Below are 91,602 nucleotides of genomic sequence, written 5' to 3'. Positions count from 1 at the left end.
TCTGCTTGGCTTCGGTCAGGAGGCTCTTGGTGCGCATGGTGGGGCTCCGGGGACGTGTCGGGTTCGAGGGGAAATCAGGCGGCGATCAGGCGGCTTCTTGATGGCGGCCGGCCATCAGGATGGAGGCATGCAGACGCGAGACGCTGTCGTTGCCTTCCTTGCTGTGGTTGGTCAGCAGGCTCCACACCAGGTCGTCGTCGATGCGCATGCGGCACAGCAGGGTATTGCCCGACGCGATTTTCAACACCTGGGCCGGCGACAGGGCGGCCAGCAGGTTGGCCGTGTCTTCGGAGATGCCCAGGCGGAACAGGGCCTGTTCGCGATCGCTGCGAACCAGGTTCTGCGCGAGCATCAGGTAGGACAGGTTCACTTCGCGGATTTCCTGGAGGATCTGGTCGGCGTTCATGTCGGTGCTCCTGATAGGTGGGATAGGGCGGTTGGATCGGGCTTTATTCGGTGGCCAGTTGCGTTTGCGTGCTGGCATGGAATGAATTCTGGGCGCCGCCTCCCGATTTCTGAATAGGCTGGCCGCTGTAAGGCGCGTCGGCCTGCGGCTGAGTGGCGTGTCAGAAAAAACCTGACAACGGCAAAACGGTGCCCGATAAAGCAGGCCAAACCACAGACACAAAAAGCCCGGCATTGCCGGGCTTGTCTCGCATGGCGCAAAGCAAGGCGCAAAGGCGCCAGCCTGCGGGCGGGGGGCGTCAGGCTCGCTCGGGCAGCACCGAATCCACCTCGATGTGAACGGCCTTGTGCGGGCCGCCGGGCAGGCTGTAGCGGGCGATGCGCTTGAACACCGTCCACAGCTGGCCGGCAAACGAGCCGGTGTTGTAGGGAATGCGGTACTTGTCGCACACCGCGCGTACCTGTGGCGCCACCTCGGCGTAGCGGTTGGCCGGCAGATCGGGGAAGAGGTGATGCTCGATCTGGTGCGACAGGTTGCCGCTCATCAGGTGCATCAACTGGCCGCCCTGGATGTTGCTCGACCCCAGGATCTGGCGCAGATACCACTGGCCCTTGGTCTCGCCCTCGATCGAGGCGCGCTGGAAGGTGTAGACCCGCTCGGTGAAGTGCCCGCAGAAGATGATGGCCCAGGCCCACACGTTGCGGATCAGGTTGCCCACGACATTGCCCAGCAGCACGGCCAAGGCCCCGTCGATCGCGCCGTCCATGCCGCCGAACAGGGCCGCGCCAGCCGCTGCGCCCACCAGTGGCCAGGCGATGTAGTCCTTGCGCACCTGACGCCAGATCTTGGCGCGCACCAGCAGCCACTGCGGACGGCATTCCGACCACTTCTTGCGGCCGATCGCGACCTTGTCCATCTGCAGATCGTGGATGGCCACGAACCATTCGAAGAACAGCGCCAACAGCGCGGTCAGCAGCAGCTGGAAGGGGTGCAGCCAGCTCCAGCGCAGGTCGTTCGACAGGCGCAGCAGTCCATAGCCAAAGTCGCGGTCCTTACCGATCACGTTGGTGTAGGTATGGTGCACGTAGTTGTGCGAATGGCGCCATTCCTGCTTGGGGCAGGTGTTGTCCCACTCGAAGGTGTCGCCGTGGAAGCGCGGGTCGTTCATGAAGTTGAACTGGCCGTGCATCACGTTGTGGCCCAACTCCATGTTGTCCACGATCTTGCTGATGCCCAGCAGGAAGGCCCCCAGCAGCCAGGTGGGCGGAAACCACCCGAACAGCAGCAGCGCGCGGCCCACGGTCTCGGTTGTGCGCACCAACCGCAGGATGCCGCGGATGTAGCGGGCGTCCTGCTCGCCCACTTTGCGGCGGGCGGCAGTGTGAATGGCGTCCAGATCGCGCTGGAAGGCTTCCATCTCCTCCATGCTGCGGGGACCGATCTGAAGGGTACGAGGCTGGTTCATGGCAGTCATCCGTTCAATGCATCGAGTTCAATGTCGCTCATGGCGCTCGTCACGCACAGACGCACCGGCTGGCCCTCGCCCTCCACCCGCTGGCCCGTGCTCAGATCCTGCACCGTGCCGCGGGTCAGCCGGCAGGTGCACTCATGGCAGATACCCTGGCGGCAGCCGTGCTTGATGCTCAGCCCCGCCGTTTCACCGGCCACGAGCAGCGTCATGTTGCCGGCTGCATCAAAGCGCGCGGTATCGCCACTGCGGCGAAGGGTCACGGCGTGGCGTGCATCCGGGTCGCCGCTGGCCCGCGGAGCGGTGAAGGCTTCCAGATGCAGTGTGCCGTGCGGGGCTTCCGTGTGCCACAGGGCCCGGGCGGCGTCCATCAGGGGCGCGGGGCCACAGCAATAAGCCACCGTCTGGCGCCAGTTGGGACAGGCAGCGTCCAGCATGGGCAGGTCGAGCGTGCGGGCGCCGCTGGCCTGGCCCAGCTGCACGCCAGCCGTGTTGGCCACGCTGTCGACCGGCACGTAGTGCAGCTGGCGCCACTGGCGCGCCAGTCGAGCCAGCTCCTGCCCGAAGATGCGATCGACCGGGCTGCGGGCAAAGTACAACAGCGTGACCCGTGTGTGCGCCGCGTGGGCATGCAGATGCTGCAGCATCGCCATGCAAGGCGTGATGCCGCTGCCACCCGCGATCAACAGCACTTCGGCCGGAAGGGCTGCAGGCAGCACGAACTCGCCCGACGGCGCTTCGATGGCCACCATGCTGCCCACTGGCAAGCTGTCCTGCACATACGTGGAGACCAGGCCATCGGGCTGGCGCTGCACGGTGATGGCAATGTGTCCGGGTTCATCGGGCAGGGTGCGCGGTGAGTAGGCTCGGCGGTGACAGACGCCGTCGATCGTCACGCCGATGACCACGAACTGACCCGGGCGCAGCGCGGGGAAAGCTGGACCAGTCTGCAACACCAGTGTGACGGCCGATGGTGTCTCGGCCACGCGTCGTACCACGCGGGCCTGAAGCTGGTGCACGCGCCACATCGGATTAAACCAGGCCAGCGTGTCGTCCAGCGCCATGGGGCTGACACCCAGCGTGTCCAGCCAGCGTGCGACGCGGCGCGTGGCCACCACGGGCGCAGGGATGGAAGAACGGGCGGCGGACATCAAAGGCACTCCAACAGACTCGACGATGACGCAAAGGTTAGGTGCAGGTGACCGCCTCGGCACGGGTAGAAGCCCCTGGAAACCCGCCGCGCCCCCTTAAATGGGTGCCGTTATGGCGCTCGGTGCGGCCCGTCTGCGACAGCATAATTGGGGTCAGAACACGGAAAGGTGGTAACCCATGGCGCGCTTGCCCCGTGCCGAGGCAGCAGGCTGGCCGCATCTGGTCCGACAGCAGGCTCACGATGGCGGTGTCTGGCTGCGAGACGATCAAGATCGCGTGGCCGCGTTGGCAGATCTCAAGGAGGCCGCACTGGCTCAACGCGTTCGCATCCACGCCTATGCGCTGGAGCGCACCCAGTTGTGGCTACTGGTGACGCCGGACGACGACGCGGCGCTCGGCCGGTTCATGCAGGCCTTCGGACGCCGCTACGTGGGTGCGTTCAACCGCCGCCACGGCCGCAGCGGGACCCTCTGGGCCGGGCGATACCGAGCCGTGATCGTGGATCCGGCCCGAACCTTGCTAGATGCCATGGCCCTCGTGGAGCGACATGATCCCGCCGCGGGCAACGAGGTGCTGGCGTCCAGCCGCGCCCACCACCTGGGGCAGGGGACGGATGCAATCGTGGCGGACCACGCGGCCTACTGGGCCCTGGGCAACACGCCGTTTGACCGACACCTCGCCTGGCGGCACCGTCTGGAGCAGGGCCTGGGGGCGGCCCGCGTGCGTGAGCTGGAGACGGCGGTCCGCACGGGATGGGCGTTGCTGTCTGCGGACGATGCCTTGGCGCTGGGACAGCAGATCGGGCGGCGACTGGTGCCCGCAAAACGAGGGCGCCCAAAGCGAAGAATTAGATCTGACCCTAATTTATGACTCTTGGATTTTGTTTTGGTTTTAATTTCTATCTGACCCCAATTAAATCTGCTTGTCACAGGGGCGACCGAGGGTTATCCTCACGCTCCCCCAAGTTGTTTTCAAACCTTCCAACTGGAGCGCCCACATGAGCCAGGCGACTTCGGGAACGACGTTCCCCATCACCCCCGTGTCTGACGCCGCCACCTCGGCCATCGCAACACGCGAAGAAATCCAGGCGGCTGCCGAGTTCGGCATGTACACCAACGCCGAGCATGACGCGTGCGGCGTGGGTTTCGTCGCCCACATCAAGGGCCAGAAGGCGCACAGCATCGTGCAGCAGGGTCTGAAGATCCTGGAGAACATCGACCACCGGGGTGCCGTGGGTGCCGATCCGCTGATGGGCGACGGTGCCGGCCTGCTCATCCAGATTCCGGACGAGTTCTACCGCGCCGAGATGAGCAAGCAGGGTGTTGAGCTGCCGCCGCCCGGTGAGTATGGCGTCGGCATGATCTTCCTGCCCAAGGAAAGTGCGTCGCGTCAGGCCTGCGAGCAAGAGCTCGAGCGCGCCATCAAGGCCGAAGGCCAGGTGCTGCTGGGGTGGCGCGACGTGCCCGTCGACCGCGAGATGCCCATGTCGCCGCTGGTGCGCGAGAAGGAGCCCGTGATCCGCCAGGTCTTCATTGGCCGTGGTCCGGACATCCTGGTGCCCGACGCGCTGGAGCGCAAGCTGTACGTCATCCGCAAGACGGCCTCCAGCAAGATCCAGAGCCTGAACCTGACGCACGGCAGCGAGTACTACGTGCCCAGCATGTCGTGCCGCACCATCATCTACAAGGGCCTGCTGCTGGCTGACCAGGTCGGCAAGTACTACAACGACCTGAAGGACGAGCGTGTCACCTCGGCCCTGGCCCTGGTGCACCAGCGCTTCTCGACCAACACCTTCCCCGAGTGGCCGCTGGCTCACCCGTACCGCATGGTCGCCCACAACGGCGAGATCAACACCGTCAAGGGCAACTTCAACTGGATGCGCGCCCGTGAAGGCGTGATGAAGTCGCCCGTGCTGGGCGACGACCTGCGCAAGCTCTACCCCATCAGCCTGGAAGGCCAGTCCGACACCGCCACGTTCGACAACGCGCTCGAACTGCTGGTGATGGCTGGCTACCCGCTGGCCCAGGCCGCGATGATGATGATCCCGGAAGCCTGGGAGCAGCACGCGACCATGGACGAGCGCCGCCGCGCTTTCTATGAGTACCACGCCGCCATGATGGAGCCGTGGGACGGCCCTGCCGCCATGGTCTTCACCGACGGCCGCCAGATCGGCGCCACGCTGGACCGCAATGGCCTGCGTCCTGCCCGCTTCATCATCACCGACGACGACCTCGTGGTGCTGGCCTCCGAATCCGGCGTCCTGCCCATCCCCGAGAACAAGATCGTCAAGAAGTGGCGCCTGCAGCCCGGCAAGATGCTGCTGATCGACTTCGAGCAAGGCCGCATCATCGACGACGAAGAGCTCAAGGCCCAGTACGCCTCGGCCAAGCCCTATCGCCAGTGGATCGAGAACGTCCGCATCAAGCTCGACACCATCGACGCCAAGGGTGCTGCCGGCGAATTCAGCGAGTCGCTGCTCGACCGTCAGCAGGCCTTCGGCTTCACCCAGGAAGACGTCAAGTTCCTGATGGCCCCGATGGCCACGGCCGGCGAAGAGGCAACCGGCTCCATGGGCAACGACTCGCCCCTGGCCGTGCTGTCGGACAAGAACAAGCCGCTGTACAACTACTTCAAGCAGCTGTTCGCCCAGGTCACGAACCCGCCGATCGACCCCATCCGCGAGAACGTGGTGATGTCGCTGGTGTCGTTCATCGGCCCCAAGCCCAACCTGCTTGACATCAATGCGGTGAACCCGCCGATGCGCCTCGAAGTCTCCCAGCCCGTGCTGGACTTCGACGATATGGCCCGCCTGCGCAACATCGAGAAGCACACCGGCGGCAAGTTCAAGCCCTACGAGGTGGACATCACCTACCCGGCAGCCTGGGGCCATGAGGGCGTCGAAGCACGCCTGGCCTCGCTGTGCGCCGAAGCCGTGGAAGCCATCCAGAGCGGTCACAACATCCTGATCATCACCGATCGCAAGATGGACCGCGCCAACATCGCTATTCCCGCGCTGCTGGCCCTGTCGGCCATCCACCACCACCTGGTTCGCAAGGGCCTGCGCACGTCCACCGGCCTGGTGGTCGAGACCGGCACCGCCCGCGAAGTGCACCACTTCGCCGTGCTGGCCGGCTACGGCGCCGAAGCCGTCCACCCCTACCTCGCGATGGAAACCCTGGCCCAGCTGGCCAAGGACCTGCCCGGTGAGCTGTCGGCCGACAAGGCCATCTACAACTACATCAAGGCCATCGGCAAGGGTCTGTCGAAGATCATGTCCAAGATGGGCATCAGCACGTACATGTCGTACTGCGGCGCCCAGATCTTCGAGGCCATCGGCCTGAACAAGGAGCTGGTCGACAAGTACTTCCGTGGCACGCCCACGCAGGTTGGTGGCATCGGCGTGTTCGAAGTGGCCGAAGAAGCCATCCGCAACCACACGGCCGCTTTCGGTGATGACCCCGTGCTGGCCAGCATGCTGGATGCGGGCGGCGAGTACGCCTGGCGCACCCGTGGTGAAGAGCACATGTGGACGCCCGACGCGATTGCCAAGCTGCAGCACAGCACGCGCGCCGGCAAGTTCGACACCTACAAGGAATACGCCCAGATCATCAACGACCAGTCGCGTCGCCATCTGACGCTGCGTGGCCTGTTCGAGTTCAAGGTCGATCCGGCCAAGGCCATCCCGGTCGAGGAGGTCGAGCCTGCCTCCGAGATCGTCAAGCGTTTCGCCACCGGCGCCATGTCGCTGGGCTCGATCTCCACCGAAGCCCACTCGACCCTGGCCCTCGCGATGAACCGCATCGGCGGCAAGTCCAATACCGGCGAAGGCGGTGAAGACGAGCGCCGCTACCGCGACGAGCTCAAGGGCATCAAGATCAAGGCCGGCACCAAGGTGTCGGACATCGTGGGTGCGTCGCGCATCGAAGCCGACTATGAGATGCAGGAGGGCGACAGCCTGCGCTCGAAGATCAAGCAGGTGGCGTCGGGCCGCTTCGGCGTGACCACCGAGTACCTGGTGTCGGCTGACCAGATCCAGATCAAGATGGCCCAGGGCGCCAAGCCCGGTGAAGGCGGCCAACTGCCTGGCGGCAAGGTGTCCGAGTACATCGGCAAGCTGCGTCACTCGGTGCCCGGCGTCGGTCTGATCTCGCCCCCGCCGCACCACGACATCTACTCGATCGAAGACCTGGCTCAGCTGATCCACGACCTGAAGAACGTCAACCCCAAGGCCGACATCTCGGTCAAGCTGGTGTCGGAAGTCGGCGTGGGTACGGTGGCCGCTGGTGTGGCCAAGGCCAAGGCCGACCACATCGTGATCGCCGGCCACGACGGCGGCACGGGCGCTTCGCCCTGGTCGTCCATCAAGCACTGTGGCACGCCTTGGGAGCTGGGCCTGGCTGAAACGCAGCAGACCCTGGTGCTGAACCGCCTGCGCGGTCGCGTGCGCGTGCAGACCGATGGCCAGATCAAGACCGGTCGTGACGTCATCGTGGGCGCCCTGCTGGGTGCCGACGAATTCGGCTTCGCGACTGCACCGCTGGTGGTCGAGGGCTGCATCATGATGCGCAAGTGCCACCTGAACACCTGCCCGGTGGGTGTGGCCACGCAGGATCCGGTGCTGCGCCAGAAGTTCTCGGGCAAGCCCGAGCACGTCGTGAACTACTTCTTCTTCGTTGCCGAAGAAGCCCGTCAGATCATGGCGCAGTTGGGCATCCGCAAGTTCGACGACCTGATCGGTCGTGCCGACCTGCTCGACATGAAGAAGGGCATCGAGCACTGGAAGGCCAAGGGCCTGGACTTCAGCCGCGTCTTCGCGCTGCCGCCGGTGCCGGCCGAGATCCCTCGCCTGCACGTTGACACGCAGGACCACGGTCTGGACAAGGCCCTGGACGTGCGCCTGATCGAGAAGGCCAAGCCGGCCATCGAGCGTGGCGAGTCGGTCAAGTTCATGGAAGTGGCCAAGAACGTCAACCGCACTGTCGGCGCCATGCTGTCGGGCGAGCTGATCAAGCACCACCCCGATGGTCTGCCCGATGACACCGTGTTCATCCAGATGGAAGGCACGGGCGGTCAGTCCTTCGGCGCCTTCCTGGCCAAGGGCATCACGCTGTACCTGATCGGTGAGGCCAACGACTACACCGGCAAGGGCATGTCGGGCGGCCGCATCGTCGTGCGACCGAGCATCGACTTCCGCGGCAACGCCACCGACAACATCATCGTGGGCAACACCGTGCTGTACGGTGCCACCAGCGGTGAGGCCTTCTTCCGTGGTGTGGGCGGCGAGCGCTTCGGCGTGCGCCTGTCCGGCGCCACGGCGGTGGTCGAGGGCACTGGCGACCATGGTTGCGAGTACATGACCGGCGGCACCGTCGTGGTCCTGGGTCGCACCGGCCGCAACTTCGCCGCCGGCATGTCGGGTGGCGTGGCCTACGTCTTCGACGAAGATGGCCAGTTCGCCAAGCGCGTCAACACCGCTCAGGTGGCGCTGGAGAAGGTGCTGCCGGCTGCCGAGCAACTGGATGCCGGCATCCCGCTGCACAAGGGCCAGACCGACGAGGCGCTGCTCAAGAAGCTGGTCGAAGACCACCACCGCTGGACGGGTTCGCTGCGCGCACGCGAGATCCTGGACAACTGGGCCACAGCCCAGGCCAAGTTCGTCAAGGTCTTCCCGCACGAGTACCGCCGCGCCCTGACCGAAATGGGTGCCAAGCAAGAAGCCACGGCCGCGGTTGCCAAGGCCAAGTCCGCCACGAAGGCCAAGGCCTGAGCGCGCGTTAGGAGTTTGAAATGGGAAAAGTCACTGGCTTTCTGGAATTTGAACGTCTCGAAGAGGGCTATGAGCCCGTCGAGAAGCGCGTCAAGAACTACAAGGAGTTCGTGATCGGCCTGACCAACGAGCAGGCCAAGATCCAGGGCGCGCGCTGCATGGACTGCGGCACCCCGTTCTGCAACAACGGCTGCCCGGTCAACAACATCATCCCGGACTTCAACGACCTGGTCTATCACCAGGACTGGAAGAACGCGATCGAGGTGCTCCACAGCACGAACAACTTCCCCGACTTCACCGGCCGGGTTTGCCCGGCGCCCTGCGAAGCGGCCTGCGTGCTGAACATCAACAACGATCCGGTGGGCATCAAGTCCATCGAGCACGCCATCATCGACCGCGCCTGGGAAGAAGGCTGGGTCAAGCCGCAACCGCCCAAGGTCAAGACCGGCAAGAAGGTGGCCGTTGTGGGCTCTGGCCCGGCTGGCATGGCTGCTGCCCAGCAGTTGGCCCGCGCGGGCCACGACGTGACCGTCTTCGAGAAGAACGACACCATCGGCGGCCTGCTGCGCTTCGGCATTCCCGACTTCAAGTTCGACAAGTCGCACATCGACCGTCGCGTCAAGCAGATGGAAGCCGAAGGCGTGGTCTTCAAGACCAACGTCATCGTCGGCGAGCTGCCCAAGGGTTCCAAGGTCACCAACTGGGCCAAGGAGTCGGTCAGCCCCGAGCAGCTGAAGAAGGACTTCGACGCCGTGATCCTGGCTGGTGGCGCCGAGCAGTCGCGTGATCTGCCCGTGCCGGGCCGCGACCTGGCCGGCATCCACTTTGCGATGGAGTTCCTGCCCCAGCAGAACCGCGTCAACGCTGGCGTGAAGATGAAGGAGCAGATCCGTGCCGATGGCAAGCACGTCATCGTCATCGGCGGCGGCGACACGGGCTCCGACTGCGTGGGCACGTCCAACCGCCATGGCGCGGCCAGCGTGACCCAGTTCGAGCTGATGCCCATGCCGCCGGAAGAAGAGAACAAGCCGCTGACCTGGCCGTACTGGCCGACCAAGCTGCGTACCTCTTCGAGCCACGAAGAAGGCTGCGTGCGCGAGTTCGCCATCGCCACCAAGGAGTTCATCGGCGAAAACGGCAAGGTCACTGGCCTGAAGACCGTGCACATCGAACTCAAGGACGGCAAGTTCGTCGAGATTCCCGGCACCGAGAAGACCTACAAGGCCGACCTCGTGTTGCTGGCCATGGGCTTCACGAACCCGGTCAACACCCTGCTGGACGGCTTCGGCGTCGACAAGGACGGCCGCGGCAACGCCAAGGCGTCGACCGACATCGGTGGCTACCGCACCAGCGTGGACAAGGTGTTTGCCGCCGGCGACGTGCGCCGTGGCCAGTCGCTGGTGGTGTGGGCCATCCGTGAAGGCCGCCAGGCCGCCCGCGAGGTGGACGCGTTCCTGATGGGCGCCTCCGCGCTGCCGCGCTGAACCCCCTGCCTGTTGTGCCCACCCATCTGGGCGGCAGGCAAGGGCGACGCGAATCACCTATGATTCCAAGGGCCGGTGTGTCACCGGCCCTTCTTTTTTCGCATGTCTGATTTGACCAAGCCTCCGTCCGATCCCGCCGCGCCCGCCATGCCTTCCGAGGCGCTGGTGGTGCTGCGTGGCGTCACCTGCGGTTACGGCGACCGCGTCATCCTCGAAGACATCGACATCGTCGTGCCGCGCGGCAAGGTGGTCGCCTTGATGGGCACCTCGGGTGGCGGCAAGACCACGGTGTTGCGTCTGATTGGCCGTCAGTTGCTGCCCATGAAGGGGGAGGTGCTGTTCGACGGACAGGATCTGGCCGCACTCAGCGGCGCCGACTTGATGGCCGCACGGCGGCGCATGGGCATGCTGTTCCAGTTCGGTGCGTTGTTCACCGACCTGTCGGTGTTCGAGAACGTGGCCTTTCCGCTGCGCGAACACACCCGTCTGCCCGAGGCCATCATCCGCGACCTGGTGCTGATGAAGCTCAATGCGGTGGGCCTGCGGGGCGCGCGCGACCTGATGCCCAGTCAGATCTCGGGCGGCATGTCGCGCCGCGTGGCGCTGGCGCGTGCCATCGCGCTCGATCCCGAGTTGGTGCTGTACGACGAGCCGTTTGCCGGGCTGGATCCCATCTCCATGGGTGTGTCGGCGCGGCTGATCCGCGAACTCAACGACACCATGGGTCTGACCAGCGTGGTCGTCTCGCACGATGTCGATGAGACTTTCCTGATCGCCGACCATGTCGTGCTGCTCGCCAACGGCCGCGTGGTGGCACAAGGCACACCGGATGAGATGCGCGCCAGCACCGATCCGCTGGTCAAGCAGTTCGTGCACGCCGAGCCGGATGGCCCGGTGCGGTTTCATCACCCGGCGCTGGACGCCGGTCAGGATTTCGGGGTGCGGGGATGATGCGCTGGTTGCGTCCTTCTGACGTGGGGCTGGCCGTGCGCAGCAAGCTGGCCGACATGGGCTATGCCGCGCGGCTGTTCGTCAAGCTGCTGGCGCTGTTTGCCGCGGCGTTCCGCCGGCCGAGGCTGGTGTCCGAGCAGGTGTTCTTTCTCGGCAACTACTCGCTGGCCATCATCGTCGTCTCGGGCCTGTTCGTGGGCTTTGTGCTCAGCCTGCAGGGCTACTACATCCTGCAACGCTATGGCTCGAGCGAGGCCCTGGGCCTGATGGTGGCCCTCTCGCTGGTTCGTGAACTCGGGCCGGTGGTGTCGGCGCTGCTGTTTGCCGGGCGGGCCGGCACGGCGTTGACCGCGGGCATCGGCCTGATGAAGGCGGGTGAGCAGCTTGCCGCCATGGAGATGATGGGCGTGGACCCCCTTCGCCGTGTGCTCGCACCGCGCTTCTGGGCGGGCGTGATTGCCTTGCCGCTGCTGGCGGCCGTGTTCTCGGCCGTGGGCATCATGGGCGGATGGCTGGTCGGCGTGGTGCTGATCGGGGTCGACCCGGGCGCCTTCTGGTCGCAGATGCAAAGCGGCGTCGAGGTGTGGTCCGACGTGGGCAACGGCTTGCTCAAGAGCGTGGTGTTCGGCTTCACCGTGACCTTCATCGCGCTGTTGCAGGGCTTTGAATGCAAGCCGACGCCTGAGGGTGTCTCGCTGGCGACCACACGGACGGTGGTGATGGCTTCCCTGGCTGTGCTGGGGCTCGATTTCGTGCTGACCGCGATGATGTTCTCGATCTGAGGCGCAAGCGCGGGCAACAAGGACTGACAAGATGCAAAAATCCAAACACGATGTGTGGGTGGGGCTGTTCGTGCTGATTGGCGCGGCCGCCATCCTGTTTCTCGCGCTCAAGGCGGGCAACCTGCTGACCCTGTCGTTCGATCCGGGCTACACGGTCAGCGCGCGTTTCGACAACATCGGCGGTCTCAAGCCCCGCGCGGCGGTCAAGAGCGCCGGTGTGGTCGTGGGCCGGGTGCAGGCCATCCGCTTTGACAGCGAAACCTACCAGGCCGAAGTCATTCTCACGCTGAACCGCGATGTGCGCTTCCCGAAGGACAGCTCGGCGAAGATCCTGACCTCCGGTCTGTTGGGTGAGCAGTACATCGGCCTGGAGGCCGGTTTCGGTGAAGACAACCTTGCCCAGGGCGACCAGATCAAGGCCACCCAGTCGGCCATCGTGCTCGAGAACCTCATTGGCCAGTTCCTCTACAGCAAGGCGGCCGAAGGCGGCCCGGCCAGCGGCGGCAACAGCGGAGCCAAGCCATGAGCGGCATGTCTCCGAGTGAGTGGGCAGTGCGAGCGGCCCGTCCAGTCAGGACAGTCCGTGCCGCCGCACTGGTCGGTGTGGTGTTGGTGGTCGCAGGCTGCGCCACGCCGCAGCGGCCCGATCCGCTCGAGGGTTGGAACCGGCAGGTCTTCTCGTTCAATGAATCTGTGGATGCGCATGTCGTGCGCCCGGTGGCCAAGGGCTACCGCGATGTCACGCCCCAGCCTGTACGCACCGGCGTCGGCAATTTCTTCGGCAACCTGCGCGACATCTGGTCGACCATCAACCTGTTCCTTCAGGGGCGCCTGAAGGACGGCGCGATGGGCATCATGCGTGTCAGCATCAACACCACGCTCGGCCTGGGTGGGTTAATCGATCTGGCCACACCCATGCAGATCGACAAGCCCAATGAGGATTTCGGTCAGACGCTGGGGGTGTGGGGCGTCAAACCGGGCGCCTACATCGTGTGGCCGCTGTTGGGGCCTTCCACGCTGCGGGATTCGGTCGGAATCCCGGGCGACATGTACTTCTCGGCATCCGGCCTTGCCACTGAGCCCGGTGTGGCCATGGCCGTCAAGGCGTTGGAGGTCGTGGACATCCGTGCGCGCTACCTGGGGGCATCGAATTTGCTGGACGATGTGGCGCTCGACAAGTACAGCTTCATGCGCGCTGCCTACCTGCAAAGGCGTCAGAACCTGATCTACGAGGGCAATCCGCCCGATGAACCGATGGATGAGGACTGGCGGGACGATCCAGAAGAGATCGACGCGCCGGAGCCTGCTGGCAGCGCGCCGTCCGCCACACCCTGAAGAAGCTTTACAAGCGTTTGCGCACGCGTGCGTCGACCCCGTGGGGTGGCGACACGTTGTATCCGTGAACCGCAAGAAAGGATGACCATGTCTCACATTGCCGCCCTCTCCGTTCGCTCTGCGGTGGCCGCCGCCGCCCTTGCCGTAGGAGCCCTGGCTGCGGTGCCGGCTGCTGCGCAGACTGCCGCCTCGGCCAGCCCCGCCGCCGCGGCGCGCATGCAGGAGCCCGAAACCTTCATCAAGGTCATCACGGCCGACGTATTCGCCTCGGTCAAGAGTGATCCGGGCATCCAGTCGGGCGACCTGCGCAAGCTGACCCAGCTGGTCGACACGAAGATCATGCCCTACGTCAACTTCCAGCGCATGACGGCTTCAGCCGTGGGCCGCGGCTGGCGTCAGGCCACGCCTGAGCAGCGCCAGCGCCTGCAACAGGAGTTCAAGACCCTGTTGCTGCACACGTACGCCGGTGCTGCATCGCAGATCAAGGACCAGACGGTCGAGTACCGCCCCGTGCGAGCGCGCGCCGACGACACCGAGGTCGTGGTGCGCACGCTGGTGCGCGGCCAGGGTGAGCCCATCCAGATCGACTACCGCCTGGAGCGCTCGGGCGACAGCTGGAAGATCTATGACGTCAACGTGCTGGGCGCCTGGCTGGTTCAGACCTACCAGAGCAGCTTCGCGCAAGAGGTCAATGCCTCGGGCATCGATGGCCTGATCGCCAAGCTGGTCGAGCGCAACAAACAACTGGCTGCCCGCAAGGCAGGCTGACATGCTGCTGCTGCCCGCCGTGATCACGCATGCAGAGGTACCGCATGTGTTGGACCTCTTCAAGCAGACGCTGGAACAGGCCGCCTCGGCCAGCGAGACCACTGGTGTCATGCTGACGGTCGATGGCTCAGCCCTGAGACAGTTCGACTCCAGCGCGCTGGCGGTGCTGCTGGAGTGTCAGCGGATGGCGCGGGCCCGGGGCCGGGCCTTTGCCGTGCAGTCGTTGCCGCCCCGCCTCAGTGAGCTGGCCCGCCTGTACGGCGTCGACGGGTTGTTGCAATCGGCATGAGGCGCGAGCCGGGCGCTCGGTGCGTCTGAAAGGCAGAGCGCTTGCCTCACTGCTCCTCGGGCCAGCTGAAGCCCTCCCGTGCTACCAATGCCGTGGCCGCCGCGGGCCCCCAGCTGCCAGCCGCATAGGGACGTGGGCCTTGATCGTCTTGCGACCAGGCGTCCAGAATCGGTTCCACCCAGCGCCAGGCCTGCTCCTGCTCGTCCGAGCGCACGAACAGGTTGAGCCGGCCGGCCAGCGCGTCCAGCAGCATGCGCTCGTAGGCCCCCACACGCTCGGCCGGGAAAGCCCGGTCGAAATCCAGGTCGAGCGAAACGGGTGACAGGGCCTCGTGCTGGTGCTGGCCGGCATGGGCTGCGCCCTTCGAGGCCATCAGGTGCAGCTGCAGCCCATCGTCCGGCTGCAGCCGGATCACCAGCCGGTTGGGTTGGTGCCGCCCCGGAAAGATCGCGTGCGGTAGCGGCCGGAAGTTCACGACAATCTCGGCATGGCGCTGCGCCAGCCGCTTGCCCGTGCGCAGATAGAAGGGCACGCCCGCCCAGCGCCAGTTCTGCACCTCGCAGCGCAGCGCCACAAAGGTCTCTGTGCGGCTGTCGGCCGGCACCTTGGCTTCATCCAGATAGCCCGGCACCGACTGGCCGCCCACCATGCCAGCGCGGTACTGCCCCCGCACCACATCGCGTGCCACGCTGGCCGCATCAAAGGGCCGCAGCGAGCGCAGCACCTTGAGTTTTTCGTCGCGGATCGCGTCGGCATCGGCCGATGAGGGCGGCTCCATCGCGAGCATCGTCAGCAGCTGCAGCGCGTGGTTCTGGATCATGTCGCGCAGCGCGCCGGTGCGGTCATAGAAGTCGCCCCGCGTGCCCACGCCGATGCCCTCGGCCAGCGTGATCTGGATGTTGGCAATGCTTTCGCGCCGCCACAGCGGCTCGAACAGCACGTTGCCGAAGCGCAGGGCCATGAGGTTCTGCACCGAGGGCTTGCCCAGGTAGTGGTCGATGCGCAGCGCCTGCGCCTCGGTGAACACGCTGCGCACGGCGCGGTTGATCGCCTGGGCCGAGGCCAGGTCGTGGCCCAGCGGCTTTTCAAGCACGATGCGCATGTGCGGTCGGTTCAGGCCCGCTGCGCCCAGGCGCTCGCAGACCACAGGGAACAACTGCGGCCCGGTGGCGAGGTAGAACACCACGGTGGCCGCATCCCCCCGGCACAGCCATTGCTGCAGCAGCCCGTAGTCTTCGGCGCGCGACAGGTCCATGCGCAGGTAATGCACCTGCTGCGAGAAGGCGGCAAAGGCCTCGGGGCTGGGGCGCTTGGCCTCTTCGACCTCTTGCAGGCGCTCGTACAGCCAGGCCCGGTAGGCCTCGTCGTCCAGCGTGTCTCGGGCCACCGCCAGAATGCGGCCGCCTGGCGGCAGGGTGCCGTGACGCCATGCCTGGAAGAGCGATGGCATGAGCTTGCGCCAGGTCAGGTCGCCTGTGCCGCCGAAGAGGACGAGATCGAAGGACATGTGTGCTGGACGCCGTCCGCCGCGCCCATTGAGGGGGAGGCGCAACTTTGTCATCAAAATCGAGACAGAATGAAGGGAACGATAAATCAATTCCAGCGGCAAGGCAGGCTGCCCCTCATGGCTACTCAACTCGAACAACTCAAGGCGGTCACCACCGTGGTGGCCGATACCGGCGATTTCCGTCAGCTCGCGCAGTTCGCCCCTCAGGACGCCACCACCAACCCCTCCCTCATCCTGAAGGCGGTGCAGAAGCCCGAGTACGCGCCCTTGCTGGCCGAAACCGTGGCGGCCCACCGCCAGGCCAGCCTGCCGGCCATCGTCGACCAGGTGCTGGTGCGCTTTGGCTGCGAGATCCTCAAGGTCATCCCCGGCCGTGTGTCGACCGAGGTCGATGCCCGCCTGAGTTTTGACACGGCCGCCACCATCGCCCGCGCGCGGGGGCTGATGGGGCTGTACGCCGATGCCGGTGTGCCCCGCGAGCGCGTGCTGATCAAGGTGGCCGCCACGTGGGAGGGCATCCAGGCCGCCCGCGTGCTGGAAGCCGAAGGCATTCACTGCAACCTGACGCTGCTGTTCGCGTTCGCGCAGGCACGTGCCTGCGCCGATGCCGGCGTGCGCCTGATCTCGCCCTTCGTGGGCCGCATCTACGACTGGTACAAGAAGAGCGCCGGCGCCGCCTGGGACGAGGCGGCCAACGCCGGCGAGAATGATCCCGGCGTGCGCTCGGTCGCCCGCATCTACGACTACTACAAGCAGCACGGTGTGCGCACCGAGGTGATGGGGGCGAGCTTCCGCAACGTCGGTCAGATCGTGGCGCTGGCTGGCTGCGACCTGCTGACCATCAGCCCCGACCTGCTGGCGCAGCTCCAGCAGGCGGACGGGCCGGTGGCGCGTCGTCTGACGCCGCCGGCCAGCGTGCAGCCGGCGGAGGCCCCGCTGAGCGAGGCGGCCTTCCGCTACCAGCTCAACGAGGACGCCATGGCCACCGAGAAACTGGCCGAGGGCATCCGGCTGTTTGCCGCCGATGCGGTCAAGCTTGATGCGCTGATCGACGCGCAACGCTGAGAGGGCCGCGACATGGCCCATCCGCGATGTGACCAGACCGTGGCGTGGCAAGCCCTGATGGGCCACGCCCATGCGCACGGCCCCACCCTGGATCTGCGCGCGCTGTTTGCAGACGACCCCGAGCGTGTCAGCCGGCTCGGCATGGCAGCCCCCGAACTCTGGGCCGATCTGTCGCGCTGCCACTGGGATCTCGCCACCTGGCGCCACCTGATGGACCTGGCCACCGAGTGTGGCCTGACCGCGCAGCGCGACGCCATGCTCGACGGGGCGCCCATCAACCGGACCGAAGGGCGCCAGGTGCTGCACACGGCCCTGCGCGCGCCGCGTGGCGCCGGCCCCCACGGCGACGAGGTGCACGCCGTGCTCGACCGCCTGCTGGCCTTTGCCGACGGCATCCGCGCGCGGGCGGGCGGTGCTGCAGCGGGCGACATCCGCGACGTGGTCAACATCGGCATTGGCGGCTCGGATCTCGGGCCGCAGATGGTGGTCTCGGCGCTGGATGCCTTCGTGCATCCGGGGCTGAACTTCCACTTCGTCTCCAATGTCGACGGACAGGATCTGGCCTCGGTGCTGCGCCGGGTGCATCCCGACCACACGCTGTTCATCATTGCGTCCAAGACGTTCACGACGCAAGAGACCATGGCCAACGCCCATGCGGCACGCCAGTGGTTCGTGGAGCAGGGCGGCCGCGACATTGCCCGCCATTTCGTGGCCACCACGACGAATGTCTCGGCAGCGGCCGAGTTCGGCATCGACACCACCTTTGGCTTCTGGGACTGGGTGGGCGGGCGCTTCTCGCTGTGGTCGGCCATCGGGCTGCCGGTGGCACTGGCGCTGGGCAGCGCGCAGTTCCAGGCCCTGCTGGCCGGTGCCCACGCGATGGACCGCCACTTTGCCGAGGCGCCCGTGCCGGCCAACCTGCCCATGGTGCTCGGCCTGCTCGATGTCTGGTACCGCAATGGCCTGCACTACACCAGCCGCTGCGTGAGTCCGTATGACCACGGGCTGCGCCGCCTGCCGGCCTACCTGCAGCAACTGGTCATGGAAAGCAACGGCAAGTCGGTCGACATGGCCGGGGCCCCCTTGCCTTATGCCACCAGCGATGTCGTCTGGGGAGAGCCCGGCACGAACGGCCAGCACGCCTTTTTCCAGATGCTGCACCAGGGCTCGGACGTGATCCCCGTGGAGTTCATCCTGGTGCGCCAGCCCTCCTACCGCCACGCGGCCGCGCTGTCGCCTCAGATGAAGGCGCTGCTCGATGAGCAGCACCTCAAGCTGCTGGCCAACGGCCTGGCCCAGGCCCAGGCGCTGATGTGGGGCAAGACCACCGAGCAGGCATTGCAGGAGCAGGCGCCCACTGCGGCGCCCGATGTGGCAGCCGACGTGATCGCCCGCCACCGCACGTTCTCGGGCAACCGGCCCAGCCTGACGCTGCTCATGGACACGGTCAGCCCGCGTTCGCTGGGCGCGCTGATCGCCCTGTACGAGCACCGCACCTTTGTCAGCGGGGCGCTGTGGGGCATCAACTCGTTTGACCAGTGGGGCGTGGAGCTGGGCAAGGCCATGTGCAAAGAGCTGCTGCCGCGGCTGGTTGATGGCGACGTCTGCGAGCTGGATCCGGCCACCGCGGCCATGATCACGCGCTTGCGCGGGGCGGCCCGATGACCACCGAGGCCGTGCTCTTCGATTTCGGCGGTGTGCTGTTCAACTGGCAGCCCGCTCGCCTGATCCAGACCGTCTGGCCGCACCTGGCGCGCGACGACGCGCAGGCGCTGTCACTGGCGCAGGCGGTGTTTCAGTCGTTTGTACCGGGCAGCGAGTGGTCGGAGTTCGACCGTGGCGCGCTGCCAGCCGACGAGGTCGGGCGGCGCATCGCGGCGCGCACTGGCCTGGCCGAGGCCGACGTGCATGCGCTGATGGCGGCCATTCCGCCCCACCTCGCCCCGGTCCAGCCCACCGTGGGCTGGCTGGAAGAACTGTCCGAGCAGGGCGTGCCGCTGTACTTTCTGTCGAACATGCCGGCGCCGTATCGCGACCATCTGGTCGCTCACCACGGCTTCCTGCAGCGGTTTCGCGGCGGGGTGTTCTCGTGCGAGGTAGGGCAGGTCAAACCCAATGCGGACATCTTTCACACCACCGCGCAGCGCCTGGGCCTGAATCCGGCGCGCACCGTGTTCGTCGACGACCACCCGCGCAACATTGAAACGGCCCGCGCACTGGGGTGGCGGGCCGTGTTGTTCACCGACGCGGGGCAATGTCAGCAGGCTCTGGCGGCGCAGGGCTGGTTGCCCACAGCCCAGGGCTGAAACAACGGGCGTCGTGGCCGCCTAGGCCTCAAGCTCAGGCCTCGATCGGCTCGCCCAGGCGGGCGGCCTCGCTCAGGGCCTTGCGCATCTTCTTCATCGCCGCCGTTTCGATCTGGCGGATGCGCTCGGCGCTGACGCCGTATTCGGCGGCCAGGTCGTGCAGCGTCAGGCCACCTGATCCGTCGTCGTTGACGCTGAGCCAGCGCGTTTCAACGATGCGGCGGCTGCGGTCGTCCAGCGTGCTCAGCGCGTGGCGGATGCCGTCGCTGGCCAACCAGTCGCGGTGGCGGGCGTCAATCATGCGGGTGGGCTCATGGGCGTCGTCGGCCAGGTAGGCTGCCGGAGCCGCCGGGCCCTCACCATCGTCGTCGGCGGGGGCTTCGAGGGCCACGTCGGCACCAGCCAAACGCATCTCCATCTCGACCACGTCTTCCGGCCGCACGTCGAGTTCCTGCGCGACGCGGTGCACCTCGGCTTCCGAGAAAGCGGCGCGGCCGACATGGGCGTCGTCTGCCTCCCCCTTGAAGCTGTGCTTGAGCGAGCGCAGGTTGAAGAACAGCTTGCGCTGGGCCTTGGTGGTGGCCACCTTGACCATGCGCCAGTTGCGCAGGATGTATTCGTGAATCTCGGCCTTGATCCAGTGCACGGCGTAGCTGACCAGGCGCACGCCCTGATCCGGGTCGAAGCGCTTGACTGCCTTCATCAGGCCAACGTTGCCTTCCTGGATCAGATCGCTCTGCGACAGCCCATAACCCAGATACTGGCGTGTGATCGAGACGACCAGGCGCAGGTGCGACAACACCAACCGGGAGGCGGCCTGCACGTCCTGCTCGTCGCGCAGACGACGCGCCAGGCGTTGCTCTTCGTCGGCTTCGAGCAGCGGGATGGCCTGAACCGCGCGGATGTACGCGTCCAGATTGCCCAGCGAGGGCACCACACTCCAGGGGTCGCGTGCGACAAGGGCAGTGGTCAGGGTCATCAGGGCCTCCTTGGTTCCGGGATCCTCTCCGGCTGATATTAGCACTCCTGCTTGGTGAGTGCTAAGACGGAAAAGTTCCGCCTGACTGGCGCATCTTGCATACACCGTTCGGGTTATCCCGTATCGGAGGCGTTTCGTATCACCGTTACGCTGAAATACTTGGGTTTTCAGACAAGACTGAGGAATTTTGTCAACCACGGGCGGCCCCGTCGTGGGCCACGGGAGCCCGGCTAACACACCATAGAAGGACGGTATGAACGCCAGCGCCTCTCCTTACGATCTCAAGCCCTGGCAGCAGCAGTATGGGCAGTCGATCCCGGAGCATTTGCCACCGCCGGTTCACGGCAGCATCGCCGCCATGGCGGTCCAGGCGGCCAACCAGTTTGCCCGCCAGACGGCCTTCACCACGGTGATGCCCAATGGCATGTACGGTTCGCTGACGTACGCCCAGGTCGACGAGATGAGCGACGCGTTCGCCCGTTACCTGCGCGGGGTGCTCGGACTCGCTGCAGGCGACCGCGTGGCGCTGCAGATGCCCAACTGTTTGAGCTATCCGGTTGCGCTGCTGGGCGTGCTCAAGGCCGGCTGCGTGGCGGTCAACACCAACCCGCTGTACACCGCCACCGAGATGGCCCACCAGTTCCGCGACAGCGGAGCCAAGGCCATCGTCATCGTCGACATGTTTGCCGACAAGCTGGCCGAGATCCTGCCCCAGACGGACATCCGCCACGTCGTGTTCACTCGGGTGCCCGAGTTCTTCCCGCCGGTGGTGCGCCAGATCGTCTACGCGGTGATGAAGTACTGGAATCGGCTGATACCGGCGCATGGTGTCAAGGGGGTGGCCCTGCCAGAGGCGCTGGCCCTGGGTCGTGCGGTGGCCAAGCCGGCGCAACCCTACTGGCATGCGCTCACGCACGACGATCTGGCTCTGCTGCAGTACACCGGCGGCACCACCGGCGTGGCCAAGGGCGCCATGCTGACCCACGGCAATCTGCTGTGGAATGTGGAGCAGATGCTGGGCATGTCGGGCAGCCACATTGACCGCGGCTCGGAGGTGGTGTTGACGGCGTTGCCGCTGTATCACATCTTCGCGTTCACAGTGAACTTCCTGTCCATGTACCGCATGGGCGCGCGCAACATTCTGGTGCCCAGCCCGCGGCCGATCCAGAACCTGCAGCGGGCGATGGAGAACTACCGCATCACGTGGCTCACCGGTGTCAACACGCTGTACAACGCGCTGCTCAACGAGGAGTGGTTCCACGCCTATCCGCCCAAGCACATCAAGGCGGCCGGTGGCGGCGGCGCGGCCATGCACCATGCCGTGGTGCAGCGTTGGGAGCAGATGGTGGGCTGCCCGCTGGTCGAGGGATATGGGCTGACCGAATCGTCACCCGTCGTGTGCTTTCAGCCGCTGGAAGGCGCGCGGCGTCACAACACCATCGGCATCCCGGCGCCGATGACCGAGGTGCGGCTGGTCGACGATGACGGCCACGACGTGCCCATGGGCCAACCGGGCGAGCTGATCGTGCGCGGGCCGCAGGTGATGAAGGGCTACTGGCAACGGCCCGAGGAGTCGGCCAAGGTGATCCGCGACGGCTGGCTGTACACGGGTGACGTGGCCGTGATGGATGAGCACGGCACCTTCGCCATCGTGGATCGCAAGAAGGACATGATTCTGGTGTCGGGCTTCAATGTCTACCCCAACGAAATCGAAGATGCGCTGACGGCGCACGAGAAGGTGATGGAGGCGGCCGTGATCGGCGTGCCGGACGAGAAGACGGGTGAGGCCGTGTGGGCCTATGTGGTCAAGCGGGACGACGACCTGACCGAGGCTGAGCTGCTGGCCCATTGCCGCGGCGTGCTGACGGGCTACAAGATGCCGGCGCGTGTGGTGTTCCGCGACGACCTGCCCAAGACCCCCATTGGCAAGATCCTGCGGCGCGAGCTGCGCACGCAGGTCCTGGCTGCACGCAAGCAGGAGGCCTGATCATGTTGAGCGAATTCGAAACCCGGTTGCTGGGCCTGATGATGATGGTCATCATGCTCGGCATGGGCGCAAGCCTGACCTTCAAGGACTTCGCCATTGCGCTGCGCAAACCGCAAGGCATTCTGGTCGGGGTGCTGTGCCAGTACGGCCTGATGCCCTTTCTGGCCTTTGCGCTGGCCAAGTCGCTGGGCCTGCCGCCGGCCTACGCCGTGGGCCTGATCCTGATGGGCTGCATGCCAGGCGGCACGACCAGCAACATCTTCACCTACTTCAGCAAGGGCACGCTCAGCCTGTCCATCCTGATGACGATGTCGTCCACGCTGGTGGCCATCGTCATGGTGCCGGTCACACTGGCGTTTTACTCGCAGGGCATCGAAGGCCAGTGGCAGATCCCGCCGGGCAACGTCATCCAGGTCTTGTTCGTGCTGCTGGTGCCCACGGTGATCGGCATCGCGCTGCGCAAGTGGAACGCGAACGTGGGCGCCGTGGTCGAGATGATCGGTGGCATTCTGGGGGTGGCGGTCATCCTGTTCCTTGTCGTCTCCTGGGTGCCTCGCAACTGGCCGCTGCTGCTGAGCACGGGCATGCCGGTGTACATCGGGTCGATCGGGTTGGGCTTGTGCGGCTTCCTGCTGGGCTATGGCCTGTCCCGCATGATGAAGCAGGACGCCCGGCGTTCGCGCACCATTGCGCTGGAAACCGGCATCCAGAACGGCCCGCTGGCGGTGCTGATCGTGACGCTGACGTTCCAGGGCACCCAGCAGCAAGAGGTCTTGCTGATTCCGGTGCTGTACTCGCTGTTCATCGTGTTGACCTCGTCGGCCGTGACGGTCTGGTTCCGGCGTATCACCCAACGTGAGGAGCTCGCGCGCGACGCGGCCAAGATCGGGGCGCTGGCCAAGGCGTGAGCATCTCACCGCCTGAAACTGGCTACAGTACAGGCGGGAGGCGGCCTCATGGCAGTAGGGATGGTGCAGCGAACGTGGCGATGGGTGACGTGTGCAGCCGCGCTGGGCGTGGCACATCTGTTCCCGGCGGCGGCATGCGCTGGCGCGCTGACGATTGCTGCTGAAGATGACTGGGCGCCATACTCGTACCGCGTCGAGGGCGCGTCCGAAGTGCAAGGGCTCGCACCAGAGCTGGTGCGAGCCGCCTTTGCCACGCAAGGTGTCTCGGTTCAGTTCGATGTGCTGCCGTTTTCCAGGTGTCTGTTGCACGCGGAACGGGGCAAGGCGGCGGGCTGCTTCAACGTGACGCGCACCCAGTCCAACGCCTCGCAGTTTTGCTGGCACCCCACGCCCCTGTTCACGGAAGAGCTCGGCATCTTCGGGCGCCCATCCAGCCGGGCCACGCGGCCCTTGGCGGAGCAGGATCTTGTCGGCAAACGTGTGGGTATCACGCTGGGCTACACCTACCCGACGTCGTTCATGACCCATCCCCGAATTCAGCGTTTCAGCGCGGCCTCCGACGGCAACCTCATTCAGATGCTGGTGGCTGGGCGGGTGGACTACATCCTGCTCAACACCATGCCCGGTTACCACCGACTGCAGCAACAACCCGCGCTGGCAGGGCAGGTGGTGCGGGTCGGGGCCCTGGGCCAGGACAGCTTCTGGCTGGCGTTTTCCAAGACCCATCCGGAAGGGCTTCGCATGTGCGACGTGTTCGAGCGCGGGCTGAGGGCGCTGCATGCGAGCGGCGCGTATGACCGTACCATGCGCGCCTTCCGCCAGCGCTGGCAGCCGTCGGTGCAACCATGATGCGACATCTCATCTCGCGCCGCATGACGCTGATGGTGGTGGCTGTCAGCCTGCTGGTGGCCGTGGTGTCTGCGGCCTACCAGATCGCGTCGGCTTACCGGCTGGGACTGCAGGCCGTGGAAGACAGCTTTGCGCTGATCGAGCACAGCCACGTCCCGCCCTTGTCAGCCCACGTCTGGCTGCTGGACCAGAGCTTGATCACCAAGCAGCTGCAGGGCATTGCGCAGCTGCCGGACGTGATCGAGGCCAGCGTGGCGGGCGATCTACCGTTCGACGTCCCCGTCGCGCGTGCGAGGGAGGCCGATCCGCACGCGGGGCCAGAGGAGGCGCCCACCATGGTGCGCACGTTCGCCCTCTATCACGCTGATCCGGTGGCGCCGCAGCAACGCGAGCAGTTGGGCACCCTGCAGGTGACCGTGTCGTTGGCCGGCCTGTACAGCCGCCTGACCGAGATGGCTCTGGCCATCGTTGTGGCAGAACTGGTGCGCGCGGCCGTGCTGGCGTGCGCCATTGTGGTGGGCATGCGGCGACTGATTACACGCCACCTCGAGCGGATTGCCAGTTGGTCGTCGTCTGCGTCGCTGGATCGCCTCCACGAACCGCTGGCGCTGGCACACCGGCGGGCCGGCCAGCATGACGAGATCGATGCCCTGGTGGCGGCCATCAACCGCATGCGACTGTCGTTGCAGGAAGAGATAGCCAAGCGGCGCCAGATGGAGCAGCACAGCCAGCAGTTGGTTGTCGAGAAGGAGGCAGCGGAATTGGCCAATGAGGCCAAGAGCGCCTTTCTGGCGAACATGAGTCACGAGATCCGCACACCGATGAACGCCATCATCGGGATGTCGCAGCTGGCGCTGCAGACCGATCTCGATGCGCGCCAGCGCAACTACATTCACAAGGTGCACGGCTCGGCCAAGCTGCTGCTGGGCATCATCAATGACATCCTTGACTTCTCCAAGATCGAGGCGGGCAAGCTGGACGTGGAGTCTGTGCCCTTCAGTCTGTTTGACACCTTTCAGGCCGTGTCGGATCTGATCGGCCTCAAAGCCGATGAGAAGGGGCTGGAGTTCCTGCTTGTGCAGCCACCCGACCTCCCTGATGGCGTGCGGGGCGATCCTTTGCGCCTGCATCAGGTGCTGGTCAACCTCGCCAGCAATGCCGTGAAGTTCACTGAGCAGGGCGAGGTGGTGGTCGGCGTGGACGTGATCGAGCGCCAGCCTGACGGGGTGACGCTGCGCTTCTTCGTGCGTGACACGGGTATCGGGATGAGCGATGCACAACGTGGGCGGCTGTTCCAGCCGTTTGCGCAAGGCGACAGTTCCACCACCCGCCGGTTCGGGGGCACGGGTCTGGGGCTGGCCATCAGTCAGCGCCTGGTTCATATGATGGGTTCCCGCATCGAGGTCGACAGCGTCGAGGGCCAAGGCAGCACATTCCACTTCACGCTGCGCATGGGTTTGGCACCGGATACGGCGCCGCCGCCTGTTCTGAGCCTGCCTGCGGGTGCGCGCCTGCTTGTGGTGGATGACAACGCGTCTGCTCGGGACATCCTGGCCTCCATGGCCTCCAGACTGGGCTTTGATGTGGCCGAGGCGCCAGATGGCGAGGCCGCTCTGGTTTCTGTGGCGCAAGCGCGTGAGCAGGGGAGGCCCTTTTCGCTGGTGTTGCTGGACTGGAAGATGCCGCGGCTCGATGGGGTGGCCTGTGCGCAGGCGCTCGCCAGCCAGGGCCATGATCGTCCTCAGGTGCTGATGGTCACGGCATTCAACCGCGAGGAGGTCATGTCCCGTTTGCAACAGGCTGGCTTGAGTCTGGCTGCGGTGTTGAGCAAGCCGGTGACCCCGCCAGGGTTGCTGGATGCCTGTCGCCGGGCGTTGGGCCAGGCGACTGCGGTCGAGGCGGGCGGCGCGGGTCTGGCGCGGGGCATGCCACTGGCCCCTGCCGTGGCGAGCTTCGCCTCTCAACTCGAAGGTGCGCGTGTTTTGCTGGTAGAGGACAACGACATCAACCGCGAGTTGGCGATGGAGTTGCTGCAACGCGTCGGGGTGCGGGTGACAGCGGCGCCCGACGGTCAGAGTGCGTTGAACTGCCTGCAGCAGGAGACGTTCGACGCGGTGCTGATGGACTGCCAGATGCCTGGTATGGACGGTTACACCGCCACGCGGCTGATTCGTTCGCAGCCGCAATGGCGCGCCCTGCCCATCATCGCGATGACGGCCAATGCTCTGCTGGGCGACCGTGAGCGTGCGTTGGCGGCCGGCATGGATGATCACGTGGCCAAGCCCATTGATGTCGATGCCCTGTATGGGGCGCTCGCGCGCTGGACGCGCCGCGCGCCGCGCACACAGCCGCTGGATGGGCTGACCCTGCCGGGCATCGACGTGAACACTGGCTTGGCTCGTACGCTGGACAACGAGGCCCTGTACCGCCGCATGTTGCAGATGTTTGCCCAGCGCGAGCACGATTTCGTCGCAAAGTGGCGTGCGGCCCGCGCCAAGGGCGACGAGCAGACCTGCACTCGCCTCTTGCACACCCTGCGCGGCTTGGCGGGCACCATTGGCGCCGAGCCCCTTCAGTCGGCCTGCGGGCAATTGGGCGAGATCATGCAACAAGGCGGCGATGCCGAGCGCGTGGCCCAGGCTTTGTCCTCGATTGATGACAACCTGCAGACGGTGGTCGAGGGTCTGCGTCAACTCAACGACACCCATCCGGCAGGGTGAACCAGTCACGCCAGGGGTGTCGGAAGACCCCTCAAGGGCGCGGCCAGCGCGCCTCGGCCGGCGCGGGGCCGCCATAGGTGATGCGCACCTTGGGATAGACTTTGCCGGTCTCAGGGTCCAGGATGTTCGAGACGCCTTCATAGACCATCAAGCGCGTGCCCGCGATGTCGTAGGTGAGCACGATGGGGTCGACCACGAAGCGCAGCACCGAGTCCGGCTCGACGCGCACGCGTGTGGCTGCCGTCCCCTGGATCGTGACGTCTTCCATGCGGCGTGCCCGGAACTCGTAGCGCGCTGTACGCCCTGCGACGATCAAGCCGAAACGGACAGTCTCCCCGGCACGGATACGCGGCCACAGGTCCATGATGAGCTGGTTGAAGCCCGAATCGGCGGCCACGGGTGCCGGCGCCATCGGCAGGCTGCGCCGCTCTTCTTTGCCTTTGTATGACTTGAAGGCAACGGCATCCGGGTTCTCTGCCACGATGCCCTCCGCATAGCCCTGGGCAGGAATGTCGAGGCGGTAGCGCGGCACGGTGCGGTGAAAACGGTAATCCAGTGTCTTGCGTGCCACTTCCCGGCCTTGCGGGTCGAAGTAGCGCGAGACGCCGCTCAGCACACGGCCATCGGGCGCCGAACTCAGTTCATGTACCTCGGTGTAGAGGTAGCGCTCGGTGGTGAGGTCACGCGCAAAGCCGACCACCGTGTCGCTGGTGGTCTGGGCCGTGGCGGTGCTGCCCCACATCCAGACGGCCAGGCACGCTGCACGCACGGCAGAGGACAAGACGAGGCGGGGCAAGGGCATCATGGAACTCCAATCAGGCGCTCAGGCGCTCAGGCGGGGCGTCGGGGCCAGGGCACGAGCATGCGCGTGCGCTGCATGTAGTCGGCATAGCCAGGCTTGCGCACAGCCAACTCGGCTTCCATCAGCGGCACACCCGAAATCTTGAGGATCAGCAGCAGCATCACGGCCGGCGCGATCAGAGCCCACGGCCACAGCGGGCTGCCCCAGGCCAGCGGCAGGTAAGCCAGCCAGTGCAGGCACTCGAAGAAGTAGTTGGGATGGCGGCTGAGCCGCCACAGGCCCACGTCGCAGACCTCGGCGCTGCGGCCTGGATCCGCCTTGAATCGGCGCAACTGGGCATCCGCGAGCGCCTCGCCCCCCACGGCGGTCAGCAGGATGAGCAGCGCCAAGCCCAGCGCCACCGGCCCGGGGGAGCCCTCTCGGTAAGCGGCCGGCATGAAAGCGCTGGCGGCCAGTGCCAGCGTGAACAGGTTCTGGAACTGGAAGAACCAGAACAGCTTGACGGGTGCGGCCGGGCCCCACTCGGCGCGCAGCCGCGCGTAACGCCAATCCTCGGCCGTGCGCCAGTTGCGCCACCAGAGGTAGCATCCCAGCCGCAATCCCCACAGCCCGCCCATGGCGGCCAGTGTCCAGCGCACCTCGGTCGGCGCGGTGCCCACCCAGGCAAACCAGACCGCCAGGCCGCCGAGCGCCCACGCCCAGATGCCGTCAACAATGCCGGCGTTACCCAGCCGGCGCTGAATCAGCCAGGCCAGGGTTTTGGCGAGAAAGACAAAGACCGCTGCCCAGGCGACGGCCACGAAAGGGGACATGGTGCGCAGACCTCCGTGAGAGCTCTACGCATTCTAGGGCGCCCCGGATGATGGTGCTACCGGTAAGGTTAAAAAAAGACCGATCGGTCAGGACTCATCCTCGCCTAGCACCTTGGGCGTCGTGGCGCGGTGGAAGCCGTTGTAGCGCGGCGCGCCCTTGTGTGGCGCCAGCGGCATCACCGGGCTGTTGAGTGGTGCGCCGCCGTCGATGGCCACCGTCACGCCGGTGACGAAGGCCGCGCCGGGGCTCAGCAGGAAGCAGATCACCGAGCTGACCTCGGCCTCCAGACCCATGCGCTTCATGGGCAGATTGTCCTTGAGGCTACGGATCATGGGGGCCATGGCGGGGCCGTAGCTGTCCATGCCGCTGGAGGCTATCCAGCCCGGTGCCACGGCGTTGACGCGAACATGGGCGTATGCCCACTCGAAGGCCGCCGTCTTGGTGAGGTTGACCATGCCGGCGCGCGCAGCGCCAGAGTGCGCCATCCCCGGCATGCCGTTCCACATGTCGGCCGTCATGTTGACGATGGCGCCGCCGGTCTTGCTCATGGCCTGATTGAAGACCTCACGCATCATCAGGAAGCCACCGGTGAGGTTGTTGGTCACCACCGCGTCGAAGCCCCGCTTGGAGATCGCTGCCATGGGCGAGGGGAACTGGCCCCCGGCGTTGTTCACGAGGCCGTGGATGGCGCCGTGTCGCGCGACGATGTCGGCCACTGCGGCCTTGACCTGGTCCTCATCACGGATGTCGAACGCCTGGGTGTCGACCCGGCCGCCGTCTTCCAGGATCTCGGCCTTGACGCGGGCCAGCTTTTCTTCGTTGCGTCCGGTGATCACGACGGTCGCGCCCAGCGCGGCCAGTTCGTGCGCCACGCAGCGACCGATGCCGCTGCCGCCGCCGGTGACCACGATCACCCGATCCTGAAAGAGGCCGGGACGGAAGACGCTGTCGTAACGGGCTGAGGTGTTCATGCGTACACTCTAGCGTCAAGTGACGTTAACGTCAACGCGTGACGATTAAGGTTAACTACCGATGGTGCGGGCGTGCTGGCGTCACTACGCTGGCCGGGTTATCCCCAGGCTTTGCGACGACGCCATGAACCTCACTCCGTACACCAGCTACTTCAACGAAACGCATGAGATGGTGCGCGACACCACCCGTCGCTTCGTGCAGCAAGAGATCCTGCCGCACATTGGGCAGTGGGAAGAAGAAGGCGGCTTCCCGCGTGAGCTGTACCAGAAGGCGGGCGCGCTGGGGCTGTTGGGCATTGGCCACCCTGAGCGACTGGGCGGCACAGCCGAGAACGACGTGTTCATGAAGCTGGCCGTCAGCGAAGAGCTGATGCGCAGCACCTCGGGCGGCCTCGTGGCCAGCCTGGGCTCGCTGGACATCGGGCTGCCGCCCGTGTGGCGTGGCGCCTCGGCCGAGGTGCAGGACCGTGTGGCACCGGCCGTGCTGCGAGGTGACAAGATCATGGCGCTGGCCATCACCGAGCCCGGCGGCGGTTCGGACGTGGCCAACCTGCGCACCCGTGCCGTGCGCGACGGCGACCACTACGTCGTGAATGGCGCCAAGACCTTCATCACCTCGGGCGTGCGGGCCGACCACTACACCGTGGCCGTGCGCACCGGCGGTGAGGGCTACGCCGGCGTGTCGCTGCTGCTGATCGACAAGGGCACGCCGGGCTTCAGTGTGGGCCGCAACCTCAAGAAGATGGGCTGGTGGGCGTCAGACACGGCCGAACTGTTCTTCGAGGACTGCCGCGTGCCCGTGGGCAACCTGATCGGCCCCGAGAACGCGGGCTTCATGCTCATCATGTCGAACTTCCAGGCCGAGCGCCTGGCCCTGGCCGTGATGGCCTACATGACGGCGCAGATGGCGCTCGACGCATGCCTGGCCTATGTGAAAGAGCGCGTGACCTTTGGCAAGCCGCTGAGCAAGCATCAGGTCATCCGCCACAAGCTGGCCGAGATGGCCACGCAGATCGATGTGGCACGCGAGTACGCCTACCGCGTGGGCGCCCGGATGCAGGCCGGCAAGCCCGCCATCCAGGAGGTGTCGATGGCCAAGAACTTCGCCACCGAGGTCGCTGACAAGGTGACCTACGAGGCGGTGCAGATCTTCGGTGGCATGGGCTACATGCGCGAATCGGTGGTCGAGCGCCTGTACCGCGACAACCGCATCCTGTCGATCGGCGGCGGCACGCACGAGATCATGAACGAGATCATCGCCAAGCAGATGGGGTTGTGACGCCCAGGCGAGGCCTCCGCTGACGGTGGAGCTTCTTCAGCGCACCGGCCGCGAGGCCAACCAGGCCCCACCCGACACCAGTGCCAGCCCGGCCACCAGCCAGGGCGTGAGCGGCTCGTCCAGCAGCGGCACGGCGCCCAGGCCGGCCAGCACGGGCACCAGCGCCACCAGCGCGCCGGTGCGCTCGGCCCCCAGGATGGACACGGCCTTCAGGAACAGAATCATGGCCACGATGGTGGGACCGATGCCCTGGTACAGCGCCTGCAACACCAGCATCGAGGTGGGCACCTGGTCCAGCCCTTTGGGCAGGAACAGCAGGTAGACCGGCAGAAAGACCAGCGTGGAGGCCAGCGCGACAAAGCGCGTCAGCACCCATGGGTCATATACCCACTTCTTGACCAACACACTGTAGGTGGCCCAGGCCACGGAGGCAGCCAGCAGCAGCAGGTCGCCCGGCAGGGTGGAGGGGCCGTGTCCCAGGCCAGCCACCACCGGCACGGCCACGCAGACCACGCCCAAGGCGATCGGGATCAAGGCCAGCAGGCGCTGTCGCGGTGGGCGTGCGCCCAGCAGCCACCATGCCAGTGCGGTGACCAGAAAGGGCTGCATGCCGGGCATCAAGATGCCGCCGTGGGCGGCGGGCGCCAGTTTGAAACCGGCATAGGCCAGCATCAGGAACAGCAAGCCGCCGATCAGCGCCAGGGTCCACAGGCGACGGTCTCGCCAGGTGCCAGCCGGCAGGTTCAGCGAAAACGGCAGCAGCACCAGCGAGGCCGTGCCCAGGCGCAGGGCCACGATGTCCCAGCCGGTCAGCGCGCTCTTGCCGCCCAGCCGCGAGACGAGGATGAAGCCGGCCCAGACCAGCACGGTGGCCAGGGCCGCCGCGTAGCCCTGGGCCAGCTTCGGGTGGGGCGTCTGGTGACTGTCAGACGGTGCCATGGGCGACGGCCACCGCCGTCATGTTGACGATGCGGCGCACGGTCGCCGAGGGGGTCAGGATGTGTACCGGCTGCGCGGCGCCCAGCAGAATGGGCCCCACCGTCACACCCTGGCCGCCCGTCATCTTCAAGACGTTGAACAGGATGTTGGCGGCATCCAGGTTCGGGCAGATGAGGATGTTGGCCGTGCCGTCCAGGGTGGATTCGGGCAGCAGCGTGTGGCGCACCGATTCGCTCAGGGCAGCGTCGCCCTGCATCTCGCCATCAGCGGGCACGTCCGGCATGCGCTCGACGAACAGGTCGCGTGCCCGGCGCATCTTCTTGGCCGAAGGGCGGCTGCTGGAGCCGAACATCGAGTGCGACAGGAAGGCCACGCGCGGGGGCAGGCCGAAGCGCTTGACCTCTTCCACCGCCAGCATGGCGATGTCGGCAAGTTGTTCGGCTGTCGGGTCTTCGTTGACAAAGGTGTCGGCGATGAACAGGTTGTGGTTGTCCAGGATCAACGCGTTCAAGGCGGCCAGGCCATGGGCCTCGGGACGTACGCCAATCACGTCGCGCACGTGCTCGAGGTGGAAGTCATAGCGGCCGATGACGCCGCAGATCATGCCGTCGGCGTCGCCCATCTTGACCAGCAGCGTGGCGATCAGCGAGTTCGAGCGGCGCACGACCACCTTGGCCAGCTCGGGCGAGATGCCATCGCGGGCGCGCAGCTTGTGATAGGCCTCGCAGTAGGCGCGGAAGCGGTCGTCCTTGCCAGGGTTGACGATCTCGCAGTTCTCGCCGGGCACCAGGCGCAGGCCGGCACGCTCGGCGCGCTGGGTGATCACCTCGGGGCGGCCCACCAGGATGGGGCGCGCGATGCCCTCGTCTATGGCGATCTGGGCGGCGCGCAGCACGCGTTCGTCTTCACCCTCGGCATAAGCGATGCGCTTCGGTGCAGCCTTGGCGCCGAGGAACAACGGCCGCATGAACAGGCCGGTGTTGGTCACGAACTGAGACAGCGATTCGCGGTAGGCCTTGAGATCCTGGATGGGGCGCGTGGCCACGCCCGAGGCGGCGGCGGCCTCCGCCACGGCCGGCGCGATGCGCAGGATCAGGCGTGAATCGAACGGCGTGGGGATGAGGTAATCCGGCCCGAAGCGCAACTCACGGCCCGGGTAGGCGGCAGCCACTTCATCCGAGATTTCGGCCTTGGCCAGGTCGGCGATCTGGCGCACACAGGCCAGCTTCATGGCCTCGGTGATCTTGGTGGCGCCGCAGTCCAGCGCACCCCGGAAGATGTAGGGGAAGCACAGGACGTTGTTGACCTGGTTGGGGTAGTCCGACCGGCCCGTGGCGATGATGCAATCAGGGCGGGCGGCCTTGGCGATCTCGGGCCGGATCTCGGGCTCGGGATTGGCCAGTGCGAGGATCAGCGGCTTGTCGGCCATGGTCTTGACCATTTCGGCCGTGAGCACGCCCGCGGTCGAGCAGCCCAGGAACACGTCGGCGCCATCCACCACATCGGCCAAGGTGCGCGCCGAGGTGATCTGGCAGAAGCGCTGCTTGGATTCATCGAGCTTGCCGGCCAGCGCGTCGGCGCGCTCGCTCTGGATCAGGCCCTTGGAGTCGCACACGAAGACGTTCTTGCGCTGCACGCCCAGGCCCACCATCACTTCCAGGCAGGCAATGGCCGCGGCGCCCGCGCCGGAGACGGCGATCTTGACCTGATCGATCTGCTTGCCCACCAGCTCCAGCCCGTTGAGCAGGGCGGCGCTGGAGATGATGGCCGTGCCGTGCTGGTCATCGTGGAAGACGGGAATGTTCAGGCGGTCCGACAGCTTCTTCTCGATGTAGAAGCACTCGGGGGCCTTGATGTCTTCGAGGTTGATGCCGCCCAGCGTGGGCTCGAGCGCCGCAATGATCTCGACGAGCTTGTCCGGGTCGCGCTCGGCCAGCTCGATGTCGAAGACGTCGATGCCAGCGAATTTCTTGAACAGGCAGCCCTTGCCTTCCATCACCGGCTTGGAGGCCAGCGGTCCGATGTCGCCCAGACCGAGCACGGCCGTGCCGTTGGTGATGACCGCCACCAGGTTGCCGCGCGAGGTGTACTCGGCCGCCAGCGTCGGATCCTGCTCGATGGCCAGACAGGGATAGGCCACGCCAGGTGAGTAGGCCAGCGACAGATCACGCTGGTTGGACAGCGGCTTGGTCGGCGTCACCGAGACCTTGCCGCGGGTGGGCAGGCGGTGGAACTCCAGCGCGGCGTCGCGCAAGGCTTGTTCGGCGTCAGACAGGGGCTTGTCGGCACTCATAAAAAGAACGGCGGTTGGCGGGGAGAGGATTTTTCCGGCGGGGCGTGCATGGTAAGCGATTCGCCTGCGCCCATCTGGCAACGCCTGTGTCAACATGAGGTCTGTGCGGGGCCTGGGAGGGTGCATTTCCCGTGGTGAAATCAAGTTTCCCGCTGGCGTGCCGATTCAACCGGCATTACCTTCCCATTCAGGCAGTTCACAGGGATGACCCCAGCCCCAGAGTCCACGCTCCAGCGATGGCGCACGCAGCTTCACAGCCTGTGGCGTGAGGTGGTGCCGCATGAGACCGTGGACGGCCCCCTGGTGCGCCACTTTCGCGCACGGCAGATTCAGGCCTTGCTGGCCCTGCTGCCGCTGATTGCCACGGGCAACGCGATCAACACCGTCATCATCGCCTGGTACTTCTGGGACCAGCTGCCGCATGCCTGGCTGGTGGGCTGGTGTCTGACGGCCACCGTCTCGCTCATGGTGGCCTACGTCTGGTGGGGCAAGCTCATCCAGCGTGGCCGGCGTCCCACCGCAGAGGCCTCTTCGGTGCCACTGGTGATGGGGCAGGTGGTGTTCTTCTCGGCCATCTGGTGCGCGATGCCGGTGCTCGTGTTTCCGGGAGCGGATCACAACGGCGCCATGCTGATTGCCACGGTGATCGTGGGCATGATCTGTGGCGGGGCTTTCATGCTCGCGCCGCTGGCGCCCGCTGCGCTCACCTATGTTGGCGCCATGGGCGTGGCCAGCGCCGTGGGGCTGTTGCGCTCGTCTTATGCAAGCAGCATGGCGCTGATGCTCTTGCTGGCCGTGTACTCGGTGATCATGTCGGGCGTGGCTTTGACCAGTGCCCGGGTCTTCCTCAGCCGCCTGCGTGCCGAAGCAGAGACCGACCGGCAAAAACAACTGGTCGACCTACTGCTGCGCGATTTCGAGGAGCACGCCTCCGATTGGCTGTGGGAGATCTCGCCCACCGGTCATTTGCGCCATGTGTCGGCCCGGCTGGCCGAGTCGTTCGGCTTGCCTGCCAAGCAGTTGGTGCAGCGCTCATTCATCGAGCTGCTGTCGTGGATGCGGCCGGCTGACGACCCGGACGCGGCCCAGGCGCTTGCCCGGCTGACCTCGTGCATGCGCATGGGGCAGCCTTTTCGCGATCTGGAACTGCCCGTCGAGGTCGGCAATGAGTTGCGCTGGTGGTCGCTCTCCGCCAAGCCCTTGTATGACGAAAGCGGCCGTGCGGCGGGCTGGCGTGGTGTGGGCGCCGATGTCACGCACACACGCCAGGCCCGTGACGAGCTGGCCCGGCTGGCCAACTATGACGCGTTGACCGGCCTGGCCAACCGGCACCGCTTCAGCAAGGAGCTGGACCGGCTGGCGAGCGATCCGTCGGTGTCGACGCGGGCCTGTGCACTGCTGTTTCTGGACCTGGACAACTTCAAGACCATCAACGACTCCCTGGGCCACGGGGTAGGCGACCAGTTGCTGCGGCGTGTGGGCGCCCGTTTGCGCACGTGCGTCGGCGAGGGCGACCTGCTCGCGCGGCTGGGTGGCGATGAGTTCGCCTTGCTGACCTGGCGGCATGCCTCGGTCGAGGCGGCCGCCACACTGGCAGACCGGCTGCTGACGCTGTTGTCCGACCCATGCCAGCTCGACGACGTGATGGTCGAGGTCCGCGCCAGCATCGGCGTGGCCCTGGCGCCGCGCGACGGAGCCGACCCACAATCGCTGCTGCAATGCGCCGACCTGGCCTTGTATGCTGCCAAGGCTGCAGGGCGCAACACGTTCCGCTTCTTCGATGTCAGCATGGCCGAGACAGCCCGTGCCCGGGCGCGGCTGCAGCACGAGCTTGGCATGGCGCTGGCAGCCGAGCAGTTCACGCTGTTCTTCCAGCCCCAGTTGCGGCTGGACAGCGGCGAGGTCATCGGATTCGAGGCGCTGGTGCGCTGGCAGCACTCCGAGCGCGGCCTGATCGGGCCGGGCGAGTTCATTCCGGTGGCCGAAGAAACCGGCCAGATCGTGCACCTGGGCACCTGGGTGCTGCGCGAGGCCTGCCGCCAGGCCAGCCGCTGGCCGGGCGAGTTGCGGGTGGCGGTGAACCTGTCGGCCGTGCAGTTCCGCAGCAGTTCGCTCATCGAGCTGGTGGATGATGCGCTGGCGCGCAGCGGCCTGGCGCCCGAGCGGCTCGAGCTGGAGATCACCGAATCGGCGCTGATCGAGGATCACGATGGCGCGCAGGCCACCCTGATGGCGTTGCGCAGCCGGGGCGTGCGCGTGGCCATGGACGACTTTGGCACCGGCTACTCATCGCTGGCCTACCTGCGCCGCTTCACGCTGGACAAGCTCAAGATCGACGGCATGTTCGTGCGCTCGCTCGACAGCGATGCCGATGCTCAAGCGGTGGTGACGGCCATCATCAGCCTGGCCCGGGCGCTGCGGCTGGAAACCACCGCCGAAGGCATCGAAACGGGCGAGCAGCTGGTGATGCTGCGGGCGCTGGGATGCGACGACGTGCAGGGCTACCTGATTGCGCGCCCCATGCCGGCAGGCGACGTGCCCGACTACCTGGCGCGCACCCACGCCGCCCTGGTCTGAGGGGGGGCTTCGCGGACAGCGGAACCTCCTGCCGCGTGCGGCATCCATCTGGCGTCGCCGTCTCCCGACAACGCGGGATCGGCAATGTCATGGCCCGGTGATACATTGCAGCGATCCGGCAGCGGCTCGGGCGTTGCCATGTCCAGACTGTTCAAACAGAGGAACGAACGATGAAGTGGATGCAAGTCTTGATGCGTTGGATGTGGGCCTCCTTCTTCCTGGTGGCCAGCCTGGGTGCCCAGGCCGCGTCGCCGACCGGCGAGTACGTGCTTGGCCCGGGGGACACGATCCGTATCTCGGTGTTCCAGAGTCCTGACCTCTTGCTGGAAACCCGCATCAGCGAGGCCGGCACCATCTCCTACCCGCTGCTGGGCGCCGTGAAGATCGGCGGCCTGACGGTCAGCCAGGCCGAGCAGCGTCTGGCCACGGGCCTGCGTGATGGCAACTTCCTGAGGCAGCCCCAGGTCTCGATCCTGGTGCTGACCGTCAAGTCGAACCAGGTGTCGGTGCTGGGCTATGTGAACCGCCCCGGCCGCTATCCGCTCGAGGCGGGCACGTCCAAGGTCAGCGAGGTGCTGGCGCAGGCTGGCGGCATCCTGCCGGGCAACGGCTCCGAGCTCATTGTGGTCACGGGCACGCGCGACAACAAGCCTTTCCGCAAGGAAATCGACTTCCCGATGATCTTCTCGGCCGCGGGCGTCAACAATGACATCGTGCTGCAGAACGGCGACGCCATCTTCGTCGACCGCGCTCCGCAGATCTACATCTACGGCGAAGTGCAGCGCCCGGGCGCCCAGATCCTGCTGCGTGACACCACGCTGCTGCAGGCGCTGGCCACTGGCGGCGGCCTGACCCTGCGCGGCACCGAGCGCGGCATCCGCGTGCACCGCCGTGATGCGTCGGGCTCAGTCAACGTGATTCAGCCGGGCATGAACGACAAGCTCCAGCCCGGCGACGTGATCTACGTGCGCGAAAGCCTGTTCTGATCAGGCCGGCCGCTGCCAGGCGGCCGCGTAAAAGCCGTCTGTGGCGTGGCGATGAGGCCACAGCCGCAGATGGCCAGCGGGGGTGACCAGCTCATCGGCCCGCGAGACACCGGCCTGCGTCAGCAGGTCGGCTGCATTCAGGGGTTGCAATTCGGGCTGTTCGGCCTGGAAGGCCGCCACCACGTCTTCGTTTTCCGCTGGTAGCAGGCTGCAGGTGGCGTACACCAGTCGGCCACCCGGTTTGAGCAGGCGCACGGCGCTGCGCAGGATGGCCAACTGCTTTTCGCGCAACTCCTGCACGGCCTGCGGGCTCTGGCGCCACTTCAGATCCGGGTTGCGGCGCAGTGTGCCCAGGCCGGAGCAGGGCGCATCCACCAGCACGCGGTCGATCTTGCCGCTCAGGCGCTTGATGCGCTCGTCGCGCTCGTGCGCGATCTGCGCGGCGTACACATTCGACAGGCCGCTGCGGGCCAGCCGAGGCTTGAGGTTGTCCAGCCGGTGGCCCGAGACATCGAATGCGTACAGGCGGCCGGTGTTGCGCATCATGGCGCCCAGCGCCAGCGTCTTGCCACCGGCGCCGGCACAGAAATCGACCACCATCTCGCCGCGCTTGGCGCCGGTCATCAGTGCAAGCAGCTGGCTGCCTTCGTCTTGCACCTCCACATGGCCGCCGGTGTACAACGGCAACTTCTGCAGCGCGGGCTTGCCCTGCATGCGCAGGCCAATGGGCGAGTAAGGGGTGGGCTCGGCAGTCAGGCCGGCTTCGGCCAGCGCCTTGATCACCTCATCGCGCCGGGTCTTGATTTCGTTGACACGCAGGTCGAGCGGGGCGCCCGCCGAGAAGGTCTCGACCAGCGCCCAGAAACCTTCGTCACCCAGCTCAGCCTTCAACGGGTTGGCCAGCCAGTCGGGCAGGTTGTGGCGCAACTTGTCGGGCAGGGTGCTGCGGTCGATGGTCTGGGCGTGTTCCAGCCAGCGGAGTTCGTCGGGACTGAGCGCGTTTTTCAGCACATGGGGCTGGCCCTGCCAGGCCAGGATGGCCAGGCGGCGCTCCATCGGGCCCTGGCCCGATTGCGCCAGGTTGGCCCACAGCAGGCGCTGGCGCAGCACCGCGTAGGCCGTCTCGGCCAGCGCATGGCGCTCACGCACGCCCAGCGCCTTCTGGCGCCGAAAGAACAGGGAAACGAGGCTGTCGGCCGGGGCGTCGAGCTTGAGTACCTCACGGACGAGCTGCGTCGTGAGGTCGAGGAGGGCTTTGGGATGCATGGGCAGGATTATCCCGCGCCCGCTCCCATTCCGGGGGCGCCCACAGGTGTTTCAGGCGTTGGCCGAGCGGCCCGGGCCGGGCCATGTCCTGGAGCATGTGCACCCACTCGTGCAGCGTCAGCCACAGCGGGTTGTGGCTGCGCACCTGGCGCACCAAGCCGTAGTCGACCGCTTCGCGCTCTTCGACAAAAGTGCCGAACAGGCGATCGAAGACGATCAGTGTGCCGCCGTAATTGCGATCGATGTAGGCCGGGTTGCGACCGTGGTGCGCCCGGTGGTGCGAGGGGGTGTTGAAGATCAACTCGATGGGCGCGGGCAGCTTGCCCACCCACTGGGTGTGGATGAAGAACTGGTAGGCCAGGTTGACTGACAGGGCAAACAACACCCAGCGCGGCTCGAAGCCGATGAACACCATGGGCGTGTAGAACAACCAGTTGCCCGCAAAGCTGTAGAGCCAGCTCTGGCGCATGGCGGTCGTGAAGTTCATGTGCTCTGAGCCGTGGTGCACCACGTGGGCGCACCAGAACCAGCGGATGCGGTGGCTGGCCCGATGGAACCAGTAGTAGCAGAACTCCACCCCCAGGTAGAGGGCAGCAAAGCTCCACACTGTGACCTCGATGGTGGCCAGGCGATGGGCGTAAGCCCAGTTCATGGCCGGCAGCACGAAGGCCACGACCAGCATCACGTCGAGCAGGGTGTAGATGCCGCCCAGGGTCATGCTGTCCAGCGAGTCGCGCAGGGCATACACCGGACGGCCGTCCGGCCCGTTCGCGCGCCTCATGCGCCACCACTCCATCACCACCGTGACAAAAAACACCGGGGTCAGCAGCACCAGCACCCAGTCCCGGACATCGGTCTGACTGGCGAATGCGTGGGCTGTACTGAGGGCGGCAGACAAGTCGGTCATGCAGATGAGGCTAAGCGTCAGTCGACGTCATCTTGGCGCGTCACTTTGACGGGCGCTTGACCGGCGCGGCCAATTTCTTGACCTATTACGACATCGTGCATGGGAACCCCTCCCGTGAACTACCGATGGTCAGCGTGCACGGGGCTGGGCATGATCTGCGCATCCCGGGGTGACAACACTATGTCAGAGTCGCGTATTGCCGCATCCTATGCCCGCCTGCTCTATGAGTATCTTGAGCGGCAGGGCGTCCAGCCTGCCATGCTGCTCGGCGGCGAACTGGATCCGGCCCAGCATTTCGTGCCCATGTCGCAGTGGCGACAGTGGCTCGAGATGGTTGATCAGCATGAAGGCCACCGGCCCGCGCTGGGCATCCGCATTGCGGAAGGCATCCGCGCCCAGCACTTCGGTGTTGTGGGCTATGCCGCGCTGGCCTGCGCCAACCTGGGCGAGGCCTTGCAGCGCATGGAGCGCTTCCATGCGTCGGTCTACGACGCCAACCCCGCCACCGTCAGCATGCGTGGCGATGCGGTCTGTATCGAGTGGGGCGTGGCCCGTGGGCGGCCGGGCGCGCTGGCCGACGAGACGGCCATTGCCTCGCTCGTGCAACTGATGCGCGATCTGGCGGGGCGCCACATTCCGCTGCGTGCGGTGGAGTTCGTCAACCCGGCGCCGCCCGACCTGCGGCCCTACACCGCTTTCTTTGGTGGCGATGTGCGCTTCGACCAGCCGGTGACCCGCCTTGTGCTGGAGGCCGCATGGCTGGCTCAGCCCTTGCGCAAGTCGGATCCGGCGCTGTTGTCCATGCTGGATCAGCAGGCTGAAACGCTGTTGCAACGCGTGGCGCAGGTGCCGTCGGCCGTTGATGCATGGCGACGCACGCTGGTACCGCTGATCCGCCAGGGGCGCACCACGCTGGCCGAACTGGCGCAGGCCCACCACACCAGCCCGCGCAGCTTGCAGCGCCGCCTGGCTGACCAGGGCACCACCTTCCAGGCGCTGCTGGACGACACCCGCCGCCATCTGGCCGAGGCCCACCTGCGCGAAGGACGCCTGGACCTGGCGGAGATCGCCCTGCTGCTGGGCTACTCGGAGCAGAGCGCGTTCACGCGGGCCTTCCGCTCGTGGACGGGGTTGCCGCCTGCGCAATGGCGCCGTGCGCTCGGCCGGAGCCGCGCGTGAGCCTGTCGCCACTGCATGCCATGGCGCCCGGTCGATCGCCCCTTGCTTCGTCGCTGCCTGTCGCGCCGGCGCGGGTGGTCGATGCCGGCCTGCCGCGTCTGGGGCGCTATGCCGGCTGTGCCGAGGTGGTCGACCTGAGCGAGTTGCAGGCGCCCTGGGCCCGCTCAGCGCTGTGGCGACGCTTCCGCCATAAGCGCTGGCAGTACGTGGGCATGGGCTCGGGCGAGCTGTTTGTGGGCATCGCGATCGTGGACCTGGGCTGGGCCATGACGGCCTTCGTCTACGTGTTTGACCGGCTGCGGCGGCGTCTACTGGCCGACTGGTCCGCCGATGCACTGCCCGTATGGGGCGGGGCAGTGTCCAACGAGCCCGTCCGGGGCATGACGGCGACCTTCCGTGGCAACGGCGCGCAGGTTCGGCTTGGCCATGCCGACGACGATGTGCTGGTGGTGCATGCCGCGGTACCTGGCATCAACCTGCAGGCCCGGCTCGACATGGCCGGCAGCCCCCCTTTCCTGCTGGCCGTCGGGCCTGTTGAGGGGGGCTCGGTGCACACGACACACAAATCGCCTGGCTTGCCCGTGAGCGGATGGGTCGCTGTGGAGGGCGAGCGCCGCGCGCTGGATGGCGCAGTGGGCTGTCTGGACAGCTCCAACGGGTTACTTCCCCGTCAGACCAGCTGGCGCTGGGCGTGTGCGCACGACGAGCGTATTGGCTTCAACCTGCAGGCTGGCTACTTCGGTGGCCATGAAAACGCCTTGTGGCTCGACGGCATGCTGCACCCGCTGGGCCGCGCCGAGTTCGACTTTGACCCGCAGAACCCGCTGCAGGAATGGCGAATCCACACCGACGACGGCCTGCTCGATCTGCGCTTCCAGCCTGAAGGGGCCCGTCAGGCCGACCGGCACCTGGGCCTGGCGGCCAGCCGCTACGTGCAGCCCGTGGGCACCTTCCATGGCACGGTGCGCGCCTCGGTACACGAGCCGTGGCGCATGGTGGAGCACCTGGTCGGTGTCACCGAAGACCACGACTCGCTCTGGTAGCCCGGGCCGCTTCGGCCACTCATTCGTACTTCAGCCGCGCGTCGTTGGGAATGCCTGCAATCGGGCATTCCGCCGTGCCCACCGTGGGCCGCGTGATGGCCTCGACCTTGGCCTGGGTGGCTGCCGGATCGGTGATCCACTCGCGATAAAAGTCGTATGGGCATTCGGCCACGCCCTTGTCGCCTTCACCCGAGTTGATCTTGCCCGTGTAGCCGCGGTGCAGCAGTTTGAACAGGTGGTTCTGGGACTGCGCGGTGGAGCGGGCGTCGCGGATCAAGCGCTTGCTCAGCTGCGCGTACTGGATGCCGTAGTCTTCTTCGCCGCATTCGCCCAGCGTGCGCCCGTCAAAGCCGATGATGGCGCTGTGCCCGAAGTAGCTGTAGACGCCATCGAAGCCCGCGGCATTGGCCACCGCCACGTAGCTGTTGTTGGCCCACGCCATGGCCTTGGCCATCAGCACCTGCTGGTCCTTGGCGGGGTACATATAGCCCTGGCAGCGCACGATCAGCTCGGCGCCCTTCATCGCACAGTCGCGCCAGATCTCGGGGTAGTTGCCGTCATCGCAGATGATGAGGCTGACCTTCAAGCCCTTGGGGCCGTCCGACACATAGGTCTTGTCGCCGGGGTACCAGCCTTCGATGGGCGTCCACGGCATGATCTTGCGGTACTTCTGGACGATCTCGCCCTGGTCGTTCATCAGGATCAGCGTGTTGTAGGGCACCTTTGCCGGGTGATCTTCGTGGCGCTCGCCGGTCAACGAAAACACGCCCCAGACCTTGGCGTTGCGGCAGGCCTGGGCAAAGATCTCTGTGACCTCACCCGGGATGGTCACGGCCGTGTCCATCATCTCCTGCTTGTCATACATGATCCCGTGCGTGCTGTACTCGGGAAAGATGACCAGGTCCAGACCGGGCAGGCCAAGCTTCATGCCTTCGATCATCTGTCTGATCTTGTGGGCGTTGGCGATGACCTCGGCCGTAGTGTGCAGCCGGGGCATCTTGTAGTTGACCACTGCGACGCCGACGGTGTCGTCGCTGCTGGAGATATCGCCGTGCAACATGTTGGGCTCCTTGTGGGATGGTGGCAACCCGTTGATTCTGGGAAGTCACCGTCGCGCGCCCAATACGTTGTTTGACGTACGTGGCGCGGACTCAACCGCGCATCAGCTTGCGCGACAGCCACACCGAGCTGGGCTGGTACCACGAGCCCAGCAGGCGCACGAAGAAGTCCATCACCTTGGCGTCGGCACCCACCAGCACGCGGCGCTGGTTGCGCTCGACCGCGCGCAGGATTTGCTGCGCAGCGCTCTCGGCCGTGGTCATGTTGAGCATCTGGTCGAAGCGCGCGCGGGCGGCTTCAGCCCGGCCGCCTGTGGCGCGGTCCATGCTCGCATCCATCTTGGCAGCGCGGGCGATGTTGGTGCGGATGCCGCCCGGGTGCACGCTGGTGGCGCTCACGCCGCAGCGCTCCAGATCGAGCTCCTGCCGCAAGGCTTCGGTGAAGCCGCGCACCGCGAACTTGCTGGCGTTGTAGGTGCCTTGGGTCGGCGAGGCCAGCAGGCCGAACAGGCTGGAGGTGTTGACGATGTGGCCCTCGCCGGCGCGCTTGAGGTGCGGCAAAAAGGCCTGCGTGCCCCACACCACGCCCCAGAAGTTGATGCCCATGATCCACTCGAAATCGTCGGGCTTGACGGTTTCAATGAAGGCGCCCAGCGCCACCCCTGCGTTGTTGAACACCAGGTTGACCTTGCCGTGGTCTCGGGCCACGGCATCGGCCCAGGCATAAACGGCTTCGCGGTCGGCCACATCCAGGCGCTGGGTCGTGACCTTCACGCCGTGCTGGCTGGCCATGCGGGCCGTCTCAGCCAGGCCCGCCTCGTTGACATCGCTCAGCGCCAGGTGGCAGCCGCGGCGCGCCAGCTCGACGGCCAGCGTGCGGCCCATGCCCGACGCGGCGCCGGTGATGGCGGCCACCTTGTTCTTGAAGTCCTTCATGGTGTCTCCTCGGTCTGATGCCGATGTTGTCTGGAATATGGGCCTGAGCGCGCGGGACGCGCTTCAGGTGAAGCGGTGGTGCGCGGGCTTGAAGCCCTTGCACATCTGGCGGAAGGTGAAGCTGAAGCCGGGGAACATGGCGATCACGTGACCGCTCTTGCTCTTGTACCAACTGTTGCAGCCACCCCAGTGCCACACCGTCTTCTTCATCTCGCGGTGGATCATGCCCGTGTAGTCGGCTTCGGCCTGCGTCGTCACCTCGATGGTCTTGGCGCCTTTCTTCTCGGTGCTGGCGATGGCGCGGCGGATGTACTCCATTTGCGCTTCGATCACAAAGATGGCCGAGGTGTGGCCGATGCCGGTGTTCGGGCCCGTGACCACGAACAGGTTGGGGAAGCCCGGCATCATCGTGCCCAGGTAGGCGCGCGGGTACTCGGCCCAGTACTGCGCCACGGTGGTGCCGCCCTGGCCGATGACCGGGTAGCTGATCACCCCGTCAGTGGCGTCATAGCCGGTGGCGTACACGATGGCATCCACATCGACCTGCTCGCCCTTGGTGGTGAGGATGCCGCGCTCGTTGATTTCGGCGATGCCGTCATCCTTGGTGTGCAGTGACACATTGGGGCGAGCCAGGGCCGGGTACAGCGTGCTCGACAGGATGATGCGCTTGCAGCCGATGGTGAAGTCGGGCGTGACCGCCGCCTGCATTTTCGGGTCTTTGAGTTGCGCCTTGATGTGCCTTTCTGCCGGGCGTTGGGCCAGCAGGTGCAGGCCGAGTTTGCTGTACTTGAAGCCCAGCATGCGCAACTCAAGCTCCCAGTAGATGGCGGTGCGCAGGGCCTTGTAGATCAGCTTGTTGCCCAGCAGGGCGCGCTGCCAGGGCTTGAACACGCGGTCAGGTCGCGGCAGCACCCAGTGCGGTGTGCGCTGGAACACATGCAGGTGGCCCACCTCTGGCGCGATGGCTGGGATCACTTGCGCGGCCGAGGCGCCGCTGCCGATGATGGCGACGCGCTTGCCAGCCAGCTTGTAATCGTGGTTCCAGTTGTTGGTGTGCCAGGTGGTGCCCTGGAACGTGTCGCGCCCCTTGAAGTTCGGAATCACGGGCGTGGAGAGGGGACCGGAGGCATTGATCAGGTACTTGGCCAGGAACTGGCCCTGAGTGGCCGTGTCGATCACCCACAGCTTGCGCGCCTCGTCCCACTGCACCTGCTGCACATCGGCGTTCAGGCGAACCTTGTCAGCCAGCTTGTGTTTCTTGATGCAGTACTTGGTGTACTCCACCAGCTCATGCTGCTCGGCAAACATCTGTGACCAGGGATAGGGCTCGAACGACAGCGAGTAAAGCGGCGACTGCACGTCCACCGCTGCGCCGGGGTAGCTGTTCTGACTCCATGTGCCCCCGATCCAGGGGCGACGCTCCAGGATGAGGAAATCATCGATGCCGATCTGACGCAGGTTGTGTGCGGCGGCCTGGCCGCCAAAGCCGCTGCCGATGATGATCGCGGTGTACTGCTGCATGGTGTGCGGACGCGCCGAGGGCGCGACAAGTGAAGATGGTTGTCGTCAGTTTACAAGTGACGACGAATATCGTCAAATACGGGTATGACCCGACCCCATGTTCCCGTGGTGCCCGGCCGCGCCTATGCTGGAGAAAGTCTGGCCGAGCGCGTGGCGCGTCGCCGCTTGCAGTTTCTGGATGCCGGCCTGGAAGTGTTTGGCACCACCGGCTACCGAACCGCCACAGTGCGGCAGCTGTGTCGTCAGGCTGAATTGACCGATCGCTACTTTTACGAATCGTTCGAGGGAACCGAAGACCTGTTGATGGCCGTGTACGCACAGCAGTTCGAAGAGCTGCAACGCACCGTGATCGCCGCGCTGCAGCAGGAGGACGTTCAGAGCGACCCCATGGCGGCGGTGCGCGCGGGCCTGCATGCCTTGTTCACCATGGCGTCCGATCCGCGCGTGGCACGCGTGTGCTGGCTGGAGGTACTGGGCGTCAGCCCACGGGTGGATGCCATGTACACGCGCACCTTCGACGGTTTTGCCGATCTCGTAATCGGCTTCGCGCGGCGTTACGTGCCTCAATGGGAGCTGAGTGACGAAGAGGCACGGATGCTGGGCCTGGCCCTTGTGGGTGGCGTGAGCCAGACGGTGACGCACTGGCTCCTGGGTCAGTACCGCGAAAGCCGTGAGACCTTGGTCAACGTCACAGCGCGCGTGTTCGAAGGCGTGCTATTGACGTTGAGGCCCTCGGGGCTCACGCCCCGTTGAGGCCGTTCAGAACTCACTCGGCGCCAGGGGCGCTGAGTTCGCTCACACCCGCTGCATGGCGCTGGCGTGTTTGCTGCTTTCCGATGAACGTTTCGAGGGCCCGGGCCAGCTTGTCGGCCGCGGCGTCGACGGCCTGCGCCACGGTGGGCGCGTTGGCCGTCACGGCCATAGGCTGGTGACCAGCGGGGCGGGCCTCCAGCGTGCAGCGGATGTCGGTCTCGCCGCCCTTGGGGCCATTGGTGTCGCTGATGTGCGCTTCCACGCGCGTCAGGTACTCCCCAAAGCGGCGGATGTTGCCCTCGATCATCATGGCCACTTCGGCCTGCAGCGATTCACCGCCCTTGATGTCCTGGCTGGCGTTGACTTCGATGTGCATGCTGTGCTCCTTGTCGTGAAGGTGGCGAACGGATCCCGCACGGATCTTGACCGCGGGTGCCTTGATCCTAGCGGCAATCAGCGTACCACGCACATCAGGGTGCTCAGTGACTGATCATCCACGGCCGCTTGCTGGGGAAGGCCTTGGCGCCGTTGGCTGCGGTCACCGTGGCGCTGCGGATGCCTTTGCTGGTGTTGCAGCAACCGCAGCCCGAGGGGTGACGCAAGCGCCCATAGGCGCCCTCCTGATAGCCCTGGGAGCTCATGGGGGTATGGCGAGCCGCCTCGTTGCGGTCCATGGCGGTGCGCGTGTCGCTGCTCAGGCAAGCCAGGCGCGGGGCGGTCGCGAACACGCGCGGCGAAGCCGTGCCGCAGTCCGGGCAGGTCGCCGGCTCGTTGCGGTCGGCCAGACTGCGAAAGGCGTCGAAGCCCCCGCAATCGGGGCAGGCGTAGTCGTAGGTGGGCATGCGGGGGCTCCTGTCTCAGTGCGGCTGGGTTACTTCACGATGTCGTACGAGATCGGCATGTCGATGCTGCCGTCGAGCATCTTCACGGGGCCGGCCGCAGTCGGGTTGATGTCGAACTCGAAAATCTCCGTGGGCAGCCACAGCGTGGCGCAGGCATTGGGAATGTCGACCACCCCGCTGATGTGACCCTGCACTGGCGCCGTGCCCAGGATGGAGTAGGCCTGGGCCTTGGTGTAGCCGAACTTGGTCAGGTACTCGATGGCGTTCAGGCAGGCCTGGCGGTAGGCCACGTGCACGTCGAGGTAGTGCTGCTTGCCCTGCTCGTCGACCGAGATGCCTTCGAAGATCAGGTAATCCTTGTAGTTGGGGGTGATCGGGCTGGGCTTGAAGATCGGGTTCTTGATGCCGTACTTGGCCATGCCGCCCTTGATCAGCGTCACGCGCATGTGCACCCAGCCGGCCATCTCGATGGCGCCGCAGAAGGTGATCTCGCCGTCGCCCTGGCTGAAGTGCAGGTCGCCCACGCTCAGGCCGGCGCCTTCCACATACACGGGGAAAAAGATCTTGGAGCCGCGCGACAGGTCCTTGATGTCGCAGTTGCCGCCGTGTTCGCGCGGGGGCACGGTGCGGGCGCCCTCGGCCGCGATCTTGTCCTTCAGCTCACCGGTGGCCTTGCCCGCGTGCGTGGTCTTGGCAAACGGCGGGTTGGCCAGAGGGGGCACGCGATCGGGCTGCGTGGCGATGAAATCGACCTCGCGCTCGTTCCACATGGCCAGCATCTTGGGGTCGGGCAGGCAGCCGATCAGGCCGGGGTGGATGAGTCCGGCGAACTCGACGCCGGGGATGTGGCGGCTCTTGGTGAACATGCCATTGAAGTCCCAGATGGACTTCTGCGCATGCGGGAAGTGCTCGGTCAGGAAGCCGCCACCGTTGTTCTTGCTGAAAAAGCCGTTGAAGCCCCACAGGCTGTCGGCCTTGGCGCCGATGTCGAGCAGGTCGACCACCAACAGGTCGCCAGGCTCGGCGCCCTTGACGCCCACCGGGCCCGACAGGAAGTGCACGGTGGTGAGGTCCACATCGCGCACGTCATCGGCGCTGTCGTTGTTCTGGATGTAGCCGCCCGTCCAGTCGTAGGTTTCGAGCACGAAGTCGTCGCCCGGGTTGACCCAGCAGGCCATCGGGATGTCCGGGTGCCAGCGGTTGTGCACCATCGGGTTGTTGTAAGGGGAGTCTTTGAGATCGACCTTGATCAGGGTGTCGGGCATGGCGTGCTCCTTGGTACGAACGAATCAGACGGACAGATAGGCTTTGATGCGGTCGGCATCCGTGTCGGCGCGGGTGGTTTCGTGCACCAGCCGGCCGCCCTCGATCACGAACAGGCGGTCGGCCACGTCCATGGCGAAGCTCAGCACCTGTTCGCTCACGACGATGGTGATCTCGCGCAGCTTGCGGATCTCGTTGAGCGCCTTGGCGATGTCTTTGATGATCGAAGGCTGGATGCCCTCAGTGGGCTCATCGAGCAGCAGGACCTTGGGGTTGGTGACCAGCGCCCGCGCGATGGCGAGCTGTTGCTGCTGGCCACCCGAGAGGTTGCCGCCCTTGCGGTGCTTCATGTCGAACAGCACGGGAAAGAGCGCATAGATGTCATCGGGGATGCGCTTGCTCTTGCTGTTTTCCAGGCCGGTCTGGATGTTCTCTTCGACCGTCAGCGTCGGGAAGATCATGCGGCCCTGAGGAACATAGGCGATGCCCTTCTTCACGCGCAGATAGCTCTCGTCTTTGACGACGCTGCTGCCAGCCACGGTGATCTCGCCCGCCTTGGTGGGCAGCACACCCATCAGGCTCTTGAACAGCGTGGTCTTGCCCATGCCGTTGCGGCCCATGATGGCCACGGTTTCGTTCTTGCGCGCTTCGAACGAGATGCCGTGCAGCGCCTGACTCTGGCCATAGGCCACGAACAGATCCTTGACTTCCAACATGCTTGAACTCCTGTCAGTGGCCCAGATACACATCGATGACCTTGGGGTCGCTCTGCACCTGGTCCATCGTGCCCTCGGCCAGGATCTTTCCCTGGTGCATGACGGTGACCTTGGAGGCGATCTGCTTGACGAAGTCCATGTCGTGTTCGATCACGATCATCGAGCGGTTCTTGCAGATGCGCTTGAGCAGGTCGGCGGTGAGTTCGCGCTCCTTGGCGCTCATGCCCGCAATGGGCTCGTCCAGCATCAGCAGCTCGGGCTCCTGCATCAGCAGCATGCCGATCTCCAGCCACTGTTTCTGACCGTGGCTGAGCAGGCCGGCCTCCATGTCGAGCTTGTCAGCCAGACCGATCTCTTCGGCCACCACCTGCACCTTGGCCTTGACCTCGTCGGAACACTTGAAGGCCAGTGCGCCCAGCACCGACCGCCCTTGCGGATACGAGACTTCCAGGTTCTGGAACACGCTGAGGTTCTCGTAGATCGACGGCGTCTGAAACTTGCGGCCCACGCCCGAGCGGACGATGGCGTGCTCGGATTTCTTGGTCAGCTCGTCGTCCTTGAACTTGATGCTGCCGGCGCTGGCCTTGGTCTTGCCGCAGATGAGATCCAGCAGCGTGGTCTTGCCGGCCCCGTTGGGGCCGATGATCACCCGCAACTCGTCCTTGTCGACGTAGAGGTTGAGGCTGTCGATCGCCTTGAAGCCATCGAAGGACACCGTGAGGTCTTCGATGTACAGCACGAACTCCTTGGGGCTCATGAAATGGGTCCTTTCAGGCTGAGGTCAGGCTTGTTGTCCGCTGATGCCGCCAGGCAGGGGGGACACGTCGGTGACTTTCTTGGGCGGAGGCGGCTCGGGGTAGCTGGCCTGGGCCAGCGCCACGCGCTCGCGGATCTCCTTGCGCTCGGCCTGCTTGGCCTTCCACCAGGGCTTGATCTTTTCCTCCCACAGGCCAGCCAGCCCGTTGGGGAAGGCCATGGTCACGCCGATGAAGAGCGCGGCCATCAGGAAGAGCCACAAGTCGGGCGCGCTTTCAGAGAAATAGGTCTTGCCGAAGTTCACGAGCAGCGCGCCGTAGATGGCGCCCACCAGGCTCATGCGTCCCCCGACGGCGGCGTAGATCACCATCTCGATTGACGGCACGATGCCGACGAACGACGGTGACATGAAGCCAACCTGCAGGGTGAACATCGCGCCACCGATGGCAGACAGGCCGGCTGCCAGACAGAAGGCAAAGACCTTGAACATGGCCACGTCGTAGCCCGAGAAGCGCACGCGGTCTTCCTTGTCGCGCATGGCCAGCAGCAAGGTGCCGAGTTTGGACGACTGCACCCAGCGGCACAGCAGCACGCTCAGGATGAGCAGGCCGCAGCAGACGTAGTAGAGGATGAGCTTGGCCTCATCGGTGCGGATGTCCCAGCCCTTGAGCGTCTTGAGGTCGGTGATGCCGTTGACGCCGCCGGTGTAGCCTTGCTGGCCGATGATGAGCACCGTCAGCACCAGGGCCACCGCCTGCGTGATGATGGCAAAGTACACCCCACCCACGCGCCGCTTGAACATCGCAAAGCCGATGATGAAGGCCAGCAGCATGGGCACCACGACCACGGCCACCAGCGCGAAGGTCAGGCTGTGGAACGGCTCCCACCACCAGGGCAGGGCGGTGACCTGGTTCCAGTCCATGAAGTCCGGGATGCCGGGGGTGGACTGGATCTTCGTGCTTTCGGGGTCAGACGCTTCGAGCTTGAGGAACATGGCCATCATGTAGCCGCCCAGCCCGAAGAAGACACCCTGGCCCAGGCTGAGGATGCCGGCATGACCCCACAGCATCACCAGCCCGATGGCCACGAAAGCGTAGGTCAGGTATTTGCCGACCATGTTGAGCCGGAAGGTGTCCAGCATCAGGGGCATGGCCACGAGCAGGACGAGGGCCAGCAGCAGCAAGCTGCCGAGTTTCTGTTGCGTCAACCAGGTGTGCAGTTTGGTCATGGTGTAGCGCTCCGGTGGCGGTTCAGCGGCGGACCTTCGAGGCAAACAGGCCTTGCGGGCGGATCATCAGGATCGTGATCACCAGCATCAGCGTGAGCACCTTGGCCATGGAGCCGGTCATGAAGAACTCGGAGATGGACTGTGTCTGGGCGATGCCGAAGGCGGATGCGACCGTGCCCAGCAGGCTGCCGGCGCCCCCGAAGGTGACGACCAGGAAGCTGTCGACGATGTAGAGCGAGCCGCTGGTCGGCCCGGTCGAGCCGATGGTGGTGAAGGCGGCGCCGGCCACCCCGGCGATGCCGCAACCGATGGCAAACGTGAAGCGGTCGGTCTGCTTGGTGTTGATGCCGATGGCGTTGGCCATCGTGCGGTTGCTCACCGTGGCGCGCACCCGCAGGCCCCATCGTGCCTTGTACAGCGCGATCAGCAGCAAGGCAGTGACCACGGCTGTCAGGCCCATCACGAACAGACCGTTGATCGGGATGTCCAGGCCTTCGGCCGGAGCCCAGGAGCCCATCAGCCAGTCGGGCAGGGTGGGGCTGACTTCTTTCGGGCCAAACGTCGAGCGGAACACCTGCTGCAGGCCCAGACTCAGGCCCCAGGTGGCCAGCAGGGTGTCGAGCGGCCGCTTGTACAAGTGGCGGATCAACGCCCACTCCGTCAGCCAGCCCGCCGCAAACGCGATCAGGAAGGCCGCCACGATGGCGACAGGGAAGTACAGCTGAATGAGCCCGGGCGCAAAGCTCTCTGTGAGCATCGAGCCCAGGTAAATGGTGTAGGCGCCGATGGTCATGAACTCGCCATGGGCCATGTTGATGACGCCCATCTGGCCGAAGATCACCGCCAGGCCCAGGCCCATCAACAGCAGCACGGAAAACAGGCTCAGCCCGGCAAAGCCCTGCATGAGCCCGATGTTGAGCATGTCGTTGAGTGTCATGTCCATGTTGTTCACCCTTGCATCTGGAAAGAACCTGCGCGGCCCGCCCAGCGCTGGCGCGGGCCGCAGCAGGAAACAGGTGGCGTCACCCCGCCACCCGTGCGCTCACGCTGTCACTGATAGCCTTTGGGGAAGGGGTTGGGCTCGATCAGCTGGGGCGACTCGGCCACGACCTTGAACGTGCCGTCCGGCAGGCCCTGGCCGATCCGCGCCTTGCTCCAGAGGTGGTGGTTCTCGTGAACCTTGACGTAGCCCTCGGGCGCGGTCTTGAGTTCGATGCCGGGCGAGGCTGCGGTCACCTTGGCCACGTCAAAGCTGCCAGCCTTCTCGACGGCGGCCTTCCACAGCCAGGGGCCGAGGTAGGCCGCCTGCGTGACGTCGCCGATCACGGCCTTCGGGCCGTACTTGGCCTTGAATGCCGCCACGAACTTCTTGTTGTTCTCGTTGTCCAGGCTCTGGAAGTACTTCATCGAGCTGTAGAAGCCCGCGAAGTTTTCACCGCCCACGCCGGTCATCTCGTCCTCGGTCACCGACAGCGTCAACAGGAACTGCTTGGCGCCGGTGATGCCGGCGGCCTTGAGCTGCTTGTAGAAGGCCACGTTCGAGCCGCCCACCACGGCCGCGAAGATGCAGTCGGGCTTGGCGATCTTGATCTTGTTGATCAGCGAGTTGAAGTTGGTGTGGCCCAGCGGGTAGTACTCCTCGCCGACGACCTTGCCGAGCTTGGCCACGCGCTCAATGTGCGCGCGTGCAATCTTCATCGAGGTGCGCGGCCAGATGTAGTCGGATCCGACCAGGAAGAAGGTCTTGGCCTTCTTCTCCTTGTTGGCCCAGTCCAGGCCGTACAGGATCTGCTGTGTGGCCTCCTGGCCGGTGTAGATCACGTTCTTGGACTGCTCCAGGCCTTCGTAGAAGGTCGGGTAGTACAGCAGGCCGTTTTCCTTCTCGAAGATGGGCAGCACGGCCTTGCGCGAAGCCGATGTCCAGCAGCCGAAGACGCAGGCCACCTTGTCGTTGACCAGCAGCTTCTTGGACTTCTCGGCGAAGGTCGGCCAGTCAGAGGCGCCGTCTTCCTTGATGACCTTGATCTTGCGGCCCAGGATGCCGCCCATGGCATTGATCTGGTCGATCGCCAGTTGCTCCGCCTGGATCGAGCCGGTCTCGGAGATGGCCATGGTGCCCGTGGCCGAGTGCAACTGGCCCACGGTCACTTCGGTGTCGGTAATGGCCAGCTTGGTCGTGTTGACCTTGGCCGTGGGGAACTGCTGTGCGTTGGCGACGCTGGGCAGGCCGGCGGCCACGGGCAGGGCAGCCAAGCCCTGCATCAGCATGCGGCGCTGGCGGTCCATCTGGGTGGGGTGTTGGGCTTGATCGTCGCGGTCTTGGCTCATGAAAAGGCTCCTTGCACAAAAAAGGGTTGCGCGTGTCGCGCTTCGGTGCATGCGTCTCGGGGGCAGCGCGCACAGCGACCTTGGGTGCAACGTTAAGGAGCGCCGGGTTTTCCATGAATACGTCAATTAACGTAGGACACTGCGGATGAGGGGGGCGCAGTTGCCTGGATCGGTTCTTGCAGCACCGTTCGCAACGCCATGTCCGGAGCTGGTGCGCGTGTCCGTCGCCCGACAAAAGATCTTCCGCATCCGCCGCGAGTACAACTCCTGGGTCGCCAACGAGACGCTGGAGGACTACGCGCTGCGCTACACACCGCGCACCTTTCGCAAGTGGAGCGAGATGCGCGTGGCGAACACCGCCTTTGGCGCGGTGTCGTTTCTGGCCCTGGAGGCCATTGGTGGCGCCATTGCACTGAGCTACGGCTTCACCAACGCGTTGTGGGCCATCCTGGTCGTGGGGGCGATCATCTTCCTCACGGCGCTGCCCATCAGCTACTACGCGGCCAAGTATGGCCTGGACATGGACTTGCTTACCCGGGGCGCCGGCTTCGGCTACCTGGGCTCGACCCTGACGTCGCTGATCTACGCGAGCTTCACCTTCATCTTCTTCGCCCTGGAGGCCGCCATCATGGCGCTGGCCATCCAGATGGTGTTCGACTGGCCATTGGCGCTGTGTTATCTGATCTCGTCGCTGGTGGTGATCCCGCTGGTCACCCATGGCATCACGCTGATCTCGCGTCTGCAGATGTGGACCCAGCCTTTGTGGTTGGCCATGCTGGTGCTGCCCTTCGTCTGGCTGGCCTGGAAGCAGCCTGAAGCCTATGTGGACTTCATGAGCCTGGCGGGGCGCACGTCTGGCACGGCCGATTTCGATCTGGTCTCGTTCGGCATGGCCGCCACCGTCATCTTTTCGCTGGTGGTGCAGGTGGGCGAGCAGGTGGACTACCTGCGCTTCCTGCCCGAGAAGACCCGCGAGAACCGCTGGCGCTGGTGGGGTGCCGTGCTGGTGGCAGGGCCGGGGTGGATTGTGCCCGGCATGCTGAAAATGATCGCTGGGGCCTTTCTGGCTTATCTCGTGATCCAGCGCGAGATCCCGGTGGACAAGGCCATCGAGCCCACGCAGATGTACCTGGCGGCCTTCACAGAGGTGTTTGCCTCACCCACCTGGGCGCTGTGGGCCACGCTGATCTTCGTCATCGTCTCGCAGATCAAGATCAACGTCACCAATGCCTATGCGGGCTCGCTGGCGTGGTCGAACTTCTTTGCCCGCCTCACCCACAGCCACCCGGGGCGGGTGGTCTGGCTGGTGTTCAATGTGCTGATTGCCGTGCTGCTGATGACGTTGGGCGTGTTTGGTGCGCTGGAGCACGTGCTGGGGCTTTACAGCAATGTGGCCATCGCGTGGGTAGGGGCGCTGGTGGCCGATCTGGTGATCAACAAGCCCATGGGCTGGTCGCCGCGCGGCATCGAGTTCAAGCGCGCCCACCTCTACGATCTCAATCCGGTGGGGCTGGGGGCCACGTTGCTGGCCGCCAGTGTGGCCATTGCCGGCCACGCAGGTCTGCTGGGCGAGGCCGTTCTGCCGTGGTCGCCCTTCATTGCGCTGGGCATTGCCATGGTGGCCTCACCTGTGCTGGCCTGGGCCACGCGGGGGCGCTTCTACCTGGCCCGCAGACCGCAAGCACGCTGGCTGCCCGGCGACATGGTGCGCTGCTCGGTGTGCGAGAACCAGTTCGAAGCCGAGGACATCGCGACCTGCCCGGCCTACGAGGCGCCCATCTGCTCATTGTGCTGCACGCTGGAGTCGCGTTGCCATGACCGCTGCAAGACCCGCTCGCGGGCCGCCGAGCAGGTGTCGGATGCGCTGATGACGGTGTTGCCCGTGCGGCTGTCGCGTCGCATGAACTTTCAGGTGGGGCATTACCTGGTGGTCTTCCTGTCACTGGCGGCGCTGCTCGCGGCGGTGCTGGGCGTGGTCTATTACCAGGAGGGCGTGGTGCACACCGGGCTGCTGGACGAGGGGCCCGCGGTGGCGGCCGCCCTGCAGGGGCCGTTCATCAAGGTGTATGCGCTGCTGCTGATGGTGGTGGCCGTGTGTGCATGGTGGGTGGTGCTGGCGTCGGAGAGCCGCCGCATGGCGCAAGACGACAGCAACCGCCAGAACCAGCTGCTGCAGCAGGAAATCGACGCACACCGCCGCACCGACGCGGCCCTGCAGCAGGCCAAGGAGCTGGCCGAGGCCGCCAACCAGGCCAAGACGCGCTACGTGGCCGGCATGACGCACGAGCTGCGCACCCCGCTCAACAGCATCCTGGGCTATGCCCAGATCCTGCTCAAGGGCAAGCCCGGCGACGCGCGCACCGGCCGCGACGCCCTGCAGACCATCCAGCGCAGCGGCGAACACCTGATGGGCCTGATCGACGGCCTGCTCGAGCTGGCGCGCATCGAGGCGGGACGATTGCGGCTGGAGGCGGCGCCAATCTCGCTGCCGGCCTTTCTGGACGACGTCGTGCGCATGGTCCGGCCGCAGGCCGCCGCCAAGGGCCTGCTGTTCGAGTTGGAAACGCGCGGCCGCGTGCCCGAGTGGGTGCAGGCCGACGCCAAGCGCTTGCGCCAGATCCTGCTCAACCTGCTGGGCAATGCAGTGCGCTTCACCGAGCGCGGCCGCATCGTGCTGCGGGTCGATGCGCGGCGTGAGGTGTTGCGCTTTCAGGTGGAAGACACCGGCATCGGCATCGCACCGCAGGATCTGGACCGCATCTTCCTGCCCTTCGAGCGGGGCAGCGGCGGGCGGCGTATCAGCGAAACAGGCACCGGATTGGGTCTGACCATCACCCACCTGCTGACCGAGCTGATGGGGGGCGAACTCAGCGTGCAGAGCGAGCTGGGTGCGGGCAGCACCTTCACGGTACGGCTGTACCTGCGCGAGATCGCTGCGCCCCCTCAGGCCCCGGTCGCGGCCGATGGCGTGCCCGATCCGGTGGGCCAGCGGGCCATCGTGGGCTATGAAGGACCCCGCCGCACGCTGCTGGTGGTCGACGACCAGCCCATTCAGCGCCAGATGCTCGCCGGCATGCTGATGCCCTTGGGCTTCGTGATCCGCGAGGCCGCCAGTGGCAGCGAGGCGCTGGAGCGCGTCCGCATCGATCCGCCCGATGCCGTGCTGCTGGACATCAGCATGGACGACATGGATGGCTGGGCCACGGCCCGGGCGATGCGGGCTGCCGGCACGCAAGAGCCCATCATCATCGTGTCGGCCAATGTGTTCGAGAACCGGCCGGAGAACCTGCTGGCGGCGGGCTGCCAGGCCTTTGTGGGCAAGCCGGTCATGGAGTCGGAATTGTTGCGTGCACTGGGTGGCTTGCTGGCGCTGAGCTGGGTCACCCAGGTGGCCAAGCCGGACGAGGCGGCGCTGGCGATCGACACCGGTGTCTGGCCGCCGCCGCCGGCCGACGCGGCCTGGGAACTGCACCGCCTGGCTCGCAAGGGGCACATCCAGGCGTTGCGTGAGGCATTGGCGGGCTGGCAACACAGCCACCCGGCCCATGCGCCCCGCTGGCGCCTGGTGCAGCGCTGGATCGATCAATTCGAGCTGGACGCCGTGGTGGCCCACCTGGCGCCCTTTGTGGACGACATGGATGATGTGGACGATGTCGAAGAGGACCGAGTCAATGAACCCCAGTCCTGATACGCACGCCGGCACCGTGCTGGTGGTGGACGATGTGCCCGACAGCCTGCGCATGCTGTGCGATGCGCTGATGCAGGAGGGCTACACCGTGCTGGTGGCGCGCGATGGCGAGCAGGCCCTGAACCGCCTGGCCGCGGTGTCACCCGATGCCATCCTGATGGACGCGGTGATGCCGGGCCTGTCCGGTTTTGAAACCTGTCAGCGCATCAAGGCGCATGCCGCCTGGTCGGCCATTCCCGTGATCTTCATGACCGGGCTGTCCGACACGGCCGACGTCGTGGCCGGCTTTGAGTCCGGCGGTGTCGACTACGTGGTCAAGCCAGTACGCATCGAAGAGGTGCTGGCGCGCCTGGCCACCCACGTGCGCAACGCGCGTGCCGCCCGCGAGGCCCGCGACGCGCTGCAGCGGGCTGCCTCGGCCGGCGCGCAGTCTGGCCCGGACGCCGCTGTGGCACTGCGGCTCGAAGGGGCGGCCCTCACACCGCGTGAAACCGAGGTGCTGACCTGGCTGGCCCGCGGCAAGACCAACCGGGACATTGCCGAGATCCTGGGCATGAGCCACCGCACGGTGAACAAGCACCTGGAGCACATCTTCGAAAAGCTGGGTGTGGAGACGCGCGCAGCCGCGGCCGCGCTGGCCAGCCGCGCCATCTCGGCCTGACCATCGGCCTGACACCGTGGCCTGTCAGCCGCCCCAGCGCACCTGGGCGGCGCCGGCGGCATGGCGCACCACGCCCTGCTCGATGGCCAGTTGCCCTTCGACAAACCAGCGCACGGCCTGCGGATAGATCACGTGTTCATGGCGCAGCACCCGGTCAGCCAGGGTGTCTTCGGTGTCGTCCGGCAGCACGGCCACCGCAGCCTGCGCCACGATGGGGCCATGGTCGAGCTCGGGCGTGACGAAGTGCACCGTGGCGCCGGCCAGCTTGCAGCCGGCCTCGATGGCTCGCCGGTGAGTGTGCAGGCCAGGGAAGGCAGGCAACAGCGAAGGGTGGATGTTGAGCAGCCGGCCCTCGTAGTGGCGTACAAAGCCCTCGGTCAGGATGCGCATGAAACCGGCCAGCACCACCAGATCGGGCGCAAAACCGTCGATCACCCGGGCCAGTTCGGCGTCGAATGCTTCCCGCGAGGCGAACTGGGTGTGTGGCACCACGGCAGTCGGGATGCCATGCCGGGCGGCAAAGGCCAGGCCGCTGGCGTCGGACTTGTTGCTGATCACCGCCGCAATGCGGGCCGGCCAGCCTTCACGCTGGCAGGCTTGAACAATGGCCTCCATGTTGGAGCCCCGGCCGGAGATCAGGATGACGACGTTTTTCATGCGGACGCAAGTGTAGTCCCACCTAAAATCCGTCACTTCCCCGTTTTCGATGCGCTTGCCCCACCCCGGCAGGCCGGCCACCATGACCCAACGCGTTCTCACCGGCATCACCACCACTGGCACCCCACATCTGGGGAACTACGTGGGCGCCATCCGCCCGGCCATTGCCGCCAGCCGTGAGCCGGGGGTCGAGAGCTTTTTCTTCCTGGCCGATTACCACGCGCTGATCAAGTGCGACGACCCCGCGCGCATCGCCCGCTCGCGGCTGGAGATCGCCGCCACCTGGTTGGCGGCCGGCCTGGATACCGATCGTGTCACCTTCTACGCCCAGAGCGACATTCCCGAGATCACCGAGCTGAACTGGCTGCTGACTTGCGTGACGGCCAAGGGTCAGATGAATCGGGCACACGCCTACAAGGCCGCGGTCGACGCCAATGAGGCCAAGGGCGAGGAGCCCGATGCGGGCGTGACAATGGGGTTGTACTGCTACCCGGTGCTGATGGCGGCTGACATCCTGATGTTCAATGCGCACCGTGTGCCCGTGGGCCGTGACCAGGTGCAGCACATCGAGATGGCGCGGGACGTGGCCCTGCGTTTCAACCACCTCTACGGGGCCGGCCAGGAGCTGTTCGTGCTGCCCGAGGCCGAGATTGAGGAGGCCGTGGCCACCCTGCCCGGCCTGGATGGCCGCAAGATGAGCAAGAGCTATGACAACACCGTGCCCCTGTTCGAAGGCGGCGCCAAGGCGTTGAAAGAGGCGGTGGCCCGCATCGTCACCGATTCGAAGCTGCCCGGCGAGCCCAAGGACCCCGAGGGCGCCCACCTGGTCACAATCTATGACGCGTTCGCCACGGCCGAGCAGCGCGCCGCCTTCCATGCCGAGCTGCGCGCCGGGCTGGCATGGGGCGAGGCCAAACAGCGCCTCGTGGAGTTGATCGAGGCCCATGTGGGCCCGATGCGCGCGCGCTATGCCGAACTGGTGGCCCACCCGGAGCGCGTCGAGGCCGTGCTGCAAGCCGGTGCCGACAAGGCCCGCGCCCGAGCCACGCCCTTTCTCAAGACGCTGCGGCAGGCGGTGGGGCTGCGGCCCATGGTGGCATCGGGCGCGGTCGCGTCTGCGCAGGCCGGTGCGACGCCGGCCAAGACTGCCGTGCCCGTGTTCAAGCAATACCGCGAGGCCGACGGCCTGTTCTACTTCAAGCTGGCAGCTGCAGACGGGGCCGTGCTCCTCCAGAGCCAGGGCTTTGCCGAGGGTCGTGAGGCCGGCAACTGGGTCAAGCGGCTGAAGACTGAGGGCGCGGCCGCCCTGGAAGGGGCCCCGGTGAGTCTGGTGGTGGATGCCGCTGAGGCCCACGCGGCGCTGGCTGCGGTGGTGGCGCATGAGCAGGAAGCCGCCGCCGCCAAGGCGGCGCGGGCCTGAGCCAGCAGGCGCAGCATTTGCCCGACACGCGCATGGCAGGCATCCACATCACCGACATCGAGGCAGCCATCAACTGGTGGCGTGAGCGTCAGGCACCGGACGAGGACGACCTCGGCCTGAGCCCCGAACTGCGCGCGCTGGCCGAGGTGTACGCCCTGATGGTGTACTACCGCGAAACCGAGTGCGACGAAGACAGCATGCCGCCGTCGGCCCGCGCGGCCTGGCTTTCCTGGTACGCCACGACACCGGATACACCTTGCATCGCCATCTGCTCGACCAGCCAGGGCGACGACATCTGTAAGGGCTGCGGCCGCACCTTCGACGAGGTGCAGCTGTGGCCGGAGATGAGCCCAGCGGAAAAGCGCGCAACCTGGCGACGCATCACCATCGAGTCCAGTTCCTGGCGGTTCAACCGCTACGCTGAGCGGGCGCCTGATCAGGCCGCGCGCGCGGCCTCGTCAGACTGATCGGCAACGACCGGACGGGCGGCGAAGCGGTGCTTGAGCACCTTGAGCATGAAGGGCCCGATGGCTTTGACAAAGGCGACCAGGTCCGTGCGGGCCAGGCAGGGCAGTTCGGTGCCTTCGGACCATGTAGGGTTCAAGCGTTCGAAGTGGCGAATGTCCGGATCGGTGCGCATGGCGTCAGTGATGTCGGCCACGTCGGGCTTGAGGCGGTTGGCATCGTTGCCGAACTCCAGCAGCATGGTTTGCCGGTTGAGCTTGCCCGGGAACAGGGCCTCGCAGTACTCCTGCACCATGGCCGCCATGGCTGGGCTTGCCTGGTCGCGGCGCGGATGGTATTCAGGGAAGTTGCGCGCCATCAGCAGATAGGTTTTGTAGCCCTTGCTGATCAGCAGCCAGTATTGCGGTGTCAGGGGGGCCTTGATGGCTTCGATGAACAGCTTCCACGCAAAGGCCTTTTGCAGGGTGCGTGAGCCCCGGTGGGCGCCTTCGATGATGGTGTCGCCGCTGAACAGGCCCTTGGCCCGGCGCCCGCCGAGTTGGAATGTGTAGATGCCCAGGGTCGAGAAGCCGACGATCTCGCCGGTCTGGCGGTGACGGACCACGAAGGCGCCGTCCTTACGCGACAGGTCGTCCAGAAAAGTGGTCAACGGGCTGCTGGCGTAGTGGGCCTCGAAGAGCGCGTGCATGCGCAGAATGTCCGGCAGGCTGAGGGCGCGGACTTTCTGATATCGGGTTGTCAGCATAGAAGCAAATCGTGTGGTGCTGGGGCCGGATCTTCCGGTCAGACGCCAGCCATCACCACAGGGTTTGCCTGCGCGGATAACGTGAAACGCTCAATCAGGGGGTGTTTGAAACGGCGTGTTTTTCTCTTGGAGCAAGACTGATACATACGTTTGAAACAGCGCCGTCACTCAAAGGCGCTGTCGGGCGCGTAGGGCTGCAAGGGCTGATGAGCGGCTGGGAACACCTCACGCCCAAGTCTGTTTGACAGTGGTGGCATGTCGATGGTCTGTTCCGGCACGGCCTGGTCGGGCAGGCTGTCCAGCAGGTGGCGGATCAGCGTGAGGCGGCCCCGACGCTGGTCATTGAAGTCGACCAGGGTCCAAGGGGCATGGTCCGTGTGTGTGGCTTTGAGCATGGTGTTGCGCGCCTTGCCGTATTCGGCGTACTTGGTACGGGCCACCACGTCGACGGGCGAGAGCTTCCAGCGCTTGAGCGGGTCTTCCAGGCGCTCGGCGAAGCGCTGCTCTTGCTCAACCTGGTCGACGCACAGCCAGTACTTGAACAGCAGGATGCCGTCGTCCACGAGCATGCGCTCGAAATGAGGCGCCTCGCGCAGGAAGCGCCGGTACTCATCGTCGGTGCAGAAGCCCATCACGTGTTCGACGCCGGCGCGGTTGTACCAACTGCGGTCAAACAGCGCCACGTTGCCAGCCGAGGGAAGATGGGGCACATAGCGCTGGAAGTACCACTGGCTGCGCTCTTGCTCCGATGGCTTGCCCAGGGCCACCACCTGGCAACGGCGCGGGTCAAGCACGTCGGCGATCGCCCGGATCACGCCACTCTTGCCTGCGGTGTCGCGCCCCTCGAAGATGACCACCAGGCGTTTGTGATGGTGGGCCAGCCAGCGCGAGAGCTGAACGAGTTCGAGTTGCATGGGCTCCAGCGCCGCCTCGTAGGCCTTCTTGCTGAGCTTGTCGGGTTCACGCTTCATGCGGACTGTCCTGTGGGGTGGTTCACACGCGGCGATCTTGCACCATCCGGTGGGCCTGCACACCGTGGGGCGGGGCGCGCCTCGATAGAATCGGGGCATGACCGACGCCACCGCATCCGGCACGCCCGCCGCCGATTCTGACGCCCCCCACAAGCCCACCAACTTCCTGCGCGGCATCATCGACCGCGACCTGGAGCAGGGCACCTATGCCAGCCGCCGCTGGGGCGGTTCGCCCGGTGACGCCGCCCACCATGAGGCCGGACAACCCGACCCGGCGAAGATCCGCACGCGCTTCCCGCCCGAGCCGAACGGCTACCTGCATGTCGGCCACGCCAAGAGCATCTGCCTGAACTTCGGGCTGGCACGCGACTACGGTGGCGTCTGCCACATGCGCTTTGACGACACCAACCCCGAGAAGGAAGAGCAGGAGTACGTCGACGCCATCCTGGACGCGGTCAAGTGGCTGGGCTTCGACTGGGACTCGCACTTCAACGGCCAGCCCGAAACCCATCTCTACTACGCCAGCAATTACTTCGACTTCATGTACCGCGCGGCCGAGGCGCTGATCACGGCCGGGCTGGCGTATGTGGATGAGCAGACGCCCGAGGAGATGAAGAAGAACCGCGGCGACTTCACCACGCCCGGCACCGACAGCCCCTTCCGAAGCCGCACCCCTGACGAGAACCTGGCGCGCTTCCGCGAGATGCGCGATGGCAAGCTGGCCGATGGCGCCGCCGTGTTGCGCGCGAAGATCGACATGGCCAGCCCCAACATCAACATGCGGGACCCGGCGATCTACCGCATCAAAAAAGCGACGCACCACAACACGGGTGATGCCTGGTGCATCTACCCGATGTACACCTTCGCTCACCCGATCGAAGACGCGCTGGAGCAGATCACGCATTCGATCTGCACGCTGGAGTTCGAAGACCAGCGCCCCTTCTACGACTGGCTGCTGGAGAACCTCGCACGGCTCGGTCTGCTCAAGCAGCCCAACCCGAAGCAGTACGAGTTCGCGCGCCTCAATCTCACCTACGTCATCACCAGCAAGCGCAAGCTCAAGGCACTGGTCGATGAGGGCGTGGTTACCGGCTGGGACGACCCCCGGATGCCGACCATCGTGGGCCTGCGTCGCCGGGGCTACACGCCCGAGGCCATCCAGCTGTTCTGCGAGCGCATCGGCGTGAGCAAGTCCGACAGCTGGATCGACTACAGCACGCTGGACATCGCCCTACGTGATGATCTGGAGAACAAGGCCCACCGCGGCATGGCCGTGCTGGATCCGGTCAAGCTGGTGCTGACCAACTGGGACGAGGTCATGGGCGCGGGCCACCTGGAGCCGTGCGCGCTGCCGGCCTTGCCGCATCCGCCGGAGGGCACCGAGTCGCCCGTGCGCCATTTCAAGCTGGGCCGCGAGGCCTGGATCGAGCGCGAAGACTTTGAAGAGGTGCCGCCCAAGGGCTACAAGCGCCTCTTCCCCGGCAACAAGGTGCGCCTGAAGGGCGGCTACGTCATTGAGTGCAGCGGCTGCACCAAGGACGCCGATGGCCGCGTCACCGAGGTTCAGGCCACCGTCGTGCCCGATACCAAGAGCGGCACGCCGGGCGCCGACAGCGTCAAGGTGAAGGCCGCCATCACCTGGGTGGGCGCGGCCGACGGCGTCGAGGCCGAGATCCGCCTGTACGACCGCCTGTTCACCGACCCGCACCCCGATGCCGGCGGCAAGGACTTCAAGGCCAGCCTGAACCCCGAAAGCGTCAAGGTGGTGAAGGGCTACGTCGAGCCCTCGCTGGCTGCTGCGCAGCCGGATCAGAAGTTCCAGTTCGAGCGCTTCGGGTACTTCGTGGCTGACCGCCTGGACCACGCGCCCGGTCAACCGGTGTTCAACAAGATCACCGGGTTGAAGGACAGCTGGAAGTGAGCCTGAGCGCCCGCCTGCGCCGCCACTTGCTGGTGCTGGCGGGCTTGGTCAGCCTGGGGCTGGCCGGACTGGGGGTGGCGCTGCCGGGGCTGCCCACCACCCCCTTTGTGCTGCTGGCTGCGGGCTGTTTCGCCAAGGCTTCGCCGCGTTTGCACACCTGGCTGGTGAACCACCGCTGGATGGGCCCCATGGTGCGCGATTGGGAGGCGCACCGCAGCCTGCCGCGCCGCATCAAGGTGCTGGCCATCGCGATGATGGTGATCATGGTGAGCCTGTCGGTGTGGCAGCTGGCGGGGCGCCCATGGGCGCAAGGCGCCATTGCGCTGGCTGGCGTGATCGGGGTCGTCGTGGTGTGGCGCATCCCCACGCGCCAGCCTGTGCTGCCCGTCGCGCGCGATCAGTAATGCGGCGGCAACTCGTCGCGCAGGCTGCGAAACCCGCCGGGCTGCCCTGACTGGCCCACCTGTTCGCGCAGCGACTGCAGCTCGTGAAGCAACAGGTCGATCCGTTCCTGCTGGCGCGCCACCGTGAGGTTGAGCGCATCGAGCAGGTCTTCCGCGAAGGCGGCTTTCATCTCCAGCTCGGTGATGCGGTCCTCCAGCCGGCTGACGGCTGAGGTGTCATGCGCGTGATCGGGGTGGGCGGCGTCGGGATGCATCGGGTCAAGCGGAAAGGTCAGGGCGTCGGATCGCTGCTCGCCCCAGCCTGGGCGGCCGCCAGCCTGGCGGCGCGGCGTGCTTGCAGGGCTTCGAGTCGTTCGCGCTCGTCGTCAAGGGCACCGGGGCCGGGCAGGACGGTCACGTTGCGGGGCGCCACGGGCTGGCCATCGCGCGTGCTCAGACGCAAGGGGCCCAGAGGCTGGCCGGTGGCGCGGTCGACCAGGGTCACGGCCGGGCCGTCAGGGAGGGCCTCGTGCTGGTCGCCCCACTGGGTCAGCGCCACGAGCACGGGCAGCAGATCACGCCCTTTGTCGGTCAGCGCATAGGCCATGGCCTTGCCGTTCTGGCTGGTCTGTGTCACCTCCAGCACCCCATGGGCCACCAGGCGGCCCAGGCGCTGACTGAGGATGTTGGGCGCGATGCCCAGACGCGCTTCGAACTCGCCAAACCGGCGCGCGCCCCAAAAGGCTTCGCGCACGATGAGCAGCGTCCACCACTCACCGATCACGTCCAGTGATCGGGCGATGGAGCAACGCATGTGGGCAAAGCTGCTGCGGGTCATGAGGCCATTGTAGGCTGCACCGCATTTACTTGCATGATGAAAGTTCATGGGATAGCATGCGACTACTTTCAATACGCAAGTAATTCTGGAGTGCTTGATGGCCGAGATCGCCCTGTTCGTTCATTCCACTGGCACCGGGCCCTTCATGTGGACGCGCCTGCTGACGCCGCGCCCCGAGGGCCTGACGCCGTTGACGCCCAGCAACCGGGGCTACAGCCTGGCTGACATGGTGCCCCGCGGGCAGCCGTTGAGCCTGGCCGACGAGGTGGCGCACCTGCGGGCCCAGATTCCTGCCGACACCACCGCACTGCATCTGGTCGGCCACTCGTATGGCGGCCTGGCCGCGCTCACCCTGGCCATGGACAAGACCTTGCCGCTGCGCTCGGTGTGGCTGTACGAGCCGGTGCTGTTCGGCGCCTTGCGCGCCGAGATGCCCCACCTGCCCGATGATGCGGCGGCCGATGTGCAGCGCCTGTTCGACGGCGCCCACTCGATGCTGGACGACGAGACCGGCGGGCTCGCGCCCTGGCTGGAGCGCTTTGTCGACTACTGGAACCAGCCGGGCGCCTGGGCTGCGATGAGCGACAAAGCGCGCCAGATGGCCCAGTTGGTGGGCTGGAAGATGTACCAGGAGGTGCGCGCGGTGGCGACCACGGCCGAGCCCTTTGCCCATTACCGCCTGACCGTTCCATTGACCCTGGTGCGGGGCGCGTGCTCGCCCGCGCCCACGCGTGAGATGGTGCAACGCCTGGCCGCCGCAAACCCGCACGCCGAGGTCGAGGTCTTGCCCGGTTTGGGACACATGTCGCCCCTGAGCGCACCGGATCAGGTGATGCCGTCGCTGCAACGGCACTGGGCACGCGCCATGGGCTGACCCGGGTTTGACGCGTTCGGATTCACGGTTTTGACCGTGCACGTCGTCGGTGCCGCGCCCGGGCTGCGTACGATGGCGTCATGAACGATTCAAGCAGTCTTCAATCCGCCCATGGTGCTGCCAAGGTGGCCGTGATCGGCGCCGGCATGGCCGGGCTGAGTTGCGCCACGGCCCTGCACGAGGCCGGTTGCCGTGTCACCCTGTTCGACAAAAGCCGGGGCCCCTCGGGCCGCATGAGCACACGGCGGGCAGAAGGCTGGCAGTGCGACCACGGCGCGCAGTATTTCACCGCCCGCGACGCCGCGTTCGCAGAACAGGTGCAGTCTTGGGTGGACGCGGGCTGCGTCGCGGCCTGGGCGCCGCGCTTGCGCGCCTGGTCGCGCGAGGCCGGTTGGAGCCAGCCCGGTGAGGCAGTCACGCGCTGGGTGGGCACGCCGCGCATGACCGCTCCGGCAGCGGCCATGGTGGCGGCCTTGCAGGCGGCGGGTCATGCATTGCATCTGCAGCACACCGTCACGGGCGTTCACCGCACCACATACGGTTGGCGGATACGGGTGGCTGAACTGGAGGCGGCTGGCGCGGCAGCCCATGCGGCGTTGGATGCAGGGTTGGATGCAGCGTTTGATGCAGTGGTGTTGGCCGTTCCCTCACACCAGGCCGTCCCTCTGCTTCAGCCGGTCGCGCCCGCATGGGCTGAGCAGGTCGAAGCCGTGCGCATGCGCGGCAGTTGGGCGCTGATGCTGCGCTACGCGCAACCGGTGGCAACCGGCCTGGGCTGGGAAGCGGCATTCGTCAACACGCCACCCTTGCGCTGGGTGGCCTGCGACAGCCACAAGCCCGGCCGGCCATCGGCACAAGAGACCTGGTTGCTGCACGCCGACGCGGACTGGAGCGATGCCCACATCGAAGACACGCCCGAATCAGTGGCCGCGACCTTGATGGCTGCCGCGGCCGAGTTGGGGCTGCCCCCGCCGCAAGCATGGACGGCCCACCGCTGGCGTTACGCCGACACCGCGCCGGGCACCGCGGCCCCGCTGGCCTGGGATCCGGCCCTGCGCCTGGGCCTGTGTGGTGACTGGATGAATGCGGGCAAGGTCGAGGGCGCCTGGCTCAGCGGCCGAGATGCGGCTCGTCAGGCGTACGCAAGCCTGCGTCAGGCGGCTGGAGCAAACGCCATGCCCGCAGGCTGATCTGCAGAGAAGGATCAGCGGCACGGGTGCGCGCCTCATCCGGGGCTGCCAGGGCGGGCAGATGCGGTTTCATGTCGGGGTTCACTCTCGTGCAGCGACCCTCATGATTCCCTTCGCGTCCTGGCCCCGCTGGCTTCGTGCTGGCTCTTATGTGTTGCTCCTGACGGCGGTGTTGGCTGCCTTCATGGGGCTCGATGTGCTGATGGCACCGGCGGACCCGGCGCCGCGCAGCGCGCTGGCGCAAAGCTTTCAGCGTGCGCCGCATCAGTGGCTGGACAAGCCGGTCAATGTGTCGGTGCTGGAGCGTGACCTGGCGTCGCGTCAGGTGCAGGCCATGGGTGTGGACGGTCGACGCGTGCTGGTCACGCGGCGCGATGGCACGCACTACAGCACCGAGCTGCTGGCCACTGATGGCGGCCTGGGTGGCCGGCTGGAGTCGCTGAGCCGGGCGCAAGCCTTCGAGCTCACGGCCGTGCGCATCGACCCCCGCGGGGCCCCTACCCGTTGGGCCGACCGCGCGATGACGGCCGCCGGCCACACGCTGATCCTGGCGCTGGGCATTGGCGTGCTCATGTTCCTGGTGCAGCGTGCAAGGCAGGGCGGCAGCTTGATGGGCGCGGTCGAGCCCGTCAGCCCACCGGATGTGCGGTTTGACGATGTGGTTGGCGCCTCCGAGGCCAAGGCCGCGCTGCAGCAAGTGGCGGCTTTCATGCGCTCGCCCGAGAAGTATCTGGCGCTGGGCGCCCGGCCCCCCCGTGGCGTGTTGCTGGAAGGCCCGCCAGGCACCGGCAAGACCTTGCTGGCCCGCGCGCTGGCGGGCGAGTGCGGCGCCCACTTCATCGCGGTCGATGGCTCGCATTTCTCCAGCATGTTCTATGGCGCTGGCATCGCCAAGGTGCGCGAGTTGTTCGCCACCGCGCGCCGCAACGGCCCGTGCATCGTCTTCATCGACGAGTTCGATGGCATCGGCCAGCGCAGTGCAGGCCCGTCCAGCCCAGGCCACGGCACAGGCAGCCCGGAAGAAAACCGCATCATCAACAAGTTGCTGGTCGAACTCGATGGCTTCGACCCGATGGACAACGTCGTCGTGATCGGCGCCACCAACCACGCCGACAACATCGATGCGGCGCTCAAGCGCCCCGGGCGGTTCGATCTCGTGGCCCGGGTGACGCTGCCGACCTTGCCCGACCGCCTGGCGCTGCTGCAGCGCTGTGTGTCGCGCGTGCGCGCCGCGGAGGGGCTGGATCTCGACACCCTGGCGCGCTCGATGGCCGGCATGTCCCATGCCGAGATCGAAGGCGTGGTCAACCGCGCGACGGTCATGGCGGCCGAGCGCGATGCCGCGTGCGTGACGCAGGAACATCTGCACCGTGCGCTGGAGCGCCACCAGCTGGGCGGCGAGGTGTCGGCGCTCAAGGGCCTGATGGGCGCCGATGACCGCCGCCGCATCGCCGTGCACGAGGCCGGCCACGCGCTGGTGGCACATGCGCTGCGCGCTGGTGTGGTCGAGCGCGTGACCATCGAACCGCGCGGCCAAGCCTTGGGCGTGACTTTCATGACGCGGGCCAACGAGCTGCCGTTGTTTGGCCAGGCCGAACTGGCTGCGCGCCTGGGCATGATGCTGGCCGGCCGTGAGGCCGAGTTGCTGGTGCTGGGTCACACCAGCTCGGGCGCGGCGGACGACCTCAAACGCGCATCGGCACTGGCCGTCGACATGGTGAGCACCATGGGCTTTAGCGAGCGCTTCGGGTTGCTGAGCCTGGCCGGTGTGCCGGGCGCGTTGGTCGGGCCGCACATCCAGGAGCGCGTGCTGGAGGAGGCCCGCCAGATTCTGGAGGCGGCGCAGGCTCGCTGCCGCGACGTGCTGCAGGCGCGCCGTGGCGCGTTGGACGCGCTGACCGACACGCTGCTGGCCTGTGAGACCGTGTCGGGCGAGCCCCTGGCGGCACTGCTGGACGCCGATGCCGACGCGACGGTCGCGCTGCCTGCGCCCGAATCCATGGCGTGACAGCCGTACCGTTCGGCGGGGCATGGCCTGTGTGTTAGAACCGAGCCGATGAGGCGAGGGCGCGTCGTGCGCCTTGTGCCTTCAGCAGGAAAGGAACACGCATGGCCATTCCCTGGATGGTGCTGCTCAAGACCGTGCCGTGGTCTCAGGTCATCGCCAACGCGCCGGCCATTGCCGATGGCGCGCGCAAGCTGTGGAAGAAGGTGGGCGGCGGGGGTGAAACTGTGGCGACGCCCATGCCCATCGTCGTGCCGCCAGGCGGCGACGTCGCCCAGGCTTTGCGTTTGCGCGTCGAAGAACTCAGCGTCACCACAGCCGAGTTGCAGCGCGAGCTGCAGACCTCATCGGAGCTGATCAAGGCGCTGGCCGACCAGAACGCCGAGCTCATCCAGCGGGTGGAAGCCCACCGCGTGCGCCTGCGCTGGCTCAGCGCGCTGGTGGCGGTGCTGAGCGGCGTGGCGGTGTGGGTGGTCTGGCGCCTGGCTTGACACGCGGCGCCGCACGGCGCGCCTCAGTCTGTTGAGCCGTTGGTGGATGTGGGCGTCTTCTTGGCGGCGGGTTTGCGCCGGCTGCCGCCTCGGCGGGTCTTCGCGGCGGGGCCAGCGTCGCTGTCTGGCGCGGGCTGCATGGCGGTGGCTGCAGGTGCATCGACCGGCGCGGGTGCGGTTGGTGCGGGTGCGGTCGGTGCGGCGGTGACAGCCTCACTGCGCGGTGTACGGCGGCCCGAGCCACGGCCGCCCCGGGCCTGCTTGGCCGCGGGCGTCGGCTCGACCGGCGTTGCGTGCGCTTCAGGCGCGGTTTCCGGCTGGGCGGGCTCGCTGACGGGCGTCTCGTTCGAGGGCTGGTTGGCCGCATCCGGCTTGTTGCCCCGGCGGTTGCCGTTGCGGCCGCCGCGGCTGCGCTTTGCGCTGGGGCGGGGCGCCGTGTCTGTCGCTGTGGCGGGCATGGTGGCGGCTTCGGCGGCTGACGTGTCGGCCATCTGAGCCTCGGTCTCGTCCATCGCGGGCTCCCCGCGCGCCGTTGAGGCCAGCGGTGGGGTGGGCAGGGTGGCAGGCTGCTGCCCTTGAGGGACAGGCGCCGCGCCCACGCTCACGGTTGGCACGCCGGAGCCGCGCGAGACGTAGGTGCCCGATTTCTCGTCGCGACCAAAATCCAGCAGACCGCGCGCGCGCGCTTCTTCGAGCAGATTGCCGAAGGTGCGAAAGCCGTAGTAGTTTTCGTTGAAGCCCGGGTTGCGCCGCTTGATGGCTTCCTTGAGCACCGACGCCCAGATGCGGCCGCCCTCGTCGCGGTCGGTGACCAGGGCCTCGTAAGTCTCTGCCGCCAGCTCCACCGCCTTGGTGCGCCGGTTCTCCATCTCTGCGCGGCGCTTGGCCTCTTCTTCGGGCGAGCGGCGCGGCTGCGGCTGGTCTCGGCTGTCCTTGCGCTGGCGGTTGCTGTCGCGCACGAGGTCGTCGTAGAAGATGAACTCGTCGCAGTTGGCGATCAGCAGATCCGAGGTCGACTGCTTGACGCCCACACCGATCACGTACTTGGCGTTCTCGCGCAGTTTCGAGACCAGCGGCGAGAAGTCTGAATCGCCCGAGATGATCACGAAGGTGTTGACGTGGGCCTTGGTGTAGCAAAGGTCCAGCGCGTCGACCACCATCCGGATGTCGGCCGAGTTCTTGCCCGACTGGCGCACATGGGGGATCTCGATCATCTCGAAGTTGGCTTCGTGCATCGGGGCCTTGAAGCCCTTGTAGCGGTCCCAGTCGCAGTAGGCCTTCTTCACCACGATGCTGCCCTTGAGCAGCAGGCGCTCGAGCACCTTCTTGATGTCGAACTTCTCGTAGTTGGCGTCGCGCACGCCGAGGGCGACGTTCTCGAAGTCGCAGAACAGCGCCATGCTGATGTGGTCAGGGGTAGCGGCCATGGGTTCTCACTCGGGTATGGGTTTCTTGAAGGCCTTGCGGCGCGCCTGTTCGGCCGCCTGCTTGGCGCGGATGCGTTCGGCTTCGGCCGCTTCGGCGGCTTCGCGCCACGCGGTAAAGACCTCGGGTGTCTCCAGCGTGATGCGGCCCAGGGCGGCGCTGCGGAAGTCGTTCAGCACGATTTCGGCTGCTTTCTGCATGTTCACGCGGCCCCCTGCCATCACGGCGCCGCGTTGCTTGCCGATCTGCGTGAGCAGCTCGTCATCATGCTGCTGCGGGATGGCCACGGTGTCGGACAGCTTATAGCGCGCCGCCAGCAGCGACGCGTAGTGGCCCTTGAGGCTGTTGAGCAGCTCCAGCGCCACCTCTTCCTCGTCGTAGGCGTTGCGGCCCACCGCGCCACTGGCGGCCAGGTGGTAGCCGCTCTTCTCGACGATGATCTTGGGCCAGAGCATGCCCGGCGTGTCGAACAGGTAGAAGTCGCTGGCCAGGTTGATGCGTTGCTCGACCCGCGTGATGCCTGCTTCGTCGCCCGTCTTGGCGGCCTTGCGGCCCACCAGCGTGTTCATCAGCGTCGATTTGCCAACATTGGGGATGCCGCAGATCACCACGCGCAGTGGCTTGTCCATGCCGCCGCGTTGTGGCACCAGTCCCCGGCAGGCCTGAATCAAGCGCTGTGCCGGGGCTTTTTCGCCCGCATCCAGCGCGATGGCACGCGTCTCGGGCTGGGCGTTGTACCAGTCCAGCCAGGCTTCGGTGCGGGCCGGATCGGCCAGATCCTGCTTGTTGAGCACCTTGAGCTTGGGACGGCGGCCGGTGAGCTCGGCCAGCATCGGGTTCGCGCTCGAACCCGGCAGCCGCGCGTCGAGCAATTCGATCACGACGTCGGTCTCCTTCAGGCGCTCGATCAGCGCCTTCTTGGTCACGTGCATGTGACCCGGGAACCAGTTGATGGCCATGCGGGGAAGGTTCTCTGAGTTGGGTGTTCGGATGAACGGCCGAATGGCCGGCATCACGCCGCGTATTGTCGCTGTTCGGCGCGTTGTGCTTGTAGCCACGCGGTGATGGCACGGCTGTCCTGTATCGTGCGCAGGGTGTCGTAGGCCTGCTGGGCCTCGGGGTAGGTGCGGCGCAGGTAGTTCAGCCATTGCTTGAGCCGCCCGGCGCGGTGACGGCCTTCGACCCGCGCGCACACTTGTTCCCAGAACACATCCATCATGGCCAGCAACTCGTCCCACTGCACCGGCCGGGCGCGGGCGCCGTCGAGCTCTGCACGGATGGCCCAGGCCAGGGCCGGGTCGGCCACCAGCCCACGACCCAGCATCAGGTCATCGCAGCCCGAGGCCTCGCGGCACCGGCGAGCGTCATCCACCGTCCAGATCTCGCCATTGGCGATCAGCGGAATCGCCACGGCAGCGCGGATGTCGGCGATGCGCTCCCAATAGGCGGGCGGACGGTAGCCGTGGGCCTTGGTGCGGGCGTGCACGACGAGTTCGCCTGCGCCGCCCGCGGCGATGGCACGGGCGCAATCTTCGGCCAGTGCGTCGTCATCGAAGCCCAAGCGCATCTTGGCCGACACCGGCATGTCCGGTGGCACCGCCCGCCGGACGGCCTCAACCACACGGTACACCTGCTCGGGCTCCTTCAACAGCGCCGCGCCGCCGCCATGCCGGTTCACCACCTTGGCCGGACAACCGAAGTTGAGGTCGATGCCGGCGGGGCCCAGACCGGCCAGGCGCGCGGCGTTCTCGGCCATGCAGGCGGGGTCGGAACCCAGCAGCTGTGCGCGCACCGGGGTGCCCGCATGCGTGCGACCGCCCTGGCGCAGCTCGGGGACGATGCGAACAAAGGCACGTTCGGGCAGCAGCGTCCCGGTGATGCGGATGAACTCCGACACGCAACGGTCCACGCCGCCGATGCGGGTCAGCACATCCCGCAAGGTGCAATCCAGCAAGCCCTCCATCGGGGCCAGCAGCAGGGTCATGGGTGAGGCCCGGCAGACAACGAAGCCGGCAGTGTAGGCGTTCGTGGGCAGGGGTGGCGCAGGTGGACGCAAGGGAGGCGAATCTGCGCTTCGTCGCTCAAGCTTGCCGATGCGACGCCGATATGACGAACAAACCTGCCAGTCCCAGCCTACCGCATTTCACATGATGACGTCTGCCGCTGTCGCCGCCGCTGCCGCCACCGATGACATCCTGCGGGAGCTTGACCACGCCCGTGCGCGAGGCCCGCTCCAGCACATCACGATCCCGCCTTGCCCGGAACTGCTCAGCCGCCTTCAACGGGCGCTGGCCGAACCGGAGCCTGATCTCAATGAGGTCGCCCGGATCGCCACATCGGATGTCGCCATGTCGGCCACCTTGCTCAAACAGGCCAACAGCCCGGCGTTCTCGACGGGGCAGCCTGTGCAGACGATTGGCCAAGCCATGAATCGCCTGGGGCTGGCGCACACGGCAGGCGCGATGACGGCATTCCTCACCCGGCGCGCCATCCGCGTGAACTCGCCCCATCTCACTCGCTTCTGGGAGCGATCGGCCAAGCGCGCGACGGCGATGTCTTACCTGGCGGGCAAACTGCCAGGCGTGTCGGCCGATCTGGCACACACCTACGGCCTGTTCTGCCATGTTGGGTTGCCGGTCATGGTGCAAAGCATCAAAGGCTATACGGGCACCATGGTGGAGGCGCGTGCGCGCATCGACCGCTCGTACGTCCAGACGGAGAACGCCAACCACAAGACCGACCATGCCGTGGTGGGGGCGCTTGTCGCCCGCGTCTGGCGACTGTCGCCCACGGTGACCGCCGGCATACGTCTGCATCACGATCTGGAGGCCCTGGGTGAGCGCAGCGCTGATCCGGAAGCGAACACACTGATTGCGCTGGGGCTGGTGGCCGAGTACATCACCGTTCGCCACGAAGGCGTCGACCCGGATGCCGACTGGACGCGCTACGGCGAAGCTGCCATGGCGTGGCTGGAGGTCCAGCCCGAAGACCTCCACGCCTGGGAAGACGAACTGCACGAGTTGCTGCACGTGGTCTGACACTGCGCTGGTTTACCATCCCCGGCTGCATACACAGAACCCGGGGAACCTGCCATGGCCGGCGCCAGCTTGCTGCTTTTGATCGATGACATCGCCACGGTGCTGGACGATGTGGCGGTGATGTCCAAGGTGGCGGCCAAGAAGACCGCCGGCGTGCTCGGTGACGATCTGGCGCTGAATGCCCAGCAGGTCACGGGCATCCGTGCCGAGCGCGAATTGCCTGTCGTGTGGGCAGTCGCCAAGGGCTCGTTCATCAACAAGGTCATTCTCGTGCCCAGCGCCTTGGCGATCAGTGCATTTGCGTCGTGGGCCATCACCCCTTTGCTCATGGCCGGTGGCCTCTTCCTGTGCTTCGAGGGCGTCGAGAAGCTGCTGCACGCGTGGCTGCACGCGCCAAATGAGGCTGCAGCGGACCATGCCCATCTGACCCGCGCGGTGGCCGATCCCGCCGTGGACCTGGTGGCTTACGAGCGCGACAAGATCCGCGGCGCGGTGCGAACCGACTTCATCCTCTCTGCGGAAATTGTCGTGATCTCGCTGGGCACGGTCGCCCAGGCCGATCTGACGCGCCAGTTGATGGTGCTCAGCGCCGTGGCCTTGGCGATGACGGTCGGCGTGTATGGCCTGGTGGCAGGCATCGTGAAGATGGACGATGCAGGGCTGCACCTGCAACAGCGGGCGAATGCGAGCGCGCGCTGGCTGGGAGGTCTCTTGTTGAAGGCCGCGCCGCAGTTGATGAAGCTGCTGTCGGTGGCCGGTACGGCGGCCATGTTCCTTGTCGGCGGCGGCATTCTGGTGCATGGCCTTCCCGCCCTGCACGAGGTCGTGCATCACGCCACCGAGTCGGTCTCAGCGTGGCCCGACGTTGGCCCCTCCGTGTCTTTCGTGCTGCCGCTGCTGGCCGACGCGGCCACCGGCGTTGCGGCAGGTCTGGCAGCAGTTGGCGGCTTGACCTTGTTCAAGCGTCTGACGCGGCGCTGAGCCCGGTGGGCGTAGCAGCAGGCAGCCACCGGCCGAGCGCCAGGGCGAGGGCCTCGCGGTCGAAGGGTTTGGTGAGATAGTCGTCCATCCCACCTTCGAGGCAATGCTCGCGGTCGCCGGTGAGTGCATGGGCCGTCAGCGCAATGATGGGTGTGCGCGGCCGAGCGGTGTCGTCCGCCTCCAGTCCGCGGATGATGCGGACAGCTTCGTATCCGTCCATCACCGGCATCTCGCAATCCATCAGGATCAGGTCGAAGGCCTGTTCCTTGAACATCTCTACCGCCACCTCGCCGTTGCGCGCCTGCTGGCAGCGAACGCCCAGGCTTTCCAGTGTCATGCTGGCGATGAAGGCGTTCACCTCGTTGTCTTCAACGAGCAGCACATCACCTTCAAGCCGAACATCGGATGAGGGTGCGGGCAGGGAGTCGACGAAATCGCTGGTGTCATCGGCGGCCTGGTGGTTGCCGGGCGGGTGGAGGCTGCAGGGCAGGTCCAGCGCGATCTCGAACGTGGTGCCCACGCCCATCACGCTACGCACACCGATCTGCCCGCCCATCTCCTCGATGATCTGCTTGCAAATGGCCAGTCCCAGGCCGGTGCCACCGTAGCTGCGGTTGGTCCCCGACTCCACCTGGTAGAAAGGTTGAAACAGGCGCTCCAGCCCGTCTGGCGGGATGCCGACGCCGGTATCCGAGACATCGATGACAAGGCGTGCCTCATGCGGGTTGGGTTGCGTGGCGCGCGCGCTGATCAGTACTTCGCCCTGCTGGGTGAACTTCACGGCGTTGCTCACGAGGTTGAGCAGCACTTGGCGCAGCTTGCCTGCGTCACCCACCAGCCAACGTACCTCCACGGGCAACTGGGTCAGGTCGTGCCGGATGCGGATGCCCTTTTGCTCCGCAGTGGCCTGGAATGCCTGCGCGGCGCTCGACAGCGTATGGCGGGGATCGAAGGGCTGGGGATTCAGCCGAATCTTCTGCGCGTCGATCTTGGCGAAATCGAGGATTTCGTTGAGCACCTGCAGCAGGTTGCGCGCAGAATCGCGCGCTGACTTCACGAACAGCCGGTCGCGCTCGGACAACTGCTGGTCGTTGAGCATCCCGAGTGCACCAATCACCCCGTTCATGGGTGTGCGGATCTCGTGGCTCATGTTGGCCAGAAAGGCCGTCTTTGCACGGTTGGCAGCCTCGGCCTGTTCCTTCATGCGTCGCAACTCGGCGATGTGATTCTTGCGCTTGGACTGGAGGAAGAGTTTGCGTTCGCGCAGCATGGCGAAGCGATACAGCATGTAACCCAGCGCATTGGCTGCGCCAAGATGAATCAGCATGCGATGAAAAGACGTTGCTTCAAAATGCGGCACCTTGGCGGCGAACCATACGGCAGTGAGCGCCACCATGCTGCCGAGCAACAGCGTGGCGCCAGCGCGCAAGCGTGCAAAGCCATATGTCATCAGCGTGATCAACACCATCGAGGTGGTGATCGCCCAATATGCCACCAACGTGGGAGAGGACGGTGGCGTCAGGTGTGCAAGGTATCCCGTGGTGATGGCGGTAAATACCACCATCACAGAACAGGCAAACGAATAATGCGTGGTCAGGAAACGCTGATGGCGCTGGGTCAGTCTCGCGAAGGCGAGAAGACTTCCGATGAGCGCCAGGCGAAGATTCTGACGCTCGTTGAAAATCATGCCGCTGGCGGTCAGTTCAGCCAGCCAGAAAGCAGAAAAACAGAGCGCGCCGACGAGGCAGAGGATGAAGAGAAATCGGACGCCATACGACTGGTAACTTCGAATGAAGTCCGCTTCAAGGCTCGCATTATTGAATCCGCGGTTGCCCATCGAACGGAACCGGGCAACGATCAGGCGGTACAGCTTGCCTGTGCGGGTTGCGGCCATCGTCATCGTGCGGGCCCCCAAGGAGCGCCCGCTAGAAGCTGCATGAGGCCGGCAGCGCGCCGTCTCTCAGAGTCGATCCTCGGCATACGCTGCCGCGAAAAACCGCTGCGTGACCTCATGGTGATGCACTTCCAGATCAGGGTGGACGGTCATGGCCATGAACGGATAAAGCGCGCACTGCGCTTGTCGCCAGAGCCGGTCTGCGTCTTTGACTGGCAGATGATAGAGGCTATGAGGCAGTCCCAAAGTGTTGGATAAGGCGATCTTTTGCCCGGCTAATGCTTCCTTGAACTGCATCGACTGATACAGGCGGTCCACAGGGCGGCGCGCGACCACCAGCACGTGGTCGACGTCCGCCGCATAACCCACCTCGTACAGCACTTTATACAGCGCGGCCGTTACCATTTTTCCTGCCGGCCCCGGACGGACAGTCAAGCGCCATGCTTCCATGAGATTTCGGGCGGTAAACAGAGCCGGCAATTCGATCTCCGTTTCGATGTGCAAAGGGTGCTGGAAGTTGGTGACCAGGCGCATCGAGCCCAAAACTTCGCCCGTGGTTTTGCATTCGGCCAGAATGAGCGCTACATCAGGCCTGAAATCGTCTTCCTCAGGCTGGGCCAGCACACGCTCCATGCCGGGTACATGACGGCCATACGCCGCGGCCCGAAGTTGCACAAGACGATGAAGATCGTGGTCAGTGTTTGCCAGTCGTACACGGAACGGCAGCGATTCGGTTCTCACCGGATCGACGCTGTATGGGCGAAGCCCATGTATCGGGAGATTTGTCATGTGTCGGCCTGAACTGCAAAAGGACCTGGCGACCGACGCGGTAACCCCACAACCGTCTGCCAGTAACAAGACAACTCGAACCCAGCGGGCGAGGGCGGCCAATACGCGGTCACGCGCGTTGATTACGCCATTTCACACCCGGCATAAGAAACAAATGTGAACAATTTCACATTAACAAGGTCCGTGCCAGCGTAGCTTGCCACGATGCACTTGATAAGTGCGTAAACGCAACGATGCGTCTTTGCGGGCGCATTTTGCGACAGGCCCGCGGGAAGATCAGGCGACGTTGCCTGCAGAAGACAGTGCGGCGTGCAAAGCGATGAGTTCCTGCGTCACCTTGTGCCGCGGATCCAGGTGCACCATCGGCTTGGCCTGCTGGTGCGACTCCCGGATCTTCACCGAACCGCTGAGATAAGGTTGCAACACGGGCAACCCCTCGTCAATCAGTTCCTGCACCAGCCGTTGCGGCAACGAGGCGCGCGGTTGGAACTGGTTGACCACGATGCCCGTCACGGCGAGCGATTCGTTGTGATCGGACTGGATCTCCTGGACATTCTCCAGCAGCGCGTACAGGGCGCGGCGCGAGAAGTCATCGCAGTCAAAGGGGATCAGACAGCCCTGGGCGGCGATCAGCGCCGAGCGGGTGTAGAAATTGAGAGCCGGCGGCGTGTCGATGTAGATGCGGTCATACGACTCGGACAGCTCGTCCAGGGCGTCGCGCAGCTTGTAGATCTTGTAGCGCGATTCCAGCTTGCTGTGCAGTTCGTCCAGCAAAGGATGAGAAGGCATCAGCCGCAGTTCGGGCCAGGGCGTGTCGACGACGTATTCATCGGGGCCCTTCGGGCGCGCGGTGAATTTCAGGGTCTGATCGAAGAACTCGGCAGCAGAGACGACCGCGTCTTCCTGCGGGCCGCCCAGCAGGTAGTGGGTGGAGTTGCCTTGCGGGTCCAGGTCGACCACCAGGGTGCGCAGCCCCTGTGCGGCGCTGATGGCCGCGAGGTTGCAGGTGATGGTGGACTTGCCGACGCCACCTTTCTGGTTGAACACGACGTAACGCATGACCCGGGTCCTCTTAGCGCAATGACTGGCTGCATTGTGCACTGCAGCACAGTCATTTCACGCAAAGAGCGGCTCAGCGTCCGGCTTCTGGCAGCTCGATCTTGACTTCGAGCACTTCCAGGTCGCCCTGGCGTTCCATGGCGACCTTGATGTCGTCCGGGTTGATGGCCACGTACTTCGAGATCACGGCCACCAGTTCCTTTTGCAGATCCGGCAGGTAGCTGGGGCTGTGGCTGCGGCCATTGCGCTCGTGCGCCAGGATGAGCTGCAGGCGCTCCTTGGCGACCGAGGCCGTCTGCTTCTTTTCACCGAGGAAGAAGGAGAGGAATCCCATGACGGTCACTTGCCTCCGAACAGGCGCTTGAAGAAGCCAGGCTTTTCAGCTTCGATGAAGCGCAGGGGTTTGTCTTGGCCGAGGAAGCGATCAATCACGTCGCTGTAGGCCTCGGCCACGTCGGTGCCCTTCATGTGGATGGCCGGGATGCCCTGGTTGGAGGCATTGAGCACCGTTTCCGACTCGGGAATCACGCCGATCAGCTTGACCTTGAGGATGTCGTAGACGTCTTCCAGCGACAGCATCTGCCCGCCTTCCACCCGGTTGGGGTTGTAGCGGGTGATGAGCAGGTGTTCCTTGATCGGCTCGGCACCTTCCTGCGCGCGCTTGGTCTTGCTGCTGAGCATGCCCAGGATGCGATCGGAGTCGCGCACCGACGACACCTCGGGGTTGGTGACCACAATGGCCTCATCGGCGAAGTGCATGGCCATCAGCGCGCCGGTCTCGATGCCGGCGGGCGAGTCACAGACGATGTACTCGAAGCCCATTTCGCCCAGGTCTTTCAGGACCTTCTCGACGCCGTCTTGCGTCAGGGCTTCCTTGTCGCGCGTTTGCGAGGCAGCCAGCACGAACAGGTTCTCGCACTGCTTGTCCTTGATGAGGGCCTGGTTGAGGTTGGCCTCGCCATGGATCACGTTGATCAGGTCATAGACCACCCGGCGTTCGCAGCCCATGATGAGGTCGAGGTTGCGCAGGCCGACGTCGAAGTCGATGACGGCGGTCTTGTGGCCACGAAGGGCCAGGCCGGAGGCGAAGCTGGCGCTGGTGGTGGTTTTGCCCACGCCCCCCTTACCGGAGGTCACCACGATGATCTTGGCCATGGATGGCGGTCCTTTCTGAGATGCGGTCGAAGTCGGGTTCAGGGTTCAATCGGTTCAAACACCAGCCGATCGCCGTCCAGACGGATCTGGGCCGGCTTGCCCTTGACGTTGGCGGGCAGCGGGTTTTCGGTGGTGCGATAGGTGCCTGCGATGGACAGGAGTTCCGGCTCCATGCAGGTCGAGAAGATGCGGGCCTGGTCGTTGCCCTTGGCGCCAGCAATCGCCTTGCCACGCAGCGGCGCATAGACGTGGATGCTGCCGTCGGCGATCACCTCGGCGCCGTGGTTGACCACGGCCGTGACGATCAGGTCGCAGCCTTTGGCATAGATCTGCTGGCCGGAGCGCAGCGGCTTGTCGACGATCAGGGTCGGCGCAGCGGTGGCCACAGGCACCTCGACGCGCACCTCGACTGGCACTTCGCGCACGACTTCCTTGATCACTTCCTGGACCACGGTCTCGACCCGGGCGGGCGCCGCGATGCTGTCCGGTGCTTCGGCCAGACCGGCCTCGCGAGCGGCGCGCGCCTGGGCGGGGCTGCCGCCGCGGAAGGCAATGGGCTTGAGCTTGAATCGTGTCAGCAGGCCGATCAGCGCGTTGAAGTTCACCGTCACGTCTAGGCTGGCCAGATGGGTGAGGTCGATCACCAGAGGCTCGCCGTCAAACAGATCCGGGCTGTCGCCAAAGCGCTCGGTCAGCGCCGATTCGAGTGCGGTCAGGTTGCCCGTCTTGAGCAGGAAGGCCTCCAGGGTGAGCGAGGCGCTCTTGAAGTCGAACAGGTTCGAGGCGTTTCCGGGGGCTGCGGCGGACATTGGGCGGCGTTCGCTGAGAAAGCATGGAGTTTAAGCCACCCTGTCGGGCATGCAGCCTGCCGTGCGTGGTTTCGCACGCATACTGAAAGCCGAGGAGGGTGGTGTCAGCAATGTCGGACACGGTGTGGTGGACAAGCCAGCAGGCCGGTGTGGCCGTGGCACTGGGGGCGGGCCTGTTGATCGGCCTGGAGCGCGAGCGCCGCAAGGGGCGCGGGCAGGACCGGGCTTCGGCAGGGTTGCGCACCTTCATGGTGGCGGCGCTGGCCGGTGCCGTGGCGCAGACCGTGTCGCTGTGGCTGGCGGTGATGACGCTGGCTGGCGTGGGCGCGCTGGCGGCCCTGTCGTACTGGCGCTCCCGCTCGGACGATCCCGGGCTCACGACCGAACTGGCCCTGGTCGCCACGGCCTTGATTGGCATGCAGGCGGTGAGTCAGCCGGAGCTGGCAGCGGCTTGTGCCGCCGTCCTGGCGGGCGTGCTGGCGGCCAAGGAGCGCCTGCATCACTTCGCCACCGACTGGCTCAGCGAAGACGAGTTGCATGACGGCTTGTTGCTGGCGGCCCTGGCGCTGGTGCTGTTGCCACTGCTGCCGGCCGAGCCACTGGCCTGGCTGGGGGCCTTGTCGCCGCGTCGCGTGGCCATGCTGGTGCTGCTGATCCTGTTGATGCAGGCTGCCAGCCATCTGGGGCAGCGTCTGCTGGGCCCACGGGCCGGTTTGCCGTTGTCGGGCCTGCTGGGTGGCTTCGTCTCCAGCACCGCCACGGTGGGCGCCATGGGCAGCCTGGTGCGCAATGGCCAAGTGCCGCTGCGGCTGGGCCTGTGCGCGGCGGTGTTGTCGACCGCGGCCACCTGGGTGCAGGTGCTGGCCATGGCGGCCGTTGTGTCGCCCACCCATGTGTTGCCCTGGATACCCATGGCCGCGCTGGGTGTGACCGTTCCCGCGCTGGTGGGGCTGATTCTGTGGCGTCTGGACGGTCAGGCCCCGCAGCAAGTCGAGCGGACACCAGGTGGGCGGGTGCTGCGTCTGAGGGAGGCCGCCTTGGTGGCAGCCCTGCTGGTGGGTGGCGCGGTGCTGGTGCATTGGGCCCAGCAACGGGGCAGCGCCGGCTTGCTCACGGCGACCGCCATCGCTGCGCTGGCTGATGCCCATGCGCCCGTGGCGGCCTTGCTGTCGATGTACCGTGCAGAGCAGGTGGCGCTGGGCCTGGGGGTCGCGGGCGTGCTGGTGGCCGTTTCCGTCAACAGCCTGACCCGTACGGTGGTGGCAACCGTGTCAGGCGGGCCGCGCTTTGGCGCGCTGGTGGCCGGCGCGCTGCTGTGCAATCTGTCGGTGGTCTGGGGCGCGTGGGCGCTGGGCTATCTGACATGAGCGCGCTTCAGGCAGTGGGGCTCTCTACAATGTCACCCCCTGGTCGGATGGATGATCCAACCGGCTCATGAAAGACCCGCGATGACCTCTGACGCTTTGCTCGAAAGACAGACCCTGCGTGCCTACCTGGGCACGGGGCTGCTGCTGCTGCTGCTGCTCCTGTTTGTGGTGAGCCTGCCGATGGATGATGCGTCGCGTGCCACGTTCCTCAAGGAAGGCGGCGTGATTGAGACGGTCAGCGCGGTGCTGTACCTGATTTGTGCGGCGTACATGCTGACTTGGGCACAGCGGGCGCGCGCCTGGCCCTATGTCGTGCTGATGGTGTTGTTTGCCATGCGCGAGGCCGATTTCGACAAGCGCTTCACCGAGGTCGGGGTACTTAAGGGCAAGTTCCTGTTCTCGCCGCTGGTGCCATTGCACCAGAAGCTGATCGGCGGCGCGGTGATCGTGTTGGCGCTGTATGTGGTTTACACCATCATCCGCCGAGATGGGCTGTGGTTTCTGCGCGCCTTGCGCGCGCGGAGCGTGGAGGCGTGGGGCTGGGCCATCGCCATCGGGTTGGTGTTCGTGAGCAAGGCGCTCGACGGGCTGGGCCGCAAGCTGGCCGAATTTGGCATCACCCTCGATCCGGTGATCGATCTGCACGCCGGCGCCCTCGAAGAGATTCTTGAGTTGGGCATCGGCATCTTCATCCTGCTGGCGTGCCGCCTGTTTTTTAAGCGCTCAGGGGCCGCGGCGCCCGCGCTTGGGCGGACTGGCGGGGCGGCCTGACGAGGGGCGACCTGATGCGGGGCGAGCTGATGGCCGCTTGCTGATTCCGCGCGGGTCGCGCTCGCCCGTTTCACGCGGCGGCAAGCCCGTGTGCTGTGTCAGGATCCGGCCCTTCTGGGGCTTGTCGCCCGCGCCTGCGCCCTTGTTGGGGCCCGTCCCCGAGCCCTGAACACGGCCCACCGTCACCACCGAGGTCCGGGTGCCGGCCTTGGTCGAGTTCTTGCGCCGTGCGCTCTCGTAGCCGCCATCGGTGGCCGGTTGGTAGGTGGGGATCAGGTGGTGCTGGCCATTGCCGATGAGGTCAGCGCGGCCCATGGCCTTGAGCGCCTCACGCAGCAGCGGCCAGTTGTTGGGGTCGTGGTAGCGCAGGAAGGCCTTGTGCAGGCGGCGGCGCTTCTCGCCCTTGACGATGTCCACGCGCTCACCTTTGCGTGCATCCCGGCTGATGCCCTTGAGCGGGTTCAGGCCCGAGTGGTACATGGCGGTGGCGGTGGCCATGGGGCTGGGGTAGAAGGTCTGCACCTGGTCGGCCTTGAAGCCGTTGGATTTCAGCCAGATCGCCAGGTTCATCATGTCTTCATCGGTGGTGCCCGGGTGGGCCGCGATGAAGTAGGGGATGAGGTACTGCTTCTTGCCGGCCTCGGCGCTGTACTTGTCGAACAGCTCCTTGAAGCGATCGTAAGCGCCCATGCCCGGCTTCATCATCTTGGACAGTGGCCCGCCCTCGGTGTGCTCCGGTGCGATCTTCAGGTAGCCACCCACGTGGTGGGTCACCAGCTCTTTGATGTACTCGGGCGAGCGCACGGCCAGGTCGTAGCGCAAGCCCGAGCCGATCAGGATCTTCTTGATGCCAGGCAGCGCCCGTGCGCGCCGGTACATGCGGATCAGCAGGCTGTGATCGGTGTTCAGGTTGGGGCAGATGTCCGGGTACACGCACGAGGGCTTGCGGCAGGCGGCTTCGATCACCTTCGACTTGCAACCGATGCGGTACATGTTGGCCGTAGGGCCGCCCAGGTCGGAGATGACGCCAGTAAAGCCCGAGACCTTGTCGCGGATGGTCTCGATCTCGCGGATGACCGAATCTTCGGAGCGGCTCTGGATGATGCGCCCCTCGTGCTCGGTGATAGAGCAGAAGGTGCAGCCCCCAAAGCAGCCGCGCATGATGTTCACGCTGAAGCGGATCATGTCCCACGCGGGAATCTTGGCTTCGCCGTACTTCGGGTGCGGCGCGCGGGCATAAGGCAGGTCAAAGACCAGGTCCATCTCGGGCGTGGTCAGCGGGATGGGCGGCGGGGTGATCCACACGTCACGCGCGGCCGGGCCCTCGCCGTGGCGCTGCACCAGGGCGCGGGCGTTGCCCGGGTTGGTCTCCAGGTGCAGCACGCGGTTGGCGTGGGCGTACAGCACCGGATCGTCCTTGACCTGCTCGAAGGCCGGCAGGCGGATCACGGTGCGCTCGCGCGGCGGGAGGGCCATTTTGCCGCGTTGGGCGGGCTGGGCTTCGAGCTCGTCGGCCTCATGGGCATCCTGTTCGTGCTCGCTCGCTCTCGTGGCGGTTGACTCTGCGGTGGCCACGGCCAGTTCCGCGGCGACTTTCTTCTTTACGGCCGGATTCGGCACGATGCGGATTGGCTTGGTCTGCCCCGCCTTCAGTGGATCAGCCTTCACCGGATCGAAGGCCCCCGCATCCTCCAGCGCGCAGGTCTCGCCTTGCTCGGCGGCCAACTGCGTGGTCATCAGGTAGGGGTTGATGTGCTGGTCGATGCGGCCGGGGCGGTCCACCTCGGTGCTGTCCAGCTCGAACCAGCCTTCGGCCGTCGGGTCGTCCTTACGGCGGATGAAGGCGGTGCCGCGCACATCGGTGATCTGCTCGATGGGCTCGCGGGCGGCCAGACGGTGCGCGATCTCGACGATGGCGCGCTCGGCATTGCCGTACAGCAGCAGGTCGGCCTTGGCGTCCATCAGGATGGAGCGGCGCACCTTGTCTTGCCAGTAGTCGTAGTGGGCGATGCGGCGCAGCGAGGCCTCAATGCCGCCCATGATGATGGGCACGTCCTTGAAGGCCTCCCGGCAGCGCTGGGCGTAGACAGCCGAGCAGCGGTCGGGTCGGGCCCCGCCCACACCGCCGGGGGTGTAGGCGTCGTCGCTGCGGATCTTGCGATCAGCCGTGTAGCGGTTGATCATCGAATCCATGTTGCCCGCCGTCACGCCCCAGAACAGGTTGGGCTTGCCCAGTGCCTTGAAGGGCTCGGCGCTGTGCCAATCCGGCTGGGCGATGATGCCTACGCGGAAGCCCTGATTCTCGAGCATGCGGCCGATCACGGCCATGCCAAAGCTGGGGTGGTCGACATAGGCATCCCCCGTGACGATGATGACGTCACAGCTGTCCCAGCCGAGCGCGTCCATCTCCGCCCGGCTCATGGGCAGAAATGGCACCGTCCCAAAGCGCTTGGCCCAGAAAGGCTTGTAGCTGCTCAAGGGCTTGGCGGCGGGCAGGGTGGGGGCAATCTGATCAGGCATGGCAAGAGGCCGTGGACAACCCGGTATTGTCGCCCGGCGGCAGCAAAAATGGGGAGTCCCCCGAGCGCGCGGGGTTTCGCAGGCCGGTTCCCCCGTTGCCCTGCTTGCGTTTCTGCATGTAAAGATGGCCCGGACAATTCCTTGATGGCGTCATGTCGGGCCGCTTCTTGCGCACAATCGGGGCGTGTCCGATTCCCCTCACTGGATAGTGCGTCGATGAACATGATCCGCCAGAAATTCCTTAGCATCTTTGCGTCGCTGGCCGTGGCCCTGGGCGGCGTGACCCTGTCGGTCGCCCCCATCGAAGCCGAGGCCAAACGTCTGGGTGGCAGCCGCCCGGCCGGCATGCAGCGGCAAGCCCCGCCGCCGAAGCAGCAGCCGAACCAGCCCGCGCAGAACCAGAACACTGCGCCGCAGCAAGGCACGTCGGCCCAGCAGCCCGGCAACACCGCGGCAGCCGCTGGCGCTGCAGGTGCGGCTGCGCAGGCGGGCAAGCGCTCCTGGATGGGGCCGATTGCCGGGCTGGCTGCCGGTCTGGGTTTGGCTGCGCTGGCCAGCCATCTGGGCTTCGGCGAAGAACTGGCCAATTTCATGATGATGGCGCTGCTCGCCATCGTGGCCATGGTGGTCATTGGCTGGCTGATGCGTCGTTTCCGCGGCGCGCCAGCCGCTGGGCCGCAACTGGCGGGCGCGGGCGCTGGTGCGCCGATGTCGCGTCAGGCCTTCCAGCAGATGCCGTCGGGCTCGGGTTCGCCCGCGCCAGCCGCCCCCGCGGCGGCACCCTTGGCCTCTGCCCCGGCCGTGTCGGCGGCCATGCCTGCCGGTTTCGATGCAGCTGGCTTCGAGCGCATTGCGAAAATGATCTTCATCCGTCTGCAAGCCGCCAACGACGCGGGCCAGGTAGACGACCTGCGCAAGTTCACCACGCCCGAGCTGTTCGCCTCGCTCCGTCTGGATCTGCAGGAGCGTGGCGGGGTGGCTCAACAGACCGACGTGCTTGAGCTCAACGCAGAGCTGGTCGACACAGCTCAGGAGAACGGGCAGTGGGTGGTGTCGGTGCGCTTTACTGGGCTGATCCGTGAAGAGGCCGACGCGGGCGCCCAGCCGTTTGACGAACTGTGGCATCTGGTGCGGCCGCTGGACGAAAGCCGCGATTGGGCCATTGCTGGCATCACGCCGTTGGACGCTGCTTGAACAGCGCCGGCTGTTGCCGGGATGAGCCGGGGCTGACGCCAGTCGCCCCGGCTTTTTTCATGCTGTCCTGGCGCAATGCCATGGTGAAGTGAGTTTGAATCCATTTGAAGTGGATTTTGCGGGGCGACTGTGCTGCGCATGACGTGGGTTTTCGGCATGATCTGCGTCGTGGATAGGAGCTGACGCACGATGACTCACGACAAGAACCACGATGACGCGGGCTTACCCCGCTACCGCAGCAGCGCCGCCGCGCGCATGGTGAACATCCCGGTCGCGACATTGCGTGTCTGGGAGCGCCGGTACCGTGTGGTCGGTCCCCAGCAGGCGGCCTCAGGTCACCGCTTGTACTCAAGCCAGGATGTGCGCCGGCTGGTGCTCATCAAGCAGTTGCTCAACAAGGGCCACAGCATCGGCATGCTGGCCCGGCTCGACACGGCGCGCTTGCAGGAGTTGCTCGATGAGGCCGACCAGACCAGTGCGATGACCTTGCGTCCGGCCATCGACCGCACGCCACAGCGCGAGCCCGACCTCAGCGAGGCGCTGACCCAGCCCGTGAGGGTCGTCCTGGCCGGTCCCGACGCGGCCACGCGCTGGCGCGACGTGCTGGGCAGCATGACGGGCATCGAGGTCATTGGCTGCACCGAGGACAGCGGCCCGTCCGAACTGAGCCTGCGTCAGGCCCAGGCCGATGTGGTTGTGGCCGATCTGGGTCCCGTTCACATGGAGACGGTGGACTGGCTCGTTCGCCTGACCCGGATGGTCGGTGCGCGCCAGATGATCGTGGTCTATGGCTTTGCCAATTCACAGGTGCTTGAGGCGCTGCGCGCGCGAGCGGCAGTCTTGCGCCGTGCGCCGGTGGATGCCGCCGAGTTGGGCCAGGTCGTGCGCGACACGGTGCGCGGCTGGCGTACGGTGGCGCAAGGCCTGCGCGCGGTGCCGGATCCTGCGCCGCCCCGTCGGTATGATGCGTCGGCGCTGCAGCAACTGATCCGCACCATGCCCCGCGTGGCCTGCGAATGTCCGCATCACCTGTCAGAGCTGGTCACGCTGCTGAGTCAGTTCGAGACTTACAGCGCCGAATGCGAAACGCGCCACCCGGCCGATGTCGCCCTGCACGCATACCTCTACCGAGTGGCCGGCCATGCGCGTGCGCTGATGGAAGACGCCCTCACCACGCTGGCGGTGGCGGAGGGCGTGCCGCTGCCCGAGCGCATCGCCGTGCGCACATGAGTGGCGGCACGCGCCCGTCTGCCGCCACGCTCGAGGCCTTGGCGTGGGCGTCCGATGGCGTGGCGGTGGTCGTGGGCGCGGGGGGCGGCATTGGCGCGGCCCTGTGTGAACAACTGGCTGCACGGTTGCCCGATGTGCCGTTGGTGCGCGTGGGGCGCCGCGAGGCGGTGCCGCTCGACTTGCTTGAGGATGCCAGCCTGCAGTCAGCGCGCGAGGCGCTGGCGCGTGAGCTTGACGCCACCGGCCGGCCTCTGCGCCTGTTCATCGATGCGACCGGCTTTCTGCACGGCAACGGTTGGCGTCCCGAGAAAACCTGGCGCGAACTGGACCGCGCTCACCTGATGCACCAGTTCGCCGTCAACGCGGTGGGGCCGGCGCTGCTGATGCAGCAGTTTCTGCCGTTGATGCCGCGTCAGGGGCGAGCCGTGTGGGCCACCTTGTCGGCCAAGGTCGGCAGCATCGGCGACAACCGTCTCGGGGGCTGGTACGGCTATCGCGCGGCCAAGGCGGCACTCAACCAGTTCGTGCGCACGGCGGCCATCGAATTGCGGCGACAGTCGCCGCAGGCCGCCTGCGTGGCGCTTCACCCCGGTACGGTCGAGACAGCGCTTTCGGCGCCGTTTGCTTGATCTGGCCTGCAGGTGAAGAAACCGGCTCAGGCCGCTGCCGGGCTGCTGGCCGTCATCGACGGTCTGACCGACGCCGACTCAGGCGGATTGTTCGACCACACCGGCGCCCGCCTGCCCTGGTGAGTCGCTGTCGTCTTCGCCGAGAAAGCCGCCGCTCTGGTGCGCCCACAGGCGCGCGTACAGACCCCCGCGGGCCAGCAAGCTGGCGTGCGTACCTTCTTCCACGATGCGGCCCTGATCCAGCACGATGAGCCGGTCCATCGCGGCGATGGTCGACAGACGGTGCGCAATGGCCACCACGGTCTTGCCCTCCATGAGGCGGTACAGGCTGTCCTGAATTGCGGCTTCGACCTCGGAGTCCAGTGCGCTGGTGGCTTCATCGAGCAGCAGGATGGGGGCGTCCTTGAGCATCACGCGCGCAATCGCGATGCGCTGTCGCTGGCCGCCCGAGAGCTTCACCCCGCGCTCGCCCACGTGGGCGTCGTAGCCCATGCGACCGTGTGCGTCGCTCAGGCCCTGGATGAAGGCATGCGCCTCGGCCCGTTCGGCCGCATGCACCATCTCGGCATCGCCTGCATCGGGGCGGCCATAGAGGATGTTGTCGCGCACCGAGCGGTGCAGCAGCGAGGTGTCCTGCGTGACCATGCCGATTTGCGCGCGCAGGCTGTCCTGCGTCACGCCGCGCACGTCCTGTCCGTCGATCAGGATGCGGCCTGACTCGACGTCATAAAAGCGCAGCAACAGGCTGATCAGCGTCGACTTGCCTGCGCCCGAGCGGCCGACCAGGCCGATCTTCTCGCCGGGACGGATCGTCAGGCTGAGCTGGTCGATGACGGGTTTGTCCTTGCCATAGCCGAAGCCTACGCGGTCAAATTGGATCTCGCCGCGGCTCACCGCCAGCGGGCGGGCCTGTGCATCGTCCACCACGGCGTGGGGGCGCGACAGCGTGTTCAGCCCATCCTGCACCGTGCCCACGTGTTCGAACAGGCTGGCCACCTCCCACATCATCCAGTGCGAGATGCCGTTGAGGCGCAGCGCCATGGCCGTGGCCGCTGCGACCGCACCGATGCCCACCTGGCCCTGCGTCCACAACCACAGCGCCATGCCCGCCGTCGACAGAATGAGCAGCATGCTCAGCGTGTGGTTGACCACCTCGAAGCCGCTGACCAGCCGCATTTGGCCGTGCACCGTGACCATGAACTCCTGCATCGCCGAGCGGGCATAGGAGGCCTCGCGGTTGGCGTGCGAGAAAAGCTTGACCGTGGCGATGTTGGTGTAGGCGTCGGTCACCCGGCCCGTCATCAGCGAGCGTGCGTCAGCCTGGGCACGTGCGCGTTCGCCCAGCCGCGGCACGAAATACCACACGGCCAGCAAGTAAGCCGCCAGCCAGCCCAGAAAGGGCAGCAGCAGCCACAGGTCGAAGCTGCCTGCGATGGCCGTCATGGTGACGAAATAGATGACCACGAATACCAGGATGTCGCCCACGATGAACCAGGTGTCGCGCACGGCCAGCGCCGTCTGCATCACCTTGGTGGCGACGCGGCCGGCGAACTCGTCCTGGTAGAAGGCCATGCTCTGGCCCAGCATGTGACGGTGGTAGCGCCAGCGCAGCGTCATCGGGAAGTTGCCTGCCAGCGTCTGGTGCTTGAGCAGCGTCTGCAACCACACGGCCAGTGGGCTGGCCACGATGATGCCGGCCAGCAAGGCCAGGTGCGTCCCCCCTTCGGACCACAGCGTCTGCGGCGTGTAGCGGCTGAGCTGGTCGACGATGCCGCCGAGCATGCTGAACAACAGCGCTTCGAAGGCGGCGATCAGGGCGGTGAGCAGTGTCATGCCCAGCAGATAGGGGCGCATGCCCTCGGTGCCCGCCCACAGAAACGCCATGAAGCCTTTTGGAAAGGCGTGGTCAGGCGCGTCGGGATAGGGGTGGACCAGGTTCTCGAACCACTTCAGCACGGGGGGGCTCCGCTTGGGGCAAACCATTGAGGGTAGCGGTTTTCCTGCGTGGGCCCGGCAGACAGGGCTTTGAGACGCGCTCAGGCAACGATTTGTCACATTTTTCCCCACCCTGGTGGATTTCCGTCGGCGTTGCATTGCGTAACGATGCGACCGTTTTTCAGACGGTTGATAAGTCATGGCTGTACAAAAAACAGGGAGACTGGCCCGTACGGGGCTGGGGGCGGTGATGTGGGCGTGCGCGTCTGCGCTGTGCGCACAGGCGCCGGATCCGGCAGAGCTGGCTCAGCGTGCACTGCAGGAAGAACTGCTGCGTCAGCAGCGCGAACAGGCCACCGCGGCGCAGCGTCGGACAGGCCCGGATGTACGGCTGCCAGCGCCCGAATTGGATCGACGCGCGCTCGCGTTGCCCGCCGACGAGCAGCCCTGCTTCCGAATTGACCACATTCAACTCACCGGTGACGATGCGAAGCGCTTTACTTGGGCGCTCGACGCGGCCGGCAAGACGCCGGATGGCTCATTGGATACCCCGCTTGGCCGTTGCCTTGGGGCAGAAGGCGTCCGGGCCGTGATGTCGCGCATTCAGAACGCCCTCATTGCGCGCGGTTTCGTTACCACGCGGGTGCTCGCGCCACCTCAGCAACTGAGCACCGGAACGCTGACGCTGACCGTCGTGCCCGGGCGTGTACGCAGTATTCGATCAGGACAGGTTTCGGATCCGGATCGACTCACGTGGTGGAACGCGCTTCCGGTGCAACCGGGCGACCTGCTCAATCTGCGTGACATTGAACAAGGGCTGGAAAACTTCAAGCGTGCGGCATCCGTGTCGGTCGATATCCAGATCGTGCCCAGCGAGGCGCCAGACGCGCGCCCCGGCGACAGCGACCTCGTCATCAGTTGGCAACAAGGCTTGCCGCTGAAAGTTGCCTTTTCGTTTGATGACACAGGCAGTCGTGCGACCGGTGTCTATCAAGGCGGCTTGACACTGGTCTACGACCATCCCTTCACTCTGCATGACCAACTTGTCTTGAGCCTTCAGCACGATCTCGGCGGCGGGCGCGATGGCGCCCGCGGTTCGGCCAGCCAATCCGTGCAGTACACCGTGCCGTTTGGCTACTGGCTCCTGGGCGTCTCGGGCGGCGAGAGCCGCTACCACCAGACCGTGACAGCCGGTCCGTTGAGCTATCGCTACAGTGGCAACAGCCGCACAGGCGACATCCGTCTGGGGCGGGTCATCTACCGCGATGCAGCCCACAAAGTCTCGGCCACCATGAAAGGATGGTCCAAAGCATCCCGA

Annotated in this window: 79 protein-coding genes (1 of these 79 cut by a window edge); 40 read left to right on the top strand and 39 right to left on the bottom strand. The window is 66.0% G+C overall.

Annotated features, from left to right (window positions below; translation table 11 throughout):
• Nucleotides 1-85 precede the first annotated feature (85 nt).
• The 3 genes from flhD to GTZ97_RS06870 form a co-directional block, all read right to left on the bottom strand.
• The gene (gene flhD / locus GTZ97_RS06880; RefSeq protein WP_161649825.1) at nucleotides 86-406 is read right to left on the bottom strand and encodes a flagellar transcriptional regulator FlhD; all 321 of its coding nucleotides are present in this window, start codon (nucleotides 404-406) and stop codon (nucleotides 86-88) included.
• 298 nt (nucleotides 407-704) lie between these two features.
• A complete protein-coding gene (locus tag GTZ97_RS06875; RefSeq protein WP_201748183.1) occupies nucleotides 705-1,871 on the bottom strand; it encodes a fatty acid desaturase family protein in 1,167 nt (388 codons plus the stop codon).
• Between the two features lie 5 nt (nucleotides 1,872-1,876).
• Nucleotides 1,877-3,025, bottom strand: a complete 1,149-nt coding sequence (locus tag GTZ97_RS06870; RefSeq protein ID WP_161649824.1) for a ferredoxin reductase — start codon at nucleotides 3,023-3,025, stop codon at nucleotides 1,877-1,879.
• Between the two features lie 178 nt (nucleotides 3,026-3,203).
• Between GTZ97_RS06870 and GTZ97_RS06865 the strand changes: the two genes are divergently transcribed.
• The 9 genes from GTZ97_RS06865 to GTZ97_RS06825 all read left to right on the top strand — a co-directional run bounded on the left by GTZ97_RS06865 (nucleotide 3,204) and on the right by GTZ97_RS06825 (nucleotide 14,402).
• Complete coding sequence (locus tag GTZ97_RS06865) at nucleotides 3,204-3,896, top strand: transposase (RefSeq protein ID WP_161649823.1); 693 nt, start codon at nucleotides 3,204-3,206, stop codon at nucleotides 3,894-3,896.
• A gap of 235 nt (nucleotides 3,897-4,131) precedes the next feature.
• Complete coding sequence (locus tag GTZ97_RS06860; protein ID WP_236651068.1) at nucleotides 4,132-8,793, top strand: glutamate synthase-related protein; 4,662 nt, start codon at nucleotides 4,132-4,134, stop codon at nucleotides 8,791-8,793.
• A gap of 20 nt (nucleotides 8,794-8,813) precedes the next feature.
• Nucleotides 8,814-10,277 carry a glutamate synthase subunit beta gene (locus tag GTZ97_RS06855; protein ID WP_161649821.1) on the top strand — a complete coding sequence of 488 codons (1,464 nt, stop codon included), beginning with the start codon at nucleotides 8,814-8,816 and terminating at the stop codon, nucleotides 10,275-10,277.
• Between the two features lie 147 nt (nucleotides 10,278-10,424).
• Nucleotides 10,425-11,228, top strand: a complete 804-nt coding sequence (locus GTZ97_RS06850) for an ABC transporter ATP-binding protein (RefSeq protein ID WP_161649854.1) — start codon at nucleotides 10,425-10,427, stop codon at nucleotides 11,226-11,228.
• Nucleotides 11,228-12,010: a lipid asymmetry maintenance ABC transporter permease subunit MlaE gene (gene mlaE / locus GTZ97_RS06845; RefSeq protein WP_161649853.1), complete on the top strand. Its 783-nt coding sequence runs from the start codon at nucleotides 11,228-11,230 to the stop codon at nucleotides 12,008-12,010. Before GTZ97_RS06850 ends, mlaE begins: the two co-directional genes overlap by 1 nt.
• A 31-nt stretch (nucleotides 12,011-12,041) precedes the next feature.
• Nucleotides 12,042-12,536 carry an outer membrane lipid asymmetry maintenance protein MlaD gene (mlaD, locus tag GTZ97_RS06840; RefSeq protein WP_161649820.1) on the top strand — a complete coding sequence of 165 codons (495 nt, stop codon included), beginning with the start codon at nucleotides 12,042-12,044 and terminating at the stop codon, nucleotides 12,534-12,536.
• Nucleotides 12,533-13,345, top strand: coding sequence for an MlaA family lipoprotein (locus tag GTZ97_RS06835; RefSeq protein WP_236651055.1), 813 nt, complete (start codon nucleotides 12,533-12,535; stop codon nucleotides 13,343-13,345). Before mlaD ends, GTZ97_RS06835 begins: the two co-directional genes overlap by 4 nt.
• Before the next feature lie 87 nt (nucleotides 13,346-13,432).
• Nucleotides 13,433-14,113 carry an MlaC/ttg2D family ABC transporter substrate-binding protein gene (locus tag GTZ97_RS06830; protein WP_161649819.1) on the top strand — a complete coding sequence of 227 codons (681 nt, stop codon included), beginning with the start codon at nucleotides 13,433-13,435 and terminating at the stop codon, nucleotides 14,111-14,113.
• 1 nt (nucleotide 14,114) lies between these two features.
• On the top strand, nucleotides 14,115-14,402 hold the full coding sequence (locus tag GTZ97_RS06825; RefSeq protein ID WP_161649818.1) for an STAS domain-containing protein: 288 nt from the start codon (nucleotides 14,115-14,117) through the stop codon (nucleotides 14,400-14,402).
• Nucleotides 14,403-14,448: 46 nt separating this feature from the next.
• Here the strand turns inward: GTZ97_RS06825 and zwf are convergent, their stop codons facing one another.
• On the bottom strand, nucleotides 14,449-15,909 hold the full coding sequence (zwf, locus tag GTZ97_RS06820) for a glucose-6-phosphate dehydrogenase (RefSeq protein ID WP_161649817.1): 1,461 nt from the start codon (nucleotides 15,907-15,909) through the stop codon (nucleotides 14,449-14,451).
• Between the two features lie 117 nt (nucleotides 15,910-16,026).
• Here zwf and tal point away from each other — a divergent pair, with 117 nt between their 5' ends.
• Genes tal through GTZ97_RS06805 form a run of 3 tightly spaced genes read left to right on the top strand, consistent with a single transcriptional unit; the run spans nucleotide 16,027 to nucleotide 19,280 of the window.
• The gene (tal, locus tag GTZ97_RS06815) at nucleotides 16,027-16,974 is read left to right on the top strand and encodes a transaldolase (protein ID WP_161649816.1); all 948 of its coding nucleotides are present in this window, start codon (nucleotides 16,027-16,029) and stop codon (nucleotides 16,972-16,974) included.
• 12 nt (nucleotides 16,975-16,986) lie between these two features.
• Nucleotides 16,987-18,639, top strand: a complete 1,653-nt coding sequence (pgi, locus tag GTZ97_RS06810; RefSeq protein WP_161649815.1) for a glucose-6-phosphate isomerase — start codon at nucleotides 16,987-16,989, stop codon at nucleotides 18,637-18,639.
• Nucleotides 18,636-19,280 carry an HAD family hydrolase gene (locus tag GTZ97_RS06805; RefSeq protein ID WP_161649814.1) on the top strand — a complete coding sequence of 215 codons (645 nt, stop codon included), beginning with the start codon at nucleotides 18,636-18,638 and terminating at the stop codon, nucleotides 19,278-19,280. Before pgi ends, GTZ97_RS06805 begins: the two co-directional genes overlap by 4 nt.
• A 34-nt stretch (nucleotides 19,281-19,314) precedes the next feature.
• On the opposite strand, the gene rpoH is transcribed toward GTZ97_RS06805, so the two are convergent.
• A complete protein-coding gene (rpoH, locus tag GTZ97_RS06800) occupies nucleotides 19,315-20,259 on the bottom strand; it encodes an RNA polymerase sigma factor RpoH (protein WP_161649813.1) in 945 nt (314 codons plus the stop codon).
• A 253-nt stretch (nucleotides 20,260-20,512) separates the two neighbouring features.
• Here rpoH and GTZ97_RS06795 point away from each other — a divergent pair, with 253 nt between their 5' ends.
• Genes GTZ97_RS06795 through GTZ97_RS06780 form a run of 4 tightly spaced genes read left to right on the top strand, consistent with a single transcriptional unit; the run spans nucleotide 20,513 to nucleotide 26,723 of the window.
• A complete protein-coding gene (locus GTZ97_RS06795) occupies nucleotides 20,513-22,246 on the top strand; it encodes an AMP-binding protein (protein WP_161649812.1) in 1,734 nt (577 codons plus the stop codon).
• Between the two features lie 2 nt (nucleotides 22,247-22,248).
• Nucleotides 22,249-23,154, top strand: a complete 906-nt coding sequence (locus GTZ97_RS06790; protein WP_161649811.1) for a bile acid:sodium symporter family protein — start codon at nucleotides 22,249-22,251, stop codon at nucleotides 23,152-23,154.
• 48 nt (nucleotides 23,155-23,202) lie between these two features.
• Nucleotides 23,203-24,003 (top strand): substrate-binding periplasmic protein, encoded by an 801-nt coding sequence (locus GTZ97_RS06785; RefSeq protein ID WP_201748182.1) that lies wholly within the window; start codon nucleotides 23,203-23,205, stop codon nucleotides 24,001-24,003.
• Nucleotides 24,000-26,723, top strand: coding sequence for a response regulator (locus GTZ97_RS06780; protein WP_161649810.1), 2,724 nt, complete (start codon nucleotides 24,000-24,002; stop codon nucleotides 26,721-26,723). Before GTZ97_RS06785 ends, GTZ97_RS06780 begins: the two co-directional genes overlap by 4 nt.
• 31 nt (nucleotides 26,724-26,754) lie before the next feature.
• Here GTZ97_RS06780 and GTZ97_RS06775 read toward each other — a convergent pair whose 3' ends face one another.
• The 3 genes from GTZ97_RS06775 to GTZ97_RS06765 form a co-directional block, all read right to left on the bottom strand.
• Nucleotides 26,755-27,528 (bottom strand): hypothetical protein, encoded by a 774-nt coding sequence (locus GTZ97_RS06775; RefSeq protein ID WP_161649809.1) that lies wholly within the window; start codon nucleotides 27,526-27,528, stop codon nucleotides 26,755-26,757.
• Nucleotides 27,529-27,554: 26 nt separating this feature from the next.
• A complete protein-coding gene (locus tag GTZ97_RS06770) occupies nucleotides 27,555-28,337 on the bottom strand; it encodes a DUF1295 domain-containing protein (RefSeq protein ID WP_161649808.1) in 783 nt (260 codons plus the stop codon).
• 87 nt (nucleotides 28,338-28,424) lie between these two features.
• Nucleotides 28,425-29,309, bottom strand: a complete 885-nt coding sequence (locus tag GTZ97_RS06765) for an SDR family oxidoreductase (protein ID WP_161649807.1) — start codon at nucleotides 29,307-29,309, stop codon at nucleotides 28,425-28,427.
• A gap of 124 nt (nucleotides 29,310-29,433) precedes the next feature.
• Between GTZ97_RS06765 and GTZ97_RS06760 the strand changes: the two genes are divergently transcribed.
• Nucleotides 29,434-30,588: an acyl-CoA dehydrogenase family protein gene (locus GTZ97_RS06760; protein ID WP_161649806.1), complete on the top strand. Its 1,155-nt coding sequence runs from the start codon at nucleotides 29,434-29,436 to the stop codon at nucleotides 30,586-30,588.
• A gap of 36 nt (nucleotides 30,589-30,624) precedes the next feature.
• Here GTZ97_RS06760 and GTZ97_RS06755 read toward each other — a convergent pair whose 3' ends face one another.
• Entirely contained in the window at nucleotides 30,625-31,527 is a 903-nt protein-coding gene (locus GTZ97_RS06755; RefSeq protein ID WP_161649805.1) for a DMT family transporter, read from the bottom strand.
• Entirely contained in the window at nucleotides 31,514-33,820 is a 2,307-nt protein-coding gene (locus GTZ97_RS06750; protein ID WP_161649804.1) for an NADP-dependent malic enzyme, read from the bottom strand. The genes GTZ97_RS06755 and GTZ97_RS06750 overlap by 14 nt, the downstream gene beginning before the upstream one ends.
• 204 nt (nucleotides 33,821-34,024) lie before the next feature.
• Here GTZ97_RS06750 and GTZ97_RS06745 point away from each other — a divergent pair, with 204 nt between their 5' ends.
• Nucleotides 34,025-36,397 carry a putative bifunctional diguanylate cyclase/phosphodiesterase gene (locus tag GTZ97_RS06745; protein WP_161649803.1) on the top strand — a complete coding sequence of 791 codons (2,373 nt, stop codon included), beginning with the start codon at nucleotides 34,025-34,027 and terminating at the stop codon, nucleotides 36,395-36,397.
• Between the two features lie 179 nt (nucleotides 36,398-36,576).
• Nucleotides 36,577-37,383, top strand: coding sequence for a polysaccharide export protein EpsE (epsE, locus tag GTZ97_RS06740; RefSeq protein ID WP_236651054.1), 807 nt, complete (start codon nucleotides 36,577-36,579; stop codon nucleotides 37,381-37,383).
• Here epsE and GTZ97_RS06735 read toward each other — a convergent pair whose 3' ends face one another.
• Both GTZ97_RS06735 and GTZ97_RS06730 read right to left on the bottom strand, forming a co-directional pair.
• Nucleotides 37,384-38,649: an RsmB/NOP family class I SAM-dependent RNA methyltransferase gene (locus GTZ97_RS06735; RefSeq protein WP_161649801.1), complete on the bottom strand. Its 1,266-nt coding sequence runs from the start codon at nucleotides 38,647-38,649 to the stop codon at nucleotides 37,384-37,386.
• Nucleotides 38,603-39,556: a sterol desaturase family protein gene (locus GTZ97_RS06730; RefSeq protein ID WP_161649800.1), complete on the bottom strand. Its 954-nt coding sequence runs from the start codon at nucleotides 39,554-39,556 to the stop codon at nucleotides 38,603-38,605. The genes GTZ97_RS06735 and GTZ97_RS06730 overlap by 47 nt, the downstream gene beginning before the upstream one ends.
• A gap of 180 nt (nucleotides 39,557-39,736) precedes the next feature.
• On the opposite strand from GTZ97_RS06730, the gene GTZ97_RS06725 reads away from it, so the two are divergent.
• Together GTZ97_RS06725 and GTZ97_RS06720 are read left to right on the top strand one after the other, a co-directional pair.
• Complete coding sequence (locus GTZ97_RS06725) at nucleotides 39,737-40,735, top strand: AraC family transcriptional regulator (protein WP_161649799.1); 999 nt, start codon at nucleotides 39,737-39,739, stop codon at nucleotides 40,733-40,735.
• Nucleotides 40,732-41,778 (top strand): DUF2804 domain-containing protein, encoded by a 1,047-nt coding sequence (locus GTZ97_RS06720; protein WP_330863563.1) that lies wholly within the window; start codon nucleotides 40,732-40,734, stop codon nucleotides 41,776-41,778. Before GTZ97_RS06725 ends, GTZ97_RS06720 begins: the two co-directional genes overlap by 4 nt.
• A 19-nt stretch (nucleotides 41,779-41,797) precedes the next feature.
• Here GTZ97_RS06720 and GTZ97_RS06715 read toward each other — a convergent pair whose 3' ends face one another.
• The 3 genes from GTZ97_RS06715 to GTZ97_RS06705 all read right to left on the bottom strand — a co-directional run bounded on the left by GTZ97_RS06715 (nucleotide 41,798) and on the right by GTZ97_RS06705 (nucleotide 45,293).
• Nucleotides 41,798-42,838 carry an aliphatic amidase gene (locus GTZ97_RS06715; protein ID WP_161649798.1) on the bottom strand — a complete coding sequence of 347 codons (1,041 nt, stop codon included), beginning with the start codon at nucleotides 42,836-42,838 and terminating at the stop codon, nucleotides 41,798-41,800.
• A 91-nt stretch (nucleotides 42,839-42,929) separates the two neighbouring features.
• Nucleotides 42,930-43,772, bottom strand: coding sequence for an SDR family NAD(P)-dependent oxidoreductase (locus GTZ97_RS06710; protein ID WP_161649797.1), 843 nt, complete (start codon nucleotides 43,770-43,772; stop codon nucleotides 42,930-42,932).
• A gap of 63 nt (nucleotides 43,773-43,835) precedes the next feature.
• On the bottom strand, nucleotides 43,836-45,293 hold the full coding sequence (locus GTZ97_RS06705; protein ID WP_161649796.1) for a flavin-containing monooxygenase: 1,458 nt from the start codon (nucleotides 45,291-45,293) through the stop codon (nucleotides 43,836-43,838).
• Between the two features lie 84 nt (nucleotides 45,294-45,377).
• On the opposite strand from GTZ97_RS06705, the gene GTZ97_RS06700 reads away from it, so the two are divergent.
• Nucleotides 45,378-46,046: a TetR/AcrR family transcriptional regulator gene (locus GTZ97_RS06700; RefSeq protein ID WP_161649795.1), complete on the top strand. Its 669-nt coding sequence runs from the start codon at nucleotides 45,378-45,380 to the stop codon at nucleotides 46,044-46,046.
• A 13-nt stretch (nucleotides 46,047-46,059) separates the two neighbouring features.
• Here the strand turns inward: GTZ97_RS06700 and GTZ97_RS06695 are convergent, their stop codons facing one another.
• The 8 genes from GTZ97_RS06695 to urtA all read right to left on the bottom strand — a co-directional run bounded on the left by GTZ97_RS06695 (nucleotide 46,060) and on the right by urtA (nucleotide 53,179).
• Nucleotides 46,060-46,422, bottom strand: a complete 363-nt coding sequence (locus GTZ97_RS06695) for an HPF/RaiA family ribosome-associated protein (RefSeq protein WP_161649794.1) — start codon at nucleotides 46,420-46,422, stop codon at nucleotides 46,060-46,062.
• 103 nt (nucleotides 46,423-46,525) lie between these two features.
• Nucleotides 46,526-46,888, bottom strand: coding sequence for an FmdB family zinc ribbon protein (locus GTZ97_RS06690; RefSeq protein WP_161649793.1), 363 nt, complete (start codon nucleotides 46,886-46,888; stop codon nucleotides 46,526-46,528).
• A 29-nt stretch (nucleotides 46,889-46,917) separates the two neighbouring features.
• Nucleotides 46,918-48,153: a formamidase gene (gene fmdA / locus GTZ97_RS06685; protein WP_161649792.1), complete on the bottom strand. Its 1,236-nt coding sequence runs from the start codon at nucleotides 48,151-48,153 to the stop codon at nucleotides 46,918-46,920.
• A 24-nt stretch (nucleotides 48,154-48,177) separates the two neighbouring features.
• Nucleotides 48,178-48,867 carry an urea ABC transporter ATP-binding subunit UrtE gene (gene urtE / locus GTZ97_RS06680; protein WP_161649791.1) on the bottom strand — a complete coding sequence of 230 codons (690 nt, stop codon included), beginning with the start codon at nucleotides 48,865-48,867 and terminating at the stop codon, nucleotides 48,178-48,180.
• Between the two features lie 13 nt (nucleotides 48,868-48,880).
• Nucleotides 48,881-49,624: an urea ABC transporter ATP-binding protein UrtD gene (gene urtD, locus GTZ97_RS06675; protein WP_161649790.1), complete on the bottom strand. Its 744-nt coding sequence runs from the start codon at nucleotides 49,622-49,624 to the stop codon at nucleotides 48,881-48,883.
• 24 nt (nucleotides 49,625-49,648) lie between these two features.
• The gene (gene urtC / locus GTZ97_RS06670; protein ID WP_161649789.1) at nucleotides 49,649-50,851 is read right to left on the bottom strand and encodes an urea ABC transporter permease subunit UrtC; all 1,203 of its coding nucleotides are present in this window, start codon (nucleotides 50,849-50,851) and stop codon (nucleotides 49,649-49,651) included.
• Between the two features lie 22 nt (nucleotides 50,852-50,873).
• Nucleotides 50,874-51,788, bottom strand: coding sequence for an urea ABC transporter permease subunit UrtB (urtB, locus tag GTZ97_RS06665; RefSeq protein ID WP_161649849.1), 915 nt, complete (start codon nucleotides 51,786-51,788; stop codon nucleotides 50,874-50,876).
• 113 nt (nucleotides 51,789-51,901) lie between these two features.
• Nucleotides 51,902-53,179, bottom strand: a complete 1,278-nt coding sequence (urtA, locus tag GTZ97_RS06660; RefSeq protein WP_161649788.1) for an urea ABC transporter substrate-binding protein — start codon at nucleotides 53,177-53,179, stop codon at nucleotides 51,902-51,904.
• Nucleotides 53,180-53,324: 145 nt separating this feature from the next.
• Between urtA and GTZ97_RS06655 the strand changes: the two genes are divergently transcribed.
• Nucleotides 53,325-56,867 carry a hybrid sensor histidine kinase/response regulator gene (locus GTZ97_RS06655; protein WP_161649787.1) on the top strand — a complete coding sequence of 1,181 codons (3,543 nt, stop codon included), beginning with the start codon at nucleotides 53,325-53,327 and terminating at the stop codon, nucleotides 56,865-56,867.
• Nucleotides 56,851-57,528 carry a response regulator gene (locus GTZ97_RS06650; RefSeq protein ID WP_161649786.1) on the top strand — a complete coding sequence of 226 codons (678 nt, stop codon included), beginning with the start codon at nucleotides 56,851-56,853 and terminating at the stop codon, nucleotides 57,526-57,528. The genes GTZ97_RS06655 and GTZ97_RS06650 overlap by 17 nt, the downstream gene beginning before the upstream one ends.
• A gap of 24 nt (nucleotides 57,529-57,552) precedes the next feature.
• Here GTZ97_RS06650 and purN read toward each other — a convergent pair whose 3' ends face one another.
• A complete protein-coding gene (gene purN, locus GTZ97_RS06645) occupies nucleotides 57,553-58,185 on the bottom strand; it encodes a phosphoribosylglycinamide formyltransferase (protein ID WP_161649785.1) in 633 nt (210 codons plus the stop codon).
• A gap of 82 nt (nucleotides 58,186-58,267) precedes the next feature.
• On the opposite strand from purN, the gene GTZ97_RS06640 reads away from it, so the two are divergent.
• Both GTZ97_RS06640 and GTZ97_RS06635 read left to right on the top strand, forming a co-directional pair.
• Nucleotides 58,268-59,605: a tryptophan--tRNA ligase gene (locus GTZ97_RS06640; protein ID WP_161649784.1), complete on the top strand. Its 1,338-nt coding sequence runs from the start codon at nucleotides 58,268-58,270 to the stop codon at nucleotides 59,603-59,605.
• A 32-nt stretch (nucleotides 59,606-59,637) separates the two neighbouring features.
• Nucleotides 59,638-60,072: a DUF3717 domain-containing protein gene (locus GTZ97_RS06635; protein WP_161649783.1), complete on the top strand. Its 435-nt coding sequence runs from the start codon at nucleotides 59,638-59,640 to the stop codon at nucleotides 60,070-60,072.
• Here GTZ97_RS06635 and GTZ97_RS06630 read toward each other — a convergent pair.
• On the bottom strand, nucleotides 60,042-60,815 hold the full coding sequence (locus GTZ97_RS06630) for a hypothetical protein (RefSeq protein WP_161649782.1): 774 nt from the start codon (nucleotides 60,813-60,815) through the stop codon (nucleotides 60,042-60,044). The two genes, GTZ97_RS06635 and GTZ97_RS06630, sit on opposite strands and share 31 nt — an antisense overlap.
• 164 nt (nucleotides 60,816-60,979) lie before the next feature.
• Nucleotides 60,980-61,786, bottom strand: coding sequence for a polyphosphate kinase 2 (ppk2, locus tag GTZ97_RS06625; RefSeq protein ID WP_161649781.1), 807 nt, complete (start codon nucleotides 61,784-61,786; stop codon nucleotides 60,980-60,982).
• Nucleotides 61,787-61,883: 97 nt separating this feature from the next.
• On the opposite strand from ppk2, the gene GTZ97_RS06620 reads away from it, so the two are divergent.
• Together GTZ97_RS06620 and GTZ97_RS06615 are read left to right on the top strand one after the other, a co-directional pair.
• Nucleotides 61,884-63,707: a glutamine--tRNA ligase/YqeY domain fusion protein gene (locus GTZ97_RS06620; RefSeq protein ID WP_161649780.1), complete on the top strand. Its 1,824-nt coding sequence runs from the start codon at nucleotides 61,884-61,886 to the stop codon at nucleotides 63,705-63,707.
• On the top strand, nucleotides 63,704-64,111 hold the full coding sequence (locus GTZ97_RS06615) for a YbaN family protein (protein WP_330863561.1): 408 nt from the start codon (nucleotides 63,704-63,706) through the stop codon (nucleotides 64,109-64,111). The genes GTZ97_RS06620 and GTZ97_RS06615 overlap by 4 nt, the downstream gene beginning before the upstream one ends.
• On the opposite strand, the gene GTZ97_RS06610 is transcribed toward GTZ97_RS06615, so the two are convergent.
• Complete coding sequence (locus GTZ97_RS06610) at nucleotides 64,105-64,365, bottom strand: SlyX family protein (RefSeq protein WP_161649779.1); 261 nt, start codon at nucleotides 64,363-64,365, stop codon at nucleotides 64,105-64,107. The two genes, GTZ97_RS06615 and GTZ97_RS06610, sit on opposite strands and share 7 nt — an antisense overlap.
• Nucleotides 64,366-64,382: 17 nt before the next feature.
• Entirely contained in the window at nucleotides 64,383-64,928 is a 546-nt protein-coding gene (locus GTZ97_RS06605; protein WP_161649778.1) for a winged helix-turn-helix transcriptional regulator, read from the bottom strand.
• Nucleotides 64,929-65,025: 97 nt separating this feature from the next.
• Here GTZ97_RS06605 and GTZ97_RS06600 point away from each other — a divergent pair, with 97 nt between their 5' ends.
• From GTZ97_RS06600 to GTZ97_RS06585, 4 genes are all read left to right on the top strand, one after another.
• Nucleotides 65,026-65,802 carry an alpha/beta fold hydrolase gene (locus GTZ97_RS06600; RefSeq protein ID WP_161649777.1) on the top strand — a complete coding sequence of 259 codons (777 nt, stop codon included), beginning with the start codon at nucleotides 65,026-65,028 and terminating at the stop codon, nucleotides 65,800-65,802.
• An 80-nt stretch (nucleotides 65,803-65,882) separates the two neighbouring features.
• Entirely contained in the window at nucleotides 65,883-66,992 is a 1,110-nt protein-coding gene (locus GTZ97_RS06595; RefSeq protein WP_161649776.1) for an NAD(P)/FAD-dependent oxidoreductase, read from the top strand.
• 103 nt (nucleotides 66,993-67,095) lie between these two features.
• Nucleotides 67,096-69,000: an ATP-dependent metallopeptidase FtsH/Yme1/Tma family protein gene (locus tag GTZ97_RS06590; protein WP_161649775.1), complete on the top strand. Its 1,905-nt coding sequence runs from the start codon at nucleotides 67,096-67,098 to the stop codon at nucleotides 68,998-69,000.
• 101 nt (nucleotides 69,001-69,101) lie between these two features.
• The gene (locus GTZ97_RS06585) at nucleotides 69,102-69,488 is read left to right on the top strand and encodes a hypothetical protein (RefSeq protein WP_161649774.1); all 387 of its coding nucleotides are present in this window, start codon (nucleotides 69,102-69,104) and stop codon (nucleotides 69,486-69,488) included.
• Nucleotides 69,489-69,511: 23 nt separating this feature from the next.
• Here the strand turns inward: GTZ97_RS06585 and GTZ97_RS06580 are convergent, their stop codons facing one another.
• The 3 genes from GTZ97_RS06580 to GTZ97_RS06570 are packed head-to-tail and all read right to left on the bottom strand — an operon-like array spanning nucleotide 69,512 to nucleotide 72,897.
• On the bottom strand, nucleotides 69,512-70,915 hold the full coding sequence (locus GTZ97_RS06580) for an NYN domain-containing protein (protein ID WP_161649773.1): 1,404 nt from the start codon (nucleotides 70,913-70,915) through the stop codon (nucleotides 69,512-69,514).
• 6 nt (nucleotides 70,916-70,921) lie between these two features.
• Nucleotides 70,922-71,872, bottom strand: coding sequence for a ribosome biogenesis GTPase YlqF (gene ylqF, locus GTZ97_RS06575; protein WP_161649772.1), 951 nt, complete (start codon nucleotides 71,870-71,872; stop codon nucleotides 70,922-70,924).
• A gap of 53 nt (nucleotides 71,873-71,925) precedes the next feature.
• Nucleotides 71,926-72,897, bottom strand: coding sequence for a tRNA dihydrouridine synthase (locus GTZ97_RS06570; protein WP_161649771.1), 972 nt, complete (start codon nucleotides 72,895-72,897; stop codon nucleotides 71,926-71,928).
• A gap of 163 nt (nucleotides 72,898-73,060) precedes the next feature.
• Here GTZ97_RS06570 and GTZ97_RS06565 point away from each other — a divergent pair, with 163 nt between their 5' ends.
• Both GTZ97_RS06565 and GTZ97_RS06560 read left to right on the top strand, forming a co-directional pair.
• Complete coding sequence (locus GTZ97_RS06565) at nucleotides 73,061-73,951, top strand: HDOD domain-containing protein (RefSeq protein ID WP_236651053.1); 891 nt, start codon at nucleotides 73,061-73,063, stop codon at nucleotides 73,949-73,951.
• Nucleotides 73,952-74,005: 54 nt separating this feature from the next.
• Entirely contained in the window at nucleotides 74,006-74,932 is a 927-nt protein-coding gene (locus GTZ97_RS06560) for a DUF808 domain-containing protein (RefSeq protein ID WP_161649770.1), read from the top strand.
• On the opposite strand, the gene GTZ97_RS06555 is transcribed toward GTZ97_RS06560, so the two are convergent.
• The 6 genes from GTZ97_RS06555 to minC form a co-directional block, all read right to left on the bottom strand.
• Nucleotides 74,910-76,826, bottom strand: a complete 1,917-nt coding sequence (locus GTZ97_RS06555) for an ATP-binding protein (RefSeq protein WP_161649769.1) — start codon at nucleotides 76,824-76,826, stop codon at nucleotides 74,910-74,912. The two genes, GTZ97_RS06560 and GTZ97_RS06555, sit on opposite strands and share 23 nt — an antisense overlap.
• A gap of 66 nt (nucleotides 76,827-76,892) precedes the next feature.
• Nucleotides 76,893-77,459, bottom strand: coding sequence for an N-acyl amino acid synthase FeeM domain-containing protein (locus tag GTZ97_RS06550; protein WP_161649768.1), 567 nt, complete (start codon nucleotides 77,457-77,459; stop codon nucleotides 76,893-76,895).
• Nucleotides 77,460-77,891: 432 nt separating this feature from the next.
• Entirely contained in the window at nucleotides 77,892-78,674 is a 783-nt protein-coding gene (locus GTZ97_RS06545; protein ID WP_161649767.1) for a ParA family protein, read from the bottom strand.
• Between the two features lie 73 nt (nucleotides 78,675-78,747).
• Nucleotides 78,748-79,008: a cell division topological specificity factor MinE gene (gene minE / locus GTZ97_RS06540; protein ID WP_161649766.1), complete on the bottom strand. Its 261-nt coding sequence runs from the start codon at nucleotides 79,006-79,008 to the stop codon at nucleotides 78,748-78,750.
• Between the two features lie 5 nt (nucleotides 79,009-79,013).
• The gene (minD, locus tag GTZ97_RS06535; RefSeq protein WP_161649765.1) at nucleotides 79,014-79,829 is read right to left on the bottom strand and encodes a septum site-determining protein MinD; all 816 of its coding nucleotides are present in this window, start codon (nucleotides 79,827-79,829) and stop codon (nucleotides 79,014-79,016) included.
• A gap of 38 nt (nucleotides 79,830-79,867) precedes the next feature.
• A complete protein-coding gene (minC, locus tag GTZ97_RS06530) occupies nucleotides 79,868-80,638 on the bottom strand; it encodes a septum site-determining protein MinC (RefSeq protein WP_161649764.1) in 771 nt (256 codons plus the stop codon).
• A gap of 110 nt (nucleotides 80,639-80,748) precedes the next feature.
• Between minC and GTZ97_RS06525 the strand changes: the two genes are divergently transcribed.
• Both GTZ97_RS06525 and GTZ97_RS06520 read left to right on the top strand, forming a co-directional pair.
• Nucleotides 80,749-82,005 (top strand): MgtC/SapB family protein, encoded by a 1,257-nt coding sequence (locus GTZ97_RS06525; RefSeq protein ID WP_161649763.1) that lies wholly within the window; start codon nucleotides 80,749-80,751, stop codon nucleotides 82,003-82,005.
• Nucleotides 82,006-82,086: 81 nt separating this feature from the next.
• Nucleotides 82,087-82,776, top strand: a complete 690-nt coding sequence (locus GTZ97_RS06520) for a hypothetical protein (protein ID WP_161649762.1) — start codon at nucleotides 82,087-82,089, stop codon at nucleotides 82,774-82,776.
• On the opposite strand, the gene GTZ97_RS06515 is transcribed toward GTZ97_RS06520, so the two are convergent.
• Entirely contained in the window at nucleotides 82,729-85,296 is a 2,568-nt protein-coding gene (locus GTZ97_RS06515) for a YgiQ family radical SAM protein (RefSeq protein ID WP_161649761.1), read from the bottom strand. The genes GTZ97_RS06520 and GTZ97_RS06515 overlap by 48 nt on opposite strands.
• Before the next feature lie 222 nt (nucleotides 85,297-85,518).
• Here GTZ97_RS06515 and GTZ97_RS06510 point away from each other — a divergent pair, with 222 nt between their 5' ends.
• The 3 genes from GTZ97_RS06510 (at nucleotide 85,519) to GTZ97_RS06500 (ending at nucleotide 88,349) form a co-directional block, all read left to right on the top strand.
• Complete coding sequence (locus tag GTZ97_RS06510) at nucleotides 85,519-86,490, top strand: Tim44 domain-containing protein (RefSeq protein ID WP_161649760.1); 972 nt, start codon at nucleotides 85,519-85,521, stop codon at nucleotides 86,488-86,490.
• A gap of 189 nt (nucleotides 86,491-86,679) precedes the next feature.
• Nucleotides 86,680-87,720, top strand: a complete 1,041-nt coding sequence (locus GTZ97_RS06505; RefSeq protein ID WP_161649759.1) for a MerR family transcriptional regulator — start codon at nucleotides 86,680-86,682, stop codon at nucleotides 87,718-87,720.
• Entirely contained in the window at nucleotides 87,717-88,349 is a 633-nt protein-coding gene (locus GTZ97_RS06500; protein WP_236651052.1) for an SDR family NAD(P)-dependent oxidoreductase, read from the top strand. Before GTZ97_RS06505 ends, GTZ97_RS06500 begins: the two co-directional genes overlap by 4 nt.
• 78 nt (nucleotides 88,350-88,427) lie before the next feature.
• Here the strand turns inward: GTZ97_RS06500 and GTZ97_RS06495 are convergent, their stop codons facing one another.
• Nucleotides 88,428-90,305 carry an ABC transporter ATP-binding protein gene (locus GTZ97_RS06495; protein WP_330863560.1) on the bottom strand — a complete coding sequence of 626 codons (1,878 nt, stop codon included), beginning with the start codon at nucleotides 90,303-90,305 and terminating at the stop codon, nucleotides 88,428-88,430.
• 178 nt (nucleotides 90,306-90,483) lie between these two features.
• Between GTZ97_RS06495 and GTZ97_RS06490 the strand changes: the two genes are divergently transcribed.
• Nucleotides 90,484-91,602 carry the 5' portion of a ShlB/FhaC/HecB family hemolysin secretion/activation protein gene (locus GTZ97_RS06490; RefSeq protein ID WP_161649757.1) on the top strand. The gene runs 636 nt beyond the window's last position, so 1,119 of the gene's 1,755 nt are visible here — the first part of the coding sequence; it begins with the start codon at nucleotides 90,484-90,486; its stop codon lies off the right edge, out of view.

Source organism: Aquabacterium fontiphilum (assembly GCF_009909205.1).
GTDB classification, from domain to species: Bacteria; Pseudomonadota; Gammaproteobacteria; order Burkholderiales; family Burkholderiaceae_C; genus Aquabacterium; species Aquabacterium fontiphilum.
Note: the sequence above shows the minus strand (reverse complement) of the source record. Positions and strands in the feature narration are given on the sequence as shown.

What these genes read in the sequence shown, in the direction of transcription:
- GTZ97_RS06705 (WP_161649796.1), bottom strand. Translation starts at nt 45,293, where the DNA reads ATGCAGCAGTACACCGCGATCATCATCGGCAGCGGCTTTGGCGGCCAG.
- GTZ97_RS06870 (WP_161649824.1), bottom strand. Translation starts at nt 3,025, where the DNA reads ATGTCCGCCGCCCGTTCTTCCATCCCTGCGCCCGTGGTGGCCACGCGC.
- GTZ97_RS06550 (WP_161649768.1), bottom strand. Translation starts at nt 77,459, where the DNA reads ATGGAGCGTGTGCTGGCCCAGCCTGAGGAAGACGATTTCAGGCCTGAT.
- GTZ97_RS06565 (WP_236651053.1), top strand. Translation starts at nt 73,061, where the DNA reads ATGATGACGTCTGCCGCTGTCGCCGCCGCTGCCGCCACCGATGACATC.
- GTZ97_RS06825 (WP_161649818.1), top strand. Translation starts at nt 14,115, where the DNA reads ATGCTGCTGCTGCCCGCCGTGATCACGCATGCAGAGGTACCGCATGTG.
- GTZ97_RS06780 (WP_161649810.1), top strand. Translation starts at nt 24,000, where the DNA reads ATGATGCGACATCTCATCTCGCGCCGCATGACGCTGATGGTGGTGGCT.
- GTZ97_RS06690 (WP_161649793.1), bottom strand. Translation starts at nt 46,888, where the DNA reads ATGCCCACCTACGACTACGCCTGCCCCGATTGCGGGGGCTTCGACGCC.
- tal (WP_161649816.1), top strand. Translation starts at nt 16,027, where the DNA reads ATGGCTACTCAACTCGAACAACTCAAGGCGGTCACCACCGTGGTGGCC.
- urtD (WP_161649790.1), bottom strand. Translation starts at nt 49,624, where the DNA reads ATGAGCCCCAAGGAGTTCGTGCTGTACATCGAAGACCTCACGGTGTCC.
- GTZ97_RS06560 (WP_161649770.1), top strand. Translation starts at nt 74,006, where the DNA reads ATGGCCGGCGCCAGCTTGCTGCTTTTGATCGATGACATCGCCACGGTG.
- fmdA (WP_161649792.1), bottom strand. Translation starts at nt 48,153, where the DNA reads ATGCCCGACACCCTGATCAAGGTCGATCTCAAAGACTCCCCTTACAAC.
- GTZ97_RS06760 (WP_161649806.1), top strand. Translation starts at nt 29,434, where the DNA reads ATGAACCTCACTCCGTACACCAGCTACTTCAACGAAACGCATGAGATG.
- ylqF (WP_161649772.1), bottom strand. Translation starts at nt 71,872, where the DNA reads ATGGCCATCAACTGGTTCCCGGGTCACATGCACGTGACCAAGAAGGCG.
- GTZ97_RS06590 (WP_161649775.1), top strand. Translation starts at nt 67,096, where the DNA reads ATGATTCCCTTCGCGTCCTGGCCCCGCTGGCTTCGTGCTGGCTCTTAT.
- GTZ97_RS06595 (WP_161649776.1), top strand. Translation starts at nt 65,883, where the DNA reads ATGAACGATTCAAGCAGTCTTCAATCCGCCCATGGTGCTGCCAAGGTG.
- GTZ97_RS06505 (WP_161649759.1), top strand. Translation starts at nt 86,680, where the DNA reads ATGACTCACGACAAGAACCACGATGACGCGGGCTTACCCCGCTACCGC.
- GTZ97_RS06640 (WP_161649784.1), top strand. Translation starts at nt 58,268, where the DNA reads ATGACCCAACGCGTTCTCACCGGCATCACCACCACTGGCACCCCACAT.
- urtE (WP_161649791.1), bottom strand. Translation starts at nt 48,867, where the DNA reads ATGTTGGAAGTCAAGGATCTGTTCGTGGCCTATGGCCAGAGTCAGGCG.
- minD (WP_161649765.1), bottom strand. Translation starts at nt 79,829, where the DNA reads ATGGCCAAGATCATCGTGGTGACCTCCGGTAAGGGGGGCGTGGGCAAA.
- GTZ97_RS06735 (WP_161649801.1), bottom strand. Translation starts at nt 38,649, where the DNA reads ATGCATCCCAAAGCCCTCCTCGACCTCACGACGCAGCTCGTCCGTGAG.
- GTZ97_RS06755 (WP_161649805.1), bottom strand. Translation starts at nt 31,527, where the DNA reads ATGGCACCGTCTGACAGTCACCAGACGCCCCACCCGAAGCTGGCCCAG.
- GTZ97_RS06850 (WP_161649854.1), top strand. Translation starts at nt 10,425, where the DNA reads ATGCCTTCCGAGGCGCTGGTGGTGCTGCGTGGCGTCACCTGCGGTTAC.
- pgi (WP_161649815.1), top strand. Translation starts at nt 16,987, where the DNA reads ATGGCCCATCCGCGATGTGACCAGACCGTGGCGTGGCAAGCCCTGATG.
- mlaE (WP_161649853.1), top strand. Translation starts at nt 11,228, where the DNA reads ATGCGCTGGTTGCGTCCTTCTGACGTGGGGCTGGCCGTGCGCAGCAAG.
- GTZ97_RS06635 (WP_161649783.1), top strand. Translation starts at nt 59,638, where the DNA reads ATGGCAGGCATCCACATCACCGACATCGAGGCAGCCATCAACTGGTGG.
- GTZ97_RS06865 (WP_161649823.1), top strand. Translation starts at nt 3,204, where the DNA reads ATGGCGCGCTTGCCCCGTGCCGAGGCAGCAGGCTGGCCGCATCTGGTC.
- GTZ97_RS06855 (WP_161649821.1), top strand. Translation starts at nt 8,814, where the DNA reads ATGGGAAAAGTCACTGGCTTTCTGGAATTTGAACGTCTCGAAGAGGGC.
- urtA (WP_161649788.1), bottom strand. Translation starts at nt 53,179, where the DNA reads ATGAGCCAAGACCGCGACGATCAAGCCCAACACCCCACCCAGATGGAC.
- GTZ97_RS06580 (WP_161649773.1), bottom strand. Translation starts at nt 70,915, where the DNA reads ATGGCCGCTACCCCTGACCACATCAGCATGGCGCTGTTCTGCGACTTC.
- GTZ97_RS06765 (WP_161649807.1), bottom strand. Translation starts at nt 29,309, where the DNA reads ATGAACACCTCAGCCCGTTACGACAGCGTCTTCCGTCCCGGCCTCTTT.
- GTZ97_RS06610 (WP_161649779.1), bottom strand. Translation starts at nt 64,365, where the DNA reads ATGCATCCCGACGCCGCCCACCCCGATCACGCGCATGACACCTCAGCC.
- GTZ97_RS06545 (WP_161649767.1), bottom strand. Translation starts at nt 78,674, where the DNA reads ATGCGTTACGTCGTGTTCAACCAGAAAGGTGGCGTCGGCAAGTCCACC.
- GTZ97_RS06715 (WP_161649798.1), bottom strand. Translation starts at nt 42,838, where the DNA reads ATGTTGCACGGCGATATCTCCAGCAGCGACGACACCGTCGGCGTCGCA.
- GTZ97_RS06500 (WP_236651052.1), top strand. Translation starts at nt 87,717, where the DNA reads ATGAGTGGCGGCACGCGCCCGTCTGCCGCCACGCTCGAGGCCTTGGCG.
- GTZ97_RS06785 (WP_201748182.1), top strand. Translation starts at nt 23,203, where the DNA reads ATGGCAGTAGGGATGGTGCAGCGAACGTGGCGATGGGTGACGTGTGCA.
- GTZ97_RS06510 (WP_161649760.1), top strand. Translation starts at nt 85,519, where the DNA reads ATGATCCGCCAGAAATTCCTTAGCATCTTTGCGTCGCTGGCCGTGGCC.
- GTZ97_RS06650 (WP_161649786.1), top strand. Translation starts at nt 56,851, where the DNA reads ATGAACCCCAGTCCTGATACGCACGCCGGCACCGTGCTGGTGGTGGAC.
- purN (WP_161649785.1), bottom strand. Translation starts at nt 58,185, where the DNA reads ATGAAAAACGTCGTCATCCTGATCTCCGGCCGGGGCTCCAACATGGAG.
- GTZ97_RS06790 (WP_161649811.1), top strand. Translation starts at nt 22,249, where the DNA reads ATGTTGAGCGAATTCGAAACCCGGTTGCTGGGCCTGATGATGATGGTC.
- GTZ97_RS06875 (WP_201748183.1), bottom strand. Translation starts at nt 1,871, where the DNA reads ATGAACCAGCCTCGTACCCTTCAGATCGGTCCCCGCAGCATGGAGGAG.
- GTZ97_RS06745 (WP_161649803.1), top strand. Translation starts at nt 34,025, where the DNA reads ATGACCCCAGCCCCAGAGTCCACGCTCCAGCGATGGCGCACGCAGCTT.
- GTZ97_RS06795 (WP_161649812.1), top strand. Translation starts at nt 20,513, where the DNA reads ATGAACGCCAGCGCCTCTCCTTACGATCTCAAGCCCTGGCAGCAGCAG.
- GTZ97_RS06725 (WP_161649799.1), top strand. Translation starts at nt 39,737, where the DNA reads ATGTCAGAGTCGCGTATTGCCGCATCCTATGCCCGCCTGCTCTATGAG.
- GTZ97_RS06655 (WP_161649787.1), top strand. Translation starts at nt 53,325, where the DNA reads ATGAGGGGGGCGCAGTTGCCTGGATCGGTTCTTGCAGCACCGTTCGCA.
- GTZ97_RS06770 (WP_161649808.1), bottom strand. Translation starts at nt 28,337, where the DNA reads ATGTCCCCTTTCGTGGCCGTCGCCTGGGCAGCGGTCTTTGTCTTTCTC.
- GTZ97_RS06520 (WP_161649762.1), top strand. Translation starts at nt 82,087, where the DNA reads ATGACCTCTGACGCTTTGCTCGAAAGACAGACCCTGCGTGCCTACCTG.
- GTZ97_RS06570 (WP_161649771.1), bottom strand. Translation starts at nt 72,897, where the DNA reads ATGACCCTGCTGCTGGCCCCGATGGAGGGCTTGCTGGATTGCACCTTG.
- epsE (WP_236651054.1), top strand. Translation starts at nt 36,577, where the DNA reads ATGCAAGTCTTGATGCGTTGGATGTGGGCCTCCTTCTTCCTGGTGGCC.
- GTZ97_RS06730 (WP_161649800.1), bottom strand. Translation starts at nt 39,556, where the DNA reads ATGACCGACTTGTCTGCCGCCCTCAGTACAGCCCACGCATTCGCCAGT.
- rpoH (WP_161649813.1), bottom strand. Translation starts at nt 20,259, where the DNA reads ATGACCCTGACCACTGCCCTTGTCGCACGCGACCCCTGGAGTGTGGTG.
- GTZ97_RS06830 (WP_161649819.1), top strand. Translation starts at nt 13,433, where the DNA reads ATGTCTCACATTGCCGCCCTCTCCGTTCGCTCTGCGGTGGCCGCCGCC.
- minE (WP_161649766.1), bottom strand. Translation starts at nt 79,008, where the DNA reads ATGGGATTCCTCTCCTTCTTCCTCGGTGAAAAGAAGCAGACGGCCTCG.
- GTZ97_RS06585 (WP_161649774.1), top strand. Translation starts at nt 69,102, where the DNA reads ATGGCCATTCCCTGGATGGTGCTGCTCAAGACCGTGCCGTGGTCTCAG.
- urtC (WP_161649789.1), bottom strand. Translation starts at nt 50,851, where the DNA reads ATGACCAAACTGCACACCTGGTTGACGCAACAGAAACTCGGCAGCTTG.
- GTZ97_RS06605 (WP_161649778.1), bottom strand. Translation starts at nt 64,928, where the DNA reads ATGACCCGCAGCAGCTTTGCCCACATGCGTTGCTCCATCGCCCGATCA.
- GTZ97_RS06555 (WP_161649769.1), bottom strand. Translation starts at nt 76,826, where the DNA reads ATGGCCGCAACCCGCACAGGCAAGCTGTACCGCCTGATCGTTGCCCGG.
- GTZ97_RS06860 (WP_236651068.1), top strand. Translation starts at nt 4,132, where the DNA reads ATGTACACCAACGCCGAGCATGACGCGTGCGGCGTGGGTTTCGTCGCC.
- flhD (WP_161649825.1), bottom strand. Translation starts at nt 406, where the DNA reads ATGAACGCCGACCAGATCCTCCAGGAAATCCGCGAAGTGAACCTGTCC.
- GTZ97_RS06695 (WP_161649794.1), bottom strand. Translation starts at nt 46,422, where the DNA reads ATGCACATCGAAGTCAACGCCAGCCAGGACATCAAGGGCGGTGAATCG.
- GTZ97_RS06620 (WP_161649780.1), top strand. Translation starts at nt 61,884, where the DNA reads ATGACCGACGCCACCGCATCCGGCACGCCCGCCGCCGATTCTGACGCC.
- GTZ97_RS06700 (WP_161649795.1), top strand. Translation starts at nt 45,378, where the DNA reads ATGACCCGACCCCATGTTCCCGTGGTGCCCGGCCGCGCCTATGCTGGA.
- GTZ97_RS06710 (WP_161649797.1), bottom strand. Translation starts at nt 43,772, where the DNA reads ATGAAGGACTTCAAGAACAAGGTGGCCGCCATCACCGGCGCCGCGTCG.
- GTZ97_RS06805 (WP_161649814.1), top strand. Translation starts at nt 18,636, where the DNA reads ATGACCACCGAGGCCGTGCTCTTCGATTTCGGCGGTGTGCTGTTCAAC.
- zwf (WP_161649817.1), bottom strand. Translation starts at nt 15,909, where the DNA reads ATGTCCTTCGATCTCGTCCTCTTCGGCGGCACAGGCGACCTGACCTGG.
- GTZ97_RS06835 (WP_236651055.1), top strand. Translation starts at nt 12,533, where the DNA reads ATGAGCGGCATGTCTCCGAGTGAGTGGGCAGTGCGAGCGGCCCGTCCA.
- GTZ97_RS06525 (WP_161649763.1), top strand. Translation starts at nt 80,749, where the DNA reads ATGTCGGACACGGTGTGGTGGACAAGCCAGCAGGCCGGTGTGGCCGTG.
- GTZ97_RS06600 (WP_161649777.1), top strand. Translation starts at nt 65,026, where the DNA reads ATGGCCGAGATCGCCCTGTTCGTTCATTCCACTGGCACCGGGCCCTTC.
- GTZ97_RS06515 (WP_161649761.1), bottom strand. Translation starts at nt 85,296, where the DNA reads ATGCCTGATCAGATTGCCCCCACCCTGCCCGCCGCCAAGCCCTTGAGC.
- GTZ97_RS06750 (WP_161649804.1), bottom strand. Translation starts at nt 33,820, where the DNA reads ATGAGTGCCGACAAGCCCCTGTCTGACGCCGAACAAGCCTTGCGCGAC.
- urtB (WP_161649849.1), bottom strand. Translation starts at nt 51,788, where the DNA reads ATGACACTCAACGACATGCTCAACATCGGGCTCATGCAGGGCTTTGCC.
- minC (WP_161649764.1), bottom strand. Translation starts at nt 80,638, where the DNA reads ATGTCCGCCGCAGCCCCCGGAAACGCCTCGAACCTGTTCGACTTCAAG.
- mlaD (WP_161649820.1), top strand. Translation starts at nt 12,042, where the DNA reads ATGCAAAAATCCAAACACGATGTGTGGGTGGGGCTGTTCGTGCTGATT.
- GTZ97_RS06775 (WP_161649809.1), bottom strand. Translation starts at nt 27,528, where the DNA reads ATGATGCCCTTGCCCCGCCTCGTCTTGTCCTCTGCCGTGCGTGCAGCG.
- ppk2 (WP_161649781.1), bottom strand. Translation starts at nt 61,786, where the DNA reads ATGAAGCGTGAACCCGACAAGCTCAGCAAGAAGGCCTACGAGGCGGCG.
- GTZ97_RS06630 (WP_161649782.1), bottom strand. Translation starts at nt 60,815, where the DNA reads ATGCTGACAACCCGATATCAGAAAGTCCGCGCCCTCAGCCTGCCGGAC.